Genomic DNA, 111,059 nt, shown 5'->3' on the forward strand with positions numbered 1-111,059 from the left:
TAATTATTGAGCATGATGGATTTAAGTATCTTAAATTCCACGATGAACCACTTGCTCAAATCATTCAAAATGAATTGAGCAGAAAATGGTAATTTTCGTGGGGATCATTCAGCTCGGGATGACGTGAAACCTGTGCTCGGGATGACGTAAAAGCTGTGTGCGGGATGACGTGAAAGCTATGCTCGGGATGACGTGGAAGCTGTGCTCGGTATGACGTCCTTCCGCCACATGGTTTTATTCCTTAGCTCCAATTCCTGGCATTTCCATCCATGCCTGGTGGATTGTTGCCAACAGCGAATTTGCCTCGGCTAACAGTTCTGAATCGCTATGAAGATTAGCTTTCAACAGAATCTGCTGAATATAGTCATATAGTTGATCAAGATTAACCGCAATATCTCCACCTTGTTCGTGATCAAGACTTGTTCTTAAACCATCGAGAATGCTGATAGCTCTGGAAATATGCTCACCTTTCTCACTGATTTGCTGCCGCTGGATATGGCCCTGAGCTGTCGCGATATGCGAGCGGGCACCTTGCAATAGGAGATTGATTAATTCATGAGGGTTTGCCGATTCTATTCGGGTCTGTAAGTCGATTGATTTGTATTGATTAATTGCTTGTTCATACCTGTTTTTCATAATCATCTCTTGTTCAAGGTCAATTGGGGCAGATTGGCCAGCTGCTGGCTTAAGAAATTGCTGGTGCTTTGCATCTGAGATAATAAACCATCAAGGGCTGTAAATTGTTTCAGATAGCGTTTACCAAGCTCCTGCGTACGGTAATCGAGTTGAACGCGATCCTCGGCAATTCGTTCAATTTGATTATTCAGACTGCTGGTGCGATCAACTAGACTGCCCTTGTCATCGAGCAATTGTTCAATCAGATCATTAAATTTCACCGCCAGGCCATTGGTTACGGTAATATTTCCTCTTGCGCCAATCCCACCGCCGGTGATATCAACCGAAAGATTTTTATAAGCGCCGCTGCCTTTTAGTGTTAACCCATTTGAGGATGTCGCAATCAAACCGCCGATGGTGCCGCTTAAACTAACCCCTGGATTGAAGGAGTCAATCGTTAACGCATAGGTTCCGGCCTTGACATCAGCACCAACCAGGCTGATTTTCACATTGCTATCGGAAGCCTTCGCCGACTTGGCGAAAAAGGCTCCAATGGATTCGTAGTGCGTGTCCAGTGCCTTGGTTAACTGGTCTTCATTAATCTCAAGCAAGCCGCTTTTTGTTGTTTTAATACCCAGATCAGCCAGGGTTTTAAGCGGGGAAGAGGTATCCTGATTGACATCGCTGACCAATGCTGACAATGAAAATTTTAGATTTCTTATTCCCGTATCACCCTGCAGGCTGCCTGCTTTTTTTGTATTCGGATCGTAGCTGGTTAAATTATTAAGACTGTTCATGCTGTCATTGAACTGTTTAACAAACTCCCTGATTAATGAGGTAGTTTGTGCCCGATTCGCCTCAACACCGAGCGAAATAAGTGTTCCAGGCTGAGCTTTTTTCAAATCCAGAGTGACGCCTGCAATCGCGTTTTCAATTCGGTTACTGCTTTCAGTGAGTAGTAAACCATTGATTTTGAATTGGCTGTCTTTTGCCTCGGCAGTTTGAAGCATTGAGTTAACACCGTTTGTCGGATCATAGGCCAGTGCTGACAAGCCCGCGCCGTTGGTGTTATTTCCATCAACATCATTTACAGTAATTCGCATTTCATAAGACTTGCCGGTCGAAGGGCTGCTTAAAGTCAGCCGAGCGCCCTGACTGTCCTGAACAATGGCTGCCTGCACGCCGCTGTCACTGTTATTAATCGCATCGCGAATCGCAACAAGACTGCTTTGACCTGCGCCAATAGTAATAACCAGCGGGTCTTTATCAGCATTCAGGGTAAAACTGCTGAGATCATTGCTGTAACTTCCAAACTCAATCGTCAATGATCCCTGACCGACAGGAGAGGATGCGTTGGCAAAGGCTCCGGAAGCGAGGTTTTGTTTGGCGGCTAACTGGGTAATCTCAATATCATAATGACCATCAATAGCATAATCGCCAATAGTGGCCTGTAAAGCATTCGGATCACTTAAGGTAGTTTTCAATGAATGAAATTGTTTTAAATCGCCAAGTTTTATCAGGCTGCTTTGCAATTTGCTGAGCGCGCTTTTCACTTGCCCAAGAGCCGAAAGCTCAGCGACAAGATCCGCTTCATGTCGATCAATTCTGTTTTTAGCGGGGGTAATTTCCGCTTTTACCAGCGCCTCAACAATTGATTTAATGTCCAAACCTGAGCCAACTCCTGGCGAACTTATTCCTGACACGTTATTGTCCTTAATATCTAATCAGATTCATATTGCAACCCAGTTACACTTTTTTATCAATAGAGCCGCTAATCATTTCATCAACCAGGCTTAGAAGTTTCAAATATTCATCAGGCGGCATTTTCCGTATGACTTTATCTGATAATTTCTCTGTTACGATGGTTTGAAGAACGCCGGTTGCTTTATCAATGGCCTGTTTACTTTGCGCCGTGCTCAATGGACTGGATGAAAAGGGTTGAGAGCCGACTTTAATATTCTCATGGATACCATTTGAGTCCTGTTCCAATGAATTGGACTTAATATTATTTGATTCAATCTTCATTTCGACCTCCCACTTAATCGAATACAGGAAGGATATAGCTTAAATAGCCTGCTCCCATCAGAGAGCAGGCTGGTAGTACTATTATCTGCCAAGTAAGGACAGTACAGATTGTGGCAGGCTGTTAGCCTGTGCCAGCATCGCAGTTCCAGCTTGTTGCAGAATCTGGGCTCGGGTTAAGTTAGCCGTTTCAGCGGCAAAATCCGCATCCTGGATTCGGCTTCTTGCACCAGAGAGGTTTTCAGCAACGTTTGCCAGATTGGAGATAGTTGATTCAAATCGGTTTTGCAAGGCACCCATTGCAGCGCGATTAGAGTTCACGGAGCTTAAGGCTGAATCCAGTCGTAATATAGCGGATTGCGCACCGGCAGCAGTACCCACATCGATGGTGTCTACTCCTAGGGCATCTTTGGCGATAGCAGCATTTAAGCCCAATGTAGCCACGGTTCCGCCAATAGAGATGCTATTAGTTGCACTTATAGTCAGACTGCCGCGCAACGTACCATCAAAATCGCCGCCGGTAACACTGATACCGTCAGTACCAGCTGTGAAACCGGTACCGCTTTCAGTGATATCAATATTACGACCATCTGCCGCGGTTAAGGTCAGATCACCACCATTTAAACTGGCAATAACACCTGTCTGATTGCTCACGCCATTGATCGCATCACGAAGCGCCGTGTTGGATAAGGCAGTTGCAACGTCCTGGTTTGTAAATACTGCTACGCCATTGACAGACAGGTTATAGGTATCACCTGCTGTACCACCAATTGCGCCCACTGTCTGAGTTCCTGAGGTATTGGCACTTATAGACAAACCGGCGATTCCAGCATCATTGATAGCTGCTGCTTTAGCATAGGCTGAAGTAGCATCCTGCTGGGCATTGCCTGTAAATCCGGCACTGGAGTTGATGGTTGTAGCCGCACCGCCGCCAATGGCTATGGTTATATCAGTTGACGCGGCGTTGGACACCTCAGTTCCACTCTGAGTAGCGATACCGCCAATAGATGAGGCTTTAATACTTCCGATGGCAAAGTTAATCGTCTGATTAGCGTTGGCACCTACCTGAAAACTGGCGCTGGAAAAAGAGCCATCCAGGATTCTCTGACCATTGAACTCAGTGTTTAAAGCAATTCGATCGAGCTCGCTTTGTAACTGAACGACTTCCTCCTGAATAGCCTGACGGTCGCCAGAGTTATTCGATGAGTTAGCTGATTGCAGTGATAGTTCGCGCATACGTTGTAAGATATTGGTCGTTTCCTGCATTGCACCTTCTGCAGTCTGAGCCAATGATATACCATCATTCGCATTTCGTATTGCCTGGTTCATACCCCTGATTTGTGATGTCATTCTTTCAGAAATGGCCAGTCCGGCAGCATCGTCTTTAGCGCTGTTAATGCGTAGACCGGATGAAAGACGTTGAATGGCTGTCTGCATGCCTTTTTGTGATACATTTAAACTCCTTTGGGAATTTAATGACATCACGTTAGTATTAATCACTTGAGTCATGACCAAAATCTCCTCGTGCCTGAATCCCTGGATTGGGGATTATATTATTACCGGGAATTCGACCCTTGAATTCACCGTACCCACTTTAGTTATCGGATAGAAACAAAAAAACTTTAGGGGGCGTAGCACTTTATTTTAAAAAATGCGAGAAAAAAGGGAAAATTTTATTTAAAATTCATGGTGTGTAGAAAAAACAAACAATTTGACGATAATCAGCCGAGCCAGAATATTGTTCATTAATTAAATGCGAACAATAGAGTGAATAAAACAAGCCTCAGATAAAAAATCAGGTTATACTGTTGCGCGTCAAATTCAATCCACGGATTCTTATCTATGAGTTGGCTAAAAAAATTATTACCTTCTAAAGTCAGAACAGAAGCATCACAGAAAAAAGGCGTGCCCGAAGGTTTATGGGTAAAATGCCTTGGATGTAACTCTGTTCTTTATAGTACCGAGCTAATCAAGAACCTCTCTGTATGCCCCAATTGCAATCATCATCATCGCCTGACTGCGCGTCAGCGTCTGCAACAGTTTTTAGATGAGGGCAGTATTGAGGAAGTAGCTGCTCATCTGGAGCCAATCGATCGACTGAAGTTTAAGGACTCAAAGAAATATAAAGATCGTATTGTCCAGGCGCAAAAAGCAACAGGCGAGAAAGAAGCTTTATTACTTGCCAAAGGCAGCGTTATGGGACAGCCTGTCATCGCAAGCGCCTTTGAATTTAACTTCATTGGCGGCTCTATGGGTGCTACGGTGGGGGAGAAGTTTGTACGTGGCGTCTTATTGGCAACTAAAGAAAGAAAGCCCTATCTCTGCTTTACCGCAAGCGGTGGCGCCAGAATGCAGGAAGGCTTGTTTTCCCTAATGCAAATGGCTAAAACCTCAGCAGCTCTGGCCAGATTTTCCGAAACCAATCTGCCATTTATAGTGGTACTGACAGATCCTACACTAGGCGGGGTTTCAGCAAGTTTTGCCAGTCTTGGTGATATCATAATTGCTGAACCCAATGCGCTTATCGGCTTTGCTGGTCCTCGAGTCATTGAGCAGACAGTTCGGCAAACCTTGCCTGAAGGCTTCCAGCGCAGTGAGTTTTTGCTTGAGCATGGTCATATTGATATGGTAGTTGACAGAAAGGCGCTTCGACCCACAATCGCTGAGTTAATTGCCAAGCTGTCGCACCGTAACTTGTAAGATCATGAAAAAGAGCGGGAAAACGTTAAAGCAATGGCTGAGTGAGCTGGAAAACCGGCATGTGCAGGAAATCCAGCTAGGCTTGAGCCGTATTAAACGTGTTGCTGAGGAATTGGCTTTATTAAGGCCTGCGCCAACCGTTATAACAGTCGCGGGGACCAATGGCAAGGGCAGCGTTGTAGCTACTCTTGAAGAAATATATTCCAACTCAGGATATCGCGTCGGTGTCTATACTTCACCGCATTTGATTGCTTTTAACGAAAGGATCCGGATTAATAGAAAGGCGATTGAAGACGAACAACTTGAAAATTATTTTGAACTTATTGATTTTGCAAGAAAAGATACCGCACTGACCTTCTTTGAAACGGCGACACTCGCTGCCTTATTGCATTTTGAACAGCATGATCTTGATCTGGTAGTTTTAGAGGTGGGATTAGGTGGAAGACTGGATGCTACCAATATTATCGATAATGATTTGGCTATTATTACCACAGTCGATTTTGATCATCAGGAATATCTTGGAACAAGCCTCGAGGCTATTGGAACAGAGAAAGCAGGGATTCTTCGTACCAACAGGGCATTTATAGGAGCTGCTTCCGATTTGCCTGCCTCAGTTTTAAAAAGAGCAATCGATGTCGCTAAACCAGTATTGATTAATGGCCAGGATTATTCGTATAAAATTGCAGATGATATTCTCGAGATTAATTTTCGAAAACAGTTACTTCAGTTACCCAAGCCCCATTTACATCCAGATTCTGTGGTAGCCGCAGTCATCGCGTCGAAAATTCTAAGCGAAAAATTACCGGTAGAAGATAAGAACATTGCAATTTCCATTAAAAGTGTTCATTTGCCCGCCCGTTTACAAATGATTGAACAAAACGAGAAGAGGCTCCTTTTAGACGTGGCGCACAATCCGCAATCTGCAAGATTTTTGGCAGAATTTGTGACGCAGCAAAAAATACATGGTAATATTCATGCGGTTTTTTCTGCTTTAAATGATAAAGACATAAAAGGAATAGTCGAGCCACTTTTACCTTTGGTTAATTATTGGTATCCTGCAAGGCTTGAGAGTAAGCGCGCCTGTGTTGCAGAACAATTATTAAAAGAGCTGCCTGAGAATATCGAGCAAACAAAAGGCTATTTTAGTAGCCCTGAAGAAGCTTATAAAGCGGCATTCCGGCAGGCAAAAGCAGGCGATTTAATTATTGCCTTCGGATCTTTTATTCTGGTAGGTGCTGTTTTAAATGCAGTATCTGATTCTTACCTGGAGGAGTTACTATGACATTAGTAATGGACGAGCGTATTAAGCACAGACTTATTGGACTTGCTGTAATTATCTCTTTAGGAGCCATTTTTGCTCCCGCGATTATGAAAAAATCTAGCCAGCGCCTGGAAGGGCCCTCAAGTATTTCAATCAAGCTGCCTCCAAAGCCGGTGCTTCCTCAGGTCACTGCATCTGATGAGGAAACCATGTTTAAATCAGTTAAAGTGGCTCATGTAGACATTCCAACGGCTAACGAAGATTATCAACCTGCTGCGACTATTGCCAAAGCGGAGCCCTTAAGTCCGGTTAATGGCACAAAAACAATAGACTATGCCAGTGCTCAGATTGATAATCCTGATGCTCTGAAAGAAGCCCGCGCGCAGGAAGATAAAGCAGACGTGATGAGCAATCCACCCGCAGAGCTGGCTCAACACAATAGCGTATCCTATTCTTCACATGCGGCATCAAATGAAGATGTAAAACGAGTCGCTCTTGGACAGAAAAAGCCTTTGGCCAGTATACCCGCTGCGATTCCTGCAAAAGAACTGCCAAAAACTATTGTAGCCAGCAAGTCGCTTCCAGCAGCTAAAGCCCAGGCTAAGCCGGTGGCAAAGACTCAGCAATTGGCCAAAGCGCCTGTGACCAAAGCTCTTCCTGGCAAAACAGCTTACTCAGTTCAGGTTGCACTATTTGTACAGCAAAAGAATGCAATCGCATTGGTCAATAAACTAAAAAGTAAAGGTTTTCAGGCTTCCTATAACAAAGTCCAAAGCAAAAACGGGATTGCGTATAAAGTACTGGTTGGACAAATGAATCAGAAAGATCAGGCTCTGAAGCTAAGAACACAGCTGGCTAGCGCGATGCAGATAAATGGATTTGTCGTACCTACAACAGGAATCAGCTAAAGATGCAATGGTACTGGGTTGATATCGCCATCATACTTATAATAGGTCTTTCAGTTATCACGGGTTTATTCCGTGGTTTTCTGAAAGAATTAATAGCCCTTTCCGTTTGGATAGTGGCTATTTGGCTTGCATACAATTACTCTTCTGTTTTATACCCCTGGTTAGGAAATTATATCCAGGATCAAACAGTTATTAAAATTGCCTCCTTCATTATTGTCTTAACTGCAACAGTAATTGTAGGTGGTATTATTAATGCGCTCCTTGGTTTTATCTTAAAACGCTCCGGGTTGAGTGGCACCGATCGATTATTAGGAATGGGATTTGGTTTTATACGCGGCGTTTTTATTGTCTCATTAATTATCGTGGTTATTCGTATGACCTCTCTCCCGCAGGAAGAATATGTCAGCCAATCACGCCTTTACTCCAAGTTCACTCCCGTAGTCGACTGGATTTCCAGCAAGGTACCCGATTTAATTAATCAGGCTAAATCGCTGGATCAAACAAACAGCCTCGCTGATTTTCCATCCGACTTCGAGTTGTCTCAAGCTTAAGATTTCAGATATAAGCTTTGGTAGTTTTTCAAAGCTTATATCTTTCCGGTTCACTCATCTAAAGCGCCGTCTATACTGTTATTAAAGAATGTCAGGAGCCTGGAATGACTGCGAACAATGAGAATGTCTTACATCATGTCAATAAGATGCAGCAAGCATTTAAAGATCAGGTGGACCATCTGCGAAAAGACATTAAACTAATTGATGAGCCACAGTGTAAAGCCATGTTTGAAACAAGTGCTGAAGTGTTATCAGGTTTGATTAAAGCGTTTGAGGATTATAAAGAGAAAAAAGAAGAAGCGTGGAAGCATTAAATAAACTTCCAAACAGCGCTTTTTTGAATCATAAAAAACCGCTTTTTAAGCTTCTACTAGTACTGTGGCTTACCCACCGTATACATGCTTGTAAAAAGGAACGTCCGCTTAACTAGCTGAGAAGGAGACTATTGTGTCAATTTTAACTGCAGCCCGGCTGTTTGGATTCTGATGGACTAAAATTTTTACCAGTAGTATAACGGGTTTTTTTGTTGGAACGATTCGCTTGGTAATCAGGTTCGTCCGGTACAGTAAAAAAAGAACTAAATCGTTTGAGCCGTTGAATCTTCTTTTCTTCTTCGCTTGGTTTAGGGGGCTGGTAATTATTTTTCAGCGCTGAGTCAGGTTTTAAGGAAAAAGCATAGCCATATCCAACTGCACGTATGTCTTCAAAATTCTGAGCAAATCCGCAAGCGCCCCAATGAAGATCCTGGCCTTTATATTGATTTAGCAGCTGAGAGAGCGAGGTTTTTTTTCTTACCTGTACTACCTGGGTAGGAACCTGGTTTAAAGGAGGATTCATAGCTGGAATATCAGCATAAGAGAGCACGTAATCGGGCACATTATCACCCGCTTTTAAAATTAAAGGATAGGTGTCAAAGCTATTATGGCCGGGTTTGTCTGTTGGCTTCAGTCCATTTTTTATAAAATACCAGGTTGCTTTCGATACGGAAATATCTTCTGCTGTAAGAAGTTCTCCGTTAGCTAAGGCGTTAGAAACGTCCTGATTCAATAAACTACCTGGTGAGCAGTAAATGGTAAGGCTGGTGTCTGTCGGGATTGTACAGTCAGTGGACGTTGTAGCAAATGAAGCATGACCGTAAAAAACAATTCGAGTCATAAGGTTAACAAATTCATAAGTTGTCACCAATTGTAACATAAAGATTAAACATTAATCAATTTTGGTGCGCTTTAGAGTTTATGTACAGTCAGAGATAAAGCTTATTCTGAGTAATAAACTCAAGCACTGATTCAGGCATATTTTCAGAGTTCAATAAAGAGTTTCTCCGAATTTCGGTAGAGGAAATGGGATAGGCGCCGGCATCAAAAAAATAAATAACCCCTTGTGCGGTATTTTTCAGATCCACCTCTCTTTTAGTCAGGTGTCTGGAAAGCGATTCCATCAGATTGCTACTCTCGCTTGGGCTGATATCAGGCCGTTTTATTACCAGAATATTTGCTAACTCCAAAATCCGGGTCCATTGATGCCATTGCGGTAACTGATGGAAACTGTCCATCCCCATCAGCAGAGTCAAAGCGACATTTTCTCCCACTTCCTCGCGGTAACTCTCGAGTGTTGTAACCGTATAGGATGGCGATGGGCGATTAATCTCACGCTCGTCAATTTCAAAATGACAGGAAAGAGGATAATCAGCCAGAGCAAGTTCCAACATCTTTAGCCGTTGGGTAGGGGAAGCTGTCGCGCTTTGCTTTAACAAGGGTAATTTACAGGGTAAAAAAATAAAGCGCTGAAAGTGGAAGTGCTGCTGAACATTTTCTGCTATGCCCAAATGCCCCTTGTGTACAGGATCAAAGGTCCCCCCAAATATTAATACATTATCCAAGATAGCCTGCCTTTCTCCCTGTGCATAAAGCTATTGCTATTATCTCAAGACTACGCCAGATTTGACCGGGTTGGTTAGCGTTTTTAATTTTTTTGTCTAAAAGCTCGCATTGGTTTAACAACTGAACCAGAAATGCAACTTCAAAACGCTTGATTGCCGTTTGATAGTTGCCTAGCTTTGTGGACCAAATCTTTAGCTGTGAAGCTGCATCGCGAAATGAGCAGTGTGCTGTTTTATGCTTCAATTGAATAAGCAGTCGAATTTCCTGGCTTAATATCCATAAGATTAAGCTGGGTTCGGTCTTATTTTGACTGGATTGCCTGAGAAGGAGGAGGGCCTTGGCCTGATTGGCTAATAGACAAGCGTCTGCCAGCTCAAAACTTAAAAACTCGCATTGATTGTGCAAGTGCTCCTCTACATCCTTCAATGTCAATCGCGTATTGGCTTCTGCAATTAATTTGATTTTTTCTAATACCTGAGCGCAGGCTGGAAGATTATTTTCATTATATTGATAAATAAGCGCAGGAATAGCTTCATCAAAGTCAATCGAGTATTGCTTAAGCTGCGAAGCTATCCATTCCTTACAGCTATTAGCACTCATTGGGCTTGCAGCAATAATCATAATAGCCGGATGACTACTTATAAATTGAAGGGTTTTTAGCGTCAGATCGGGTGCCCGAAGGACTAGAAGACATTTAGGGTTAGGAGAGGATAAATAGGTTTCAAGAAACTGTTTGCCAGCAGAATCCAGTGTTTTTTTATCATAGCGTACATCGAGAATCATCATACTGCTAAACAGTGAGAAATTGTTTGCCTCTTCCCGTAGCATAGTCCAGTCGGCTGCTGCATTGATTTGCAGTATTTTTATGTCGCAATCCTCTTTATGCCGTGTTTGCCAGGCGGATATTAACACTCTCGCATAGTGGTTTACTTGAAATGGCTCTTGTCCGGTTATTAAATATACGGGAAGAAATTTGTCTGGCGCTGGTAAATTCAGGTGGTTTAGTTTATTTAACATGAAATTAGTTTAGCTTGCGATTAATTCGGTTCATAATTTGCATGGCTGCATCACGGCGCATTTCACTGTATATAAGCGTCTCCTCCGCATTGGACCCTAAAATTCTGTTGTTATTTACTGTGAGTTGGCGGGTTACAGTAACCTGATTTGAAGAAAGCAAGGGTTCGCCATTTGTTTTGATCAGAGAATAGACTGCGGTATAAATGAGCTGATATTGACGAGGCGTGGTACTGGCTCCGACACTGGTTATTTGTTCCTGAATGGTATCTTTTTCGAGAATCAACATAAATGAAGAACCTTTGGCAGATGGAAGAACGTGTATGCCATAGGATTGGAGCTGATCCTTTAATTGCAAATGCAGGTCAGGTTGTGCCCCCTGGTTTATTAATGCCACATTATTAAACCAGGACGGTATTTCATAAGTTCCGCGCAGCTTGAAACCACATCCTGCTAACAAGATGATGAATACTGCGAGGAAGTAGCGTTTAAACATTAACTAAACCACCAGATTGATCAGTTGACGGTGAGCAACAACTATCGCTTTTTTAATGCTTTTGCCCTCAACAAAGGCATGAGCCTCCCTGGTTGCTGTTTCAATCAATTCCTGTTCGGAGGCATCGCTCGGAGCGGTAAATTGCGCTCTTAATTTGCCATTCACCTGAACAATAAAATCAACCTGATCGGTTTTTAATGCACTTTTGTCGACTTTGGGCCAGGAGGCGTCAATGATTGCTTTTTCATAACCCAGTTGCTGCCATAAATGATGGCAGATGTGAGGCGTAATAGGTGCGAGTAAACGCAATAAAATACTCATGCTGGCATGAATGAAATATTTGTCATGTTCGGTTTCTATTGAATAATCAGAAATCTCATTAAACAATTTCATGCAACCAGAAACAACGGTATTAAATTGTTGTTTCTCATAGTCATTAGAAGCCTGAGCCAGGACTTGATTTACAGTCAGGCGTGATTTTTTTAATCTGTTATCAGCCTGCTGCCAATCGACATGCCCATTACCATTGCCAATCGCGTTATTAACTTCAGTAAACAGCTGCTGATTTTTGTGAGCGAAAGCCCAGACCCGCTTCAAAAAGCGATGAGCTCCTTCCACTGCGGTATCAGACCATTCTAATGATTGCTCGGGAGGCGCTGCGAACATGACAAAAAGACGTGCGGTATCCGCGCCATAAGTATTAATCAAGTGATTGGGGTCGACCACGTTACCCAATGACTTTGACATTTTATGGCCATCTTTTAATACCATTCCCTGAGTCAGCAGAGCTTTAAAAGGCTCATCAGAATTAACCAGGCCTTCATCGCGCATCAGTTTATGGAAAAATCGGGCATACAAAAGATGCATAACGGCGTGTTCAATGCCCCCAATGTACTGATCTACGGGAGTCCAGTATTTAGCGCGATCATCCAGCATAGCATTGTCTTGTCCTTTGCAGGCAAAGCGCGCGTAATACCATGAAGACTCGATAAAGGTATCGAAAGTATCGGTCTCTCGTGTTGCATCCTGACCGCATTTAGGGCAGCGTGTTTGTAAGAATTTTGCTGACTGCGCCAGAGGTGAGCCACTTCCTGTAAATTCAATATCATCCGGCAGTGTTACCGGGAGATCTTGCTCGGCAACGGGAACAATGCCGCATTCTTCACAGAAAATCATGGGAATAGGAGTTCCCCAATAACGCTGACGAGAAACGCCCCAATCGCGCAAACGGTAATTAACCGTAACTTTACCCAAATCCCTGCTTTCCAGGTAATTAGCAATAGTGCTTACAGCCTGGGAAGAAGTCAGACCAGTGAATTCGCCGGAATTAATTAATTCACCTTCTTCTGTAAAGGCTGATTTATCATAATTATGAGTGACCTCGCCAAGCGGCTTTATCACTTCCTTAATCGGTAAGTTATATTTATTGGCAAACTCCCAGTCACGCTGATCATGTGCTGGAACAGCCATGACGGCACCTGAGCCGTATTGCATCAATACAAAATTGGCAATCCAGACGGGAATACTTTCTCCAGTAACAGGATGAGCTGCTGAGAAGCGGGTTGCAATCCCTTTCTTCTCCATAGTTGCCAGATCAGCCTCCGCCATGCGGATCCCCTGACAGCTGTCAATGAACTCGCGAACTGCGGGATCCTGATTGGCTGCCTCTTTAGCCAGGGGATGATCAGGGGCTACGGCGAGATAGGTGACGCCCATCAGGGTGTCAGGCCGAGTAGTGTAAATTTTGAGTCGTTTGGGATACTCATTAACCTGAAAGCCAATCTCGCAGCCCTCGGAACGGCCAATCCAGTTACGCTGCATTTGCTTGACCTGTGCTGGCCATTCTTCAAGCGTATCCAAATCTTTAAGAAGTTCATCGGCATAGGCAGTGATTTTAATGAACCATTGAGAAATTTCACGCCGTTCGACAAGCGCTCCGGAACGCCAGCCGCGCCCATCGACTACTTGCTCATTAGCCAGAACAGTCTGATCAACAGGATCCCAGTTGACCACAGCATTCTTTTTGTAAACTAAACCTTTTTCATAAAGCTTAATAAAAAACCATTGCTCCCAGCGATAGTAATCCGGATCACAGGTTGCTATTTCACGTTTCCAGTCATAGGCATTCCCAAGGCGCAGGAATTGCTCTTTCATTGCTGCAATATTTTTCTTAGTCCATTCAGCAGGGTGAATTCCGTGTTTAATTGCCGCGTTTTCTGCTGGAAGGCCAAAAGCATCCCAGCCAATGGGCTGAAGAACATTCTTGCCTAAAGCACGCTGGTATCTTGCAATTACATCGCCAAGAGTGTAATTCCTCACATGGCCCATATGGAGCGTTCCGCTTGGATAAGGGAACATGGACAAGCAATAAAACTTTTCTTTGTTCAAGTCTTCAGTGACATTAAAGCATTGCTTCTTATGCCAGTATTGCTGGGCCTGTTCTTCTACTTCTTGTGGTTTATAACTAGTATCCATAGTCACTACATTAGATTACTTAAGCTGCCTAGGATAACCCCTCTTGTGCTTAGCAGCAATAGTTTACTGATGCTGTTTCTTAGGAAATCCAGATATCATGGCCCATAGAAAAATACCAAAAGAGAGGATTAGTATCGGCCAATCACCCAAGAGCACCCAGGGTGTGCTACCAGTCGCCGGATAGATGGACGCGCGGAGCAGACCGGCATTAAAAGCAGGAAGTGACGTCACAATATCCCCTCGCGTATTAATGACGGACGATAATCCATCATTGTTCGAGACAACCTGATATCTCCCGGTTTGCAGGGAGCGTACCTGGGCAATCTGTTGTTGCTGATACATGGCGAGCGAGTGTCCAAACCAGCCATCATCACTGATAGAAACAATCCACTCCGCATGGGGAAACTGCTTGCGAAGCAATTCTCCATAGGCCAGTTCATAGCAAATAAGCGTCGCGACAGGATGCTTATGAACTCTGATTAGCGATTGCGCGTCCTTCCCTGGCTTTAAATTGGCATCAGGGATCTGTAACCAATTCATCAATGGCTGAAAAATACCAGGTATATATTCGCCAAATGGAACTAAATGCTGCTTTAGATAAAACCCCTGAGCTTCCCCCAGACTGATTAATGCATTGAAATAGTCGTCGGCGTCGATTTTAGTGGGTTCTGGTATCCCCAAAAGTATTCCACTTCCTGCATTTTTTGCTTTTTCCCTTAAGTCATCGAGAAAATCACTTATATAGGAAGAGGGCAGTGGAATAGCCGATTCCGGCATCACAATAAGCTGAGTACCAAGTAGACTGATAACGTCTTTCTGATAACGATCAAGAAGTTTCCAGAACAGCGTTTCATCCCACTTGTCGCGCATGGACAAATTGGCCTGAATGACGCCAATGGATACCGGCGTGCTCGATATATGGACCCACTCTATTGGTTTTAGGGCAAGCGGAGCGAGGATAGCTGAAACAAACAACACAAGATAAGTCAGTTGTTTTCTTCGCTCAACGCCGAATGCACAAACCAGCAGCGTGGCGGCAAACACAGTCAGAAAGCTCGCTCCATAAACACCTAAAACAGGTAAAAGGTATTTAACCGGTGCATCAAATTGACCGAATCCAAGCAGAAGCCAGGGAAAGCCGCTTAAAATGGAAGCACGCAGCAATTCGCTGATGACCCAGAGTGCACTGAAAAATAATCCTGAAGTCATTGTTGGGCGTTTAGTTGAAAAAGTATTAAAGACAAGGGCAAGCAAAGCAGGAAAGAATGATAAATACAGGATGAAAAGCAGGGTGATTAATCCTGAGAGCACTGGATTTAAATGGCCATATTCGTAAATGCTGACATAAATCCATGACACCCCAAACCCAAAGAAGCCCAGGCCAAAAAATAATCCACGCAGAAAACCAGAACCTTTAGAATGCGCACACAGCCCATAATAGAAAAGAGCCAGACCCAGAATCGCCATGCCGGGTATATGAAAGGGAGCAAATCCCAGCGGTAATAACAAGCCGTATATGAAAAATTTGAAGTAGTGCATCCAGGTTAATTTTTTTGTGGTTTCAATCTGCAGTGGCTCAAAGGAGACGGCGCTGGTCATGACAGAGTTTCATTAAATGAAAGAACGATAGGATACTACAGCTCAAAGGTCAACTAAGATCACCAGAAAGAAGGTGATATATTTTTTGTAACTCCCCAGGTACGTCATCCTGAGCGTCATGTACGTCATCCTGAGCGTAGCGAAGGATCTCAAACTGCTTGGAATTGAGCCAGATTCAGGAGATCCTTCACTGCGTTCAGGATGACGTTGAAACGAAAATAGGAAAAGTGCAATATTTTGTAACTCCCCAGGTACGTCATCCTGAGCGTAGCGAAGGATCTCAAACTGCTTGGAACTGAGCCAGCTTCAGGAGATCCTTCTCTGCGTTCAGGATAACGTTGAGACCATGAGAGTTACATTTAAATTTACGCATTGGCTGTCTATACTTGATTTGTTTTCGATCATTTTTTCCGAGTTGTAATCGCTACATAAAAATCGTTTTTTTTCAAGGTATGCAAACCGGTTTTATTTGTGTAGGATGACAACTGTTTTCTAACGGAAGGGAATAACTATGTATAATGTTATGATTACAGGTGCAGGTAAAATCGGAAGTCTTATCGCTTGTTTACTTGCAAGCAGCAAGGATTATCAGATCCATCTGGCAGATTTGGAATTTTCTGGTACCGATGTAACGCGCTTGCTGCAAACGATGCCGCAGGTCAAGACGGTGGCGTTGGACGTTACCGATGAAGAGTCAATCCAATCCTACATCGAAAAAAATAGAATCATTGCGGTCATTTCAAGCCTCCCTTATTTTCTCAATACCCATGTCGCCAGAGCAGCAAAACTGGCAAAAGCCCATTACTTTGATCTGACTGAAGATACCTCAGTTACCGATGCGGTCAAGCGCATTGCTGAGGGAGCAGAAACAGCATTTGTGCCTCAGTGTGGATTGGCTCCTGGTTTTATCAGTATTGCTGCAAACAGCCTGATGCAGGAGTTCGATGAATGTTTTCATGCCAAGCTTCGTGTAGGTGCATTACCACAACGCGCTAATAATGCCTTTCATTATTCCTTAACCTGGTCTACTGATGGTGTAATCAATGAGTATGGAAATCCATGCTTTGGTATCGAAGCGGGTAAACCGGTTGTTGTGCAACCTTTGGAAGGACTTGAGTCAATACAAATCGATGGCTGTGAATACGAGGCTTTTAACACATCCGGAGGGCTGGGAAGTCTGGCTGATTTATATAAAAATAAAATTCAGACTTTGAATTACAAAACGATGCGGTATCCAGGACATTGTGAAAAAATGCGCCTGCTGATGAATGATCTGAAACTCAACGAAGACCGAGGCACATTAAAACGAATTCTCGAAAAAGCCATTCCCAAGACCTATCAGGACATTGTGATTGTGTATGTAACTGTTGAGGGGATAAAGCATGGTGAGTTAACTGAAAAGAGCTATGTTAAAAAGGTATATCCGGAAACAATTTTAGATTTGGAATGGTCTGCTATTCAAGTCAGCACTGCCGCGGGAGTATGCGCCGTAGTTGACCTGGTTTTAGGACAGGCAAATGAATATCACGGACTGGTGCTCCAGGAAAAATTCCGCCTTGCGGATGTGCTGGCCAATCGTTTTGGTAAATATTACGCTTAGGAGTAAATAATCGATGGATTTTTTGAAGCATTTAGGTATTCAGGATACGAATGCCGGGGCTTATAGCGGCCAGGGTTGGCAGAGTGAATGCAGAGCAGATAAGCTGATTTCCTATTCTCCAGCCACTGGAGAAAAAATTGCCGAGGTTGCTACCTGTTCCAGTGATGACTATCAGAAGATTATGAGCCGAGCTGAGGCTGCTGCCCTGGCATGGCGTCAGTATCCTGCACCGAAGCGAGGAGAAATTATTCGTCAGATGGGGCAGGCTTTAAGAGAACATAAAGACTGGCTTGGAAGTCTCGTTTCTCTGGAGATGGGTAAATCCAAACAGGAAGGTGACGGTGAAGTTCAGGAAATGATTGATATCGCCGATTTTGCGGTCGGTCAATCCCGCATGCTCTATGGTAATACCATGCACTCAGAACGCCCCAATCATCGGATGTATGAGCAATGGCATCCTTACGGTATCATCGGTGTTATTTCAGCCTTCAATTTTCCTGTAGCGGTGTGGTCCTGGAATGCCTTTCTTGCAGCTATCTGCGGTAATGTGACTCTGTGGAAGCCTTCTGCAAAAACGCCTCTTTGCGCGATTGCGGTGCAGAATATTTGTAACAAGGTATTAAAGGAAAATAATTGCCCGGAAATTTTTTCGCTGATTATTCCGTCCAGTCATGATGTAGTGGACATGATGGTTGAGGATAAGCGAATCCCGCTGGTTTCATTTACTGGTTCTACCGCTGTAGGTAAAACAGTGGCTGCGAAAGTCGCTGCTCGCCTTGGGAAAACTATTCTTGAACTTGGCGGCAATAATGCAATTATTCTGGACGAGTCAGCGGATCTTAATCTTGCGATTCCCGGAATAGTATTTGGTGCTGTCGGAACGGCAGGCCAGCGATGTACAACAACCAGACGCTTATTTGTACATCAGTCTATGTACAAGGAAGTAGTTCGCAGATTGCAGCATGCGTATGAGCAAATAACAATTGGTGATCCACTAAATCCTGATAATCTGATGGGTCCTTTAATCGACGAGCAGGCGGTTTCTCAATTCAGCCAGGCCATTGCGCGTGTTAAAAAAGCCGGCGGGCAAATAGTCGCTGGTGGAGAAAGCCTGAATCGAAAAGGGTATTTTGTACAGCCTACACTGGTAACTGACGTGCAGAATAGTTGGGATGTGGTTCAGGAAGAAACCTTTGCGCCTATCTTATACGTCATGCCGTTTAGCAGCATAGAAGAAGCCATTGAACTGCAAAACAGCGTTCCTCAAGGGCTTTCCTCTTCTATGTTTACACAAAATCTCAAGCATGCCGAGCGTTTCCTGAGTGCAATGGGAAGCGACTGCGGGATAGCCAATATCAATATTGGCACTTCAGGTGCTGAAATTGGCGGAGCTTTTGGTGGTGAAAAAGAAACAGGTGGCGGCAGAGAATCTGGTTCTGATTCCTGGAAAGCTTATATGCGTCGTCAGACCAATACGATTAACTGGGGAAATGAGTTACCGCTTGCCCAGGGGATAAAATTTAATTTATCCTGAAATTCTTCAATAGCCGTATCATGCTTCAGAGCCTGCCGATTTTCTCCCGAAAGGCTCTGATATGGCTGGCAGTTTATAGCTTTCAATCGGCCGTTAGGTCATAACTAAACCCGGATAAAAGGATATGATTATGCAGGAACCATTTTATATAAAAAAAATTGCAGTTTTGGGTGCCGGAGTCATGGGGGCGCAAATTGCTGCTCATTGCGTTAATGCCGGCATATCCTGTCTATTATATGATTTGGCAGCTAAAGACACTAACAAGAACAGTATTGTCGATAAAGCGATTGCCAATCTGGTTAAGTTAAAACCTGCTCCTTTGGGAACTGCCAAAACTGCTGCGCTTTTACAGGCGAGAAATTATGATGAGCATCTTGAAGACCTCAAATCCTGCGATTTAATTATTGAAGCGATTGCTGAAAGAATGGATTGGAAAGAGTCGCTTTATCAAAAAATCGCCCCCTTTGTGGGTGACAAAACTGTATTGGTGAGTAATACCTCTGGTTTGAGCATTAATGCGTTGGCTGAGGTACTGCCCGCCTCATTACAAGAGCGATTTTGCGGTGTTCATTTTTTTAACCCGCCGCGCTATATGCATCTCGCAGAATTAATTCCGGCGACTACTACTTCCAATACCTTATTAACTCATCTGGAAACCTGGTTAACCAGTTACCTGGGCAAAGGGGTTGTTCACGCGAAAGATACTCCCAATTTTATCGCAAACCGCATTGGAGTTTTCTCGTTATTGGCTACACTGCACCATGCTGAAGCAATGCAGATTGGGTTAGACGAAGTAGATGCCATTACCGGCTCATTATTAGGTCGTCCCAAATCAGCGACATTTCGGACAATGGATGTGGTGGGTTTAGACACAATGAAACATGTGGTTCATACCATGTATGAGCAATTGGAAGATGATCCCTGGCATGACAGCTTTGTGTTGCCTGCCTGGTTAGAAAAAATGATCGAGCAAGGCCATCTGGGTCAGAAAAGCGGACAAGGCATTTATCGTAAACCCGGAAAAGTGATCGAAGTGTTTGACAGGCAAACAGAGGAATATCGTCCGGCCGGCGGCGAAATTAGTTCTGAATTAAAGTCAATTATGTCTGAACGCGATCCACAAAAACGAATGAGTAACTTACTTTCTTCAACAGACCGACAGGCCCAGTTTTTGGCTGCCTGCTTTCTCGATTTATTCCATTATTGCGCCTATCATCTTGAATCGATTGCCAATAATGTACGCGATGTGGACCTTGCCATTCGCTGGGGATTTGGTTGGGCTCAGGGGCCTTTTGAAACCTGGCAGCAGTCTGGCCTTGAATCTATGATTACAGCGATTAAGGAAGCGATATCCAAAGGATCGTCAATGAGCAAGGCTGAGTTGCCTGCATGGCTTTCCAGAGTCCATCAGTTTTATCATGAAGGGGGCGCCTTCTCACCTCAAAGCATGAGCTTTATCCCTCGCAGCTCGCTTTCTGTCTACCACAAGCAATATTTCCCGGAACTCGTATTAACCGAGCATCCCGCACAACTGGACAAATTATATGAAAATGAAGGCCTGACCTTATCCCGCTTCAAAAATGATATCGGTTTAATTTCCTTCAAAAGCAAGGCGAATACGATAGGCCAGGCAGTCCTGGATGGCATGGCTGCTGCTATGGATATTGCAGAAAGGCATTGCAGAGGCGTTATTGTATACCAGCAGGATGCATCCAATTTTAGTTCTGGAGCCGACTTAAAAGGGGTTGGGGGATTGATTCAGAAAAATGATTTTGCTGCTTTGGAAACGATGCTTAAGCAATTTCAACAGACAGTACTACGTTTAAAATACAGTCCAATTCCTGTAGTTGCCGCATTAAGAGGGCGTGCTTTGGGCGGTGGATGTGAATTGATTATGCATTGCGATGCAGTGGTCGCTGCATTTGAATCCTATCCTGGACTGGTGGAAGCAGGAGTTGGCTTGATTCCGGCAGGTGGTGGAACAAAAGAAATGGCAATGCGAGCTGCCGACAAAGCGCAGGATGCCGATCTGCTGCTATTCCTGAGCCCTTATTTTCAGCAAATCGCAACAGCCACTGTAGGCGCAAGCGCCGCTGATGCTCAACATCTGGGTTATCTGAAAAACACGGATACCTGGGTTATGAATAGCCATGAAGTATTATATGCGGCATTGTCGCGCGTTGAATCAATATTAGCAGCCAACTATCAACCGCCTATTCGGGGTGCTGTCTTCAAAGTGGCTGGAAGAGAAGGTTATGCCCGATTACAAGCCGGATTGATTAACTGGCTGGAAGGCGGCTTTATTTCCAAATATGATTATTATCTCGCAAGTCAGCTCGCATCTGCTATCTGCGGTGGGGATGTGAATAATGGTACGATGGTTAATGAAGACTGGATGCTCAAGCTGGAGCGCGAAGCGTTCATGAATCTGGCCCGCAATCCGTTGACGCATGCGAGAATCAGTTCTTTGCTGGAAACAGGGAAGCCATTGCGCAATTAATAGGAGACTTGATAATGACTAATGTTTATGTTGTGGATGTATTGCGTACACCGGTTGGCAAGGCTCCTCGAGGCGTATTCAGACATACTCTGCCTGACGATTTGCTGGCTCACACAATACGATCTTTAAGGGAACGAAATAGTACCGTGGATTGGGAAGCGGTTTGTGATGTGGTCATTGGCTGCGCCATGCCTGAAGCTGAACAGGGAATGAATGTGGCGCGTATTGCGTCTTTACTGGCTGGAATGCCTCAGTCTGTTCCGGCGATGACTATTAACCGGTTCTGTTCTTCAGGTGTACAAAGTATTGCTACGGCAGCTGCTTCTCTAATTCAGGGGAATCATTTGCTGGCTCTGGCTGGCGGTGTGGAAAGTATGTCAATGGTTCCTTTGGGAGGAAACAAATATACTGCAAATCCTGCCATTTTCGAAAATGAGCAGGTAGCTATTGCCTATGGAATGGGAATAACGGCGGAAAATGTCGCTAAACAATGGAATGTGTCCAGAGAAGATCAGGATCAATTTGCTGCACAAAGCCACGCCAAAGCAACTGCTGCTCAACAAAAAGGCTATTTCAATGCCGAGATTGTGCCTGTGGAGATTATCGATCGCAAAGCAGATCTTAATCACCTGGAAGTCAATGCACAGAAGAAATTGATTAATAAGGATGAAGGCCCCCGAGCGGATACTTCTTATGAAATGATCTCTCGGCTGAAACCTGTATTTGCTGCCAGAGGTTCGGTGACAGCCGGCAACAGCTCACAAACCAGTGACGGGGCTGGAATTGCGTTGCTGGCCAGCGAGCAGGCTCTAAAGCAATTTGATTTGCAGCCTATGGGAAGATTACTTGGCTATGCTGTAGCAGGTGTTCCTCCTGAGGTGATGGGGATTGGACCAATTAATGCAATCCCTTTGGCATTGAAGCAGGCTGGGATTTCTATTGAACAGTTGGACTGGATTGAGCTGAATGAAGCGTTTGCGGCACAAGCTTTGGCTGTGATAAAAACCTTAGGCTTACCGCCTGAAAAAGTCAACCCGCTTGGGGGAGCTATTGCCTTAGGCCATCCTTTGGGAGCAACAGGAGCAATCAGAACGGCAACCCTTCTTCATGGGCTTCGCCGTATTAAAGGAAAATATGGCATGGTCACCATGTGTATCGGTACTGGAATGGGGGCCGCAGCAATTTTTGAAGCGCTGTAAACATCATTTTGATTGTTTGCAAATTATAACCACGTTTCACCTGCCGCCGTAAGATCCTGGATAATACAATCAGGATCTGCGGCGAAATAAATACAGACGTAAATATTTCATAATTTTCCTTCATAAAGCCTTCTCTTGGTTGAATTATGAGCTGCATGGCCTACTCTTGTAATAAGAGGCTGTATTTTCCTGGAGTATTCATGCGTTCTTTAATTTTCGCAGCGTGCCTTGCAAGCAACCTGGCATTCGCTGATGAGATCATTGGTTTTTCAGCGTTTGAGAATGGTGATTACACTACCGCCTATCCCCATTTAGTTCAATCTGCGGAACAAGGAAATGATGATTCCATGTATTTGCTTGGCCGAATGTATCAATATGGCTATGGAGTAAACAAAGACGCTGTCAAAGCAGCCGATTGGTATCGTAAAGCTGCTGCTAAAAATAATTCACTGGCTCAATTAAGTCTTGGCTTTTTATATGATACGGGACAGGGAATGAAACAGGATTATAAAGAAGCCTTTAACTGGTATATGAAATCTGCAGAACAAGGCAATGCGATCGCCCAGCGAAATGTAGCATTAATGTATGCCACCGGTGACGGGGTAAGGAATCCCGATGACAGCAAGGCATTTGAATGGTTTAAAAAATCTGCAGAACAAGGCTATGCGAAAGCTCAGGTCAATCTCGGCTATCAGTATATGATGGGAATGGGAACAGACAAAGATGTAGAGAAGGCCTTTTACTGGTATGATAAAGCCGCATCTCAAGGCGATGCCAAAGGGGAATACAGTATTGCCCTTTTATATACTGGTAAATATGGTATCACCGAAGATCAGACAGCCGCCACTTATTGGTTTTCAAAAGCTGCGGTTCAGGGGCATCGAAATGCTCAAGCCTATCTGGCTTACCAATATTTGAATGGTTTGGGAATCGAAGCTAATCCCAGAAAAGCCGCTTACTGGTATCAGCTTGCAGCTGAAAAAGGCCATTCTCAGGCGCAATCGGAATTAGGACAGCTGTTAATGAGTGGTACTGGTATCGATAAAGATTACCAGCAAGCTGCTTATTGGTTCACAAAGGCCGCTGCCCAGGGTAATGTCACTGCACAAGGGAAATTAGGTTATTTGTATCTGGCAGGTTTGGGGGTAGGTCAGGACAACACCAAAGCCTATGCCTGGTTGAAGCTGGCATCGCTAAATAATAACGAACAGGCTAAGAAAGAATTAGCTCGATTAGAGCCTCGTTTAACCTCAGAAGAAAAGCAATCTGGCGATCAGTTATATTATGTTCTGAAGAACACAAAGCCAGTTCCGGAAGGGCAAGAGGACGAGTAAGTGGAGTGTCTACAGACTATTAATGCTTTCGCTAATCAGGTTAATCGTCAATTTTCCATCTTTAGTTTTTTGCCGTTTGAAAATGGTATAACTGACCATATTCAAATCCTCACTGCTTACATTGGCAATACTTAAGAAAAACTCGCTTTCAAGCGTAATTAGTTCAGCTCGGATGTTAAACTTTCGTAATAGTTTGGTGATTTTTTTCAAATCGCTAAATCCTTTTTGACCACGCGCTTCGATAATCTGATCAACCTGGCCGGGATCTAAGCTGTTTCCAAGCGCTGCAAGTACTGGCCGCGAAGCGGTATTCAGATTGATTGTCGTGATTTCAGGCAAACTTATTGTATAAGGCTCCAGAGCTTGATAAGTGTTTGCATCAACACCTTTTATCAGACGCAGCTCAGTGACGCTGGTCATGAACTGCTGGCTTGGATAGTAGGGCGGTTTTTGTTTTATATAATAGGAAACAAACTGATCCTGCCCACGCCCCGGCTGATAAGGGCTAATCCATTGAAAAATGGCATCGGCGATAGCCAGACGCTGCGGTCTCTTAAGCTTGGGTAAGACTTGTTTGAGAAGATGAAAAAAAAGCAGGTTGTAGCGCTTATCGGCCACATTGTTCAGATTGAACCGACCTTGCAGATCATAAAGGCCGCCCTGAATACGGATGTTCGGATAGAGACCCTGCATTTTCGCCGGAAAATCCATTAATTTACCATTCGGATCAGAGGACAAAAACAAACGGGATTTATTACTTAGCTCTCCCATTGCCCAAAATGATACGGCCTGAGATGCTAAATAGAGATCATCACTTTGAATGGCTATGCGGGTATGGTAGATATCCAGTTGCAGCCGGCTGCTCATGGCGGTAGCGGCAATTGCTACCAGCGTCATAATAAACAAGGCTGAAATAAGCGCGCTTCCCCGATTCAGGGGAGAGGACTTCCCATGCGTCACTTGCATTGAGGAATCAGACAATTTTTGCATAGAGTCCTTCCGGCAGAATAAATAAAAAGGTGGCAGTTCCCCAATCGCCAAGTTCAATTTTAAGCTGGACTGCTTTCGGTAAGGTCGGTGTATTTCCAGGGCTTGAGACACTGGACTCCCGCCACTCCGGTAAAACCTGCAGGTTTTGATCGAGATAGGCAAATTTGCAGTTTTTTATATTTTCCAGCAAGGTTTTATCATGATAATTATTGCGATTGACAGCATCCAGAGCATCCCAGCTTCGTCTGATTAACTTATCCCCTTTACAAAGCCAGGCAATCCGTCTCAAACTGCTTTTCTTCTCAACACTGTAAGGATTGGTTAATCCTCCACGAGTAAACTCAAGATATAGCGGTTGGCCAGTAAACGCGGGGAACAAACGCATTTCGTTTCCCCGAACAGGGCGACTGGTTATTTGCTCAGTATCCCGTTCAATCATAATAATAGCCATTTGCAAATCAACCAGACGTTCAGCCTGTTCAGTGACACGACTTCGAGTATTAAATGCGTAATACATTGCGGAAGAGGTCAGGGTGGCCATAATGGCAAACACAGCTAAAGCAATCAAAATTTCAATCAGCGTGAATCCCTTATTAACTCGCATGACGGTACCTGAATGCGATTACCGGATCTGTAAACGGTCCGGCCTGATTTTTACTGGTAGTAATAATTAATTGCTGCAAGGATTTAATGGGGGTCTGGACCAGTTTTACACGCCAATACCAGCGCTGACCAAACATTGTGGTAATCTGCGTAACTTCCTGGGTCGTTGTTACTGATAATAGCCCCAGCTGTACCATTGCTGCTCCCTGAGTACTAATCCATTGTGTAATCATTTTCTCCTTAAGGCGCTGAGTATGAGCAACATCCTGAGCGGTGGCTTTCACCAGTGCAGTTAGTGCTATGGCAATAACTGCAAGAGCAAGCAGAACTTCTATTAAGGTAAAAGCCTGGACTGTTTTTCTGACCTTTAATTTCATTTTTTTCCGGATTTTATGAAAATTTCCCCGTCATGCTGGCCAATAACATTCAGCTGTTCAGGATTAGTTTCTGTGCCAAAACTGAGTGTGAAGGCAGACATATTCCCCGTGGGATTAATAATAATATCGGGGAGTTTAGTATTATTTTTAATAGTGGTTTTGAGTGTGACCAGAATATTCTTAGGGAAGGTTTGCCAATGAAAAAGGCCTTTACCCGGCATAGGCTCCCAGGTTTTTGCCTCAACAAAACGATAGGTGCCATATCCTTCCTTGTTAACATTAATTCCCAGGGTATTCATTTCCAGAATGGCACGCTGCTGAACGAGTTTAATATAGTTTACAAATTGCTCTGCACTGAGTTGAACTCGTCGACTGGCTCCGAAATCACCGAAAGCAAGAAGTGTAACACTGGCGGCGATTCCGACAATTAAAATGACCACCAGTATTTCAATTAATGTAAATCCTCTCTCATTTGGCATCCCAGTTTCCAATCTCGGCATTGATTCCTGTGCCGCCTGGCTGACCTTCAGCACCTAAGGTAAAGACATCCACATCGCTGTGCTCGCCCGGATTCAGATAAAGATAGTCACGTCCCCAGGGATCTTTGGGCAGCGATTTGAGGTATTGCTTCCAGTCACGAGGTGTTGGACTGGTGGTCGGTTTTTCAACTAATGCTAAAAGTCCCTGATCCGTACTGGGATAGAACCCATTATCGAGCTTGTAGAGATCCAGTGCGTTTTGTATGGCGAGAACATCTTGTTTTGCTTTAACGACACGGGCTTCATCCGGTCTGCTGATAATTTTGGGAACCACAATAGAGGCGAGAATACCCAAAATGACCACTACAACCATAATTTCAATCAAAGAAAACCCTTTTTGAAATTTCATACCTGCTCCTGGTAATGTCTGAATTTGATTATAACGTAATGAAAACCGTTCTGGCTACAGCAAGACGTCTTAGCCTAACTCACTAGTTGCTCCATTGAAAATATAGGAAGTAAAGTAGCAAGAACGATGAATAAAACAACAGCTCCCATCATTAAAATCACCAGGGGTTCAAGCAAGGTGAGAGCTGTATCAATGAGTCGGCGAACCTCGGCATCCATATGGGAGGCGGCGCGCTCCATCATGGTAGCAATCTGCCCACTTTTTTCACCACTCGCAATCAGATGAATTGCCATTGGATTTAAAAAGCCTGTTTCTTTCAAGGCATGGCTGATAGATGTTCCTTCACGTACGCGAGTAGCTGCCACATCAAAGGCCTGGCGCATGACCAGATTAGTAATGAGGCTTGCTGAAACACGCATGGTTTCAAGTACGCTCACTCCTGCGGCGAAAAGGATTCCAAATGTGTGGATATAGCGTGCTGCGTTCACCGAGCGGCTCAGATAGGATATGACTGGTAATCGTAGCAGCAGTTTGTGCCATCCGGTTTTAATTTTGATATTTCTCAGGCTGCGCCTGAATCCAACAATTAAAAGGACGATGGAGCCCACCACATAAAGACCATAATGCTTGATGAAATCACTTAAGATGATTAGAAGTTTCGTCATTTCGGGCAGTGTTTGGCCGCTGCTGGTGAATACTTCAATAATTTTGGGAACAACGAAGGCTAAAAGGAAGCTGATAATTGCTGTTGAAACGATAATCATAAGCGAAGGATAGATTAAAGCCTGCTGGATCTTTTGCCGGGTTTCCTGCTGGTTTTCAGTATAGTCTGCCAGTTTCTCCAGCACCATATCCAGGCGGCCGGTTTGTTCTCCAGCGCCTACGGTTGCTCTGTATAATTCAGGGAAGGCGTTAGGGAATTCGCCCAAGGCCTGCGCCAGAGAATACCCTTCGAGGACTTTCGCCCGTACACCAATCACTAACTCTCTGGCCTTGTCCTTTTCGGTTTGCTCGCTGACTCCCTGTAAGGATTCTTCAACTGGTATTCCAGCGGCAAGCAGGGTGGCTAACTGTCGAGTTAACAAGGACAAATCCTGCGCTGAAAGTCGTCCCTTAACATGCGTTTGCTGTTTGTGTACCGCTTTGATTTGTGTGGGTATTAAACCTTTTTCGCGTAAAAGCTGTCGAGCTTGACGTTCAGAATCAGCCTCAATGACTCCTTTAGCGTTTGAGCCTGATTTATTTAATGCCAGATATTGATAGGCGGCCATAACTATTTTGCATTCAATTGCTTTTGACGAGTTTAATCTATTAGTTTTAATCTGTCACTTGGGTTACACTTTATAGCGGGTTATCTTGGAGAAAACAATGAGTAAGAAAGCAGTGTTTGATGCAATTAAGGAACATGAAGCAAAATTTGTTGATCTGCGCTTTACAGATACAATCGGGAAAGAGCAGCACATCAGTATCCCTGTTTCTTCAATTGATGATGATTTTCTGGAAAATGGGAAAATGATTGATGGCTCCTCCATTAAAGGATGGCAGAAAATACATCAGTCTGATTTGGCTTTGGTACCTGATTGCAGCAACATTCTACTTGATCCTTTTTATCAGGATAACACATTAATTATTCGCTGTAATGTGGTCGACCCCCTTACGATGATGGGATATGATCGTGATCCCCGTTCTTTGGCGCAAAGAGCCGAGGCTTATCTGAAATCCACAGGAATTGCCGATACTGCCTATTTTGGCCCCGAACCCGAATTCTTCCTTTTTGATGACGTGCGTTGGAAAACCAGTATTAATGGTGCGTTTTATTCCATTGACTCGGATGAGGCCCATTGGAACTCGGACAAAGTATTTGAAGGTGGCAATATTGGCCACAGACCTTCAGTTAAAGGCGGCTATTTCCCCGTTCCTCCTGTGGATTCTTCCCAGGATATCCGCTCGGCTATTTGTCTTACTCTTGAATCGCTGGGTATTCCTGTTGAGGCGCATCATCATGAGGTGGCCACTGGAAATCAGTGCGAGGTCGCAACGCGTTATGACACTCTGGTCCACAAAGCGGATCAGATGCAAACTCTGAAGTATGTAATCCAGAATGTAGCACATAACTATGGCAAGACCGCAACCTTTATGCCCAAGCCTCTGGTAGGTGATAATGGCAATGGCATGCACTGCCACCAGTCTCTGGCCAAAGACGGTGTAAATCTGTTTACCGGAGATAAGTATGCCGGTTTGTCTGAAACCGCTTTATATTATATCGGCGGTATAATCAAGCATGCCCGTGCGCTGAACGCATTTACCAATCCGGCTACCAACAGTTATAAACGACTGGTTCCCGGTTTCGAAGCCCCTGTGTTATTAGCTTATTCAGCCAGAAATCGCTCGGCAGCTATTCGTATACCTCATGTCAGCAATCCAAAAGGGCGTCGTATTGAAGTGCGCTTCCCTGATCCAACGGCTAACCCTTATCTTGCTTTCTCTGCAATGATGATGGCTGGTTTGGATGGTATTCAGAATAAAATACATCCAGGGCAACCAATGGATAAAGATTTATATGATTTGCCTCCAGAAGAGCTGGTTGATGTGCCAACCGTTTGCGCATCTCTTGAAGATGCAATTCGTCATCTGAGATCAGACCAGGAGTTCCTGTTGCAAGGTGATGTATTTAGCAAGGACTTTATTGAAAGCTACATCGCCCTTAGAGAAGCTGAGATAGCTCAGGTCAGAAGCCTGGTACATCCATTTGAGTTTGAGCTTTATTATAGTCTCTAAGCTTAGTTATCAGGCCTGCGGGTAAGCTCAGTTGTATATCAAAATGTCTTCCCCGCGAAGGCGGGGACCCATCTCTGAGCGAGCTTTAATGCCAATTGAGGAATGGATTCCCGCCTTCGCGGGGATGACCAAAATTACTTAGCTTAATGGCAGTGAGCCGAGGCCTGGTTCAAGCATATTAAAGGGAACCACTATGCGGAAATGCGGCTTGTTACTATGCTCTTCTTTAATATTCTTAACGACAAGTGCGGTGCATGCTGATATTTATAAATGGACAGATAGTAATGGTAATGTTCATTTCAGTGATAAACCGCATCCTGGCGCTGAAAAAATAGACCTTCCGGAAGCGCAGACCTTCGGTCCTGCCAACAACCAACCTGCCGATACAGAAAGTCAGCCCGTGACCGATGAAAAAGAAAACGAAGAGGAGAAAGAAAGCTACAGTTATCTGGCAGTAACTCAACCTCAGAATGAAGCAACAATCCGGAATAATCAGGGCTATATACCTATTATTGTGGATATCAAACCAGAGCTTAAAAAGGGAAATTTATTACAGATTATTTACGATGGCGAGCCATTAGGCGATCCGCAGGCCACAACTATTTTTGCATTAAATGATGTGAAACGAGGCAGTCATACTATTGCTGTTCAGGCTGTAGATGCTGAAGGCAATGTACTTTACACCAGCGAGCCGATCACCATCTTCATGCATCGTCCACGGGTTGGTATGGTTAAGCATCCAATTAAATAACTTATCTTTGAGTCTCGACTCTTGAAATTTGAATTTCAATCCCTATATTAACCGGCAGCATAGACTATTTACCAAATTGTGTGGGTTCTGATATCAGGGCTCAGTACGGAAATTAGTCAATCTATTAATCACATCATTACTTAGCTGGAGAGTGACTTAAATGGCGAGCAAGCAGCAGACAATGGGGTTTCAAACCGAAGTGAAGCAAATGCTGAATATAGTGATTCATTCATTATATTCCAACAAGGAAATCTTTCTACGGGAATTAATTTCCAATGCGTCGGATGCACTGGATAAATTACGCTTCCTGGCATTATCTGATGCTTCTCTGTATGAAGGGGATTCAGATCTCAAGATTACTATTGATTGTAATGAAAAATTAAAAACCATTACAATTAAAGATAATGGAATTGGCATGAGCTGGGATGAAGCGGTCAGTAATCTGGGTACGATCGCCAAGTCTGGAACCAAGGAGTTCTTAAGTCAATTAACAGGTGAAAAAGCGAAGGATTCTCATCTGATTGGTCAGTTCGGGGTTGGCTTTTATTCTGCATTTATTGTAGCGGACAAAGTTACTGTAAAAAGCCGTCGTGCGGGTTTATCTGCTGAAGATGGAATTGTCTGGGAATCCACCGGTGATGGGGAATTCACAATTGCCCAGGAAAACAAAGCGCATCATGGTACTGAAATTACGCTTCATCTTAAAGAGGAAGATTTGGAGTTCGCGAGTGATTGGCGTATTCGCAGTATTATAACCAAATATTCAGATCATATTTGCTGGCCTATCGCAATGAAAAAAGCAGATGACGAGAATAAAGAATCCTCTGACTTTGAAACGGTAAATAAAGCAACCGCTTTGTGGACCTTGCAAAAATCTGAAATCAGCGAAGACGAGTATAAAACACTCTACAAGCATATTTCTCATGATTTTCAGGAGCCATTGATTTGGTCTCACAATCATGTGGAAGGAAAGAATAATTATATCAGCCTGCTCTATATTCCTTCACACGCCCCTTATGATTTGTGGCAGCAGGAAACCAAACATGGTTTAAAGTTATATGTTAAGCGAGTGTTTATTTTAGATGACGCCGCACAATTTTTACCCCGATATCTGCGTTTTGTTAAAGGGATTATTGATGCCAGTGATTTACCTTTAAATATTTCCCGGGAAATTCTTCAGGATAACAAGCAGGTCGATTCGATTCGTGCCGCCTGCGCTAAACGAATATTAGGCATGCTTGAAAAACTGGCTGAACAGGAACCGGAAAAATATCAAAAATTCTGGAATGAGTTTGGTCAGGTGTTAAAAGAAGGGCCTATTGAAGATTTCATAAATCGGGAAGCAATTGCCAAACTTTTACGCTTCACCAGTACTCACACCAATTCTGAAAAACAAGATGTAACACTGACCGATTATGTTTCACGCATGAAAGAAGGCCAGGATAAAATTTATTATATCACTGCATCCAGCTATAACGCTGCAAAACACAGTCCTCATCTTGAAATATTCAGAAAGAAAGGTATTGAAGTATTACTGCTCAGTGATCGAATTGATGAATGGCTGGTTGGTTATCTTAGTGAGTTTGATGGTAAGAAACTGCAATCGATAAGCAAGGGTAAAATCGATCTCGATGTTGAAGATACTAATTCAGAAGAGGCCAAAAAAGAAGAAGAGTCTTTAAACCCCATGCTTAAGCAAATCCAGGATATTCTTGGCGATAAAGTTAAAGAGGTTGTTCTAACGCATCGTTTAACAGACTCACCGGCATGTATTGTTGCTGACGAGCAAGATATGGGATTGGAAATGCAAAGAATTCTGCAAGCTGCTGGACAGCAGGTTCCTGAATCCAAGCCAGTATTTGAAATTAATCCTCAACATGCACTGATTAAGCGTTTACATGGTATTGAGGATGACTCGCAATTTGGTGAATGGGTCACTGTTCTCTTTGAACAGGCAGTACTGGCAGAAGGTGGGCAATTGGATAATCCCGCAGATTTTGTGAGTCGTGTTAATAAATTGCTACTGTCCGCGTAAATCTGACAATATGTGATATATACCCCGTATGGTTAACGGGGTATATCGTGGTTATTGAATAACAATCAATGAAGGATATTATTCGTCAGTTAAACGAAAATATTTAGTACCGAAATAACGCTGTAATTTTTTTCTGATTGTACCACGACTTATACCCAGCATTTTTGCAGCTTGCAGCTGATTGCCTCGGCGTTTTTCCATTACTGCTTTTAAAAGAGGTGGTTCTACTTCAGAAAGAATCATGTCATAGAGATCAGTTATGGATTTGTTTTTGTTTTCAGCCAGGAAACGAGTTACAAGGCTGTAAACCAAATCCTGTAGACCTTGCTCTTGTCTTGTAGTTTGAGAAGAGTGTTGTGTATCAATGACATTCATCATAACTTCCTTATTTTAGTTAAATCTATCAATCCAATGCTTTTATACATTAAAGCAAAATTAATTGTACATGAAGGTTAATTGATAATCTACTACCCTTTTTCATAAAAATAAGCAGTAATTTAGATCAAAAATCGAAAGAAAATCAGTCAATTCACCTTGTTTTCAACCCTCAAAAGGCGGGCGGCCTGCTCTCGATTAAAATCATTTTCAAGATTGGCTATTGTAATAGTCGCAATTCCATTTCCTATTAAATTAGTAATTGAGCGAGCCTCAGACATGAAGCGATCAATACCAAGGATTAACACTAATCCTTCAACAGGCAGGGTGTGAAGAGAAGACAATGTTGCTGCTAAAACAATAAAGCCTCCGCCCGTGACTGCAGCGGCTCCTTTTGAAGTCAGCATGAGAATCAGCATCAGGAGCAGTTCGTCTTTAAGACTCAAATCAATGTTAAAGGCTTGCGCAATAAATACGGTAGCTATGCCCAGGTAGATGGTCGTGCCATCCAGATTAAACGAATAGCCAGTGGGTAAAACCAGACCAACCACTGATTTATCGCAGCCTAAGGTTTCCAATTTACTAATCATACGAGGTAGCACGGCCTCTGAAGATGAAGTGGCAAGCACAATGAGAATTTCTTCTTTAATAAAAATCAGAAAACGCCAGATACTAATGCCATTTAAACGGGCAATAATGCCCAATATAATGAAAATGAATAGAAAACAAGTCAGGTAAACAGTAAGCAGAAGCTTCCCGAGTGAAACCAGTGTTTCGATGCCATAACTGCCTACCGTAAACGCCATTGCCCCAAATGCGCCGACAGGAGCGAGTTTCATAATTAAATTCACCATGGCGAATAATACTGCCGACAATTCATCAAAAATATTGAGTAGGTGCTGCACATCACGGCAGCGTATTATGGCGAATGCGGTTAATAAAGAGATTAAAAGCACTGGCAATATATCCCCTCTGACAAATGCTGAAATGAGAGTGTCGGGTATTATATTGAGAAAAAAATGACTGGAATCGAACTGCTCAGCCTGCGAAACATAGGATGCAATGGCTTGCTTATCAACAGTGTCTGCACTGATGTTCATACCGGAACCGGGCTGCATCCACTTGGCGGTAAAAATCGCAATAATTAAAGCTAAGGTGGTTACCAGCTCGAAATAAATAATCGCCTTGATTCCGATTCGGCCTACCTGTTTTATATCATTGGCCTGGGTTATACCCATGACAATGGTTAAAAAAATGATGGGTGCGATCATCATTCTAATCAGTTTAATAAAACCATCACCCAAAATTTGCATTTTGATGGCAAGAGGGGGGTAGAAATGCCCCAACAGTGTTCCCAAAAAGATGCCGAGAAGCACCTTAAAATAAAGCTGGTGATAAACAGGTTTGCTCATTTATTTTTTCGTTGACTGGCGTCTTAAATAGTTTGAAAATCAGGTAATTTTAAAACAAGGATATTTCATACTAGCATGTTAAGACCATTCTTAATATGCTTCCCAATGCAAGGAATTCATATGAACGTTTTTGAGTGGCTAGATCGCTTAATCGCTTTCGATACAACCTCGAGAAATTCCAATCTTGAGTTGATTCATGATGTACAGACTTTTTTGGAGTCTCAGGGAGTTCACTCATCGCTTATTTATGACAGCAAGCAGCCCAAGGCCAATTTATTTGCGAGCCTGCCTGCTTTTGATGGGAATATTAATGGTGGCATAGTCCTCTCAGGTCATACCGATGTCGTACCAGTTGATGGTCAGCAATGGGAAACTGATCCTTTCAAAGCGACAGAAATCGCCGGGAAAATTTATGGGCGAGGCGCTTGCGATATGAAAGGTTTTATTGCCGTCGTTATGGCAATGATTCCCCAGTTTAAAGAAATGAGGCTTGCACATCCTGTCCATTTCGCGTTTTCATATGACGAAGAGGTCGGTTGTCTTGGAGCCCCTTTCATGATTGAGCATATTAAAAAGCAGGGAATTAATCCTGTAGCCTGTATTGTCGGGGAGCCAACCAGTATGCGGCCTGTGATAGCTCATAAAGGCAAGGAGTCATTTCGTTGCAGCGTGCATGGCGTAGCGGCGCATTCCTCTCTGACCCACCAGGGCTGTAATGCAATTGAATATGCAGCTGATTTGATTTGTTATATCAGAGGTATGGCCGATCGTTTCAAGCTGTCAGGTGTTCAGGACAAGCATTATGATATGCCTTGTACCACCTTAACCACCAACCTTATTAACGGGGGAAATTCATACAATACAATTCCGGCACTTTGTGAATTTATTTTTGAATTCCGAAATTTGCCAGAAGACAGTGCCAATGAAATTCGCGGCGAGATTAAGGATTATATCAATACTCGTTTATTGCCGAAAATGAAACAGGAACATTCTGCCGCTAATATTATCCTCGACAATATCGCAGCAACCGCTGGTTTGAACACACCAGTCGATGCCGAGATTAATCAATGGGCCAGGATGGTAACGGGCGAACAGGAAAAACTTAAAGTCGCTTATGCAACAGAAGCAGGTTTATTTCAAAAGGCTAGCATTCCCACAATAGTTTGCGGACCAGGGAGTATTGAGCAGGCGCATCGTGCCAATGAATATGTGGATATTTCACAATTACAGGAGTGTTCAAAGTTTGTTAATCAAATGGTTCAAATGAAGTTTTCAAAGGGAGTTTAATAAATGTTAAGGCGTTTAAGTTGTCTTTCGCTGATATTATGTGCAAACACAATCAGCTTTGCCTCAGCAAATGGATTTTATATTGGTGCTAGCGGAATAAAAGATAGTGCGCAATATGATTTCAAACGGGTTGAAACCGCTCCGTCAGGTCCATTTCTCGACCAGTTCCGCATTGATTGGAGCGGAGAGGGTTTTGCGGGGGAAGTGTTTGCTGGTTATCATTACCGCTTTATAGAGCGCTTAGATCTTGGCCTGGAGGCATTTTACGACAAGAGCTCAAACGATGGTGATATCGGTTTTTTGCAGTCGAATAGTCTTTATACCCGTGAATTAAGTGGTAAATATAAACAACGCTGGCAATATGGGCTTGCCCTTAAACCAGGATATTACATTACAGACGCTGTTCTTCTATATGGACGATTAGGGTGGATTAAAGACAATATTCAACTTAGTGGTCATATTATTCAGACAGGCTCTCTCGGTTTCTTTGCCGGGAGCTTTGCTTCAGACCAGGATAAGGAAGGATTACAATTAGGTATTGGAACGCAAATACAAATTATAAATCAGCTGCATCTGCGCCTGGAATGGGATTACAATTCCTTGAATAATTTTAGCAATAGTTCGCAGGTTAAATCTTCGACAGGTCTGCAGTTTGTGACTTATCGAACGGCATTTAAGCCCAAACTTGAGCAATTCAAACTGGGTTTAAGTTGGGAGTTTGCTTAAAACTCCTTGCATTTTTCCCACTATCAGCTAAATTAAAAAAGCAGTTAAGTATCAATTTACTCCAGGTTACTCCAATCGAGGGATTGTTCCCTCACTCTGTTTTCATTACAGTGTTTTACTCTGTTTGGCTATTTAAAATTAAGATAATAAGGGAGTATTTATTATGGATAATCATTCTGAAATGGTTGTAAGAACCGACGATGTCATTGGTGTCGATGTTAAATCACCAGCCCTTGAGGATCTCGGTGAGGTAAAAGAAATTGTGCTCGATAAATTTAGTGGTCAAGCAAGATATGTGGTCATTGGCTTTGGTGGATTTATGGGCCTTGGTGAAGAATATTATGCATTCCCCTGGAAGAGCATCAGCTACAATAAAGATGAAGAATGCTTCATTTTAAATGTGGATAAATCCAAATTGAAACGTGAATACGGTTTTGATAAAGATAACTGGCCTGATATGGCGACATGGCCTAACACAGTGGATCAGTATTATATTTAAACCTCTACCCTTTGCTGTCCCCACACCAGTGGGGACTGTATTAATTAAGCTAGTGCGCATTCCTGTGTTGATAGTAAAATCTGCTTTCCTAGTTCGGTATGAATTCCCTCCGCATTCGCGGTAGAGAATGCCTGTTGATATTTATCGGATAAATTGCTAATACACACTTCAAGAGACTGATTGTTAAACAAATCTAGTCTTTTTAGCTTTTTGAAAACTCTGATAACCCTGCTTAATACAAAGCTTGTATGATAAATACCCAGCATCGGCCTTAAATCACTGCGAATTGGAGAAACATAGTGTTCATCCTCCTCGTTTAAAATCAGTGGATCATGGGCAAGAACGCTATTAAGGAATAAATGAGATGTTTCATGAACAAGATGCTCAATTAACAAAAGATTAGAAAATTCAGAGGAATTTCCATCAGGTAGAGACAAATAAATCGCTCCAAAAAACTTTGGGGAAGTCGCGCCAACAATTTGCACATCGCTTTTTACCAGATAAATAGCAGATACAAACGTTTCAATTTCTTCCATAAAGCAATTATCTGCTGATTTAATGAGTTGCAGTGCATTTGAGACCTGGTTTTGGAATTCAAATAATTCGCTTTGTGGGGGGGTATAAGCATTTAATGGATCTGAACCAAAGGCGATGTTGACTTCCTCAGCAAAGATCTTTTTTTCCCAATCTTCCTGTAATCCTAAAGAAACCTGAGTTTTAGTGATAATCCACTGTGTGTTAAAAATAATATCGCGAATAATTCGATTCACTTCCAATACAGAATCGCTTCGCATTGCTTCCAAAAGCCAGAAATATTGGGCATAAAGCCAGGGAGAAATATAGTTTTTGCTCTCAGGCTCTAGTTGGTCGAGGCGAGCGATTAGCGCAGAATAATCTTTATCCAGAACCTGTTGGGCATAATTTATCAGTTTGATCAGACTGTGAATAAACCGATGTTTATAGGCTTCATGCAGAATGCTGGACATATTCCTTTGAGGAACAGCGCTAATCTGCTCAAAGGGAAGATGATAGGCATTCATCATCTATAGCCCTGGTCTGCCATATCCCTTTGAGGAACTGATTTTTTCCTCATCTTCCTTTATTTCTTCAGGGCGATTAAAAATAAGCACACTTCTCATAGTAGGAATTTTATCGTCAAGAATATTTTCAGGAATACGAGTAAAAAATTGGTTAGGATTGGAATTATTTTTTTTAATGATTGTCATAACTTACTCCTTGTTTTGAGCGAAATTCTAGCAACTGTTTTATATCAATTCAAATGGTTTTTTTAGCGTCATCAGTACGCTCCGCAGAAGACGGGATTTCTTACCATCAAAAAAGCAGGGATAAGAAGGCACCGCTTAGCAGCACTATTACCCCTGCCATCTGAATTAAATTAATTTGCTCTCCCAAAAGAAGCACTCCAAACAGCAAAACAAAAATGGGTTCAAGCACTGAGAGAATAGAGGCTTGAACAGTATTAAGATACTGTAATCCTTTCAACAAACACATTATAGGAAGGGCGGTACAAAGAATACTTAGTCCAAGCAAATTAATCCAGTTGTCAAAACCCTTGGGAATTGAAAAAGATTGATCAAGCCAGGCGGCTAAAAAACAAGTCGGTAAACAGCCTAAACACAGCATCAGACTGGCAGGTAAAGGAGAAACTGGGCTTTTTTTGCCGCAAAGAATGTAAAGAGCATACAAAAATGCCGCTATCAGGCTAAACAAAATGCCTGATAAATCCAGGTTTCTATTAATACTGCCATTAGTCAATAAAATAAGTCCGCAGACAATCATTAGCACTACGGGATAATATATTTTGCTGATTGGAATGCGAAAAACCATTTTATTCGTGATCATTACCATCACTGGATAAGTATAGAAAATAATCATCGCTAAACCTGAACCAATATGCTTGCTGGCCTGAAAATAAAAAATCGCGCAGCTACTGTAAAAAAAACTGCCGCACAAAAAAAGCTTGAATAATTCAATTTTTGCAATATATGTTGTATTTAAAGAAGGTAATAGCATGACCGAGAGACAGATTGCCGATAATAAAAACCGCCAGAATTGAGTGTTATAAACGGAAAGCTGGGCATTGATAAGGCTCATCCCAAAATAACCTAATAGCCCAAATAAAAGCCCTGAAAGAAGGGTGTAAAAAATTCCTGCTTGTCGACTGGTGAAATTAAAGCTGGCAAATCGCAATATCGAGCTTCGCATTGCTATCTCTAATCTCGCGCATAGTACTCATTTCACATAAGCTTAAACTCAAACCATGATGTCCGAGCTGCATTTTGGGAACCATTCCGGAGGCTTTTTCCATACGCAGCAAAATGAGATGACAGGAAGAGCGGGGCGGTAATTGTTGCTGATAAAATCCATTATTCAGGCTAATCTGAAAATAGTCGGCGCTGTTTCTCAATAAACTCAGGTAGATACTGACGGTATCATGTAAAAGACGCAGGGATCCAAGCCATTGGCTCAACTGACTCTGTCTGAACTCTGGGTAAGATTCCATCCATAATATTAATTGAGGAGGATGCGCCTCACAGTCAAGATGCTGGCTGGATTGGGCGGTACGGATTGCATTTAGAAAAGGATCCTGATGAATATCATCTCCAAAACGTCCGATGGTATTCGATAAAATCTGAATTTGTGTAAATAGGCGGGCATATAGCTCGGGAGAGAGCGCATTGCTTCTGTTAACGCTATGTTCTATGCGCATTAACTCTTTAAGAAATCGGCTTTTTAATTCAGGTTTTTGAATCAGTTGAACGGTTTCGATAAGCTTTTGCAAGGCATAGTGATGAATAACGGGATGATATTCGGCACAAGCCTCTTTTATAATCTGATGCAGGCATTCAAGACGCAAGGCAATTTTGGGCAAGGAATGAGTCGCCAGTTGAAATGTAATTGTTTCTTGCTGCATTTAGAATGCTATCCTTAGCCGGCTCAATGGGGCTAAAATCGGATTAAAGATTTATGATCGCTTTAGCATGGCCAATTGTAAATACTTCTCATGCAAATTTTTGATATTATTTATTAATTCATCCAGATTCCCATCGTTTATCAGTAAATCATCTGCAATTGCTTTTCGCTCTTCGATACTGGGTTGAGACGCAATAATTTTTTTTGCCTGGGCGACATCACAGTGATCCCGGGCAATGACCCGGGCAATTTGCACTTCTTCATTGGCTATAAGTGCTAATATTCGATCCAGATAGGGATAGTTATTTCGATCTTTTAATAAAGGGATCTCGATAACGCTGTAAGTGGTTGAATTATGCCAGGCTATGCGCTCTGCGATTGTTTTTTGAATCAGAGGATGGAGTAAGGCTTCCAGCCAAAGCCTCTCTTTTGCATCGTCAAATATTATCCTTCGTAATGCGGCCCGATTCAATTCATTGCCGGCCGTGATTACCGAAGGGCCGAAATGGGCCTTAATAGTTTCTAAAACGGGAGAGCCGCTTTGGGTTAATTCACGAGCGATATCATCGGCAATAATAATATTAGCGCCCAGTGATTTAAACAAATTTATAACGGTTGATTTGCCGCTGGCAATATTCCCGGTCAAGCCAATGGTAAACATAGAGGCCCTCAATCAATATTGCTGATTAATATTTCTGCAAGTTAACAAATTAACATAGCAGGTTTCCGGAACTTTACTATGATTTCGACAATACTCTTTTGCAGAAAATACCGCGTCATCACGATGTCGATAATAAATACTTAACCAGGCTTGCGCTTCATCATCGAGTGCTGTGCACTGCCACAAAGGGCTTAGCGAATGCCCATCGGCAAAACCATCGCAGTTAGCGCGTGTCGCTTTACAGGTCAGCGGGAACTGACTTTCCTTTTTACAGGAATCAAATGCCTTGTTTAATGCGGTCAATTCATAATTGCTAACGGCCAGCCATTCTTTTTTTGTTTGATCATAAACACGGCATTTCCAGTTTTCTTCTGTATTTCCTGGCTGGCTGAAAGCAAAAGGACTCAATATAAAAAGAAGCACAAGAATTGAAGCATTGTATATTTTTATCATCATCTAGCCTTATAACGGATCAAATCAAGAAGTTCATCCCGATTCATGGCTTTGGCGAAGTACCAGCCCTGCATCCAGTATACTCCTTTATCTAATAGATAATCGTATTGTTTTTTTGTTTCAACACCTTCGGCAATTATGGATAGTTTTAAGGTATTGGCCAGGTCAATAATCGCTTGGTTTAAACTTTCAGTTACGGCGCCTGTACCAATTGCCTGAATAAATAATTTGTCAATTTTAAGATAATTAAAAGGAAAATGTTGCAGATAATTGATACTCGCATGTCCCGTGCCAAAATCATCAATAGCAATAGAGAATCCCAGTTCCTTTAACTCCTGCATCTGTCTGATAATTTGTGGATTATCTTTATCTAAAAAGTCTCTTTCCGTTAATTCAAGAATAACTTGTTCCGGACGAATAGCTTTTGACTGACATAGTTCATAGAATTCTGAAAAGAAAGAAGGATGTCTGAAATGACGGGCAGAAAGATTAAATGCCAGATGAAAATCAGGATAAGTTACTAATAGTTCGCCTGTCTCATGAAGAGTATGTTCAATTAGCTGCCAGGTCAACGGGATAATTAAGCCCGATCGCTCGGCTTCTTCAATGAACAGGTCTGGCATGATAATTTCCTGCTCCGCAGTCTCCCAACGAATCAGTACTTCTGCTCCTAAAAATTTATTTTCATTAGAGTTCCAGATAGGCTGGTAAACCGGATGAAAATGCTGTGAACGAATTGCATTGTTGATAGCGTACTTCAATGAGAGACGATGGCTTATCAGATGAGAGAAGTATAAATAAAAAAGAAGAGATAAAAGGAGCAGACTAAGATTTAGAATAACTTCTTTCATTACAAAATAATTGCTTATTTGAGCCTGTTTTGCAAAAAAATCAAGATGAATATTACCAGCGTTTTTTATCTTTCTTTGTATATGAATTAATGAATGATTTTGCGTGCCAATTCTGGATAATACTCGCCCAGTCTCCTTATCGAATATATTAATTCCTGAAAAATTGTGATTTCGCTCCTCAATGAAATTGTTTACCACAGTTTCGAGCAGGAGTAGACCAATGGTATAATCATTAAGCCGCTTCTGTACCAAAAATGATTCGGCCATCCCTTTTCCAAACTTGTAAGGACCCGAGAATGAAGGGTTATATTGACTGAATTCAGGAAGGGTAATGGGTTCTTTAATGGTTGAACACAATAACTGATTTCTATTATTAGAGATTAGCAGTGCTGATATTAAGGGGTTGTTGAAAAGTTCCTGGTGAAGTTTTGGCAATAGTTTCTGGCAAAGATCCCGCGGACTTCCCATATAGCCAAATATTTCCAGATTAATAGAGATAAAATCATCAAATTCCTGGCTTATTTTATTGGCTTCGGCCATTAATTTGTTTTGATGCTGGATATGCAGTTGCTGCCAATGATAATAAAATGTGCCAATTAAAATAATGAGCGTAAATACAAGCCACAAAATAGTGAACCGGGTAAACAGGTTATTATAGCGATGTTGAGCAGCGTTCATTGGAATCTGTTAATTACAGTTCAGCGATAGGTAGCATAGATAGAGTTTAATGTGATTTCCGCCAATTTAACAATGGTTTCGTTGTCGCTGTTTAAAGGGGGAAGCCAATAAATGGTATCACCCATTGGTCTCAATAATGCTCCTTGTTTTAATGCCTGCTGATAAAAATAAAAACCTGTTCGACTGTGTTTGGGATTGGGAACCAGTTCGGCTGCTACCATCGCACCAATTGAGCGAACATTATGTAATTTATCAGTTTGTTTGGCGATCTCTTTAAAAAGGGAATGCATCATATGCCCCAGCCGGGTAGCTTGTTGCTCTGTATTTTCAAGCTGCATGGTTTTGATGGCAGCCAAGGCCGCGGCAACACCGATTGCATTTGCACTATGGGTATGCGAATGGAGAAAGGAGCGGCCTTTTTCATAGTCATGGTAAAATAATTGATAAATCTCATGATCAATCAGTACGCAGCTTAGGGGAATGGTTCCCCCGGTTAAGCCTTTGGAAAGGCAAATCATATCGGGTTGAATTCCGGAATGCTGAAAAGCGAACCATTCGCCTGTGCGGCACATTCCAGTCATAATTTCATCCACAATCAGGTAGATGTCATTCGCTTTTGCCCATTGCGCCAGTTTGAGCAAAAAATCAGCACTATAGCAGAGCATGCCGCCAGCCCCCTGAATAATTGGCTCTACGATTATCGCACAGGCAGTCGATTTTAATGATTCCAGAGAATCAAGAGTTTTATCCCAATAACCGCTGCAGTCAGTCCACAGGGGATCGTTGGAGCTGTTAACATAAGGAATCGACTGAATAAAGTGACAGCGCGGACCAATGCTTTCATAGGGCTGTTTGTAAATACCAAGATCGCTAACGCTTAAAGCACCTAATGTTTCGCCATGATAGGCATTTTTTAAAGCGATAAAGTCACGCTTTGCAGGGCTCCCTTTTAATTGAGAGGCATGTAAGGCAAGCTTAAGTGCGATTTCCACAGCGGAACTACCGTCACTGGCAAAAAATGAATGCTGCTTTCCACTTAGGAAAGCCAGACGTTCACCCAGCTCTGCAAGAGCTGTATGGGTGGTATTTGCAGCAATTACCTGCTCAAACTGTTCTAGTTGGTCTTTAATGGCAGATTGTATAGCAGGATGCCCATGCCCCAGGGATTTACACCACCAGCTGGAAATCGCATCAATCAATACGCCCTGATCAGTATAAAGATAACTTCCCCTGGCTTTATTCACCACTACAGGCCTGGACTGTTCAAAGTCTTTCATTTGCATGCATGGATGCCAAATGTGTCGTAAATCTTTATCGATGCAGTCTATGTTAACCATTTTAAAATCACAGGTTGACAATAAGGGCAAACACTTTATCATGCTGCGATTGATAATAAAATTTAATTTAATGGTGCTCACTGCCATTAAGTTAACTGTCTTCCCCGCGAAGGCGGGGATCCATCTCTGAGCCAGCTATAATGCCAACTGTGGAATGGATTCCCGCCTTCGCGGGAAGGACAAAGTTCCTTAACTTAAGGCAGTGACCGCAGGACTTGGTGCCTGACGGAGTTAATTCGCCGGTTTTAAATTTGAAGCCGGATAATACGTACTGAAAAAATAATAAAAGCGAGGTATTGAATGATGAGACCGGAAGCCGGCTGGAGCCTGGAAGAGGTGGCTGCTATCTACTCCCAGCCTTTTAATGATTTGATTTTTACGGCGCATCAGACTCATCGCCAGCATCATCCGGCAAATCAATTACAAGTGGCTACCTTACTGAGTATTAAAACAGGCGCCTGCCCTGAAGATTGTGGTTATTGCTCCCAAAGTGGTCACTATAAAACACATGTTGAGAAAGAAAAACTGATGAGTCTGGAGCAGGTGCTTCAGGCAGCCAGAGAAGCCAGGGAGGGCGGGGCCAAACGATTTTGTATGGGGGCTGCCTGGCGTTGCCCTCCAGAGAAAGCGCTTCCCCAATTGAAAACGATGATTGAGGAAGTAAAGGCATTGGGAATGGAAACCTGTATGACGCTGGGAATGTTAACTGAAGAGCAGGCGTCCTTTCTGAAAGACGCTGGACTGGATTATTACAATCATAACATTGATACGTCACCCTCCTATTATAACAAAGTGGCAACAACCCGCACCTTCGACGATCGTTTACAGACGCTCAGGCATGTGCGCGAGGCCGGGATTAATGTATGTTGCGGCGGTATTCTTGGTCTGGGAGAGACCAGGGAAGACCGTATTGAATTTTTAATGACTCTGGCAAACATGGAAATTCCACCCGAGAGTGTGCCCATCAATCGCTTAATCCCGGTCGAAGGAACTCCTCTTGCTAAAGCCAATCCTGCTGAAGGTATTGAATTGGTTCGTACTATTGCAACAGCTAGACTGCTGATGCCTGCAAGTATGATTCGATTGACGGCTGGAAGAACTGCAATGAGCGACGAGCTTCAGGCTTTATGCTATTTTGCCGGAGCTAACTCGGTTTTTGCTGGCGATAAATTACTTACTGAGGAAAACCCACAGAGGGCCAGAGATAAACAATTGTTTGAGAAGCTGGGCCTGGAAACCAGTCTTGCATGAAGCAAAAGATCAGTCTTTATCTGGATGAGATCAAAACGAAAGGATTATATCGCAGCCGGCATTTGTTTGAGCAAAGCGGATTTTGCAATTTCAGTTCAAATGATTATTTAAATTTAACCACCGATAAGCAAGTGAGAGCGGCGTTTCGGAGGGGGTTTGAACGATACCCTTCTGGAAGCGGCGCTTCTCAGGCGGTTTGCGGCTATCATCCAACGCATAAAATGCTTGAGAATGAATTTTGCCAGTTTATGCAAGTGGATTCTGCATTGCTATTCAGTTCAGGTTATGCCGCCAATCTGGCAGTGGTTTCAATGCTTGCAAAACTGGATACTCATTTGCTCATTGATAAGGGAGTTCATGCGTCATTTTATGATGGTATTAAGTATTCTGATGTTAGCTATAGTCGATTTTTGCACAATAGCAGAAGAGACTTACTCAACAAGCTAAACGGAATCAGTACCGGGGGAGTCATTATTTCCGAAGGCATTTTCAGCATGAGCGGGCAACAACCTGATTTAAAACAAGTTGCTCAAGATGCTCTGGCGCACAGTTATGAATGTATAATTGATGAGGCTCATTCATTTGGCGTTTTGGAAGATGCAGGACGGGGAGCCTCAGCATTTTATGGCTTAAGTCAAAAAGACATTGCCTTACGCATTATTCCCTTTGGAAAAGCGATGGGCGCTCAGGGCGCGATTGTTGTTGGACGCCATGAATGGATTGATGCTTTGTTTCATTCAGGCCGCTCCACAATTTATTCTACGGCGATCAGTCCGGCAATGGCATATGGTCTTTTACATTCACTGGAAGTAGTCAGCAAATCCAATGAAAAGCGTATTTATATTCGATTATTAGTAGATTATTTCCGAAGCCAAATCAGTAAGTCGCCTCTATGCTGGCGAGATTCAGAAACCCCAATTCAGCAATTGCAATTAGGCTGTCCCGAATTGGCAGCTTCCTTTGCTGCGCGCTTGCTTGAGCGTAAAATAATAGCCTTATCAATGCGACAGCCTACCGTATCACGCAAGGAAACTGGCTTGCGCATTGTGTTAAACGCCAGTCATCGTCAGGAAGACATTGATTATTTATTCGCCTGTTTACATGAATTCTATGAAAATCAATATTAATACAATCGGTAATCCAAAAAATCGACCTCTGGTTTTTTTTCATGGCTGGGGTTTTGATCATCGCGTTTGGTCTTCAACGGCTGCTTTATTACAGGATAAGTACAGGATTTTTCTGGTGGACTTACCCGGCTTTGGCCATACCAGTCTCATGTCATGGGATGAGTTTCAGCAAATGTTGCTTGAACATTTACCCCAGGAGTTTGCTATAGCAGGGTGGTCTCTGGGAGGATTATACGCGACCCGTCTGGCGCTTGAATCAGGACGGGTGAGCCATTTAGTAAATATCGCCGCATCGCCTTGTTTCCTAAAGAAAGAAGATTGGCCCGGCGTAAATCCACAGGTTTTAGAAAAGTTTCTTGCAAACCTCGAAACCCAGCCTAGAGAGACACTGGAGGATTTTGTAGTTCTACAGGCTCGGCGTAAGAGCAGCGTTTTACCAGAGACTTTGCCGGCAACGACTGCTTTGAGAGCAGGGCTTCAGATCCTGGAATCATGGGATTTACGAAAGCCGCTGGCATTGGCCAATTTTTCGATAGCGTATTGCTTTGGGCGACTTGACTCCATTACTCCCTTTGCTGTCCTCGAGGCTATGCAGGTACATTATCCGCAGTTTAATTATCATCTTTTTAAAAAATCAGCCCATATGCCATTTTTGTCGCAGCAGGAAGAATTTATTTATATATTGGAGGATTTCATTCAATGAAGTCTTATTTCATCACCGGAACGGATACTGATTGTGGTAAAACCTATGTGATCTGCCAGCTATTAGATTATCTGCATGGCCGCGATAAATCGGCCCTTGCTTTGAAACCGGTGGTTTCAGGCCGGGTACTTGAAAATGGCTGTGAGGTATACAGCGATTTAGTAAGGCTTAAGGAGCATAACCTCAAGTCTGAAATACCGATTAATGGCTGGCATTTTGCTTCGCCAGTTTCTCCTCATTTGGCGGCCGGCGCTGAAAATGTTATTCTGACCGCCGAAAAGATTGCAAACTTCTGTAAAAAAAAAGAATATACTCTTTTTGACTACCTTTTAATTGAAGGGGCTGGCGGGCTATTCGTTCCACTGAATGAACAGGAGTCCTGGATTGATCTAATCCGATTAATGAACATACCGGTTATTCTTGTGGTCGGCTTGAAATTAGGTTGTCTCAATCATGCGCTGTTAACGGATTCCGTCCTGCGTTCCAATCATTGTCCTGTCGCTGGTTGGATTGCGAATATCCTGGATCCAGAGATGCTTGAAATTGAAAAAAACATCACTACCTTAAAAGAGCGTCTGCAAATGCCGTACCTGGGCCGGACTGATTATCAGAAAGGTCTTCTATTGGATGGAAATAAAGATATGATCTGATTGTCTGTTCAGGCTCTAGTCCGTTATAATTGTAAAGATACGGGAGCCCATGATTACAGCTATGGGTTAATATATATGATTAAAGGGGAGTGGTCAGTTCCATTTCCCGAGGCACACCGATTTAATGGAGCGTATGATGCCAATTTATGAGTATGAATGTACAAGTTGCCATCATCATTTTGATTTGATGCAAAAAATAAGTGATACCCCAATCAGGCAATGTCCTCAATGTTTTGAGGATACCGCCGTAAGGCTTATATCCGCAGCAGGATTTCAGCTGAAAGGCAGCGGCTGGTATGTTACTGATTTCAAGAATAAAAATAAGCCGGCACAGAAAAAAGAGTCGTCCTCTGAAGGCTCGTCTGGAACCACAACAGAAAGCACTAAGGTAAAGGGTGAATCTGATTGAAATCCAAATCCCTGCGCAGCTTTATTCTTGCGGGCTTAGTTGTATGGTTACCCATTCTGGTAACCCTGGTAATACTACGATTCCTAATCGAGCTGCTCGATAGCACCATTGCTCTGCTGCCGCAGGCCTATCAACCTGAAACCCTGATTGGGATGAGGATTCCGGGCCTCGGTGTAATTTTATCTCTGGTGGTTCTGATTATTACCGGGATCATTGCCACGAACTTTTTTGGACAGCGTCTGGTGGGCTGGGGCGAAGCCGTTCTGGCTCGTATCCCTCTGGTTCGTTCGGTTTATACCGCCGCAAAACAAGTCATTCAGGCTATTTTTGCCAGCAACAGCCAGGCGTTCAGGAAAGTCATGTTAGTTGAGTATCCCAGGAAAGGCTTGTGGAGTCTTGCGTTTCTGACTGGCTCGACAACGGATGAGCTAACCGCTCATTGCGGACAGGACATGCTTTCTTTATTTATTCCAACCACACCAAATCCCACCTCTGGTTTTCTGGTTCTGGTTCCTAAAAAAGAAGTGATTGAGCTTCAAATGAGTGTCGATGAAGCATTAAAATACATCATTTCTCTTGGCGTTATGCAGTCTTCGACTGCTGACTTTGTTAAACAATAGTTATAGAAAGGCGGCTCCTATGCGTTCACATTATTGCACTGAAGTAAATGAAACAATGATTGGGGAAACTGTTGCAATTTGTGGCTGGATTCATAATCGACGCGATCATGGGGGAGTTATCTTTCTTGATGTGCGAGATCGCTCCGGTCTTGTTCAGGTGGTTTATGAGCCAGAACTTTCTGATGTGTTTCAGGTTGCGGAAAAATTACGGCATGAATTCGTCGTGCAGCTCAAGGGTAAGCTTCGTCATCGTCCATCCGGGATGGTAAATGATAAAATGCTGACTGGACGAATTGAGATTCTGGGAACTGAATTACAAATTCTGAATCAGTCCGAGACCCCTCCTTTTCTGCCTGATGAGTTTCAGGTGGTTAATGAAGATCTGCGCTATCGTTACCGTTATATTGATTTACGCCGTCAGGATATGCAGGACAATCTGATTATCCGACATAAAATGAATCGTGCGATTCGTGATTATTTAAACGAACAGAACTTTATTGATATTGAAACGCCTATGCTGACCAAGGCAACGCCGGAAGGTGCCCGGGATTATCTGGTGCCGTCAAGAGTTCACCCCGGCCAGTTCTATGCCTTGCCCCAGTCTCCGCAATTATTTAAGCAACTGCTGATGATGTCCGGCTTCGATCGTTATTACCAGATTGTACGCTGCTTCCGGGACGAAGATCTGCGAGCTGATCGTCAACCTGAGTTTACCCAGCTTGATATTGAAATGTCATTCATCGATGAGTCCACTATCCAGTCTCTCATTGAAGGAATGTTGAAAAAAGTATTCAAAGACTTGTTACAGGTTGAGTTACCCGAGATACTGCCCAGAATGAGTTTTGCTGAAGCCATGCGCCGTTTTGGCAGCGATAAACCTGACCTACGCATTCCTTTAGAGTTAATCGATATTGAAGATTTGGTTAAGGGATGCGAGTTCAAGGTTTTTGCTGAGGCCGCAGAGAATCCAAAATCGCGTGTAGTTGCTATGAAATTACCGCGGGGCTGTGAACTGACCCGAAAAGAGCTGGATGGTTATGCGGATTTCGTAGGCATTTATGGTGCCAAAGGGCTTGCTTACATTAAAGTTAACGATCGTAGTCTCGGCTATGAAGGGCTTCAGTCGCCAATCCTCAAGTTTTTAAATGAGTCTATTGTCAATGCCGTTCTCGACCGGGTTCAGGCACAAACTGGCGATGTGGTCTTTTTCGGTGCCGGCTCAAATAAAGTCGTTAATGAATCAATGGGCGCCTTGAGGGTTCGTCTGGGTCATGACAGACAATTGGTGCAGCCTGGCTGGCAATTGTTATGGGTTACTGACTGGCCCATGTTTGAAATGGATGAGAAAGAAAACCGCCTGCAATCGATGCATCATCCCTTCACCTCACCACAAAAGCTGGATATTGAGATGATGAAGAATAACCCTGAGCAAGTGCTTGCCAAGGCTTATGATATTGTGATCAATGGCTACGAGATAGGCGGCGGATCCATTCGTATTCATCAGTATGATTTCCAACAGGCTGTTTTCAGATTATTGGGCATTGATGAGCAGGAGGCCCAGGAGAAGTTTGGCTTTTTACTCGATGCACTTCAATACGGCTGTCCTCCGCATGGCGGAATTGCCCTGGGGATTGACCGCCTGGCCATGCTTTTGACTGATTCGACTTCTATTCGTGATGTGATTGCCTTTCCTAAAACGCAATCAGCATCCTGTTTGCTGACTAACGCACCAACGCCGGTGAATGAAATGCAATTGAATGAATTAGGAATTCGGCTTGCTCCAACGGCGAAAGCGAAGTGAAAAAGTGAGAGCTGATTTTAGCCCCTCTTCCTAATTCCCGTTGCGATTAAGTTAAGGGATTTTTTCTTATTCCTGCGCCGGCGTGGGCGTAAACCTAAGAGAAAATCCCCTCTCCCAAGTTTGGGAGAGGGCTAGGGTGAGGGTTGATTTTAACCCCTCTCTCTAACTCTCTCCCCCTGAGGGGGGGAGGAATTTAAGGGAAGAGAGATTAAAAGCTGTTATCCGAGCTTTAGCAGGTCGCGAAATCAAACTTAATTGGTACTATTAAGAACAATGTGGTACAATTTTGAATTAACTTGTCAATTTGCAGTGAGAAAATTGACTTTATTGATAAGAAGAAAGTGAAAAAAACTCTAATCTTGTTCATTACTGGTATTTTGCTAGCTTGTTCTGCCTTAAGTTTTGCGAATAGCAACGGCAGCAGTCAGCTCATTGAGTATTTAACTCAGGAAAAAAATAGCTTAACCCTTGCTATTGGCGAAGTAAAAACACTGCCGCCGCCAGGTAACCAGGATGAATATCAAAAAAGGTTGCAGGAAAATAACGCAACCATCGCATTAAATAAAGCCAAAATTACCAGTCTTGAAAGTTTTCTGATAAACCAGAAAAAGCTTCAGGCTGATTTTAGCCAACGCTTGAAACAATTACAGCAATTCCCATCAAGCCAGCTTCCGCAAATCAGTTCTCAGGAAAAGATTGAAAAAATCAATACATTAAATGATATCAATAAAAAAACGATTGATCTGATTAATGAAAATTTAAAACTCGCCAGACGTTATCAGGAGATTTTGCAAGTTCAGAAAGACCAGTTGGAGCTATGGAAATCAAAAGAACAGATGAATGACCAGCTTACCAATCTCCATGCTCAGGAAGATAAGCTGAATGATTCTTTGCAAAAGCTTTTTCAAAACAGTTTAAAATTACAGCAAGATATTAAAAGCAGCAGTAATTTTAAAGCGACCTATGGCCTTGAAGCGCGATTGCTTCTGAATAACCAGGTCATTAACCTGACTCAGCACAAAATTGCGGAATTAAATCTGCAGGGTAAATTGGCAAGAGCTGATTTCCTGCTGCTGAAAAGCCCTGATATTCGCACCCTGCAAACAGTGACTGAAATATATAAAAATATGATCAGTCAGTTATCTGAAATGGAGCAGTCGCTTAAGAAAATGGTTGTCATGTTAAAAAATGAACTTCCTCATCTTAATGATTCCAACTTAAAGCAGCAGTTTAATTCATTACTGCGAGTAGTTAATGCAAGAATTGCCGGTATCTCTATTCAGGAGGAAACGCTTCAGGAGGATCTCGAAAATCATCAGCAGGAACTTAAAAAGCAATTGGCGGTCAGGCAAAGTTTATCTGAGTACCGTATTGACAGCTGGCCTGAGATTCTTAAACAACTGGCGCATATTCCTACCCAATTTTACAATTATTGCAAGTCGCTTGCATTTAAGGCCAGGGATAACTATCTATGGCAGGATACTTTTCCTGCCGCGCTGTTGTGGATGGGGGTATGTGTTATTCTATCCAGCGCTCTGGCACTGGGCAGGGTATTGAAACGAAACAATGATAAAGAGCGCTCTCGTTTGTCAGGTCATCTCTATGACGGAGTTCTTAGCCTGTTTGAGAAAAACTTACCGCATCTGACGGTGTCTGCCATTCTGTTTGTGCTTCTTTATGGCAATTATGTTCCGTTTTCCAATTATCAGATGCTGTTCAATCTGTTACTGGTCTGGCTGACTTTCCGGACTCTTATTTTAATCGCCAGACGATCACTTCTGGAGCGGATCAGTGATTCTTCGGGCAAAGACGTGCGCTTGTATTATCGCTTCAAATGGCTGCTCATGGCTGGAGGATGGACTACTGCTCTGATGGTATTTAGTCATCAACTGCCGCTGGCAATCTTGATTCAGGATATATTCAACCGCCTGTTTATGCTATTTTTGTTAGCAGTATCCCTCGTTATCTGGAAGAGCAAGGATTTTATTTCGCATTTACTCCATCCTTTATTAAAGTCGAAGAAGAGATATCTGAGACATGCCATTGTATTGCTTGAGGTATTAATACCATTTACCGTCTTTACCACTGCTTCCCTGGGCCTTATTGGTTACATTAATCTGGCCTGGACAATGAGTATCTATCAGGTGCAGATCCTGATGATCATCACCGGGTATGTACTTCTCCGAGGGCTGATGTTTGATGCGCTGGAATTGTTGTCGGAATGGATGATCTCCAGTTTAAGAAATGGTTGGCTGTGGATTGAGGTGATTCTTAAGCCCATTGACAGAATATTAAGAATTATGTTGTTAATGACTTCTTTGTATGTGTTATTTCAACTGTTTGACTGGCATTCGGATTCACTAATTATCAGTAAGTTTTATCAATGGGGCGAGTATCCCATCGTTAATCTGTCCGGTATACGAATCACTGCTATCAGTGTGCTTGAATTTCTTCTTTTGTTTTCAATTTGTGCCTGGATTTCAAAATGGACCCGGGAATTTTGCTACCGCTGGCTCTATCGAGATGCCCGTGACGCGGGGATTAGAAACAGTCTTTCCGTTTTTACTCAATACGCGGTTATTCTGGTAGGCGGTTTTATCTCACTAAGAGTGTTGGGCCTGGATTTTAGCGGCATGTCAATGGTGATCGGGGGGCTGGCTGTCGGAATGGGTTTCGGCCTGAGGGATTTCGCCAGCAATATTGTAGGCGGCTTGATGCTGTTAATTGAGAGGCCAGTCAGGGAAGGAGACTTGATTACTCTTGGCGGCTATGAAGGCAAGGTGGCTCATATCGGTATTCGTTCGATGCGGGTGTCTTCCTGGGATAATATGGAAGTATTAATACCAAATGCTGAAACCTTTAATAAGCCGTTCACCAATTGGACCCATCAGGATAGTATTATCCGAACGGTAGTGCCTGTGAAAGTAAGTCGCGCCGATGATCCATGTCTGGTTCAAGCGCTTATTATGGAAGTACTGGCGACAATTCCGGAAATTGTTCCAGATCCACCTTGTCAGGTGTTTCTGAAGCAAATTGATGAAGCTCTGATTGAATTTGAAGTGCGTTATTTTATAAACGTTGAGTTCAACACGCGGGTTGAAATACGATCCAAAGTCCTTTTTGCCATTATGGCGAAATTCAAGGAAGCAGGAATTAAACCACCCATACCACCGATTACAGTCGAACTAAAAGAAAAAGAAACCGATTATGAGCCTTTCGTTATGCAAAAACGCGTTAAGCAGCGAGAGCGAGTTACTGACTCGCTGTAGTAGTATTGCTGGTTTGAGTTTTAGCCAGCTTGCCAGTTTAACAGGGTGCACAACCCCGCAAACAAAAAGCCAGAGAAAAGGCTGGACCGGCTTAGCTATTGAACTGGCTTTGGGGACAACGGCTGGCACTAAAGCGGTTCCTGATTTTGAGAGTCTTGGTATTGAATTAAAGACTATTCCTCTGAATGCACTGGGAAAGCCTGCTGAATCCACTTTTGTGACCAGTATATCCTTAACCAGCATTCACCGTGAAACATGGAAAGAATCCCAATGTTTTCAGAAGCTTCAAAGGGTTTTATGGGTGCCGGTTGAGGGTGATACTATGATTCCATTTGAGCAAAGACGAATAGGCAGCGGGTTCCTATGGTCACCTAATGAAGAGCAAGAGCGCATCCTCTCAGACGATTGGCATGAGCATTCTACAATGATTGGAATGGGGCGCCTTGAAGAAATTGATGCCTCCATGGGTGAATATCTTCAGGTTAGACCTAAGGCTGCTAATGCACGTTCCTTATGCGATGGATTTGATGCTGAGGGCAAAAAAATCCGAACCTTGCCCCGCGGCTTCTATTTAAGGGCCAGTTTTACTCAGCAATTGCTAAAATCTTTGTAGACAAACTCTTCATTTTGGTTGATAGTTCCGCTCGTGACAATTTTTTATCCATCTGTAGCGAGTTAATATGAAAAAAATACTAGTGGGGGTTCTCGGTTTATTTCTCTCTTATTCAGTAATCGCTTCGACATCAAAAACGGCTCAAAGTGATGCTGCAATTCAGCAAACTATTCTTGAATACATTAACAGTTATCGAGCGCAACACCATCGACCTCCTTTAAAGTTAGTGCCGCTCATTTCGCTTGAAGCCCAGCGTCATAGTTTGGAAATGGCAAGAAAGCAAATGTCATTCGGACATCAGGGATTTAATAAGCGGATTGATGTGGTGTACAAAAAAATCAAGCTGTGTCGGGGAGGCGCTGAGAATATTGCCTATATGAAAATTCCGGCGAGAGAAGTTGCCAGACGATGGACAGAAAGCCCGGGGCATCGGGCCAATATTCTTGGTAATTACAATCTGACCGGTATTGGTATAGCAAGAATTGAAGGGGGCTGGATATATTATACGCAAATGTTTATCCGCAGCGATGATCCGTCTTACCGTGGTTGAATTTTTTTGTGCCTCTCGTGCGTGCCCCATCTAATTTAAAAGAATAATATAAAGGTCTGAGTTAGTGGATTGTCAGAACCATTGCTCACAATGTTGATAAATTTATCTATAAGGAATGTAGACAATTAATGTATTTAATGGATACAAATGTTGTATCAGAAATAAGAAATGGTTCCAAAGCTAATATTAATGTTATATCGTGGGATAAAGCCGCATCTACGGCATCCTTATTTTTATCAGTAATCAGCATACTTGAGATAGAAATGGGGATTTTACAGAAGGAACGTGCTGATCCCTCTCAGGGAGCGATTTTGCGCACATGGCTTAATGCCCATGTGCTACCTGCCTTTGTAGATCGAATTTTAAACATAGATGTTGCAGTTGCACAACGATGCGCTAAGCTTCCTATACCTGATTGCCGGTCAGAAAGAGATGCATTAATTGCTGCGACGGCTTTAGTTCATGGATTGGTGGTTGTAACAAGAAATATAAAAGATTTCGAAGATTCAGGATTAGAGTTACTAAACCCATGGGAACCTCGATAAGAGGTTTTAATTGTCAGATTAAGTCAAAACTAATTCAATTAATACTAATTCAATTAATACCTATCTAAGTTAATCCAAATGTAATCCCTGAATAGTTTTTAGGGGTAAAAACAACTTAAAGTCGTTTTCAGGTAATGCTAAGAATCCATAATGCTTATAAAAATTTATGGCTTTATCATCTTTGGCATGAACCACTATGGCAACAATTCCTATTTGCTTTCCTACTGCTAAAGTTCGTTTCAAAGCATCAATTAATAGAAGCCCCCCTAATCCTCTTCCCTTATATTTTTCATCTACTGCCAATCTACCTATTAATACTCCAGGCAATACCGGATATTTTCCCAGCTTTTTAAGCAAAGAGATTGGCAAATCTCCAGGAAATATTCCTATCGTTGAAATTGAGTAATAACCTAAGACAACGTTACTTCCTTGTTCCGATAAGACATAAGTTACAGACATGTTTTTTTTAATGTCCTGACTTGCTTGAGTCTGCAAATAACGGTCAAGTTCATCTGTTCCGCAAGAAAAATATACCCGATTATGTTTATGCAATTGCTCAATTATATATTCTTGCTCTTCAATCATTTAGATTGAACACTTTTTTATAACGATTAGCTGCTTTAACCAAATTCTCATTTGGTTTGGGTGGATTTAATAATGCCTGTATAAAAATATCTCTATCCGCTTTCGTCAGATGAAGCTGTTCATATTCTTTAATTACGCGTTGTGCTGCTTCATACGCTGAATTCACAACAAAGTCTGTAAGACTAACACCTTTAAGTGAGGCAGCATCTTTTAAAACTGATTTTTTTGTCGAACTTATCCTAGCCTCTAAGCGTTCAACTTCATTTGAATGTTTGGAAACATGTGCCATACCGGATACTCCTTATTTATTAATTTAATTATACGGCAAACTGACGTATTTGTAAATTTTGCAATAATTGTAAGATTTGGAGACAATTCAATTCCAGATGATCGGTATTTCAAATGATTACAGTAGAGCTGGTCGATATTAAAATGTACACCATAGAGATGGGTGGTTTTTTCAAATATCATGGAAAATCGCTGTAGAAGGCCTTTTTTAGATTGATAGAGATCAAAAATGATATTTTCATTATCAAACAAATTAATTGTGCAGGATCCGAGTCAATTTTAGAAGAGATTAAAGAGCAAATATTAAGTACTCTTTCCACACATGAAAATTGCTTTTAAACCCTTTACACGGAAAGTTGTGAAACCTTATGTGCATTGATTAATAAGAAAAATACCCGCTTGAGCCAGATCAAACAAGCACTATATACGAAGATAAAGAACGTTTTGAAAGCATGATTATTCAGTATTGATGGGATACTTGGATGCAAGATAAAAACCCTATCATGCAAATACCATTCAGGTACAAGTGCGGTTTCGTAACGGATTAGGGGCAGATATTGATCAAATACTTGCCCGCCCTCCACTCTTACCAAATCACACAACGCTTTTGATTCACCATTGGGCTTTGTCCGTTAATGCCAAAAGCGGCTTGGAATTGAGGCATGTTAGCTAAAGTGCCGTTGACGCGGTAAATCATTGGCGGATGCGGATCAGTCATAATCAGGGTGCGCATCTGTGCCATACGGATATTGGAAGCCCAGACATGAGCGGTGCCCAGGAAAAACTGCTGATCGGGGGTAAACCCATCAATGGTTTTAGCTGATGCGTACTCTTTTGAATGTTTAAAGGCTTTATAGGCGAGAGTCAACCCTCCCAGATCCGCAGTGGCTTCACCCATTACCAGTTTACCCTGGACTGACAGATCATCGACTTTATATTGTGAAAACTGCTCCATTATGCATTGGGTCGCTGCATTAAATTTTTTCAAATCTTCAGCACTCCACCAGTTTTTCAGATTCCCATAGCCGTCAAATTGTGCACCCTGATCGTCAAAACCGTGTGTTATTTCATGTCCGATGACAAAACCAATCGCTCCATAATTGACTGCAGTTGGCGCATTGGGGTCGAAAAAGGGCGGCTGTAAAATGCCTGCGGGCAGATTAATGTTATTCATAGAAGGATCATAATAGGCATTGACCGTTTGCGGGGTCATGCTCCATTCGGTTTTATCAATGGGTTTTCCAATCTTGTTCAAATCCCTTTTGACCAGAAACTCGCTGGCTCTGACGACATTCAATACATAAGGGCCTCTGTCGATTTTGAGACTTGAATAATCCCACGACTTCTCAGGATATCCCACACGCTCTTTCATCAACTCAAGCTTCTTCAGCGCGGCTTCTCGCGTTGCAGGCGACATCCATTGCAGTGTTTTCAACTCATCCCGTAAAGCCTGCTTAATATTATTAAGGATCTCCATTACCTGAGCTTTCGACGCAGGCGGGAAATATTTTTCAACATACATTTTACCGATAGCAAAACCTAATGCCTGGCTTTCGGTATTCACTACCCGTTTCCAGCGAGGCAGGAGTTTTTCTGTACCGGTTAAAAGTGAGCTCATGCGAAAGTTTTGATCGACAAAAGGTTTTGACAGATAAGGTGCGTAGGCATCAAGAACATGCCATCGTAAATAGCTTTTCCAGGTGTTTAATGAAACAGTGGTGAGCAACTCATTCATTTTCTTAAAAAAGTTGGGCATCCCTAAATTGATATGCTCGATGTTCTCAAGACCGATCTGATTAAAATAAGCAGGCCATGAAAACTGAGGGGTTATTTTGTCCAGTTCATCTACAGTCATCATGTGATAAATGGCAGGGGGATTTCGCTGCTCAATTTGAGTCATTGAAGCATTAGCCAAGGCGGTTTCAAGCTGCATAATCTCATTTGCTTCCTTCAGAGAAGTCCTGGCGTCATCGCCAGCCAGTTCAAGCATTTTGGCGATATGCTGGACATAGGCAGAGCGGATGTCCTGAAACTTTTTATCTGCTTTGATATAGTAATCGCGATCAGGTAATCCCAGTCCTCCCTGCATCGCAGCCCCTATCATTTCATTACTATTCTTAAAATCCTGCATGCTGCCGAAATTGAATAAGGCACTTACCCCATTCAATTGAAGCTTACTAATAACCTGCTGCAAATCCTTACTATTTTTTATGGAATTGATTGAGTCAAACATATCCTTAAGGGGGGATATGCCCAGTTGATTGATCGTAGCCTCATCCATTCCACTAAAATAAAAATCACCAATCTTTTGCTCAATACTGCCTTCGGGAAGGTTTTTGTTATCCGATAATGCGGTCAGCATTTGATGAATTCTATCCTGAACAGTTTCCTGAAGAATATAAAAACTGCCCCAGACTGCATATTCTGGCGGAATGGGATTTTGTTTTTGCCAGGTGCCATTAGCGTAGGCAAAGAAATTATCCGCGGGGGATACCGACTTATCCAGCCATTTCAGGTTTAAAGGATCAGGCTGCTCTTGTGAAAGAGCTGTTGTGTAAGCAGGGGGGAGGAGGGCAACACTTAATAAGATGCTAAATATCAAGCGCATATAGGATTCTTCTAATAAAATGGTTTAAACAGAGTTACAAAATATTGATAGGGATGCAAGAGGATTGCTTGTCTAATTTTAGAATTTATTCTAAAATAATAAGAAATGGTCTTGTGTATGAATAAGATTATGGGCAAGACTGGAACAAGTGGAGAATTTCATGAAAGTCTCTGTTAATCCTGCTGTAATCATTTCTGATGGCGTAGCCTGGAAATCATTAAAGAATCTAATGGAGCGATTCCATTTTGATACTGATGAGGCCCGTACTTTAATGGGTGATATGGCCGCTTCAACTTATTATAAAGGGATAAACAAGTTGGAAGGACGTTTGTCCAAAGATGAAAAAGAGCGGATTTCATTACTCCTGGGAATTTATAAAGATTTGAGAATCTTGTTTATTGATAGCGAACAGGCGACGTCATGGATCGAACGGGCTAACAGTTTACCGCCATTTAATGGCAAGACACCAAGAGAATTTATGCTGGACGGCAGTTTGCTGCGTCTTGCAGACGTAAGGCGCTTTCTTGATTATTGGCGAGGATATTAATGGATTATGAGTATATTGATTATAAGGCTAAAACGCATCGACTAATCCCTTCAAGATATCCGCCCGTTAGTTTATTTGACTGGGCAGAAAGTGCAGAAGAGCTGGAGGAGATTGCGCTTCTTGAGGGACTCACCAATGATCGTCTGGCGGAGGAATACGGACGGCTCTCCTTGCTGCCTAAAGATGAGTGGGTATATGGTCCTGGGTCTACACCGTTAATGGCTGCTTTTACTCATTTTGGCGTTTCCCGGTTTAGCGATGGCTCTTCATACGGAGTATATTATGCAGCTGACTCGGTCGAAACAGCTATTGCTGAAACAAGATTTCACCGGGAAATCTTTCTCAAAGCATCCAACGAAAATGCCTGTATTATTCAAATGCGTGAATATCAGGCAAAAGTAACCAGGGCACTGGTCAGCATTTGCGACGATCGTTACGCACCGATTTGTAGCCCGGCGCTGGAGTCTTATGCTAAAAGCCAGGAGTTTGGGCGACGCATCAAACTCAAGAATGAGTGGGGCATTTTGTATCCAAGTGCCAGAAGAGCAGGGGGAAAATGTGTGGCGATTTTTCGACCACCGGCTCTTAGCATTCCGGTACAGGCTGGCCATTATGATTATATCTGGAATGGCCGCTGCATTTCGGAAATCAGGAAGTCTGTCCTGTGTATGGAATCTGCATAACATCAGTTCCCAGATTTAAAGCGCATTGATAATGCGCTCTAAATTGATAGATTATGCAAAAACAACCTCTTTATCTCCGCGCCCCTCTATTTTCTGGAGCAGTTCTTTAGAATATTCAATTCCTCTATTTTCGACCTTTCTATGAATCAGAGTCGCCAACCATAACACCAGGCTGAATGCAAAAATCGCTGAAAACAATATGCTTTGAGTAAACACCAGGCAGATTAAATACAAACTGTAACCAACAAATCCATGGGTCAGATAAAGTGGATAGGAGAAATTAGCGATACGATTTAAGGTTTTACTAAATGGCAAACGGGAATTACTGGCATATAAAATCAGGAAAAAAGGTAAAACATAGAGGTGGTTTATGAATATTCGGCTGCCACTAGCGTCAAATTGAGGACCTGTATGGAGAGAGATATAGTTTAAAATTAATAATACAGCCGCAGTCAAAAGGCCGGTGATATAAGTCCATTGTTTGCTTAAGGTGTAATATATTGTTGTACCAATAAACATAAAACTTAAATAAGCTGAATTAATTGACACGAAACGCTGCACACGTAAGACCCAGCCGTGGGGCGGTGGAGTGGTGCAAGTCAGTTTGTAGATAACAACCAACAACGCCGTCAGGATAATAAAACTTAAAGGGTTTTTTTCTTTTTTATAATAAAAAAATAAGAAGAAGATTATATAAAAATGCATTTCAATTTCCAGCGTCCAGGTGGAATACTCAATAAACTGGACATTGATCAAGTCTCTAATTAACAGCAAATTGCTGATTACCACTTTAAATTTTAAAAAATTAAAAGGTGCAGAGCCGAGGCAGCAGCCTGCTAATAACATTGCCACAGCAGCCAGAATCATACAGACAATAGCAGTAGGATAAATGCGAAATAATCTACGGATCAGATAGGAAAGGGGATTGGTTTTTTTCAGAGAAAGGGGAATGACGTAGCCGCTTAGTATAAAAAAAAGACCCAGGCCAAAATGAACGCTGGAAAAAAAATTTAGTCCTAAGGCAGTGGTGAATATTCCCAGATATTCAGTAATTGAAGCTGTGGGAAAATGCGGCTGGCTATTGGGAAACAGGAAACGAACCAATTCATTGGTATTTGTCAGAAGTCCGTACCAATGGGTATAAACCACTAATAAACAAGCGACCACCCGTGCTATCTGTAGAAACCAAATCTTGTTTTTATTAATTTCCATTCTGGTTTATACCAATAAAAACGTAACTCCCCCAGGTACTCCATCCTGAGCGTAGCGAAGGATCTCAAACTGCATAGAGCTGAGCCAAATTCAGGAGATCCTTCACTTCGTTCAGGATGACGTTGAGACGATTTGATTGAATTAAATCAAGGTTATCCACAACCTGAGGAGTTACATAAAAAACTGGGATGCTAACAGAAATTTTCTGATATTAATAGAATGGTTTAAATCCAGAAAGACTACTGGATTCTGCGGAATAAATCCCAGAACCTGGGGGTCTTATACACATAAGAACGCAGGGAGTGTTTCTTAGAGCAGGCCTGGCATTGTACAGACCTATTTCTTTTTCTTAAGTTTGGCTTAATATAACATGCGTATAATTAATCAATGACTATTATTAAATTTTGAACGACAGAGCCTGTATGCCCTATCCATTAAGTGCAAAGAAACTGCTTAAACAATATAAAGGTAAAAGAATTAAAGAGTTTTATTTAGACAGTCAGAGTAGCCAACTGTCTCTTCCTCAAGACTCTTCCATACCATCTGTCGCGGCAGCAAAGCGTAAGGACATTTTCCAAAAGCAAATTTTTACTCGACCTGAAAGCAATGGCCAGGTAATTTTTGTAAAACAAAACGGCCATGAGCATTCCGTTTTATGGAAAAGCTCGGCCGAAAAAATTAAACAGGCAACCCGTTGGGGTATTATTAAAACCCATTCCCTGACCAGTAAAATCATTGGTTCCTTGGGGCAGTATCGCATTGTGGCTCATGAGCAGGCGGCCAAGGGTATGGCAAGCAATTCACTGGGTATGAAGCTTGCTTTACTTGATTTATATCAGGATAGATTTGAAGCGATGCAGGATCTTGAGTCGCTGGTTAATCGAGATAATTCCGCTAAAAAAATCAATAAATATTTCGAGCGATATATTCAAAAACTGCAACAAATCAGCAATGAGTTGGACGCTTATTTTTCCGAGGTGGATTGTCCTGGATTTGATGACAGGACTTTGAGGCAGTTGAGAGAGGATCTGCAGGAGGATATACAAAGAGCTCAGGATTTTTCTCAAAAAATTCAAAAAAATGCTGAGAATCTTCGACGTTTTAATCGTGGACGAGGTCGTGAGTCGATTCTGGAATTTATCAAGCAGCAAATGCATCAGAATTTATATGAATTACAGGGGATCAATCAGGATCTTAGTTTTAGTAATAAACGTTTTTTTGCATTGACCCGCGGTAATTTAAACGATTTTATTGAAGATGCACGAAAAGAACTGGATGATCATTTACCCGATCTGCGTAACCCCGTCAATCCTTCTCATCATGGTGATTTCGCTCTCGATAAAGATCAAGCGGTAACCTATGACTTTAATCTTGAGGAGTTAACACCTGCTCGTGAACGACAGGTATTACTCGCAGTAAGCTTCATTGAAGGATGGGATAAATTGGAGCTTAAAAAAGGACAGTCTCCAAAAGTCAGCAATTCAAAAGATGTCGAAGAACTTGATACTATTACCGCAACCCGCTGGAAAGCCCATCGCGGTATCGTTCCGCAGTTAAAAAGTCTCGGTTATTTTCTTTTAAATTTCATTAAAAGTTTCGTGTTACCCACCAGAAACTGGGAAGAAGAAAGCTGGAAAAATAAAAATTTTCATTTGGCAGCAGCAGAGCTTCGTGCCCATGCAAAACCCAATCAACCTCTTTGGGTAAATCCCTGGAATTTTATAAAGCAAGTGGGTTATGCGATAGGGGATATTTTTAGCGGAATTAAGGATTTCGGAAGCAGCCTGGTATTTCGTTTACCCGCTGCCATGCTTGAAGATTGGAAAGCCACCTCGGAAATACCTGAATTGAGCGACACCCTGGCCGCTGCTCAGGCAGAATGTGAAACAATTAAAACAATAGAGGAAGAACGATTAAACCAGCTTTTGAAACGTTGCAAAGTAGACACTGAACTTAAGTTTAGCGCAGATAGTTTGTTTGCAGAGGCGGATTATCCGCTAACCTCCGGTGAGCAGAATGATATTCTTACAGCGGTTGCCAGAGGACTTAATGGATTCAGCAGCTTTTTCACTCACGGTTTTGCAAAAGATCCAGTTTCCGGTGTAATTTTCACATGCGCCTATGGAGTTGGGGCTGCAGTGATTTATTTGCCAGGTGTAAGTACTGCTATTTTTGGTGCGAATTATGTTAACTGGTTCAGTCATTTTTCCTATTCACTAGGCGCTTCAAAGCTCGCTGCCACAATCGGCGGTGGATGTACTCAGGCTCAGGTCCTCGCGGCAGGCTGGAATGCATTGACGGACGGCTATAATAGTCAGGCGGCAAATGCTGTCTATCAGTTTGGTGAAGATCCATTAACGATTGCAGCGTATTGTGCTGCTGCTTATGGTATTGGCTATGTATTGGCGAATGGTATTGCCGGACACCCCATACCCTGGATTAGTAAAAGGGTGCTGGAAGATCTGGGTAATAATCCGCATGCCGGATATCCCTTTGTCGGCGCCAAAATTGCTGTTTTATTTTATGAAGCATTAATCGCTGAGTATGGAGAACGAGTGAGATCAAAACAACTTGAACTCACTCCCGATGACATCAAAGGTTTTGTTGAACAATATTATGCAAGTAACAAACCAACTATTGATCGATTTTTGCTGGCTTACTGGCTATCGTCCAATGCGGATGATATTCCAAAAATGGACTCAAAACATCTTTTTGCCTTATCCAGGCAAATTGACAAGCACTTTTCCAGGGAAGATAGTCGTGCTCTGAAGAAAATCTTGTATCCTGAAACAGCCTATCCATCCATTGCGTTTCAACTGTTTTCAATTCCTCTAAGCTATATTCCGGCCGTTAGTCGTTTTGGCTGGTCTATCATTTTAAGCCTGGCGGCCTGGGCTGTTGAAAAACCTCACCCCTGGGAACCTATGAAGAGAGCCGGGGGAGATTTATTCGATAAAACCAAAAAAGACCTCACTCGATTGATAACGTTCTCGAGCTCAATAGTTTTCCTGTTCTATAGTGGATTTAGTTCTATTATTAAATCATTTGTATACACTGCCGAGATGGGTATTGCCCGTATTGCCGGACTCTTTGGTGCCAAACCAGGTCATGCAACCCATCGCTTTTTTGCTTCGACACATAAGTCTATGCGCTACACAGGAGAGGCCCTCTACCCAGTAAGGGCGGTTAAAGATGTGACCACTGCTGATCCGCGGGCTGTTATTGAGAAGACCGAGGCTTCTTATGGCAAGCTTTTAAAGCATATTAAAAGGAAGCAGCCCAGGTCATTGGATGAGCAATCTCAGGAATCCTTCAATCCTAAGCAAGACGAAGGAAGTTATAGCTTTGATCTAAGAAGAAGACATACTTCTTCACAAGAAGGATCACCATCTACAGTTCAAAAAAACGATCTTATGAGTTAAAGTAGCAGGGATGAACATTTTTTAGGGATAATTATGACGACTTTAAAAGCTGCTGTGCTACTTACTGCCTTGATTTCTGTTAACGCCTGGGCTGACAATACACCTGCCGATGTTCAATCCTTGAATACGCAAATTCAAGGACAGTTGAAACAAATGCAGGATCAGAACAATACGCAGATCACCACTTTAAACAATCAGATGCAGGCACAGCTAAAAGAAATGCAGAATAAACTGGAAGATGAAATTCAAAAAATGAATACCCAATCTCAGGATCAACTGCAGCAAGTGCAAACCGGATTACAGCAGCAAATAGCCCAGCTGCAAAAAGAAGTAGATCAGCTCAAAAAATCATAATTGGCTTCTCTAATTTCCGCCTGGCGTCACTGCCATTAAGTTAAGGAATTATGTCCTTCCTGCGAATGAGGGAATCCATTCCTCAATTGGTATTATAGCTAGCTCAGAGATGGTTCCCCGCCTTCGCGGGGAGGACAGTTTAATATACATTGAGCTTAACTTAGTAGGGTAACTGTCTAACTAAACCTTGCAGAGAAATCATTGAGGCTTTTCAAACCTGCTTAATATATGCTTACCCATGCCTTTGGCCAGTTCTTCTTCACTCAAATAATATTCAGCGTCAATTTCTTTGGCGAGCATGTTTTTGTCATCTTCATTTTCAACTCGAATAGCAAGCTCGATCTTTGAATTCAATTTCGTGGCGATATCAGCCATTTGCCGAATATTGAAAGGATCAGAAGTGGCAACAACCAGCATGGCAGCCCGTGCTACATGAGCCTGAATTAAAGTGGAGGGATTAGAGGCATTCCCAAATACCGCAGATATATTCTGGCTTCTGATATCTTCGATTAACTCGCGGTTTTGCTCTACAACGACGTAGGGAATATGTCGAGCAGTTAAAATTTCACCAATCCGTTTTCCCACGCGGCCATATCCTATCAATACCAGATGTTCTGAAGGATATTTTTCCTGGGTGCTGAGAGGCAGCTCAGTTAAGGGATCTGCTGAGCGCCGAAAAAAACGCATTAAAAAAGGTGAAGAATTGAGCCAGAACTGAAGAGTTTCGACCGATTTGAATAAAAGCGGGTTCAGCGCTATTGAGATTAGAGCGCCTGCGAGTATTAATGCCTGGCCATCTTCCGGGAGCAGTTTCAATTGAACACCCTGACCTGCGAGGATAAATGAAAACTCCCCAATTTGTGCCAGACTGGCTGAAACAGTGAGTGCAGTGTTGAGAGGATAACGAAGTGAAAGTACAAGAATAGCAGCGGCTATTGATTTTCCCAGTACGATAATCAATACAACAATAAGTACTCGAAAAGGTTGTTCAATAAAAATAGAGGGATTAAATAACATTCCCACAGAAACAAAAAATAAAACGGCAAAAGCATCTCTGAAGGGTAAGGATTCTTCCGCGGCACGGCGGCTGAATCGTGATTCTCTTAGAATCATTCCTGCAAAAAAAGCGCCGAGTGCAAATGAAATGTCAAACAGCTTCGCAGCCAAAAATGCAATGCTTACTGCCACAGCAATGATACAGAGGGTAAAGAGTTCACGAGAGCCTGTTTTGGTAATCTGCCACAATAATCTGGGTAATCCCCATCTGCCAATAAGCAGCATGATTGCCACGAAGGATGAAATTTTTAAAATGGTTCCTCCGAGAGTAAGCCAAAGATTTTTATCGGATGATCCCAGTTCGGATGTACCTGACCAAAGGGCGATAAAGGGCAGAAAAACAAGAGCGAGCACCATTGCGATATCTTCAACTATCAGCCAGCCAACGGCAATCTGGCCATTAATTGTGCCAAGTAGACTTTGAGCTTCCAGGGCTTTGATTAGGACTACAGTGCTTGCAACAGATAAGGCTAAGCCAAATACAATTGAATGACTAAGGTTCCATCCCCAAAAATAGGAAACAGTCGCACCAAGGCAGCTGGCGACCAGAATTTGCAGTAAAGCGCCAGGCAAGGCGATTTTTCGAGTTTCGAGTAATTCATCTACTGAAAAATGAAGTCCAACACCAAACATCAGCAGCATCACCCCAATTTCAGCAAACTCGGCTGCTATATGCGGATTGGCGACAACACCGGGCGTAAAAGGGCCAATGATAATTCCTGCAAACAAATAGCCAACCAGGGTTGGAAGGCGAAGCTTGATTGCAATAAAGCCCATAATCAGCGCCAGGCCCAGGGCTGTTGCCAGTGTCGTGATTAAAGGCAAATTATGAGCCATATTTTATATTCACTTTCAGATGCCCATAGCTGGTCATTCTGTTTTCTGTTTGCCTTTGCGGCTAATGTAATTCGCTGAGGCTTGAACGCTGGGCAAGATAGTGATTTCTGCAATATCAACATGGGGCGGCCTGGTCAGGCAAAACAACACGGCTTCAGCCACATCTTCAGCAAGAAGTGGGTCGAAATCACGATAAAACTCCCTGGCTTTTTGCTCATCATTCCAGCGAACAATACTAAACTCGGTTTCTACTGCGCCGGGGGCAATTTCTGAAACTCGAACTGATGTACCCAGTAAATCCAGACGCATTGATTTAGTAATAGCACGAACTGCATGCTTGCTGGCACAATAGACATTACCATTGGGATAGCACTCCTGTCCTGCAATTGAGCCAATATTTACAATATGTCCTGATTCTCTCTCGATCATTTGTGGAATCAAAAAGCGGCTGACATAGAGAAGACCTTTAACATTAGTATCAATCATACGTTCCCAGTTTTCAATTTCACCCGTCTGGATGGAATCGCTGCCCAGAGCTAATCCCGCATTATTGATTAAAATATCAATGTTATTCCATTCATTGGGTAGATTCGACAATTGATATTCTACGTCCAGTTTGCGGGTTATATCCAGAGTGATAATCAATGACTCTGTATTAAACTCATTTTTCAAAGACTCAGCCAGTTCAGCCAGACGTTCTTTTCTGCGAGAAACCAGGATCAATTGTGCGCCTTGTCTGGCTAGTGAGCGCGCACAGGCTTTACCAATACCACTTGAAGCGCCGGTGATTAGAGCAGTTTTATTTTTCATCCTACCTCTTGCCTTTGTTATTGTTATTTGGAAACGGCAATGCAATTTCTTCCATTCAGTTTGGCTTCATAAAGCGCTTTGTCAGCCCTCGTGAATAAAGATTCATAATCATCATCAATTGCCGGGATTGTATTGGCCACGCCAATCGAAACAGTTAAACGTTTTGAAATTGGTGAGTACTCATTTTTTATATTCAGATCATCAATTGCTTCTTTAAGACGCATGGCGAATTGCTCACTATCATTAAGCGAGGTATTGTACAAAATTACAACCATCTCATCCCCGCCATAGCGAGCGGCCAGATCCGTTTGACGTTTTACCACTTCAGTCAGGGCTTTCGCAATTTCTTTCAGGCATTCATCACCATAAAGATGGCCATAGTTATCATTACACTCTTTAAAATAGTCAATATCAATGATCATCAGAGTCAGGGGAAGTGAAGCGCGCTTTGCCCGAATCCAGTCCGCTATTAAACGCTCCTGAAAATACCGTCGATTGGCCAGTTGAGTCAGTTCATCAGTAATCGAAACGATACTAAGTTTCTGATTAAATTGTTCCAGCTGACTATTGAGCTCGCTCTCATGCGCTAAAAGAATAATGTTTTTGCGAAGCATTTTCTTATTTGCATTGAAAATAACACCCAGATAACTTAGAAAAATGATCAGAACGATGGCAACCAGACGCGAATCATCATGAAAATCCATCAAAAATCGAAAAATTATTGGCAGGAAGGTTGGTAGTACAAAGGCGGCATAGGATAGCGGTGAGGCGGCCATTGAAATAGTGCTTCCCGTTGCAAGCCCCGCAAAAAAAAGCAATAGAATCATACGCTGTGAAATAGACATGTCCCAGTAAAATGACCAGAAAAAATGCCCCAGCATGGCTCCTAAAAGAAAACCGGTAATGACTAAACTCCAGTAGTAGAACTGCCTGCGCCGCGGGCTTTTAATGGCGAGTATAGCGATTATAAGTCGAAGGATTAATACGGCGCAGAGAATTCCAAGCCATAAGCCGGTCTGAGCTAGCGGAATGCCTTGATAATTTAAATAGAAAATAATTAGTAGTGCCAGAATCAATGTAAATGCAATGGCTTTGGCTGTGTTATCAAACAGATGCTCCATTAATTTTTCTTTTACTTTTTTTGCCATCAGGTCCATGAAACAGGTATCTCCATTCTACATAGCGTAAAAAGTATTAATTAAGTATAATCCAAAAAATTGTTAAAAAATAACTAAAAATGTCCGAAGACATTGAAGCTGGTGAGCAGAGTAAAGGATTTACAGCAGGGGTTGCCACCGTAATAACGGCAACTGTAGCCAGTTACGCTGCCCTGAAAAGAGGAAACATAAGTGTTGCTTTTCTTTGTTACAAAAGCGTTGGCGGTTTTGGCCTGAATTTCTATCGCCTACAAGCGAATGGGAATCGACATCGTTTTTTTGCTATCGACTACCACCGCTTTAAAGATCCGAAAACTAACCAGGAGACCATGGCCTTGCATTATCATCGTGGTTCTTCATTAAAAGAATTAAAACTGCACCGTCCTTATGAAGGGGGTTGGTAGCTCCTCATGGAGCACCAGGTCCCTCAGCGGATTTATTTTCTTCAAGTCGCTCAAGCTTCCTGGAAGCCCAACCAGGAAAGACGAGAGGAGTGGGTTGTTGTGATTTGAACATGCCGCAGGCGCTCATCAATGAACTGACCATACGCAAAGGAAGGGAGAGAAGATACAGACAATACAAACCTGCAATAAAATATTGTCTGATATCTTTTTCTGAAGAAGCAGGTAAAGCGGTTACTTCCCTATTAGCTGGTTTATCAAAGTCTGTTGAAAAAAGGGCTATACCGCTGATGAGGGTAAAATAAAACATGTCTTTATATAATTGATTGGGTGATTTGTTCAGTTGTCGTTCAGCTATAATCAGGCCCCCTGTCAGCTGGTAAACAGGGGATTGGGGATATTCGTAGCAAGTTTTTAGCCAGCGCAGATCATCACGGGATAAAAAGTATTGTACATTTTTCTCCCAGACGTGGCTTAGTGAATCAAGGTCGTATCTTGACAAATTTTTCTTATTATACTCTCGCTTGGCGTGATCTATGTAAATTCTCATCAACTTGTCTTTATTGGGCAGCGTACTTTTTTTAATACCGCTCAACACGCCTGCCAATTCCAAGCTGCAATAGCTTTGAGGCAGAGAACGTTCAAAGAGTTTTTCGATAAGTTCATTGGTGGTTTTGCTGTTTGGAAGCGACTTATGATGTTCTATAAGGAGTTTCATAGTGAGAGCGCCGGCGGGGTCATCTAATTGCAAAACCCGCTTGAGATGCTTATTCAGCTTATCGGATAAAGTGGTTCTGTGCACACGGTCATTCCTATGTATCTCAAGTGACGATAAAATAAGACCAAGATTATACATGGCAATGACAAGGCTATCTTCTTCGTTGAATTGAATGGCCTTCAGGCTGTCGGGGAGCTGGTAGAATGTTTTAACTGGTAATTCCTTTTTTTGTGCCTGGCCTTGAGCAATATTCATTATTTGATTTAGTTGGCTACCATTCATTTGAATTTCTCCGCGGATAAAGAATTGTCACTTAATGAGCGGTGTATTTTATGAAAATACAGACTGGTTTTCTATCATTCTTTTTAAGGATCTTCTCTAAAGTACTCTCGCCTCTCAGGGCAGAGAGTTAGAGACAATGCCATTAAGTTAAGCTCAGTTGTATATAAACTGTCCTCCCCGCGAAGGCGGGGATCCATCTCTAAGCTCGCTATAATGCCAATTGAGGAATGCCCCGCCTTCGCGGGAAAGACTAAATTTCCTTGACTTAATGGCAGTAATAACCGGATGTTCTTTCAATTTTTTCAATATAGGATAAAAGGCGGTTTCTTCAATCGATGTTAAGAAAGTAATTTGCGAATTGGCATCTATGGATAATTGTAAGTATAAATGGCATTCCTGAAGGATTTTAATGATGCTGTTTGGTGAAAATGAGTTGTCTGCAAAGGAAAACATTTTATTGAAAATATTTTCAAACTGGGCGGACAATACAGCGCCTATTTCCGGATGATGGCCAAACTTTTGCTTGATTGCATATATCCCTTCCCATAATTCATTATGAATAAGCAGCTGGGAAGTAATTGCCTTTAATAGCACTTCAATAAGCCGCTTTCTGAAAAATGAATCAGAAATATCCATTAATTGAATTAGGTCTTGTACACGAGCTGAATCCATTGACGTGGTGGAGTTAAATGCGTCGAGCATATTTGATGCGACAAAAGACAAAATACGAAGCTCAAGCTTTGAAGAAGGGCGGTTTACACGCTCAACCAGCTCTTTAATAGTTTCCGGTAATTTAAAGCGGTTTTTCCATCTAACATTTTTTTATTCCTTTTGAGGTTATTGTTCATCCTGAACGTCATAAATGATAATGGAAATTCGTTTTTTGTACTATCGCGCTATTCCAGCTTGTTCTACTCATTTTTGTTGTTTATGGGTTATCAAAAAACCAGGCAACATAGGGAGCCAATAAGTAAAACCGCGAAATAGTAGTGTGGCCGCAAAGGAAACATCAAAAGGCAATCCTATTAAATGAAGCATACCCACAAGCCCGCCCTCGAAGACACCGAGACCACCGGGAATTAAGGATACACCGGCAAGTACGGTAGTAAGAACCTGCGCTGCGAAGACAGGAAGAAAATGGGTTTCGACATTGAAGCCATAAAGAATGACCCATAGGGTTAAAGAGTCAAATATTACGATACCAGTAAATAGCAACACTGCCGGGCTTACGATTTGTAATTTTAATAAAACACTCGGTTTAATTGTCCTGATTGAGGAAAATAAGGTTTCAATCGCGGAAAATCGTTTCAGCAGGCCTGGCAATTTCGCATCCGCAGCGAGTTTCCATAAATACACAAACAATCCGGTGACTACAAACATCAGTAAAGCGAAGAGAATTCCCAGAATCTGGTATGTCAGGCCAGGTGAGCGATATATCCATAAAATAATAACAGCGGCCATAAACGTTAAGGTAAAAGCAATCTGGCGTCCGAACACATTGAGCGCAATAGCGAGACCTATCGCTTTTTTAGAGATTTTTCGAGCCTTTAAAAAATTGGTTACTACAACTGCGCCGCTCAAACCACTTGATGGAACTGTCTGATTCACGAATAGCTGGGAAATACTCAGTAATACCAGCGACAAATAGCTGGCCCGTTCATTAACCCACCAAAGAGCCCACCACCATACCAGAGCCAGAAGCAAATAAGTCCCAAATTGCAGCGCTAATGCCGCTAATAACCAGCCCGGGTGCATCTCCTGCACCAGTTTAATCAAGTGTTTAATTTCGGTGAAGTAAAATAGTACGAGAGCCAGGAGCATGAAGAATAATATGAAAAAGATCCATCTACGCATAGTCATCCTGTTTTTATATTGCTCTTTTAATTATAGGAACATTTATCAGGATATTGATCTTACTTGAAAATCCTTCAGGCTTTAACCTTTACTCCTACGTCCATCGTAGAAGCCGAGGACGTAGGCAAGAAATAGATTATTTTACTTTATCTAAAGTGCACTCACTGGTGAACGTGGGATCGCTTGGTGTAGTACCATCAAAAATGGTTCCCTCAACTTTAATAATCAACTGTTTGTTATTAAGTGCAATGCTTCCTTTGGATAGCATAGTAACGAGCGATCGAGAACTATTGTAAGGGTAATCAGGATACTCATATACCGTCATAGTCCCTGATAAGTTCAATTGAGTTCTTTCCTGATTCCAATTAATAACAGCTTGTGAAGTAAAGCTTTGCATTTTATCAGATGTAGATTCGGTTTTTATGGCTCCCATGCTATATTGTTCACCATCTAATTCAATGGAAACCTCATCATTGCGGATGATAATCGTTGTCTCATCGGATTCTCCATTATAAGAGCAACTCCCTGACCAGGTGCCAGAAAAATCAGTATAATCAGTATCTTGATTCTTTAAGACTTTAGTATGAACGCTATGAGTTCTATGGGTTGATTTCAAATCAGGGAAAATATTAAAAGCGAAAGAACTGCTAGTTACACAAGTTCCTAATAATGCAATAACTAAAGCATTTTTGATCATTTTTAATCCTATAATTGCTAAAGGCCCGAAGTATACAATAAATCATCGGTAATTCAAGAAGGCTAATAGAAGCCAGCTCCATTAGTTATGGGCACCAATCTACATGCAATTGCAGAATTCTTAACTTAATGACAGTGAACTTGCCCTCTCTCAACTTGGGTGAGAGGATTTCTTTTAAGTTATGCCAGAACATTGCACGAGCACGACAGGGTATTTAATACAAAACTGGATAAATTTTAGAGCTATTCTATTATATAAATAGCTATATAAAGGTATATAAATAGCTACATAAAGGGAGTTAGCATTGAACAAAAGATACAGAGATGCACAAACGGGTCAATACGTTTCTGAGGCTTTTGCCAAAAAACATCCTAAAACCACGGTTAGTGAGAGTACCAGAAGCAATAAATCCAGTAAATCGTCGAAAAGAAAGTAAAATTGACAGTATGCCTGACCCAAGGCCAGGCATACTGATTGCTATAAATTGTCGGAATAATCTTTTCTGAATCGTTTGACTGCATCTTCGGCCTGTTCTTTAGTGTAGCCATAATGTTTTTGCAGTTTTCCGTAAATTTCTTGCTGATTACCTTCGATGACATCAAAATCATCATCAGTCAATTTACCCCAGGCTTGTTTCATTTTACCTTTGATTTCTTCCCATTTTCCTTCAAAAATATCGCTATTCATTTGAACCTCCCTGGTATGAATAAAGAATAAGCAGATGTAACAAATTAAGACTAGACGGAAAATGAGTTAATTGCAAATCGGCTGGCGCTGAAAACGCAGTTATGAAGATAGTTCGTTAAGTACCAGCTCATCGATAGATTCATCTGCAGCCTCGGTAGAGAGAGAGACTTTCATTTCATGCAATTGTCTGAGCATGCGTTGAGTAAAGGCCTGATCATCAAGCAAGTTCTCAATCATTTTGGCAAGCTCATGCACATTGAAATCATATTGTAATAATTCGGGAGCAACCATCTTGTTTGTGAGCAAATTACATAAACCAAAATACTTCACTCTGATTACCTTCATGGCAACAAGATACGATAAGAGATTTCCCTTATAAACAATGCACATGGGCTTTTTCAATAGTGCGGTTTCTAATGAAGCGGTTCCTGAGGCCACGACTACACAATCGCTGCAGGCCGCAGCCTCGAGGGATTGGCCATTTAAAAAGCTGATATTCGTAATTCCAGCCGGAACATACTGTCTGACCCGCTCTGAGTTTAAGGTTTTGGCAATGGGGATGACAAAATGTAAATCGCTTCTTATCCTGTTAAGCTGTTGAATGGTTTGCACAAAAACTGGCATGTGGTGATTAATTTCATTGAGCCGGCTTCCCGGCAGCAAGGCTACCAGCTTGCGATTGGCTGGTAAATTCAAGGTTTGGCGCAAGGATTCGGAATTCTCGAAATGGGGGATTTTCTTTACCAGCGGATGACCTACAAAAGAAACCGGTACACCGGCTTGCTGATAAAGTGTTTTCTCAAAAGGTAAAATAACTGCCATCTTATCAACGCAAGCTTTAATCGTATGAATGCGCTTGGGTTTCCATGCCCAAATCTGGGGGCTGATATAGTAAATGATTTTAAGGTTCAGTTGCTGTTTCGCAAAGCGGGCAAGGCGTAGATTAAAACCAGGATAGTCAACCAGAATTAACAAGTCAGGCGGATTTTTTTCCAGATGTGTTTTGATCTCTTTAAATGCCTTTTTGATTACACGGATGTGTTTTAATACTTCAGTGAGGCCAGTCACGGCATAACGGGCCAGATCATTTACCAGAAAAACACCAGCTTCCTGCATATGCCGTCCGCCAATACCACTGAACTGCAGGTCAGGATCCTTATTTAGCAAACGGCGAACTAATTCCGCTGCATGCACATCCCCTGATTCTTCGCCAGCAATGATCACCAGTTTTTTAGATGTGAGCATGACGGCTGGCGAGATTGTTCTGTATCAGGCTCGTAATAGTTGCCGCTGTTGATAGGACATCGCGCCCTTGCTGACCACATACCAGTGGTTTAGTGTCATTGAGGACACAGTAGACGAACGCCTTGATCTCTTCAAGTAAAGCATCGCTTTTTTCAAAAACAGATTCATGTCGGACAATATTCGGAATACCAGGAAACATCTCCCCATCCCCTTTTTTGAAAACAGCAAATTGCTTGTTGTGATAATCGATGGATAAATAGGAATCCTGCTGGAATATGCGGGTTTTGCGCTCAGTTTTAAAGCTAATTCGGCTTGCTGTTACATTTGCCACACATTGATTGGCAAAGGTAATACGCGCATTGGCAATATCAATAGAATTGGCTATATCCGTGGAGCGGGAAAGCACGGGAGCGCCCTGAGCATCGATATGAATAATAGGGCTGCTGACTATTGACTGAATAATATCAATATCATGGATCATTACATCAAGAATCACATTCACATCCGTGCCGCGCAGGTTAAATGGGGCCAAACGCTGTGATTCAATGAACAGTGGATTATCAAGATACTCATCAAGAGCCATACGGGCAGAATTAAAACGTTCCAGATGGCCTACCTGTATCTTGGCTCGATGATGAGCGGCAAGCTGAATTAACTCATCGGCTTGCTCAACAGTTTCAGTAATTGGTTTTTCGATTAAAACATGAATGCCTTGTTTTAGAAATTCTTTAGCAATTTCATAATGCTGATTGGTTGTCGCAGCAATACTGACAGCTTCAACTTTGCCAAATAACTCACGATAATTATGGCAGGCGCTCACTTCGAGCTCGCTGGCTACCGCTTCACAGGTCGCTGGATTGGCATCGCAGACAGCGACTAATTCAGCATCCGGTAACAGTTTATATTTCTGAGCATGAAAGCGACCCAGATACCCAACTCCTATAACAGCACATTTTAAGACTCGCATACAACATATAAAACCTGAAAAATTTGCAGCTATGATCGCATTTCCTGGATGATAAATCAATTTTAAAAGGGTATTATCTGCCTCCTGGTCAATAATAAGAATATGATGATTATGAATATCGCCGGTGTAGACGAGGTTGGGCGCGGCCCACTCGCGGGGCCCGTGGTGACGGCGGCTGTCATCCTCAGGCATCCCATTGACGGGATCACTGACTCAAAAAAGCTGACTCCCGCTAAACGAGAGGATTTGGCAAAAAAAATTCAGGATTATGCTATTTGCTTTGCCTACGGGCGCGCGGAGGTTGGTGAAATTGATCGATTTAATATTCATCAGGCAACGCTGTTAGCAATGAAGCGCGCGATTGAAGCATTAAATGTCATACCCGATAAGGTTTTGATTGATGGTAAACATCGGCCCTTGATTTCCATGCCCTGTGAAACAGTGGTTAAAGGTGATTTACTCATTTACGAAATTGGTGCAGCCTCAATTTTGGCAAAAGTGGCGCGCGATAAAGAAATGATTGAACTGGATAGCCTTTATCCTGGCTATGGATTTGCCATCCATAAAGGTTATGCAACCGAAATGCATCGAAACGCCTTGGAAAAATTGGGCCCATGCCCCATTCATCGACGCTCCTATTCACCGGTAGCCGCGGCCGAGGCCTGATAATTGAGTGAGTAACGCTGGAGCCGTAGCCAGGTTACTCATCGCAAGTTATTAAATAAAATTCGATGGGTGCTAATCGACATTAAAATTCCAAAGCTGGCAAGAAAAGTGACCATCGTGGTGCCGCCATAACTAACCAGAGGGAGCGGGATGCCAACGACAGGCAATATTCCCATTACCATACCAATGTTAACAAAGGCTGATAAAAAGAAAGTCATCGCAAGACTTGCTGCCAGTAACCGTGTGTAACTTGTTTGAGCCTGTATCGCGATTTGCAACCCGCGAAATGACACCAGTATGAATAAAATGATTAGCGCAAGGCTGCCAAGAAATCCGAATTCTTCACCGCAAACGGCAAAAATAAAATCAGTGGCATGTTCGGGAAGGAAGTTCAGATGTGACTGACTGCCTTCAAGCCAGCCTTTCCCGAATAATCCTCCTGAACCAATAGCAATTTTCGACTGGATAATGTGATAACCCGAACCTAATGGATCATGCTCCGGGTTTAATAAGGTCAGGATCCGCTGTTTCTGATAGTCATGCATAACATGCCAGAGCAGTGGGGCTGCAGAACCAATAAGAATGACAGCAATCATAATAATACGAAGCCGAATTCCTGCGAGAAAAATTGCGCTTAGTCCAGCAGAAACTACCATGATTGCTGTACCTAAGTCGGGCTGCTTGGCAATTAGCAACGCTGGAAAGAAAATCATGATGGAGGCAATAATAAGGGTTTTCATATTAATAGGAACTGGCTTTCTATCCAGATACCAGGCGGTCATCATGGGGATGGCTAATTTCATAATTTCCGAAGGTTGAAAGCGAAATACACCCAAATCAAGCCAGCGCTGGGCTCCTTTACCAATTTTTCCCATCACCATTACTGCAAGAAGCAATGCCAGACCCACACAATAAATCCAGGGCGTCCAGATTTTGTATTTATGAGGCGGAATTGCTGCAAAAATCAGCATAATTCCAAAAGCAAAGAAAAGACGCATTCCCTGGCGCATGATCATACTCATATCCTGATTGGATGCGCTGTACAGAATCAGCATTCCAAACATGACAATGGATAAAATGAGGACTAGCAAGGGCCAGTCAACATGCAATGATTTCGAGGTAAAACGGTAAACCGGACGCATTGGCTGTGTATTCATGAGGGGTCTTTTCCGTTTTGAAGTTGAAAATAGGCATCAAGCACCTTTCTGGCCACTCCAGATGCGGCTGTATCATTCTCAACAATTACTGCGATGGCAATCTCCGGGTTCTCCACCGGGGCAAAGGCTATAAATAGTGAATGATCGCGTAAATATTCCGGGATTTCTCCAAGCCTTTTTTTCTCATTCTGAGGGAGACTGAATACTTGAGCAGTACCTGTTTTAGCAGCTACAGAATAGGGCGCATTGCGTCCGAATCGATATCCGGTTCCCTCATTGTTAGTAATGACGGAATGCATGGCATCTGAAATGATGTTCCAGTAATTATCATCTTTTAATTTGATAGGGTATTCTTCGAGCGGCTTATAAGGATGGGTTTCTTCGCGATCACTTTGGATTGACTTGGCCATTAAATGGGGGCGATAGCGAATGCCTTTCTGGCTCATCGCCGCTGTCGCATTGGCTATCTGCAAAGGAGAGGCTAGCATAAAGCCCTGACCTATTGCTGTGATTAATGTGTCCCCGGGGTACCAGGGCAATCCCTTACTTCGTCTTTTCCAGCGATTGTTAGGAACAAGACCTGGCGCTTCTTCATGCAAGTCGACATGAGTTAGTTGCCCATAACCAAACTGAGTAAGCATATCTTCAATGGAGGCGATACCCATTCGATGCCCGAGCTGATAAAAGTAGGTATCGCAGGAAACGGTAATAGCGCGCTTGATATTAATGATACCATGCCCTGTTTTTTTCCAGTCGCGATAGGAATGGCTGACCCCGGGTAACTTAAACCAGCCCGGATCATAAACACTGTAATTTGTATCCACGACCCCTTTTTCCAAACCAGCCAGCGCGATAAAAGGTTTAATTGTGGAAGCTGGTGGATAAAGGCCTCTGACTGCACGGTTGTATAAGGGTCTATCCTTGGCAGTTGAAAGCCTTTGGTAGTCTTCAGAGCGAATGCCGTTTACAAATAGATTGGGATCATAGCTTGGGGAGCTGACCATGGCCAAAATATCCCCATTATGAGGATTAATAGCTACGACTGCGCCGCGCTTATCCTGCAATGCTTCATAAGCCACTCGCTGAAGCCTTGTATCAATAGTGAGGTATAGCTTTTCCCCCGAAATTGGATTTTGTTTACTGACCACTCGAAGTGTTCGCCCGCTCACATCCGTCTCAACCTGCTGATAGCCCACCTGACCATGCAAAAGCGTTTCGTAGTATTTTTCAATACCGGACTTACCAATAAAATTGGTTGCGCGGTAATTGGTTGGATCCACACGCTGCAACTCCTGAACATTGATTCTCCCAACATAACCTAACAGATGAGCGGTCATTTCTCCCAATGGGTAATAACGCATTAACCGTGCTTTAATGCTAACGCCATCAAATTGATGCTGATGTGTTGCAAACAGAGCAACTTCTTCCTGAGTCAGTTTTAATTTAATTGGGACAGGCACAAACGAGCGATTCTGAGCTCGCGCTTTTTTGAAGCTTTCAATATCATCATCTGAAATTGAAGGAAGCAGGGCTTGCAATTGCCTTAGCGTCACCTGCATATTTTTCACCCGCTCGGGAATAATTTCCAGTACATAAACAGGAACATTTTCAGCGAGAACCACGCCGTTTCTATCGAGGATTATGCCCCGCGGAGGGGCGATTGGTATGATACTCATCTGATTTTTCAGCGAGAGAGTTTCATAGCGTTTAAACTGGGATAACTGTAGATAAGCCAGTCGGGAAATCAGAATAATGGTGAAGCAAATAACCAGAGCGATCAAAAGGTTAAGACGAAAAAGATGCATTCGTGATTCGATACGGTCATTTTTTACAGAGTGATTAAATCGCATCTTTGAACATGTCTGAGCCATTAAGAGCGGCTATATTACCTCAATTACTCATTTGTGATAAGGGTGATTCTGAATTATCGACCATGCACGGTAGAGACTTTCGAGTAACATAATTCTTACAAGAGGATGCGGCAGCGTTAAATATGACAGTGACCACTGCTCATTAGCACGTTCGAGAACCTCGGTGCTCAATCCCTCTGGCCCACCAATAATAAAACAGACATGGCTGTTTCCAAGCTGTAACTTTTCGACTTTGGCAGCCAGCGCTTCGCTGCTAAATTGTTTACCATTAATCGCCAGTGCAATCACGTAGGAAGAGGAGGGAATTGCTGAGAGGATTAGTTCAGCTTCTTTTTCCATCAGTCTAGACAAGTCACTGGAGCTGCTTCGTTTACCCAAAGGAATTTCTACAAGATTCAGGCTCGTAGCTTCTTTCAGGCGCTTGGCGTACTCCTTTACACCTTCATTGACCCATGAGGGCATTTTATTACCGCAGGCAATAATTGTGATTTTAAACATAGAGTTCAATAGCCAGACTTATTTTTCCCATAAGGCTTCAAGATTATAGAAGGCACGGCTATCAGGCTGCATTACATGGAGAACATAATCGCCGAAGTCTACTAAAGCCCAGTCACCATGTTCGATACCATTCTCTGAAAGCGCGGGATAACCATCAGCCTTCATTTTTTCCATGACAAAATCTGCAATTGATTTAACATGGCGTGAAGAGCGCCCGCTTGCGATAATCATATAATCGGTAATTGTAGTCTGCTCCTTGACATCGAGTACTTTGATATCATTCGCATGAATGTCATCAAGATATGTAAGAAGCTGGTTAAGCTGGGTAGAGTATTCAGACATAGACTATTTCATCTCAATTTTAAAGGGCCTGATTTTAACAGAAGCCGGGAACTACCGCCATTGAGGCAGGAAAATTTTTACAACAGTCCAATTTTAATTTCGCATTAGTCTGATTTCCCAAGCAATAACTTCCTGATTATCAGATTCAAACCGATACAAAGTAATGTCGCAACCAGAAGGATAATTAACAGCTGCGTAAATGATTGGGCATAGTGCATTTTCAAAAGCGAAACAGACATAGTCGAACCGCCTTCTACAGAGGTTAAATTAGCCAGTTTACCTGAGAGGAAGCCGCCGATGCCAAGAGAAACAAAGAAAATTCCCATCATGGTGCTTACTTTACGCCTGCTGGCCAATACGGTAATCGCAGACAAACCCACAGGTGAAAGCAATAGCTCCGCTATTGAGATAAGCAGATACGCCGGGATAAATAACCAGGGCGATAACAGATGGCTATGGCTATCAGTCACACAGACAAAGGTAATAAGTCCATAAGCCAGGGTCATGAAAATCATTGCCAGAACAAACTTGTTGCCTGTACTTAAGCCATTTTGAATTGAATTCAGGCGCGGAGTGCGGCGTGAAAGAAAATAGCCAAAAAGCAGCATACCGAAACTTTGAATGCTGACATAATAGGGCGGTGGAAAGTTAATACCTAGCAATGTGGGTTCTACGACGCGTGAAATCAGTAACGTTAAAGACAGGAACATTTGAAAGTAAAATGCCCAGAACATTACTGAAATCATGCAGAGAAGGCCAATAACCATTGTTTGTCGGGCCTGAGTACCGCTTTCCCGCTGAATAGTGGTCACCAGATAGGCGAGAGAAATGACAACTACTGTTCCAAAAGCCGCATTGGCAATACTTGCGAAATTAAGAATAAGAAAAGACACTCCCCACAATGCCAGCATAATAGCGGCTGCTTTAAATAGCTTGGTCGCCTGATACTGGAAAGGATGATAGTCCTCAATTTTGTAAAGTTTAACACCGAACCCGAAGACAAAAAGTGAGATGATCATCCCAAGCGCGGCACTGAAAAAGGAAACGCCCCAACCGAAGTGCTCATTTAGCTGGCTCGGCAAAGTGGTTCCGAGAATAATTCCAGTAGTAATCCCCATATAAAATATCGTAAAACCGCTTTCACGCCTTGGAGAGTCTGCAGAATATTCATTGCCAAGAAGCGAGGAAATATTGGGTTTCAAAAGACCTGTACCAACTGCTATTCCCGACAAAGCCGCAGTCAGAATGGCGGGGGATGAAAAAAGAGAAAGAAAAAAATAACTGGTAAATAGGCAGAGGGCACCCACAATAACTGTTCTTTTCTGACCCAATAAATTATCGGCTATCCACCCACCGACTAATGGGGATAAATAGGTAACTGCGGTGAAAGAGCCTACTAATGAATAAACCTGATCATCAGGCCACTCAAAGTGAAGAGCAAGATAGAGGGCTAAAAGGGATTGAACCACATAAAAGCCATATCTTTCCCACATCTCTGTGGCAAAAAAAACTTTTAAAGAAGGCGGATGGGTATAAGGTATTGTATTCACGATAAGGATCTTCACATATATTGCTGCAAGTGTAGCATGTGGATTAAAAGTTTTCACCAGGACAGTGTCAGTCCTGATTAGAAAGCGCATTGCACTTCTCTAATTAAGCGAATATTTTCTGTCAAATTACCATATTCCAGCACACCATACTCTGGTGTATGCTATCCCCCTTGGAATGTCTAAGGGAGCAGTACAATGAGTGTGCAATCTACTAGGGAGCGACTGGTGAAGGCCAGAACAGGCAATGAGCTCGAGGCAGGAAGCTGGCTAACAGAAGCTGCCTTGCGAATGCTGTGCAATAACCTTGATCCGGAAGTCGCAGAAAGACCTGATTCATTAATTGTCTATGGCGGACTTGGTAAAGCGGCGCGAAACTGGGACTGCTTTGACGCAATAGTCAGAATTTTAAAAAAGCTTGAATCGAATCAGACGCTTTTAATCCAATCAGGCAAACCAGTAGGGGTTTTTACAACGCATGAGGATGCTCCCCGTGTGTTGATTGCCAACTCTAATCTGGTTCCCCATTGGGCAAACTGGGAACATTTCAATGAATTAGACAAAAAAGGTCTGATGATGTATGGCCAGATGACCGCAGGAAGCTGGATCTATATTGGCTCTCAAGGCATTGTTCAAGGTACTTATGAAACCTTTGTTGCTGCAGGGAAAAAACATTATCAGGGAAGTCTGGCGGGAAAATGGATATTAACTGCCGGGCTTGGAGGAATGGGTGGGGCCCAACCCTTAGCCGCTACAATGGCAGGTGCCAGTATGCTGGCAGTGGAATGCGATCAGAGCCGTATCAATAAACGGCTGCACACTCATTATCTGGACAAAAGCACTGATAATCTGGATGAGGCTTTGGATTGGATTAATGAAGCCCTCAGCAGTAATGCGCCGGTTTCAGTTGGTCTGCTCGGTAATGCGGCCGATATTTATCCGGAGCTGGCAAAACGCGGGATTCGTCCCGATCTGATAACCGATCAAACCAGCGCCCATGATCCGCTCAATGGTTATTTACCAAAAGGATGGACTTTGGAAAAAGCGGCTTCACAGCGGCGAACCCATCCCGAAGAAGTTATAGCGGCAGCAAAGTCATCAATGGCGGAGCAGGTCAAAGCCATGCTTTACTTCCAGACACAGGGTATTCCAGTATTTGATTATGGCAATAATATTCGCCAAATGGCATTTGAAACTGGAGTCAAAGACGCCTTTGCCATTCCAGGTTTTGTTCCAAGCTATATCAGACCGTTGTTTTGTGAAGGCGTGGGGCCTTTCCGTTGGGTTGCATTATCAGGAGATCCCGAAGACATCTATGCAACAGATGAAAAGGTAAAAGAATTATTGCCGGAAAATCAGCCGCTTCATCGCTGGCTGGATATGGCGAAGGAAAGAATCAGTTTCCAGGGCTTACCAGCCAGAATTTGCTGGGTTGGACTCAAAGACCGGGCACGCCTGGGATTAGCCTTCAATCAAATGGTTAAAAATGGGGAATTAAAAGCTCCTGTTGTGATTGGCCGCGATCATCTTGATTCCGGTTCAGTAGCAAGCCCAAACCGTGAGACGGAAGGCATGATGGACGGCAGCGATGCCGTCTCCGATTGGCCTTTACTGAACGCCTTGCTCAATTGTGCCAGTGGGGCAACCTGGGTCAGTATTCATCATGGCGGCGGTGTTGGTATGGGATTTTCTCAGCATGCAGGAATGGTCATCGTTGCTGATGGAACTGATGAGGCTGCCAGACGATTGGCAAGAGTATTATATAACGATCCGGCTTCAGGTGTTATGCGTCATGCCGATGCAGGTTACTCCCTGGCCAGACAATGTGCTCATGAAAATCATTTGTGGATACCTATGGAAGAGGAAAAAGCCCATGTTTGAACCTGTAAGCATAGTTCCGGGCGAATTAACACTGGCCAAAATCAGAGCGCTTTTGGTTTCAAAGCAGGTTATTGCGCTTGATGAAAGTTCTCATGCCGATATTGAGGCCTCTTTCAAAGAAGTGGAGTCAGTAATTCGTGATAAAAAAATTGTCTATGGAATTAATACCGGCTTTGGTTCGCTTGCGTCTCAGACAATAAGTCCTGAGAATCTGAGACAATTGCAGAGAAATATTGTTTTGTCGCATGCCTGTGGAACTGGCGAGCTTCTTGATGATGAGACGGTTGCCTCAATTCTTCTTCTGAAAATAAATAGTCTTGCTCAGGGATACTCTGGGGTAAGTCCGGCGCTGATTCAGGCTTTTCTGTCGATGTATAACCATCAGCTCTGGCCTTGCGTTCCCGCCAAAGGATCAGTGGGGGCTTCAGGGGATCTGGTTCCTCTTGCTCATCTTAGTTTACCATTAATTGGAGCCGGGAATGTACGTTATCAAGGTAAAGTAATGCCTGCTGAAGAAGGATTGGCACTTACCGGCTTAAAATCCCTGGAACTTGGCCCCAAAGAGGGGCTGGCCTTATTGAATGGCTTACAGGTTTCTGCCGCCATCTGTTTACAGGCTTATTATCAATGTGTGACTTTGTTTGAAACCGCTATAATTGCCGGCTGCCTTTCACTGGATGCGGCGCTGGGAAGCGATACGCCTTTTGATGATCGCATTCATCGAATTCGTGGACATCAGTCGCAGCGTGTCGTCGCACAGTTTTATCGCGAGTTATTGGCTAAAAGTGAAATCAGAGAGTCTCATCGTTCCTGCAATAGAGTGCAGGATCCTTATTCACTACGATGTCAGCCACAGATCATGGGTGCAGTTTTGCATCAAATGAATTTTGTCAGAGATACTCTGGCGGTTGAGGTCAATGCAATTACTGATAATCCTCTGGTTTTCACAAGAGAACATGAAATATTATCGGGTGGTAACTTTCATGGTGAAGCACTGGCTATGGCGGCCGATAATTTGGCGCTTGCTATTGCAGAAATAGGGGCTAACTCTGAAAGACGAATAGCCTTGCTTATAGACAAGAATTTCAGCGGATTACCGGCTTATCTGGTGAAGGAAGGGGGGCTTAATTCTGGATTTATGATTGCTCATGTGACAGCGGCAGCCTGTGCCAGCGACAACAAAGCTTTGGCGCATCCGCATTCAGTCGACAGTTTGCCGACTTCTGCCAATCAGGAAGATCATGTTTCCATGGCCACAAATGCAGCCAGACGATTACATCTGATGCTTGATAATACAAAAACCATTCTGGCTATTGAGTTGCTGGCTGCCTGTCAGGGGCTCGATTTTCATCAGCCATTATTTACATCAACCCCTCTGAAGCTTTTCTATGAAAAGCTGAGATCATCCGTCAGGCATTATGAATCAGATCGTTATTTTTCACCTGATATTGAAGTTGCTAAACAGAAAATATCAGAAGGAGAATTCAGAATTCCAAAAATGATGTTACACTCCCCGCTTTATTGAAGATTGAATTCACTATGATTGTTGAAATTTTTACTGATGGAGCATGCAAAGGCAACCCCGGTCCTGGTGGATGGGGGGCTTTATTACGCTATAAAGGCCAGGAAAAAAAAATATATGGTGGGGAAGCGCATACTACAAACAATCGAATGGAACTGATGGCTGCCATCCAGGCACTTACTCTTTTGAATCGTCCTTGCCAGGTAGAGCTATACACTGACTCCCAATATGTTCGTCAAGGTATGACGGGATGGCTTTTTCAGTGGAAAAAAAATGGATGGAAAAATTCTAAAAAAGAAGCTGTAAAAAATGCCGATCTCTGGCAGCAGCTTGATGCTTTGGCTCAGAAACATCAGATTAACTGGCATTGGGTGAAAGGGCATTCCGGTCATGTCGAAAATGAGCTGGCAGACGAGCTGGCAAATCTTGCTATTTCAGAGTTATTACAAAACTAAATTAAAGAGATAATTTTATGCGCCAAATCGTTCTTGATACAGAAACCACGGGTATTAGTCATGATGCCGGGCACCGCATTATTGAAATTGGCTGTGTCGAGCTTCTTGATAGAAAATTAACCGGTAAGCATTACCATGTTTATATCAATCCTGAACGGGAAGTAGATGAAGGGGCATTTCGGGTACATGGGATCAGTACCGAATTTTTAAAAGATAAGCCCCGTTTTTCAGAAATTGCGGATGAGTTTCTCAATTTCATCTGCGATAGCGAATTAATCATTCACAATGCCCCCTTCGATGTGGGCTTCATCAATGCTGAACTCGGGCATCTGAAGCATCCTCATCGACTTGATAAATATTGCATGGTCCTTGATACCCTGGTGATGGCAAAAGAAAAACATCCTGGCCAGCGAAATAGTCTCGACGCGCTTTGTAAACGCTATGAAATTGACAATTCGCATCGCCAGTTTCATGGAGCGCTCCTTGATGCTGAAATCTTGGCATTTGTTTATCTGGCAATGACTGGCGGGCAAACCAGCTTATTTGGCAGCGATCTGGAAGAAGAGCAGCAAATTATTGTTGAAACCGAAGCGGTAGTCAGTAATATTCAGTATAATATTCCGGTGTATAGCGCCAGTGAGGAAGAACTAGCGAGCCACAAAAATTTTATAGAATTTTTAGTAAAAAAATCGGGAGTAAATCGCTTTGAGGAGGAGGTGTAAATACACTCTTCTTTTAGCGATTAAATTTATATGATAGAATGGTGCAAAATCGTCCATTCAGTGTGTTTTAATGTCAGGATTTGCTTTAAGATCATTCGCTTTATTTTGCATTCTTGCTATTTTAATTCCGGTAAACGGGCATGCGGTTGAAGTTCCAATCTATGATTTTCCACTCGAGCTGTATTCACAAAAGGTCAATGATTATCTTCCCGATGACAGCAGTGATTACGATGTGCCAATACTAAGCAATAATTATCAGGAGTCGCAGTTGGAGCGATTCTACCAGCATTATTACTCCAGTGATACGAATGGCTTGTCTCCCTGGAGCGAAGGCCTGGTCCGTTCACTTTTTCCCAAAATAAAACAAACTGAACTGGAAATACTCGATGAATTCAACAATCAAAACAAGGAACCTGCGGCGCGTCATTATGGTGAAAACTTCAAAGAACATGATGCTAAATGGCTAAACCGGATACAACGCAATATGAATCTTCCTGCTTTGGAAAACCTTGAGTTTTCTGAAGTAAACCGAGCTATCGCAATCAATAACAGTTATGCTCGCGCACTACCTGAATCAGCTCCTGATTTTTACCATTTCAGCCTTCCAGGGCAAGGATTTCCTTTTGATAATTTACAAGAGTCGGCAATTTGGAGTGGTACACCGCTTTATGTATTTGCCTATTCAAATGACAAAGCCTGGGCGCTGGTTTTAACTCCAGATGCATATTTTGCCTGGGTAAAAAGCAATGATATTGCGCTTGCTTCCGGTCCATTTGTCAATCAGTGGCAGAAGGCTGCTAAAAAAAAGCTGATTGCAATAACGAAAACACAAACTGAAATTCTTGATAAAACAGGGAACTCACAATTTACAGGGTATATCGGTGGAGTTTTTCCTCTGGTGGAACGTAATAAGCAGTCCACATCGGTACTGATTCCTGCAAAAAACAATCATAATCAGGCGGTTATCAGAATTGGTATGATCAGTACTAATTCCTCCGAGCTAATGCCTGTTCCCGCATCCAAAAAAACAATTTCACAGTTGTTAATACAACTGCAAAACAGACCTTATGGCTGGGGCGGCGCCTATTTTTATAATGATTGTTCACAGGAATTAAAAAGCCTGTTCACTCCTTTGGGAATCTGGCTGCCTCGTAATTCAGCTCAGCAAGGACAATTGGGCTCAGTAGTTGATTTATCGAAAAAAAATGTCGATGAGCGCCTGGCATTACTCAAAGAGAAAGGTCATCCTTTAATGACTTTGATTTATATTGGCGGGCACGTCATGCTTTATTTGGGCAATAAGAACACTTCCAATAATGAATCTGAGGCAATCACTTATCAAAACATATGGGGATTATCGCCCCCAACCAAAGATAAGCGCTATGTGATTGGTCAATCCCTATTTTTTCCACTATTAAAATATTATCCGGAAAATACTGACTTGAGCTCTTTAGCGGATAAAGGGTATTTCAAGCTGGTCTTCCTGGATCAATTAAATAATTCCGGATCGCCACAAGCCTTCGCTATTGGCTTTTCAACACCAGGTAGACCAGCGGATCTATGAATGAAAAATTTCCTAATTATTACTGGACTACTGGCCAGTGTATATGCCCTCCCGACGTGCTGGGCTAAAGAAGCTAATCCATGCGATGTACAATACCCCATCGCTTCCACAGTTTCTCAATTGATCGTGGTTGAGCCTGTTGGCGGGGTTAAGGCAAAATTATTTCTATGTGAAAAAAGCGCATTTGGCAGCCTAAAAATTCGAGTGCTATACCGGCGGTGCTTGGCCAGTCCGGTGTTGCTGAACCTGGTATGAAAATAGAAGGGGATAAAAAAACACCTGCCGGATTATTTCGTATTCACAATGTATTCGCTAGTAATCCCATGAGTTTACGTATGGATACGCGATTCGTCACTAAAGAGGATAAATTTATCGATGATGTAAATAGCTCTGAATATAATACCTGGATTACTGGCCCAACAACGGCTAACAGCTATGAGCCCATGTTAATCGATATTTATCGAATGGGAGCGGTCATCGATTACAATACTTCGCCTATTATTCCCGGAAAGGGAAGTGCCATTTTTCTCCACATATGGCGTTCTGAGAATCAGGGAACACATGGTTGCATTGCAATGGAGGAAAAAAATCTGCAATTGCTGCTTCAATGGCTTGATAAAAATAAAAATCCTTCCATTTTGATTATCAGCAAAACAACTCTTAATTCCCGAAGACTGGAACTGCCTAATAAATGAACTATATTTAGGTTAGGATCATCTAAAGGACAGATCATGGAAGCAAGAAACCTCCGCAAATTCATCCTCGCTGCATTTGCTTTTTGTGTATTCGATAATGCCTATGCCGACAATGCAATAATTCCAGACAATGTACCTCACATTAATGTAGCATCCAATACATTTATTTTTAATCCGAGAAAATTAACCTGGGTTGCGATATCCAGTAATGGGAAGGTGGTACGAAGCGGAAAAGCATCTGGTGGAAGTCATTACTGCCGTGATATCAAACGCTCTTGTAAAACCCCTTCGGGAACTTATCGAGTAATGAGTAAAAGCGGGGCAGGATGCCGTTCCAGCCGTTATCCTTTGGGAAAGGGCGGAGCTCCTATGCCTTATTGCATGTTTTTCAGTAAATATTATGCAATACACGGATCTCCTGATGTTCCCAATTACAATGCCAGTCACGGATGTATTCGCGTAAGACCTGGCGATGCTAAATGGTTAAATCAGAATTTCGTCAAGATTGGAACAAAAGTGATTGTTAGACCTTACTAGAGTTAAGTCTACACCTGGATCCCGCGAACAAGTCGCGGAGCGTAGCAGGAAAGGATAGAACCCACTGCAAAAAATTAAGCTCAATTGTATATAAAACTGTCATCCCCGCGAAGGCGGGGACCCACCTCTGAGCTAACTATAATTCCAACCGCTGAATGGATTCCTTCGCGGGAACGACAAAACCCTAACTTTAACTTAATGGCAGATATGGGGAAATAGAAATAAAATACTACTCATCCTCATCCATACTGAAAGAAGAACCACAACCACAAGTTGTTTTTGCATTAGGGTTACGAATTACAAACTGTTCGCCCTGTATGCCTTTGACATAATCGATTTCTGCATCAGAAAGATATTGATAGCTCATAGAATCAATCAATAAATTCACTCGTGAACTGCCATCTGAGCATTGCTGGGAGACGATGGTATCGTCCTCATTAATGACATCGTCAAAGGTAAAGCCATACTGATAACCCGAACACCCTCCACCGCTAATGAAAACCCGGAGGTTGAGTTTAGGATTATCTTCTTCAGCCAATAAAGAGGCAACCTTGTCGGCTGCACTGACGGTAAAATGAACGGAAGAGGTTTCTGTCATTGTGGCGTCCATTTGTAACTCCAAAAAAATGTATCAGTTTATCGAATATTTTGCTCAATTATAGCACCACCGAGGCATTGGTTTTTATCATAGAACACAATATATTGCCCGGGAGTAACTGCCCGCTGAGGATCTGCAAACATCACACAATGCTGCTTATTATTCAGTGGTGAAATGATGCAGGCTTGCTCTGTTTGCCTGTATCGGGTTTTAGCATAGCAGGTGATTGGCAATTGATCTTTATAATCCGCAAGCCAGTGTATTTCACTGCACATCAACCCTTGCGAATAAAGCATTGGATGGCTCTGTCCCTGGGCAATAACTAAAGTATTATTCGCCAGATCCTTATCAACCACATACCAGGGCTCGTCACCTGAGTTAGCAAGCCCTCCAATGCCCAGGCCTTGCCTTTGTCCTAGTGTATAGAACATTAAACCATCATGTTGTCCTATTATATCACCTTTTGTAGTTTTTATTGGACCAGGTTTGGCCAGAATAAACTCATTCAGAAAGTTTTTAAATTTCTTTTCGCCAATAAAACAAATTCCTGTGGAATCCTTTTTATCATGGGTAATCAATCCCAGTTCTTTGGCCATTTCTCTGATTTCCGTCTTGTGGTAGTCACCTATTGGAAATAAAGTTTTAGCTAGAGCAGAAGGTTCTACTGCATGTAAAAAGTAAGTTTGGTCTTTCTCACGATCCTTGGCTTTCAGCAATGCAGGGAATGGGCTTTCATGTCTGATTTTAGCATAATGACCGGTTGCAATAAAATCAGCCCCCATACCTAAGGCATAATCCAGAAAAGCTTTAAATTTGATTTCTTTATTACAAAGCACATCTGGATTCGGTGTTCTTCCGGATTCATATTCATTTAAAAAATGAGTAAAAACTCTATTCCAGTATTCACCTGAAAAATTAACACAGTGCAGAGGGATATTCAGCTTGCTTGCGACTGCTTCTGCGTCTGCCAAATCTACTGCTGCAGGACAATAATTGTCTTGGTCGTCCTGCTCCCAATTCTTCATGAACAAGCCTTCGACCTGATAGCCTTGCTCCTTGAGTAACCAGGCCGCCACTGAGGAGTCGACACCTCCGGACATGCCCACAATAACCTTTGCTTTCATAATCCTACAAATGTTTAAAATATATCTATTTTAAGTCAAGTGGCTTCTCACTGAAACCCTATTATGAAAATTAAATTCTCTTTAAACTTCAGATTCAGCAAGTGATTCACCTCTGACAGCTAATGAGTCAGCGCTTGACTGTTAGATGCAGTCAAATTGAATTCACTCACATTGTCAATAATAAATGAACATTTGTTAATTCTATTTAGAAGTTCATCAGCAATTACTCCCTGACTGATAAGCTCTGGGTCTTCCTTAATCCTCTGGATAGCCAATTGAATATCTTCCGGGCTGTTCGCATCGTCGAGCTCTTGAAGCAGCTCTTTTGCGACGTCTACTTTTTTGGCTGTTAACGTTTGATTTCTAAAAAATTTAGTCCTGAAAGATGGGCTAAACTCGCCGTCGAGATTTAAAGTGCCCCGGGAATTAATATATCGTTCAAGCTCAGCTTTACAGCTCTCTTTTAACTGATTCATTGAAATAGGTTTTTCATGCGTAAGAATCTGTTTAGCAGCCGAAATTACCTCATGATTAGGTTGCGGTGATGATGGGTTTACTGATTCATCATAAGCCGCGGCCAACTTTTTAATCATAGATTTATCTGATTTTAAGAAATCAACATTATAGATGTCTGGACGATTCATTTTGATAAATAATAACGCTTTTGTCGTATTCACTGTATTAGAGGCAATGATTGTTGGGATAAATGGAAAAGTGCTATAGATCTTGTCATAGCCACGTCTCCATTCAGAGTTACTTATCATGCTGGCAGGTCTGGTGCCTCTTTGTCTTTGATATTGAGCAAAGAAGGCCTCTTCCTGCTGCTGCAACTGGAACGCCATTCCAATATCAACACAGGCAATATTACCCTTTTCGTCCTTCTTGAAATTTCCAGGTACATAGGCATCAAGGACAATACGGCCCGTACGATTAAAAATGTCTAACAGTGCGTTACCTATCTCCCGATCCGATGCATTTTTACCTTTGATAAAAGGACAAACCCATCCTGTTTTGGGAGGAACACTGTCATTATCAGTATGTAAATAGGCTGGTGGTGGATAATTATGGTTAATCTCGTTCCATAATCTGGCTGAGCGTTCAGGCCCGTCGGTAGGCGGTACATATCCTTGCGGTCCTAAAGATTTCTGAACTTTAAAGACTTTAGTTTTATCTTCATTAACGTAAGCAACATTAAAGGTTCCTTCTCCCAGTTTTTCCCACATGATGAACTCATTTATTAAATATGTATATGTATAACTTAGCATCAATTGTGTGGAAAAGGAGTTTCTACACGATATAAAGCAAATCTTCAAATCATTCCAATCGAGAATGGCGTTATTTCACAAGTAAAATATACTTAAAGTATACTTCCCAAAATCTCCGAATAATTATGCCTGAAATAGCTCGACTAACTAAATTTTTCAGTAAAATTGAAAATACATATTGTGAAAGTTTATCTATCAGGCATTTAATCGAAAGCGGAGAAATAGTTCCTGCCACTCATTCGGAGATTAGTTTTATTGTACTTGTGGTTAACAGATTGCGCCTTGATTTGAACCACAATAAGCGCCTGACGGCAGAAGTTCTTGAAGAAATGTTAAAAGGCGCACATCTTAGATTTGAAGATGATGGTTTTTTTTATTCTGAAATATCCATGCAGTTTAAAGAGCGACTGCAGAAGCGCCGCTCATCTCATCAGTCTATTGTGCAGCAATATTCATTTTCAGGAGTCGTTCTCAAAGAGGTTTTATTTGGTGTTACCGAGAATAATGAAGGGAAGAGGGCCAGCTGGATTCAATTTGAACGGCATAATACCAGAACCATCGCTGCTTTGACCCTGCATCTTATTGATTACCTGAGATATCGATGTACAGGAAAAAATATTGGCCCCTTCGGCGTATCCGTTTATACTGATCGCGAGCCTTTGACCATAAATCCGGTGAAGATTTAACTGATTTACACTGTACGTCGGTTGTGCATATATGTGCTCCAGACGCAGTTACCTGGAATTGAGTTTTTATGATAATTAATCTGAAAAAATACCTCGAATATAATGATTATCAGCAGGCTTTAATCGAACTGACTGAGCGTCTGCCGCAGCATATACAGCCGCCTTGTGAGCTGGTCTGTCAGTTTAAGATTGAGTTTTGTCGAAATTATTATTTATTAAGCATGACCGTGAGCGGAAAGCTGACAATCATCTGCCAGCGATGTTTAAATGAATTTACCTGCGATTATTCCAACTCAACGGAACTCGCCCTATGTGCCTCTGAAACCATTGCTGAAAAACTGATGGCTGAATTTGAGACAGTTGTTTATGAGAAGGATGAGGTTGACTTGAAACAACTGGTTACTGATGAGCTATTTCTCTACAGTCCAATGCTTCATGAGCATGTCGAGGATTGCGATGCTGAAATGCAGCAACACATGAACATTTAAAATTAATCGCGGAAATTTCCGAATAATGGGAAATTGAAGTATAATACGCAGCAATTTTTGCTAAATTCCAATATTAGTTGCACTAAGACTTGGATTATAGGGAAAAAATGGGTAATATTTCGCCCAACATTAGACTATTCGCCTAGGAGTAATACAATGGCTGTTCAACAGAATAAAAAATCACGCTCACGACGTGATCAACGACGTTCACACGATGCTTTGACCGGACCTACTTTATCCGTAGATAGCACAACAGGTGAAACGCATCGCCGACATCACATCACCCCGGATGGTTATTATCGTGGCCGCAAAGTGCTTGACAACGATAATGTCTACGAAGACGAGAAAGAAGAGTAATTCGCTTGAAAAGCATAACAATTGCCGTTGATGCGATGGGAGGGGATCATGGCCTTAAGGTGGTGATTCCTGCTTGTGTTCGAGCTGTTCAGCAAAACGCGGAACTTAAGCTGATTCTGGTTGGCGATCAAACACAAGTTAACTCATTGCTAAAAAAACATACTGCGAATCCAGAGCAAATCACAGTAGTGCATGCTTCTGAAATTGTGGGTATGGATGAACTGCCTTCTCAGGCAATGCGAAACAAAAAAGATTCATCCATGCGAGTTGCGATTAATCTGGTGAAAGAAGGAAAGGCAGAGGCCTGTGTCAGTGCTGGAAATACCGGTGCATTGATGGCTACCGCGCGTTTTGTCCTGAAAACCTTACCCGGTATTGATCGTCCGGCAATAATAGCTACCTTGCCGACACAGCAGGGAAAAACCCGGGTCATTGATCTGGGTGCTAATGTTGATTCCTGTGCTGAGCATCTTTTTCAGTTTGCTGTAATGGGCTCGGCTCTAATCCAGGCTGTTGATAAAAAACGTCAACCCAAAATCGCATTGCTAAATATTGGTGTTGAAGAGATCAAGGGAAATGATCAGGTAAAACGTACCGCCCATATGCTGGCCGAATGTACACTCATGAATTATGTTGGCTATGTGGAAGGGGACCAGTTTTACTCTGGTGAAGTAGATTTGGTAGTCTGCGATGGTTTTGTTGGTAATGTTGCCTTAAAAGCAAGCGAAGGATTGGCCAAGTTAATGCTTTCTGTTCTCAGGGAGTCCTTTTCACGCTCATTTTTAACCAAACTTGCGGGCTTGATTGCCAAACCTGCGCTAAATCATCTTAAAACCCGTATGGATCCTGCCCGATATAATGGAGCCAGTATGCTTGGGTTGAATGGTATTGTCATTAAAAGTCACGGCGGTGCAAACGAACTGGCTTTTCAAAATGCCATTGAAGAAGCAATTTTACAAGTTAAGAACAATGTAGTGGACCTTGTGCGTGAGCAAATAACCGATTTTATCAATCAAGGCTTATTGTTATGAAAAATGCTGTAATTAATGGTACAGGCAGTTACTTACCAAAGCATCAATTGAGCAATGTCGAACTTGAGTCCAGACTGGATACCACTCATGAGTGGATTCATTCAAGAACAGGTATCAGCAGCAGACATATTGCCAATGATGAGGAAACTGTTTTTTTTATGGCGTCAGAAGCTGCCAGGAAAGCACTGGAGTCTTCTACTATTGAAGCAGACGATATCGACGTCATTATTGTCGCAACCTGTACCCCTGATCATTTTTTTCCGAGCATGGCCTGTCATGTTCAAAAAGCACTGAACATAAAAAAACCAATTCCGGCATTTGATATCAGTGCTGCCTGCAGTGGTTTTGTCTATGCTATGGACAACGCATGGAATTTTATCCGTTCCGGAGCTGCAAAGCATATTCTTGTAATAGGTAGTGAGCGTATGTCTCACGCAGTAAATTGGGAAGACCGTTCTACCAGTATTCTTTTCGGCGATGGCGCAGGAGCTGTTGTCTTGTCTGCAGACTCCGAAAGAGATGGAATTATTGCCAGTAAACTGCATTCCTCTTTTGATGCGGATGCTTTACTCACCTATGAAAATTTTACCACTCAAGGCCAGCGCTCCTATATTGGCATGCGCGGAAACGAGGTGTTTAAAATTGCAGTTAATATCATGGGTGACATTGTTGATGAAATTCTTGAAGCCAGCCAGCTGAAGAAATCAGACATAAACTGGTTAGTTCCACATCAGGCCAATATTCGGATTATTAAGGGAATCGCCAGGAAACTGGACTTACCCATGTCACAGGTCATTGTTACTATTGAGAATCAAGGCAACACTTCTGCTGCCTCTATTCCCCTGGCTCTTGATTTTGCAATCAAAAATGGCTCCATTAAACGTGATGAGTTATTACTTCTTGAATCCTTTGGTGCCGGTATGACCTGGGGTGCCCTGGTCATTCGTTACTAATCCATTCTGGAGATTTATTTTATGGCAAATCTGGCATTTGTATTCCCCGGACAGGGATCTCAATCAGTAGGTATGCTGGCTGAACTTGCTGAGGCCTTTCCTGTTATTAATAAAACATTTAACCAGGTATCTGACGCCTTGGGCTATGATCTATGGCATTTGGTTCAAAATGGTCCGGAAGCCCGTCTTAATCAAACTGAATACACGCAGGTTGCAATGTTAACCGCTGATGTTGCTGTTTTCAGAGCCTTGAAGCAGCAGGAACTACCGCGCCCACGCTTCATGGCAGGGCATAGTCTAGGTGAATATGCCGCTTTGGTTTGCGCTAATGCGCTAAGTCTTCAAACAGCAGCAAAACTGGTTGAAAAGCGCGGTCAGTTAATGCAACAAACAGTACCAATGGGTTTGGGCGCTATGGCTGCTATTGTTGGATTGACTGATGAACAGGTTGTTGAGCTATGCAAGCAATCTAGCGACTCACAGCTTAAAGTCAGTCCTGCCAATTACAATGCGATAGGTCAGGTGGTTATTGCGGGTCATAGCGCTGCCGTTGAAAATGCTATCAGAAATGCGGAAGAAGCCGGTGCCAAGCTTGCAAAGCTTATCCCGGTCAGTGTTCCCTGTCATTGTGATTTATTAAAAGACGCCGCAACCGCGTTTGAAAGCGATTTGAATGCTGCAGATTTCAGGGTGCCGGATTTTGCTGTGATCAGTAATGTGAATCTGGCAGTTTATCAATCTATCCAGCAAATGAGAACGCTTTTAAAAGAACAGCTATACCGCCCTGTTCGCTGGGTTGAGACTATACAGTTATTTAAAACCAATGGAGTGGAGCATATCATCGAGTGCGGGCCAGGGAGAGTATTGTCTGGCTTGGTCAAGCGAATTGATCGTTCATTATCTGCCGCTTGTGTTCATGACAATGATTCGATGGAAGCGGTTTTGTCGCAATGGGAAATGAGCGAAAGTTATTAATTCGGAGCTTGGAATGATAAATCTTCAGGGTAAAATTGCATTGGTTACCGGTGCAACACGTGGTATAGGCATGGCCATTTCCAAAACATTAGCCAGGCAAGGGGCTTATGTTATAGGTACCGCAACGACGGAAAGCGGCAGCCAGACTATTTCCGACTACTTCAAACAGGAAGGCCTTTCTGGCGAGGGTGTCGCTTTGGACGTTACCAATAAGGACGCCATTGAGCATTTAATGTCGCAGCTTTCCGATCATGAAAAACTGCCTGGAATTCTGGTGAATAACGCCGGGATCACTTGCGATAATCTGTTGCTTCGCATGGACGATGAGGAGTGGCTTAAAGTTATCGAAACGAATTTAACTGCTGTATTTCGCATGAGTAAGGCTTGTATCAAGCCGATGTTTCGGGCGCGTTGGGGACGTATTATCACGATAGGCTCAGTGGTAGGGGCCAGCGGCAACTCTGGACAGACTAATTACACTGCTGCCAAGGCAGGAATTGTTGGATTCAGTAAATCACTTGCTCAGGAGATGGCAAGCAGGGGTATCACAGTAAATGTGGTGGCCCCTGGTTTTATTGATACCGATATGACCAGCATCCTGCCAGATATGGTTAAAGATGAAATGCTGAAAAGAATACCCATGAAACGTCTGGGTTCTGTTGATGATATTGCGCAGACAGTCGCTTTTCTGGCCTCTGATTGCGCCAAATATATCACTGGAGAGACTATTCACGTGAATGGTGGAATGTACATGGATTAATTTCTTGCGTTCTTGCAAGAATTGAATAAACTACCTTCATAAATTTTTTTAACAAAGAGGAAACACTAGTTATGAGTACAGTTGAAGAGCGGGTTCGTAAAATTGTTGTCGAACAATTAGGCGTTAAAGAAGAAGAGTTGAAAAACAATGCTTCTTTCGTTGATGATCTGGGTGCTGATTCATTAGACACTGTTGAACTCGTTATGGCTTTGGAAGAGGAATTTGAGACTGAGATTCCTGATGAGAAAGCAGAGAAAATTACTACTATTCAGGAAGCCATTGATTATATTGAATCAAACCTGAATAAAGAAGAAGCCTGATAATTGAGGAGTATTCATTGAGTAAGCGGCGTGTTGTAGTCACTGGGATGGGGATGGTTACCCCTGTTGGACTTAATGTCGAGGAAACCTGGCAAAATATATTGGCTGGTAAAAGCGGTGTTGGACTGGTTGAAGGTTTTGATACTGCTGAATACACCACCAAAATCTGGGCCAAGGTTAAAAATTTTAACATTGAGGATTACGTGCCGCTGAAAGATGCCCGCAAAATGGATGTATTCACCCAATACGGAATTGCGGCTGCTGATGAGGCTCTGGCTGATTCTGGATTAGTGATTGATGAGACGCTAAGCCTTCGTACCGGTGTGGCTGTAGGTGCAGGAATTGGTGGTATTGAGACAATCACTAATAATCAGGATAAGCTGGTAACCGGTGGGCCAAGAAAAGTATCTCCTTTCTTTATTCCCGCAGGCATCATTAACATGGTTGCCGGACAGATTTCAATTCGCCATAGCCTTAAAGGCCCTAATATTTCAGTCGTAACAGCCTGTACTACTGGAACGCATAATATTGGTCTGGCAGGGCGAATGATTGCTTATGGCGATGCAGATGTAATGATCTGCGGTGGTGCTGAAATGACTACGACACCGCTTTGCCTCGCTGGTTTTTCTGCTGTTCGCTCCTTATCAAAAAGAAATGATGAGCCAGAAAAAGCCTCACGCCCCTGGGATAAGGACCGTGACGGTTTTGTTATGGGTGAAGGCGCAGGCATTCTCATTCTCGAAGAATATGAACACGCGAAAGCTCGCGGTGCAAAAATTTATGCCGAACTTGCTGGCTTTGGCATGTCTGGCGATGCCTATCATATTACAGCACCTGATGAAGATGCGGATGGGGCCTCTCGAGCAATGGAAGCGGCTATTCATGATGCAGGGATTGAGCCTGAGCTTGTTGATTACATCAATGCTCATGGAACTTCGACCTATCTCAATGATATGAATGAAACCAAGGCTGTTAAACGAGTATTTGGTACTCATGCCTATGATCTGGCTATTAGCTCTACAAAATCGATGACTGGTCATCTGTTGGGAGCAGCTGGAGCAGTTGAAGCAATATTTAGCGTGCTCGCAATTAAGGATCAAATCGTACCGCCCACTATTAACCTGGATAACCCGGATGAAGGTTGCGATTTGAATTATGTTCCACATGTGCCGCAAAAGAGAAAAGTTGATTACGTGTTAAGCAATTCTCTTGGGTTCGGCGGGACTAATGGTTCCTTACTATTCAAGCGTGTATAAATGTTTGGCCGAGTAATTAAACTATTCGCCGTGCTGTTTTTGGTATGTAGTTTGATTTTTCTCGGCTATATAGCCTATTTTATTCACAACGATTTACATTCAGCCATGATTGATAATGGCAAACCCTTCATTATTGAAATCAAACCTAACTCCACTGCCAGTGCCATTGTGCATCAATTAAAGACACAAGGTTTTATTGACTCCGAGCAAACCCTGCTGAATTATATTAAATGGAAAAAGATTGCCGCTCAGTTTAAGGCTGGAGTCTATGAAATCGAACCCGGCGATTCAGCGCTTGATTTCCTTGAGAAGATAATTCAAGGTAAGGTATTGATTGAATCCCTGGCAATTATTGAAGGAACAACACTTGCTCAGGTTGAAAAGCAGTTTACACAAACTCCTTATCTGAACTTTAGCCCGGATGATTTTAAGCTAATTATTGGTAATCATGAAACAGCGGAAGGCTTACTGCTGGCAGATACCTATCGTTACAATGCCGGCAGTGATGCAAAAAAAATAATTCAACTGGCAAACAGAAATCTCCTTAAAGTACTCAATGAAGCCTGGCAGCAGCGGGCTGCAGATCTTCCCTATAAAAACCCTTATGACCTCCTTATTGTAGCCTCGATTTTGGAGAAGGAAGCCTCTATTGCAGAAGAGCGCGGGATCATATCAGGAGTTATTGTTAACCGTTTAAAGAAGCATATGCCACTGCAAATGGATCCTACAGTTATTTATGCAATGGGGCCTGATTTTAAAGGAAAATTAACCCATGCGGACCTCGCCATAAACTCTGCCTATAACACCTATCGTAACAAGGGATTGCCGCCGACACCGATTGCAATGGTTGGAAAAAATGCTATTTTTGCTGCGGCTCAGCCCGAGAAAACCAATTATTTATATTATGTGGCTAAAGGTGATGGCTCGCATTACTTTTCCACTAATTATGATGAACAACGCCGCGCTATCTTTCGCTATCTGATTAAGGGGCATGAATGACGTCAAAAGGCAAATTTATTGTCGTTGAAGGGATGGAGGGCGCAGGTAAATCAACTGTCATTCATACCATTAAAGAGTTTCTGACAAAAAGAATTGATTCAGTCATTCTTACCCGCGAGCCAGGCGGAACGCGTATTGGAGAAAAAATCCGCGAAATCATAAAGGAAAATTATCCTGGTGAGACTCTTGCAGCGCGAAGCGAATTATTACTAATGTATGCAGCCAGAGTCCAATTGCTGGAAGAACTGATATCTCCAACCCTGAAAAAGGGTGGCTGGGTGGTTGCCGATCGATTTGAGTTATCCAGTTTTGCTTATCAGGGCGGGGGGCGTGGACTCAATATGGAGTTTCTTCATCAGCTGTCCTCTTTTTGCCTTGATAATATTCAGGCTGATTTGACTTTTTTTCTTGATATTTCACCCGAGAATGGGCTGGCCCGAACCAGGGGAAGGGGAGAGGCTGATCGTATAGAGCGTGAATCTATGGACTTCTTTAATCGGGTTTATCAAGCTTATCATCGGAAAATCAGCACAATGAATAATGTGGTTATTATTAATGCTGAACTGTCGCTGAACGAAGTTCAGGACCAGGTTGTATCCAGTCTGGAAGTGTTTTTCAATTGATAGTTTGGGAGCTGTGGTGAATTTGTCTGAACCGGCGCACTTAATCCGCGCTCATGACCAACACTGGCAACATTTCGTCGAGATTGCGCGAAAAGGCAAGCTCAGTCATTCTCTGATGCTGGTTGGAGCCGCTCATTTGTCACTAGAGCAGTTCTCACTGCAAATAGCCCGAAGTATTTTATGCTCCTCTCTGCATTCAGATACAGAGCCCTGCCAATCCTGTACTCTGGCAACCAGTAAAGAGCATCCCGATCTTCAGCTCATTATGCCTGAAAAAGCGGGGGCAGGAATTAAGATCGAACAGATTCGGGACTTACAGTCCAGTGTTTATACCAGCCCTCAATTAGGGTATACGCGTGTAGTTATAGTCTATGCTGCAGAGAAAATGAATCAATTCGCAGCCAATGCTTTATTAAAAATCCTCGAAGAGCCGCCTGCCAATGTCTATTTCATCTTATTGGCTGAGCAGATTGGTACGCTGCTTCCAACTATCATCAGCCGATGCCAATTATGGCGATTTAAAGACAGGCTCGAATCTGAAGGCCATTTAAGCCTGGCTTCTTGTTATAATCCGGAGAGCGAACGCGGAAAACTTGCCGCCGATTTGCCGAAAATTATTGAGGACTTGCTGAAGTTAAGTAATAACCAATACTCAGCCTGTGAGCTTGCCGCAAAATGGGCGGTTTATCCTTTAGTAGAATTAACCTGGATCCTGTATTTAATATGCTCAGAATTGGTCGAAGCTAAGCTGCTGAAACAGTTTCCAGACCATGCTAATTCTCAAGCTCTTGGCCAACTCGCCTCAGGCTTTCACTTGTTTTCATTATTCATGGTTTTGGATAAAATAAATGCTATTACCAGGAATTTGAACCATAATATGAATGTGAACCCGCTGCTGGCGTTGGAAAATCTATTAATTATGACAAAACAGGGATGCAAAAATGAGCGAGGAAGTTCCAGTAATTAACTGTGCTTATCCTTCCGAAAGTGCATTATATATGGCTTATATGCCATTTCTAAAAAATGGCGGCCTGTTTGTAAGAACCTTACAGTCTTATGCAATAGACACCAAAGTCGTGTTATTGGTTAACTTGCCTAATGAGACACAAACCTATCGTGTAACGGCACGGGTAGTCTGGATCACTCCCCGAGGTTCACAAGGCAGCAAACCGCCCGGCCTGGGGCTTCAATTTATTGATCCTGACGCCCGTAATTTTGCGAATAAAATAGAAACTCACCTTGCTGGCATGCTAAAATCATCTCAAATGACTGATACGATGTAATGTGATGCTGATTGACTCCCACTGCCATTTAAACTTTATCGATTTAACCGAGTTTGACAATGATCTGGATAACGTCATCCGACAAGCAGAGGACAATGATGTTCAGCACTTTCTCTGTGTCTGCGTCGATTTGTCTGATTATGATACTTTGTGCGCTATCGCCAGGCGATATGATCAGGTGAGTATTTCCGTTGGCCTGCATCCGAATAGCCTGATTGAGAAGGAGCCTGATGCCCCATTGCTAATACAAATGGCAAGCCATCCCGCCTGTATTGCCATCGGGGAAACCGGACTTGACTATTATCGAACCGAGACTGCAGATGGGCTTGAATTACAGCGTTCCCGGTTTCGCGAGCATATTCGGGCAGCGATTCAGTCAAATAAACCACTGATTATTCATACACGTCAGGCAGCCGAAGATACACTTCGAGTGATGAAAGAAGAAAATGCGGACGCCATTGGCGGGGTAATGCATTGTTTTTCGGAAACTTGGGATATTGCCAAACAGGCTCTCGATATGAACTTTTATATTTCAATGTCTGGAATTGTCAGCTTTAAGAATGCTGCCGTTTTGCACGATGTCGCTAGAAAAGTCCCATTGGATCGTTTATTGATTGAAACTGATTCCCCGTATCTTGCGCCGGTTCCTTTCAGAGGCAAACAAAACCACCCCGCGCTGGTTAAGTATGTAGCTCAGGCGGTTGCCGACTTAAGGCAGATGGATTATGCAGAGGTCGCGAGCGTTACCAGTGAAAACTTTAAACGCTGTTTCAAATTAATCTAAAACAAATATCCCTGGCCACACTGCCATTAAGTTAAGGAAATTTTGTCTTTCCCGCGAAGGCGGGAATCCATTCCTCAATTGGCATTATAGCGAGCTTAGCGATGGATCCCCGCCTTCGCGGGGAGGACAGTTTATATACAACTGAGCTTAACTTAATGGCAGTGACCTCTGGCCCAAGGCACTTTTTAAGATATTTAACTCTGTCCCTCGGCCGAGGGACGTAAGGGTTAAAGCATTAAACATTATTCAAGTCATGCTGTGGCTGTTTTGAGTAGATAATTCTTCATCATTCGTACTGTCTGCCTCAGGACAACTATTTTCTTCTCGTATCTCCCGGGCCCTGCTTTTATAATGCTGGGAGGTAGCAATTAAAGGCTTCATCGCTTCGTCTTGCTCAGCAATTTTACTTTGCTCTGATTTTGCGGAAGTAAATCCGCTTTTTATCCAATTCCATAGCCTGCTCAAAAGCTCTGTAAAGCTGGGTAGCCGACTAACATATTCTTTCGTTTCATCTTCGTTTTGAGGATAATCGGCCTCATAATCTGAGTCATGAGCCATTTGTGATTTTTCAGCTAAATTTAACAGAATATTGAGGCATCGCTTGTCACCTGCGTTTCTTGCGATCTGTAGTACATCTTCTGACTTGATTAGAGCAGCCAGATTCAGGTTTGGTACTGATTGGTTTAAGTAATTAACAACCGCTTTGACGCACTCCGGATTTCGAGACGCAGCAGCACCTTTTAGCAGAAAAAGTTGATACACTTTTCCATGCTTCTCATTCTGTACATGTTTATCAAGCGTGTCGCGTACGAAATCATCGGCAAGAAGTTTTTCAAAAGCCTCTAGTCGGCCTGCCTGAAGGGCTATTTTACTGGCAGTCAGATAAGCGACACTCGGATCTCCATCCGCATCATTTAAAAAACTTCGATATTGCTCGTCCAGTAATACGGTGATTGCTTCCAGCTTATTGTCACGAGCAGCCATTTTCAAAGCCATACGTGAGTCGTTTGCTCCATTTCTGAACCAGGCCTCTATTAAGTCCTTATCGTCCTGAATGGCAGCCATCGTCAATTGGTTAAAATGAACATTATCGCCGACGTCGACAGAAGCATTAGCACGATCAGGATTTTTTCTAATAATATTCTTGATAATAAACTGTTCTTTATCGGGAAAGCTATCAGCTGGAATGGTTGATGCAGGATGTGCCATCACATTAATAGTCAGAGGAATGGTTTCCAGAGGACCTTGTTCTGTTGCAAAGGCTTCCTTGGATAAAAAATTAGCTAACCGGAATGCAGCGCTTGCTTTGTCGTCATCTTGAAACACACGAATCTTGTTATTATTCGGATCATAGACTTCGAAATTTCCCTCTTTATTGACAGATACAGCGATTGCATGTGTTGGGGTTCTAACTGTCCAGGCAGTATCAGGAACTCTCATTCTGTTAAAGATATTTTTCCAATCACCGCGCTCAGCGACCAGCCCGATATTATAAACGCGCTGTAGCTTCATTGGCACGTTGACAGTCGTGACATCTCCGTCAGGACCGGGTGCTGGCTGGGCAACTGGCACTTTCAGATTGAGTACCGCATCCTCCTGGCTTAGTTTTTTATTGAACTCTTGGGGCAGATAGGCATTTAATACTTCCCGTATAAACTTGTTTATCTCGCTGTCGCTAACAGTCTGATTTTGGATAGATTCAGGATCTTTCTTTTGAGCTAATAACTCCCCCTTACGATTTATAGCATCTAAGATTTTTGCAAACTGGCTGGATTTTCCTTCGAGAGCATATTGGACATAGACTGCCGCCAAGCCATTACATATCCCATTATCATTGGCACTAAGCTTAATATCTCCCTCCTGAAGAATTAAATTAATCATGGGGATAACATAAGCTTGCTCCATTCCTTTGACGCTGGTGAATCCAAAATCAGGTAAAGGGGATTTGTTAGACATGTTAAAACTCGTATAACTGATTACTGCTTACAATAATTTTAGAACATTTAACTTAAGGTTATCTTAGGGATATGGACTATCAATATCTGTACCTAATATCGCATGATGGTTTTCATTTAATCCATACTTTAAATGTAATCCGGAAAAAAGGAGTTTTCATGGGGATTGATGCCGCTGCAGTGATTAGCTTAAAGCCTGAGGGACTTTATTGTATTCCTGGCGATTTTTACGTCGATCCGCTTGTCTCAGTAAAAAAAGCTGTAATCACTCATGCGCATTCCGATCATGCCCGTATGGACCATGAGGAGGTCTTGGCCACTTTTGAAACAATTGAGCTCATGCAAATCCGTTATGGTGAAAATTGCAATACCCGTTTTCAAGGGCTTACTTACCATTCCAGCATTGATATTAACGGCGTGACTGTTTATTTTCTGCCGGCAGGACATATTTTGGGAAGTGCTCAGGTTGTTGTCGTATTTAAAGGATATCGTCTGATTATTTCTGGTGATTATAAGCGTTCCAGTGACCCAACTTGTGCAGCTTTTGAAGCAGAACCTGCAAATCTCCTGATTACAGAGGCGACCTTTGGATTACCTGTTTTTAAGCATCCTCCTGTTGAGTCAGAGTTAAACCGCTTATTGGAATCGATAAAAAACCATTCCGGCACATGTCATATCGTTGCCGCCTATGCCTTGGGGAAAGCCCAGCGAGTTATTAGAAGTTTGAGGATTTCAGGTTTTGAGGAACCTATTTATATTCATGGCGCCTTATCAGCATTCTGTGAATTTTATCAGCAAAAAGGGATAGATCTGGGTGATTTAAGATCTGCCAGTCAACTCAGTCCGCAAACTGCAGCCGGGAAACTGGTTATTTGCCCGCCGAGCGCATTACAGGATCGCTGGAACAGACGATTCGGAGATATTCGCTTAGGCTATGCCTCAGGCTGGATGCGGATTCGAGCACGTGCCAAACAGAAAGGTATTGATCTGCCTTTGGTCATTTCTGATCATGCGGACTGGGATGAACTGACCCAAACCATTGAAGAAATTAATCCCGAATTGCTATGGGTGACACATGGAAGCGAAGAAGCCCTTGTTTATTATGCTCGGCAAAAGGGATACCAGGCGCAAGCGCTGCATTTGTTAGGATACGAAGAAAATATGGAGTGAATATGCATCAATTTTCGAACTTACTCAATGATTTGTATTTCACATATAGTAATCTGGCTAAAACTGAACTGCTAAAAAATTATTTTTCGACAGCTCCCGATCCGGAAAGGGGTTATGGTCTGGCCATACTTGCTGGCACGCTAGAGTTTCCAACGTTCAAATGGAGTATGATAAAGGAGTTAATGAAGGAATATGTCGATCCGGTATTATTTTCCTTATCTTATGATTACGTCGGCGATCTATCCGACACTATCGCATTACTCTGGCCAAACCAGCAAATTTCAAAGCCGCTTCCTGCATTGAGTGAAATTATTGATACCTTTAATCATTTATCTGAAGAAAGAATTGCCTCCTATCTTCGTGAGCTTTTAAACAGTTCGACGACGGATGAGCGATGGGCTTTATTGAAAACCGGCACTGGAAGTTTGCGCGTAGGTGTTTCTGCACGGTTTATAAAAAAAGCGCTTGCCGAGTACGGGCAGGTTGATGTGAAAGATATTGAGCATCTATGGCATGCTGTTAAGCCGCCATATAAGGAGTTGTTTGCCTGGCTAGAGGGGCACACTGGCTATCCTCAAATTCCAGAGAGTATCCATTATCATCCGGTGATGCTTTCGCATCCTTTGAATGCAAAAGATTTGAATAGCCTGGATCTCGAACAATACGCTATAGAAAGAAAGTTTGACGGAATTCGAGTTCAATTGATTTCAACCGACTCTGGCAAGCGATTGTTTACTCGAACAGGAGAGGATATTAGTCATTCATTCCCGGATATTCTTGCTGAAATACAGGGAAAAGTAGTACTCGATGGAGAGCTGGTTGTCCAAAGTCAGGAAACGGTTGGTAGCTTTAATGAACTGCAGCAGCGTTTGAATCGGAAAAATCCTGGTAAAGACCTGATTAACAAATACCCTGCCGCCATTATTTTTTACGATATGCTTTCTATTAATGGAAAGGATATTCGTCCGCTGACTTTTATGGAGAGAAGAGTCAGTCTTGAATCCTGGTATAAAGAAAATCCGAATTCCAGCTGGCTATTATCCGAACTTCTCGATTTGGATAAGCAGGATATTTTTGTAATCAGAGATCAGATACTTGCCGAAAAACACGTGGCTGTTGAAGGGCTTATGTTAAAACGTAAAAGCAGCCCCTATATTGCAGGCCGTCCAAAAGGCCATTGGTTTAAATGGAAACGAGATCCAATGCTGGTGGATGCTGTATTGATGTATGCTCAGCGCGGACAAGGGAAACGTTCATCGTTTTATTCCGACTATACGTTTGGTTTATGGGAAGATAGCGAGATAGTTCCTATCGGTAAGGCTTATTTTGGATTTACTGACAAGGAGCTTTATGAGCTCGATAAATGGATTAGACATCATACCATTAACCGGTTTGGTCCTGTGCGCGAAGTAGAGAAGCAACTGGTGTTTGAAGTGGCTTTTGATGAGGTACGTGAATCGAAGCGCCATAAATCAGGTCTGGCGCTTCGTTTTCCAAGAATACATCGTATACGCTGGGATAAACCGGCAAAGGAAGCTGACACCCTGGCGGTTTTGCGCGGATTTTTAAAATATACGGGCCAAAAGCCAAATCAGAACTAATACGCTAAGCGGTACTCCTAACAGCCAGGCAATAATATATTTCCACATAATGCTCTCCTGTAGTTTATTCCGTTAAACAGCAAGCTAACTATAAGTATAGTTCGTTTATTCCTTGCAAAAGAGGCTGGCAATAAGACCAATAAATGCGCAAGATAACAGACTGACTGAAAAAAGTGAGGGATATTGCATAAGAAAAATGCCAACCAGACCTCCCAATGCTGAAGACATACACATACGGAAGGTGTTGACAAAGCCAAGGACGGTAGCGGCTTGCTCAGTATAATCAGCGAGAATCAAAGAGACAGTCGGCGGGTTGGAAATACTTAATCCAAAACTGAGCAAGAGGACAGGAGCCAGGGAGGTCAGTGTAATCCCATAGCACATATATAAGACTATGAGTGATGTCGCGCCAACAACCATTAACAGGTTACCAAAACGAATATTCCATACGAGAGATTTATACTCTCTTAGCCAGATTCCGAAATAATTCCCCACAATAATTGTTAACCCGTTGCAGGCGAATATAAGGGCAAAGGCTTGTGGCGAGTAACTTAAACTATCGATAACCAGATAAGCGGCATTTACCACAATTATCATCAGGCAAGTGTAGGAAAATGTAACCATGATGGTTCCTATCCATAATTTTCTATGCCATAAAATTTCCCTGTAATATTTAAAGTAGTGCCAGATTGTCTTCCCTGATCTCTGCCAATAGCGAGACTCTTTTAAAAAAGGAATTGAAGCCCAAAATAAAACAATAGCCAGCAAGGCCATAAATACAAAATTAGCCCTCCAGCCAAAATTGACAAAAATGAGTGAGCCTATCAATGGGGCAAAAATAGGGGAGGCCGTTACGATCATCGAAAGATGGGAGAGTAAACGGGCTCTGTCATTATTATCTCCCACATCACGAGCAGTCGAAAAGGCGATAATATTGGAGCTGCAGGCTGCAAATCCCTGAATGATTCTTGCGATAATCAACATTTCAATACTGGTAGCAAAGGTGCAAACCAGGGTGGCAAAAAGAAAAACATAAAGGCTTGAAAAAAGGGCTTTGCGGCGCCCAAAATAATCAATGACTGGCCCCCAAAAGAGTTGAGCTACCCCAAAAGAAAAGAAAAAAAGACTGAGGGTTAATTGCCCGAGAGCATGGGTAGTCTCAAAATAACTGGTTATTGCGGGCAAAGCTGGCTGAAAAGAATCAAAGGTGACGAGACAAAAGGAAGACAGAAAACCAAGATAAACCAGCTTATTCTCGTTCACAGGCGACTGATTCCTTTTCAAATATTTGATAGAACACGGACAATATATTAGCATAGCATGCGTTTGAAATTCATATTAAAATAGTTGATCTATTTATAATGCCTGCTGAGAATCTGATGAAATTTTACCTGGGTCTTATGTCTGGTACCAGTATGGATGGTATTGACGCCGCCCTGATTGATGAAAATAATAATTTTATCGATGGTTTAACCCGACCCTATGATCATCAGGTCAGAGACAGTATTCTTTCGGTTTCTCAAGGTGAGAGAAAAACGATCGCCGAATTTAACCAGTTGCATACGCTTATTGGTCGAGAATTCGCTGCGGCTGCCCAGGAGCTTATTCTAAGGCATGAGGATAAGAAACCGTGGATTCAGGCCATTGGCAGTCACGGCCAGACACTATGTCATGATGCAGGTGCTCAAATCCCATATACTGTTCAGTTAGGTTGCGGCCATACTATTGCCGAGGCTACCGGAATTACGGTGGTTGCCGATTTTCGCACAAGAGATTTAATTGTTGGTGGAGAGGGAGCCCCTTTTGCTCCTGCCTATCATCAGGAAATTTTCAGACATCTTGAACCCCCTTTAGCTATTGTGAATATCGGAGGGATCAGCAACATCACCTGTTTACATAACGATACAACAATTTCAGGCTTTGATTTGGGGCCCGGCAATTGCCTTATGGACCAGTGGATAAGCCAGCATCTTGGCAAAAGTTATGACAAAAATGGAGAATGGGCCGGCCAGGGAACAATAATCCAGGAGCTCATTGAACAATTACTAAATGATCCCTATTTCAAACGCCCGGCACCTAAAAGCATCGGCAAGGAATATTTCTCCCTGGACTGGCTAAGCCGCTATCTGAAAGGGGATTATCATCCTGAGGATGTGCAGGCGAGTCTATTATTTCTGACTGCCAAAACAATAGCCATGGGCATCCAGCAAATATTTCCGGAACCGGTTACTGTATTGATTTGCGGCGGAGGGGCCCACAACAACGAGTTGCTGCAGGCGCTGCAGGCGCTTTTGAGTGCCTGTACCGTAAAATCGAGCAATGACCTCAATATTCATGCTGATTATATAGAAGCCATGATGTTTGCCTGGTTTGCAGCTAAAACAATAAACCAGATTCCTTTCAATTTAAAATCGATTACGGGCGCGAAATATCCTGCAATTCTTGGAGCAATTTATCCTGCGGGGATTGACAAAAGAAATCTGAATGGGTGTAATGTGCCTTTTGATTTGACACTCGGGACATTGGTGTGACAGCGCATTATCCGCATTATCAACAGGCCAATAAAGCCAGTGCCTATATCATTTTTTTATTATCAGCCAGCTTTTATCTGTATGAGTTTGTGTTACAGGTCGCGCCTAGCGTTATGGCTGATCCTATGATGAATACTTTTCAGGTTGGTGCTGCTGGCTTTGGCATTGTTTCCGCCTTTTATTTTTATGCCTATGCGCCAATGCAATTGCCTGCGGGATTGCTTTTTGATCGTTATGGACCTCGAAAACTAATGACCTATGCTCTTATTCTGTGCGCACTGGGTTCTTTTTTCTTTGCTTCCACAGATAGTTTATTCACTGCAGCGCTAGGCCGTTTTCTGATTGGTATTGGTTCAGCTTTTTCATTTATCGGTGTTCTGGTATTGCTTTCCAGATGGTTTCCACCTCAGCAGTTTGCTATTTTGGCAGGTGTTGCCCAGTTAATGAGCTCTGTTGGAGCGATGTTTGGCGAAGTGCCGCTAGCTGCTTTAATTGAAGCAGTGGGTTGGCGTGCATCCAGTTTTATTCTTTCTTTTCTCGGGCTCATTTTGGCGGCTCTGATCTGGTTTGTGATCAGAGATTATCCACATCAGCAAACGCAATCCCCATCCAAACGTCGGTTTAAAGAGGAATGGCGGCGTTTACTTCAGGTTTGCGGGCGTGGCTATACCTGGGTAACGGGTTTGTATGCCTGTGCTATCTGGACCCCAATCGCAGTTTTTGCCGCGCTTTGGGGAGTGCCTTATTTACAACAGAAATTTCAAATCTCAGTGCTTACTGCGTCTGGCCTGTGCAGCATGATTTGGTTAGGTATTGGTATCGGGAGTCCTTTGCTCGGTTGGATTAGTGACCGGATTCGCAGTCGCAAAATTGCCTTGGGCATCAGTTCACTTTGCGGTTTGGCAGCTACGATTTTTCTGCTCTATGTTCCGCAGGTTGACATCCAGATGATGTATTTTGTCTTATTTCTTTTAGGCATTGGAGCCGGCGGTCAGACGGTCAGTTTTGCAGTGGTTAAAGATAATAATCCTCCTGAGTTAGTGGGCACCGCTTCGGGCTTTAATAACTTATCCGTTCTTATTGGCGGAGCAGTTTTCCAGCCTTTAGTCGGTGTATTTCTTCATCAGAGCACAGAATGGGTGAATACTCGCGGCGTACATGTGTATACTGTGGCGAGTTATAATAAAGCCTTGTTAGTCATGCCGGTTTGCTTCTTAATTAGTTTGCTGGCCGTCTTAATAATGCGTGAATCGCATCCGCAAAAATGGCATCGATAAAATCTCGCGACACTGTCGTCTTTGCGAACGAAGTGAAGCAATCCAGATCGAATCTTGAATAAAGTCAGGAGTGGATTGCTTCGCTGACGCTCGCAAAGACTGTGTTTTGGACCCTGTCTCTGAATAAATCTCAAATCCTTCTTTGGTCGGCGTATTTCTTCATCAGAGCACGGAATGGGTGAATACTCGCGGCATTCATGTGTATACTGTGGCGAGTTATAATAAAGCCTTGTTAGTCATGCCGGTTTGCTTCTTAATTAGTTTGCTGGCCGTCTTAATAATGCGTGAATCGCAT

The 111,059-nt window shown here is 42.7% G+C and carries 109 protein-coding genes; 59 read left to right on the forward strand and 50 right to left on the reverse strand.

The features are described 5' to 3' along the window. Positions 1–234: 234 nt before the first annotated feature. From fliS to E1O89_RS10665, 4 genes are all read right to left on the reverse strand, one after another. Positions 235–642 carry a flagellar export chaperone FliS gene (gene fliS, locus E1O89_RS10650; protein ID WP_187347035.1) on the reverse strand — a complete coding sequence of 136 codons (408 nt, stop codon included), beginning with the start codon at positions 640–642 and terminating at the stop codon, positions 235–237. Further along, a complete protein-coding gene (gene fliD, locus E1O89_RS10655; RefSeq protein WP_133140142.1) occupies positions 639–2,318 on the reverse strand; it encodes a flagellar filament capping protein FliD in 1,680 nt (559 codons plus the stop codon). The genes fliS and fliD overlap by 4 nt, the downstream gene beginning before the upstream one ends. A 43-nt stretch (positions 2,319–2,361) precedes the next feature. Next, positions 2,362–2,640 (reverse strand): hypothetical protein, encoded by a 279-nt coding sequence (locus E1O89_RS10660; RefSeq protein WP_112219659.1) that lies wholly within the window; start codon positions 2,638–2,640, stop codon positions 2,362–2,364. 81 nt (positions 2,641–2,721) lie between these two features. Continuing rightward, positions 2,722–4,146, reverse strand: a complete 1,425-nt coding sequence (locus E1O89_RS10665; RefSeq protein WP_133140143.1) for a flagellin — start codon at positions 4,144–4,146, stop codon at positions 2,722–2,724. Positions 4,147–4,479: 333 nt separating this feature from the next. Between E1O89_RS10665 and accD the strand changes: the two genes are divergently transcribed. The 5 genes from accD (at position 4,480) to E1O89_RS10690 (ending at position 8,371) form a co-directional block, all read left to right on the forward strand. Beyond that, positions 4,480–5,337 carry an acetyl-CoA carboxylase, carboxyltransferase subunit beta gene (accD, locus tag E1O89_RS10670; protein ID WP_133140144.1) on the forward strand — a complete coding sequence of 286 codons (858 nt, stop codon included), beginning with the start codon at positions 4,480–4,482 and terminating at the stop codon, positions 5,335–5,337. 4 nt (positions 5,338–5,341) lie between these two features. Continuing rightward, entirely contained in the window at positions 5,342–6,619 is a 1,278-nt protein-coding gene (folC, locus tag E1O89_RS10675) for a bifunctional tetrahydrofolate synthase/dihydrofolate synthase (protein ID WP_133140145.1), read from the forward strand. Then, complete coding sequence (locus E1O89_RS10680; protein ID WP_133140146.1) at positions 6,616–7,506, forward strand: SPOR domain-containing protein; 891 nt, start codon at positions 6,616–6,618, stop codon at positions 7,504–7,506. Before folC ends, E1O89_RS10680 begins: the two co-directional genes overlap by 4 nt. A gap of 2 nt (positions 7,507–7,508) precedes the next feature. After that, a complete protein-coding gene (locus E1O89_RS10685) occupies positions 7,509–8,057 on the forward strand; it encodes a CvpA family protein (protein WP_133140147.1) in 549 nt (182 codons plus the stop codon). A 104-nt stretch (positions 8,058–8,161) separates the two neighbouring features. Next, entirely contained in the window at positions 8,162–8,371 is a 210-nt protein-coding gene (locus E1O89_RS10690) for a hypothetical protein (protein WP_133140148.1), read from the forward strand. Positions 8,372–8,513: 142 nt separating this feature from the next. On the opposite strand, the gene E1O89_RS10695 is transcribed toward E1O89_RS10690, so the two are convergent. From E1O89_RS10695 to lnt, 6 genes are all read right to left on the reverse strand, one after another. Further along, entirely contained in the window at positions 8,514–9,251 is a 738-nt protein-coding gene (locus E1O89_RS10695) for a putative adhesin (RefSeq protein WP_165483133.1), read from the reverse strand. A gap of 49 nt (positions 9,252–9,300) precedes the next feature. Further along, complete coding sequence (nadD, locus tag E1O89_RS10700; protein ID WP_165483134.1) at positions 9,301–9,936, reverse strand: nicotinate-nucleotide adenylyltransferase; 636 nt, start codon at positions 9,934–9,936, stop codon at positions 9,301–9,303. Further along, the gene (gene holA / locus E1O89_RS10705; RefSeq protein ID WP_133140151.1) at positions 9,929–10,954 is read right to left on the reverse strand and encodes a DNA polymerase III subunit delta; all 1,026 of its coding nucleotides are present in this window, start codon (positions 10,952–10,954) and stop codon (positions 9,929–9,931) included. The genes nadD and holA overlap by 8 nt, the downstream gene beginning before the upstream one ends. 4 nt (positions 10,955–10,958) lie before the next feature. Further along, positions 10,959–11,447, reverse strand: a complete 489-nt coding sequence (lptE, locus tag E1O89_RS10710; RefSeq protein WP_133140152.1) for an LPS assembly lipoprotein LptE — start codon at positions 11,445–11,447, stop codon at positions 10,959–10,961. Positions 11,448–11,450: 3 nt separating this feature from the next. Further along, positions 11,451–13,922: a leucine--tRNA ligase gene (leuS, locus tag E1O89_RS10715; protein ID WP_133140153.1), complete on the reverse strand. Its 2,472-nt coding sequence runs from the start codon at positions 13,920–13,922 to the stop codon at positions 11,451–11,453. A gap of 63 nt (positions 13,923–13,985) precedes the next feature. Further along, positions 13,986–15,521: an apolipoprotein N-acyltransferase gene (lnt, locus tag E1O89_RS10720; RefSeq protein ID WP_133140154.1), complete on the reverse strand. Its 1,536-nt coding sequence runs from the start codon at positions 15,519–15,521 to the stop codon at positions 13,986–13,988. A gap of 511 nt (positions 15,522–16,032) precedes the next feature. Between lnt and E1O89_RS10725 the strand changes: the two genes are divergently transcribed. The 5 genes from E1O89_RS10725 (at position 16,033) to E1O89_RS10745 (ending at position 23,688) form a co-directional block, all read left to right on the forward strand. Then, complete coding sequence (locus tag E1O89_RS10725) at positions 16,033–17,121, forward strand: saccharopine dehydrogenase family protein (RefSeq protein ID WP_133140155.1); 1,089 nt, start codon at positions 16,033–16,035, stop codon at positions 17,119–17,121. Positions 17,122–17,134: 13 nt separating this feature from the next. Continuing rightward, positions 17,135–18,655: an aldehyde dehydrogenase family protein gene (locus tag E1O89_RS10730; RefSeq protein WP_133140156.1), complete on the forward strand. Its 1,521-nt coding sequence runs from the start codon at positions 17,135–17,137 to the stop codon at positions 18,653–18,655. A 130-nt stretch (positions 18,656–18,785) separates the two neighbouring features. Beyond that, a complete protein-coding gene (locus E1O89_RS10735) occupies positions 18,786–21,155 on the forward strand; it encodes a 3-hydroxyacyl-CoA dehydrogenase/enoyl-CoA hydratase family protein (protein WP_133140157.1) in 2,370 nt (789 codons plus the stop codon). A gap of 14 nt (positions 21,156–21,169) precedes the next feature. Further along, the gene (locus tag E1O89_RS10740) at positions 21,170–22,354 is read left to right on the forward strand and encodes an acetyl-CoA C-acyltransferase (RefSeq protein ID WP_133140158.1); all 1,185 of its coding nucleotides are present in this window, start codon (positions 21,170–21,172) and stop codon (positions 22,352–22,354) included. 200 nt (positions 22,355–22,554) lie between these two features. Next, complete coding sequence (locus tag E1O89_RS10745; RefSeq protein ID WP_133140159.1) at positions 22,555–23,688, forward strand: tetratricopeptide repeat protein; 1,134 nt, start codon at positions 22,555–22,557, stop codon at positions 23,686–23,688. Between the two features lie 9 nt (positions 23,689–23,697). On the opposite strand, the gene gspK is transcribed toward E1O89_RS10745, so the two are convergent. From gspK to lspF, 6 genes are all read right to left on the reverse strand, one after another. Beyond that, positions 23,698–24,678 carry a type II secretion system minor pseudopilin GspK gene (gene gspK / locus E1O89_RS10750; RefSeq protein WP_133140160.1) on the reverse strand — a complete coding sequence of 327 codons (981 nt, stop codon included), beginning with the start codon at positions 24,676–24,678 and terminating at the stop codon, positions 23,698–23,700. Then, positions 24,662–25,282: a GspJ family T2SS minor pseudopilin variant LspJ gene (lspJ, locus tag E1O89_RS10755; RefSeq protein ID WP_112219641.1), complete on the reverse strand. Its 621-nt coding sequence runs from the start codon at positions 25,280–25,282 to the stop codon at positions 24,662–24,664. Before lspJ ends, gspK begins: the two co-directional genes overlap by 17 nt. After that, positions 25,272–25,658, reverse strand: coding sequence for a GspI family T2SS minor pseudopilin variant LspI (gene lspI, locus E1O89_RS10760; RefSeq protein ID WP_112219640.1), 387 nt, complete (start codon positions 25,656–25,658; stop codon positions 25,272–25,274). The genes lspJ and lspI overlap by 11 nt, the downstream gene beginning before the upstream one ends. Continuing rightward, positions 25,655–26,137 carry a type II secretion system minor pseudopilin GspH gene (gene gspH / locus E1O89_RS10765; protein ID WP_165483135.1) on the reverse strand — a complete coding sequence of 161 codons (483 nt, stop codon included), beginning with the start codon at positions 26,135–26,137 and terminating at the stop codon, positions 25,655–25,657. The genes lspI and gspH overlap by 4 nt, the downstream gene beginning before the upstream one ends. Further along, positions 26,127–26,546 (reverse strand): GspG family T2SS major pseudopilin variant LspG, encoded by a 420-nt coding sequence (gene lspG, locus E1O89_RS10770; protein ID WP_058506534.1) that lies wholly within the window; start codon positions 26,544–26,546, stop codon positions 26,127–26,129. Before lspG ends, gspH begins: the two co-directional genes overlap by 11 nt. 74 nt (positions 26,547–26,620) lie before the next feature. Beyond that, entirely contained in the window at positions 26,621–27,817 is a 1,197-nt protein-coding gene (lspF, locus tag E1O89_RS10775; protein WP_133140162.1) for a GspF family T2SS innner membrane protein variant LspF, read from the reverse strand. A 97-nt stretch (positions 27,818–27,914) separates the two neighbouring features. Between lspF and glnA the strand changes: the two genes are divergently transcribed. From glnA to htpG, 3 genes are all read left to right on the forward strand, one after another. Further along, positions 27,915–29,324 carry a type I glutamate--ammonia ligase gene (glnA, locus tag E1O89_RS10780; RefSeq protein ID WP_133140163.1) on the forward strand — a complete coding sequence of 470 codons (1,410 nt, stop codon included), beginning with the start codon at positions 27,915–27,917 and terminating at the stop codon, positions 29,322–29,324. A gap of 193 nt (positions 29,325–29,517) precedes the next feature. Beyond that, complete coding sequence (locus E1O89_RS10785) at positions 29,518–30,075, forward strand: DUF4124 domain-containing protein (RefSeq protein WP_133140164.1); 558 nt, start codon at positions 29,518–29,520, stop codon at positions 30,073–30,075. Between the two features lie 160 nt (positions 30,076–30,235). Next, positions 30,236–32,110: a molecular chaperone HtpG gene (htpG, locus tag E1O89_RS10790; RefSeq protein WP_133140165.1), complete on the forward strand. Its 1,875-nt coding sequence runs from the start codon at positions 30,236–30,238 to the stop codon at positions 32,108–32,110. A gap of 78 nt (positions 32,111–32,188) precedes the next feature. On the opposite strand, the gene E1O89_RS10795 is transcribed toward htpG, so the two are convergent. Then, positions 32,189–32,485 (reverse strand): helix-turn-helix domain-containing protein, encoded by a 297-nt coding sequence (locus E1O89_RS10795; RefSeq protein ID WP_058506529.1) that lies wholly within the window; start codon positions 32,483–32,485, stop codon positions 32,189–32,191. A 149-nt stretch (positions 32,486–32,634) separates the two neighbouring features. After that, positions 32,635–33,897, reverse strand: coding sequence for a C4-dicarboxylate transporter DctA (gene dctA, locus E1O89_RS10800; RefSeq protein ID WP_133140166.1), 1,263 nt, complete (start codon positions 33,895–33,897; stop codon positions 32,635–32,637). Between the two features lie 120 nt (positions 33,898–34,017). Here dctA and argE point away from each other — a divergent pair, with 120 nt between their 5' ends. The 3 genes from argE to E1O89_RS10815 all read left to right on the forward strand — a co-directional run bounded on the left by argE (position 34,018) and on the right by E1O89_RS10815 (position 36,409). Further along, the gene (gene argE, locus E1O89_RS10805; protein WP_133140167.1) at positions 34,018–35,184 is read left to right on the forward strand and encodes an acetylornithine deacetylase; all 1,167 of its coding nucleotides are present in this window, start codon (positions 34,018–34,020) and stop codon (positions 35,182–35,184) included. Between the two features lie 3 nt (positions 35,185–35,187). Then, positions 35,188–35,910: an outer membrane protein gene (locus E1O89_RS10810; protein WP_133140168.1), complete on the forward strand. Its 723-nt coding sequence runs from the start codon at positions 35,188–35,190 to the stop codon at positions 35,908–35,910. Between the two features lie 163 nt (positions 35,911–36,073). Then, positions 36,074–36,409: a PRC-barrel domain-containing protein gene (locus E1O89_RS10815; protein WP_133140169.1), complete on the forward strand. Its 336-nt coding sequence runs from the start codon at positions 36,074–36,076 to the stop codon at positions 36,407–36,409. Between the two features lie 44 nt (positions 36,410–36,453). Here E1O89_RS10815 and E1O89_RS10820 read toward each other — a convergent pair whose 3' ends face one another. From E1O89_RS10820 to bioA, 8 genes are all read right to left on the reverse strand, one after another. Next, entirely contained in the window at positions 36,454–37,452 is a 999-nt protein-coding gene (locus E1O89_RS10820) for an aKG-HExxH-type peptide beta-hydroxylase (protein ID WP_133140170.1), read from the reverse strand. Next, complete coding sequence (locus E1O89_RS10825; protein WP_133140171.1) at positions 37,453–37,635, reverse strand: hypothetical protein; 183 nt, start codon at positions 37,633–37,635, stop codon at positions 37,453–37,455. Positions 37,636–37,741: 106 nt separating this feature from the next. After that, complete coding sequence (locus E1O89_RS10830) at positions 37,742–38,635, reverse strand: DMT family transporter (protein WP_133140172.1); 894 nt, start codon at positions 38,633–38,635, stop codon at positions 37,742–37,744. Further along, entirely contained in the window at positions 38,601–39,344 is a 744-nt protein-coding gene (gene zapD / locus E1O89_RS10835; protein ID WP_058506520.1) for a cell division protein ZapD, read from the reverse strand. The genes E1O89_RS10830 and zapD overlap by 35 nt, the downstream gene beginning before the upstream one ends. A 51-nt stretch (positions 39,345–39,395) precedes the next feature. Next, entirely contained in the window at positions 39,396–40,004 is a 609-nt protein-coding gene (gene coaE / locus E1O89_RS10840; RefSeq protein ID WP_133140173.1) for a dephospho-CoA kinase, read from the reverse strand. A 12-nt stretch (positions 40,005–40,016) separates the two neighbouring features. Then, positions 40,017–40,460 carry a hypothetical protein gene (locus tag E1O89_RS10845; protein ID WP_262337495.1) on the reverse strand — a complete coding sequence of 148 codons (444 nt, stop codon included), beginning with the start codon at positions 40,458–40,460 and terminating at the stop codon, positions 40,017–40,019. Further along, positions 40,457–41,986 carry an EAL domain-containing protein gene (locus E1O89_RS10850; protein ID WP_133140174.1) on the reverse strand — a complete coding sequence of 510 codons (1,530 nt, stop codon included), beginning with the start codon at positions 41,984–41,986 and terminating at the stop codon, positions 40,457–40,459. The genes E1O89_RS10845 and E1O89_RS10850 overlap by 4 nt, the downstream gene beginning before the upstream one ends. A gap of 20 nt (positions 41,987–42,006) precedes the next feature. Continuing rightward, positions 42,007–43,323 (reverse strand): adenosylmethionine--8-amino-7-oxononanoate transaminase, encoded by a 1,317-nt coding sequence (gene bioA, locus E1O89_RS10855; protein WP_133140175.1) that lies wholly within the window; start codon positions 43,321–43,323, stop codon positions 42,007–42,009. A 300-nt stretch (positions 43,324–43,623) separates the two neighbouring features. On the opposite strand from bioA, the gene bioB reads away from it, so the two are divergent. The 11 genes from bioB to E1O89_RS10910 all read left to right on the forward strand — a co-directional run bounded on the left by bioB (position 43,624) and on the right by E1O89_RS10910 (position 54,861). Continuing rightward, positions 43,624–44,574: a biotin synthase BioB gene (gene bioB / locus E1O89_RS10860; protein WP_133140176.1), complete on the forward strand. Its 951-nt coding sequence runs from the start codon at positions 43,624–43,626 to the stop codon at positions 44,572–44,574. Then, the gene (locus tag E1O89_RS10865) at positions 44,571–45,701 is read left to right on the forward strand and encodes an aminotransferase class I/II-fold pyridoxal phosphate-dependent enzyme (RefSeq protein WP_133140177.1); all 1,131 of its coding nucleotides are present in this window, start codon (positions 44,571–44,573) and stop codon (positions 45,699–45,701) included. Before bioB ends, E1O89_RS10865 begins: the two co-directional genes overlap by 4 nt. After that, on the forward strand, positions 45,685–46,404 hold the full coding sequence (locus E1O89_RS10870) for an alpha/beta fold hydrolase (RefSeq protein WP_133140178.1): 720 nt from the start codon (positions 45,685–45,687) through the stop codon (positions 46,402–46,404). The genes E1O89_RS10865 and E1O89_RS10870 overlap by 17 nt, the downstream gene beginning before the upstream one ends. Beyond that, positions 46,401–47,054: a dethiobiotin synthase gene (gene bioD, locus E1O89_RS10875; RefSeq protein WP_133140179.1), complete on the forward strand. Its 654-nt coding sequence runs from the start codon at positions 46,401–46,403 to the stop codon at positions 47,052–47,054. The genes E1O89_RS10870 and bioD overlap by 4 nt, the downstream gene beginning before the upstream one ends. Positions 47,055–47,190: 136 nt before the next feature. Then, positions 47,191–47,463 carry an FmdB family zinc ribbon protein gene (locus E1O89_RS10880; protein WP_112219619.1) on the forward strand — a complete coding sequence of 91 codons (273 nt, stop codon included), beginning with the start codon at positions 47,191–47,193 and terminating at the stop codon, positions 47,461–47,463. Further along, a complete protein-coding gene (locus E1O89_RS10885) occupies positions 47,460–48,083 on the forward strand; it encodes a DUF502 domain-containing protein (protein WP_112219618.1) in 624 nt (207 codons plus the stop codon). Before E1O89_RS10880 ends, E1O89_RS10885 begins: the two co-directional genes overlap by 4 nt. A gap of 19 nt (positions 48,084–48,102) precedes the next feature. Then, on the forward strand, positions 48,103–49,884 hold the full coding sequence (gene aspS / locus E1O89_RS10890; protein WP_133140180.1) for an aspartate--tRNA ligase: 1,782 nt from the start codon (positions 48,103–48,105) through the stop codon (positions 49,882–49,884). A gap of 341 nt (positions 49,885–50,225) precedes the next feature. Next, entirely contained in the window at positions 50,226–53,153 is a 2,928-nt protein-coding gene (locus E1O89_RS10895) for a mechanosensitive ion channel domain-containing protein (protein WP_262337496.1), read from the forward strand. Next, entirely contained in the window at positions 53,092–53,766 is a 675-nt protein-coding gene (gene mutH, locus E1O89_RS10900; protein WP_133140181.1) for a DNA mismatch repair endonuclease MutH, read from the forward strand. The genes E1O89_RS10895 and mutH overlap by 62 nt, the downstream gene beginning before the upstream one ends. A gap of 67 nt (positions 53,767–53,833) precedes the next feature. Then, positions 53,834–54,316 (forward strand): CAP domain-containing protein, encoded by a 483-nt coding sequence (locus E1O89_RS10905; protein WP_262337497.1) that lies wholly within the window; start codon positions 53,834–53,836, stop codon positions 54,314–54,316. A gap of 128 nt (positions 54,317–54,444) precedes the next feature. Then, a complete protein-coding gene (locus E1O89_RS10910; protein ID WP_133140182.1) occupies positions 54,445–54,861 on the forward strand; it encodes a type II toxin-antitoxin system VapC family toxin in 417 nt (138 codons plus the stop codon). Between the two features lie 69 nt (positions 54,862–54,930). On the opposite strand, the gene E1O89_RS10915 is transcribed toward E1O89_RS10910, so the two are convergent. The 3 genes from E1O89_RS10915 to E1O89_RS10925 all read right to left on the reverse strand — a co-directional run bounded on the left by E1O89_RS10915 (position 54,931) and on the right by E1O89_RS10925 (position 58,342). Then, positions 54,931–55,446 (reverse strand): GNAT family N-acetyltransferase, encoded by a 516-nt coding sequence (locus E1O89_RS10915; RefSeq protein WP_133140183.1) that lies wholly within the window; start codon positions 55,444–55,446, stop codon positions 54,931–54,933. Then, a complete protein-coding gene (locus tag E1O89_RS10920) occupies positions 55,439–55,735 on the reverse strand; it encodes a DUF1778 domain-containing protein (protein ID WP_133140184.1) in 297 nt (98 codons plus the stop codon). Before E1O89_RS10920 ends, E1O89_RS10915 begins: the two co-directional genes overlap by 8 nt. Positions 55,736–56,320: 585 nt before the next feature. Continuing rightward, positions 56,321–58,342 carry a M13 family metallopeptidase gene (locus tag E1O89_RS10925; RefSeq protein ID WP_133140185.1) on the reverse strand — a complete coding sequence of 674 codons (2,022 nt, stop codon included), beginning with the start codon at positions 58,340–58,342 and terminating at the stop codon, positions 56,321–56,323. A 160-nt stretch (positions 58,343–58,502) separates the two neighbouring features. Between E1O89_RS10925 and E1O89_RS10930 the strand changes: the two genes are divergently transcribed. Then, the gene (locus E1O89_RS10930; protein WP_133140186.1) at positions 58,503–58,889 is read left to right on the forward strand and encodes an antitoxin Xre-like helix-turn-helix domain-containing protein; all 387 of its coding nucleotides are present in this window, start codon (positions 58,503–58,505) and stop codon (positions 58,887–58,889) included. Next, positions 58,889–59,572, forward strand: a complete 684-nt coding sequence (locus E1O89_RS10935; protein WP_133140187.1) for an RES family NAD+ phosphorylase — start codon at positions 58,889–58,891, stop codon at positions 59,570–59,572. Before E1O89_RS10930 ends, E1O89_RS10935 begins: the two co-directional genes overlap by 1 nt. Before the next feature lie 51 nt (positions 59,573–59,623). Here E1O89_RS10935 and E1O89_RS10940 read toward each other — a convergent pair whose 3' ends face one another. Then, positions 59,624–60,784 carry an acyltransferase family protein gene (locus E1O89_RS10940; protein ID WP_133140188.1) on the reverse strand — a complete coding sequence of 387 codons (1,161 nt, stop codon included), beginning with the start codon at positions 60,782–60,784 and terminating at the stop codon, positions 59,624–59,626. A gap of 422 nt (positions 60,785–61,206) precedes the next feature. Between E1O89_RS10940 and E1O89_RS10945 the strand changes: the two genes are divergently transcribed. Then, the gene (locus E1O89_RS10945) at positions 61,207–64,206 is read left to right on the forward strand and encodes a hypothetical protein (RefSeq protein WP_133140189.1); all 3,000 of its coding nucleotides are present in this window, start codon (positions 61,207–61,209) and stop codon (positions 64,204–64,206) included. Positions 64,207–64,239: 33 nt separating this feature from the next. Then, positions 64,240–64,560, forward strand: coding sequence for a hypothetical protein (locus E1O89_RS10950; protein WP_112219609.1), 321 nt, complete (start codon positions 64,240–64,242; stop codon positions 64,558–64,560). Between the two features lie 198 nt (positions 64,561–64,758). Here the strand turns inward: E1O89_RS10950 and E1O89_RS10955 are convergent, their stop codons facing one another. Genes E1O89_RS10955 through E1O89_RS10965 form a run of 3 tightly spaced genes read right to left on the reverse strand, consistent with a single transcriptional unit; the run spans position 64,759 to position 68,411 of the window. After that, positions 64,759–66,453, reverse strand: coding sequence for a cation:proton antiporter (locus tag E1O89_RS10955; protein ID WP_133140190.1), 1,695 nt, complete (start codon positions 66,451–66,453; stop codon positions 64,759–64,761). Positions 66,454–66,486: 33 nt separating this feature from the next. Next, positions 66,487–67,263 (reverse strand): SDR family NAD(P)-dependent oxidoreductase, encoded by a 777-nt coding sequence (locus tag E1O89_RS10960; RefSeq protein WP_133140191.1) that lies wholly within the window; start codon positions 67,261–67,263, stop codon positions 66,487–66,489. 23 nt (positions 67,264–67,286) lie between these two features. After that, entirely contained in the window at positions 67,287–68,411 is a 1,125-nt protein-coding gene (locus E1O89_RS10965; protein ID WP_165483137.1) for a GGDEF domain-containing protein, read from the reverse strand. Positions 68,412–68,500: 89 nt separating this feature from the next. Between E1O89_RS10965 and E1O89_RS10970 the strand changes: the two genes are divergently transcribed. Then, positions 68,501–68,824 carry a hypothetical protein gene (locus tag E1O89_RS10970; protein ID WP_133140193.1) on the forward strand — a complete coding sequence of 108 codons (324 nt, stop codon included), beginning with the start codon at positions 68,501–68,503 and terminating at the stop codon, positions 68,822–68,824. 4 nt (positions 68,825–68,828) lie between these two features. Here the strand turns inward: E1O89_RS10970 and E1O89_RS10975 are convergent, their stop codons facing one another. From E1O89_RS10975 to E1O89_RS11010, 7 genes are all read right to left on the reverse strand, one after another. Further along, a complete protein-coding gene (locus tag E1O89_RS10975; protein WP_133140194.1) occupies positions 68,829–69,821 on the reverse strand; it encodes a hypothetical protein in 993 nt (330 codons plus the stop codon). Positions 69,822–69,974: 153 nt separating this feature from the next. Then, entirely contained in the window at positions 69,975–70,523 is a 549-nt protein-coding gene (locus E1O89_RS10980) for a hypothetical protein (RefSeq protein WP_133140195.1), read from the reverse strand. 213 nt (positions 70,524–70,736) lie between these two features. Further along, entirely contained in the window at positions 70,737–71,675 is a 939-nt protein-coding gene (locus tag E1O89_RS10985; RefSeq protein WP_165483138.1) for a YbhN family protein, read from the reverse strand. Positions 71,676–71,811: 136 nt separating this feature from the next. Further along, complete coding sequence (locus E1O89_RS10990) at positions 71,812–72,372, reverse strand: hypothetical protein (protein ID WP_133140197.1); 561 nt, start codon at positions 72,370–72,372, stop codon at positions 71,812–71,814. Positions 72,373–72,849: 477 nt separating this feature from the next. Continuing rightward, positions 72,850–73,059, reverse strand: a complete 210-nt coding sequence (locus E1O89_RS11000; RefSeq protein WP_133140199.1) for a CsbD family protein — start codon at positions 73,057–73,059, stop codon at positions 72,850–72,852. A 99-nt stretch (positions 73,060–73,158) separates the two neighbouring features. After that, positions 73,159–74,304: a lipid-A-disaccharide synthase gene (gene lpxB, locus E1O89_RS11005; RefSeq protein WP_133140200.1), complete on the reverse strand. Its 1,146-nt coding sequence runs from the start codon at positions 74,302–74,304 to the stop codon at positions 73,159–73,161. Then, positions 74,291–75,271, reverse strand: coding sequence for a Gfo/Idh/MocA family protein (locus E1O89_RS11010; RefSeq protein ID WP_133140201.1), 981 nt, complete (start codon positions 75,269–75,271; stop codon positions 74,291–74,293). The genes lpxB and E1O89_RS11010 overlap by 14 nt, the downstream gene beginning before the upstream one ends. A 111-nt stretch (positions 75,272–75,382) precedes the next feature. Between E1O89_RS11010 and rnhB the strand changes: the two genes are divergently transcribed. Further along, positions 75,383–75,937 carry a ribonuclease HII gene (rnhB, locus tag E1O89_RS11015; protein ID WP_133140234.1) on the forward strand — a complete coding sequence of 185 codons (555 nt, stop codon included), beginning with the start codon at positions 75,383–75,385 and terminating at the stop codon, positions 75,935–75,937. Between the two features lie 38 nt (positions 75,938–75,975). Here rnhB and rodA read toward each other — a convergent pair whose 3' ends face one another. The 5 genes from rodA to E1O89_RS11040 all read right to left on the reverse strand — a co-directional run bounded on the left by rodA (position 75,976) and on the right by E1O89_RS11040 (position 81,355). Further along, the gene (gene rodA, locus E1O89_RS11020) at positions 75,976–77,094 is read right to left on the reverse strand and encodes a rod shape-determining protein RodA (protein WP_133140202.1); all 1,119 of its coding nucleotides are present in this window, start codon (positions 77,092–77,094) and stop codon (positions 75,976–75,978) included. Beyond that, the gene (gene mrdA / locus E1O89_RS11025) at positions 77,091–78,944 is read right to left on the reverse strand and encodes a penicillin-binding protein 2 (RefSeq protein ID WP_133140203.1); all 1,854 of its coding nucleotides are present in this window, start codon (positions 78,942–78,944) and stop codon (positions 77,091–77,093) included. Before mrdA ends, rodA begins: the two co-directional genes overlap by 4 nt. A 48-nt stretch (positions 78,945–78,992) precedes the next feature. Further along, positions 78,993–79,463 (reverse strand): 23S rRNA (pseudouridine(1915)-N(3))-methyltransferase RlmH, encoded by a 471-nt coding sequence (gene rlmH / locus E1O89_RS11030; RefSeq protein WP_112219595.1) that lies wholly within the window; start codon positions 79,461–79,463, stop codon positions 78,993–78,995. An 18-nt stretch (positions 79,464–79,481) separates the two neighbouring features. Then, the gene (rsfS, locus tag E1O89_RS11035) at positions 79,482–79,805 is read right to left on the reverse strand and encodes a ribosome silencing factor (RefSeq protein WP_112219594.1); all 324 of its coding nucleotides are present in this window, start codon (positions 79,803–79,805) and stop codon (positions 79,482–79,484) included. A gap of 104 nt (positions 79,806–79,909) precedes the next feature. Beyond that, complete coding sequence (locus E1O89_RS11040; RefSeq protein ID WP_262337499.1) at positions 79,910–81,355, reverse strand: peptide MFS transporter; 1,446 nt, start codon at positions 81,353–81,355, stop codon at positions 79,910–79,912. Positions 81,356–81,550: 195 nt separating this feature from the next. On the opposite strand from E1O89_RS11040, the gene hutU reads away from it, so the two are divergent. The 8 genes from hutU (at position 81,551) to E1O89_RS11080 (ending at position 88,728) form a co-directional block, all read left to right on the forward strand. Beyond that, a complete protein-coding gene (hutU, locus tag E1O89_RS11045; protein WP_133140205.1) occupies positions 81,551–83,233 on the forward strand; it encodes a urocanate hydratase in 1,683 nt (560 codons plus the stop codon). Next, positions 83,226–84,758 (forward strand): histidine ammonia-lyase, encoded by a 1,533-nt coding sequence (hutH, locus tag E1O89_RS11050; RefSeq protein WP_133140206.1) that lies wholly within the window; start codon positions 83,226–83,228, stop codon positions 84,756–84,758. Before hutU ends, hutH begins: the two co-directional genes overlap by 8 nt. Positions 84,759–84,772: 14 nt before the next feature. Continuing rightward, positions 84,773–85,210, forward strand: a complete 438-nt coding sequence (gene rnhA, locus E1O89_RS11055) for a ribonuclease HI (RefSeq protein ID WP_133140207.1) — start codon at positions 84,773–84,775, stop codon at positions 85,208–85,210. A gap of 17 nt (positions 85,211–85,227) precedes the next feature. Further along, on the forward strand, positions 85,228–85,932 hold the full coding sequence (dnaQ, locus tag E1O89_RS11060; RefSeq protein WP_133140208.1) for a DNA polymerase III subunit epsilon: 705 nt from the start codon (positions 85,228–85,230) through the stop codon (positions 85,930–85,932). Positions 85,933–86,002: 70 nt separating this feature from the next. Further along, positions 86,003–87,496, forward strand: coding sequence for an SH3 domain-containing protein (locus tag E1O89_RS11065; RefSeq protein ID WP_133140209.1), 1,494 nt, complete (start codon positions 86,003–86,005; stop codon positions 87,494–87,496). Further along, positions 87,497–87,751 carry a hypothetical protein gene (locus E1O89_RS11070; protein ID WP_133140210.1) on the forward strand — a complete coding sequence of 85 codons (255 nt, stop codon included), beginning with the start codon at positions 87,497–87,499 and terminating at the stop codon, positions 87,749–87,751. Further along, entirely contained in the window at positions 87,748–88,191 is a 444-nt protein-coding gene (locus tag E1O89_RS11075) for a L,D-transpeptidase (RefSeq protein WP_133140211.1), read from the forward strand. The genes E1O89_RS11070 and E1O89_RS11075 overlap by 4 nt, the downstream gene beginning before the upstream one ends. Before the next feature lie 36 nt (positions 88,192–88,227). Beyond that, positions 88,228–88,728 carry a L,D-transpeptidase gene (locus tag E1O89_RS11080; protein ID WP_133140212.1) on the forward strand — a complete coding sequence of 167 codons (501 nt, stop codon included), beginning with the start codon at positions 88,228–88,230 and terminating at the stop codon, positions 88,726–88,728. Between the two features lie 229 nt (positions 88,729–88,957). On the opposite strand, the gene erpA is transcribed toward E1O89_RS11080, so the two are convergent. The 3 genes from erpA to E1O89_RS11095 form a co-directional block, all read right to left on the reverse strand. Continuing rightward, on the reverse strand, positions 88,958–89,338 hold the full coding sequence (erpA, locus tag E1O89_RS11085; RefSeq protein WP_058506481.1) for an iron-sulfur cluster insertion protein ErpA: 381 nt from the start codon (positions 89,336–89,338) through the stop codon (positions 88,958–88,960). A gap of 26 nt (positions 89,339–89,364) precedes the next feature. After that, positions 89,365–90,450 carry a tRNA 2-thiouridine(34) synthase MnmA gene (gene mnmA, locus E1O89_RS11090; RefSeq protein ID WP_133140213.1) on the reverse strand — a complete coding sequence of 362 codons (1,086 nt, stop codon included), beginning with the start codon at positions 90,448–90,450 and terminating at the stop codon, positions 89,365–89,367. A gap of 119 nt (positions 90,451–90,569) precedes the next feature. Continuing rightward, complete coding sequence (locus tag E1O89_RS11095; protein WP_133140214.1) at positions 90,570–91,718, reverse strand: hypothetical protein; 1,149 nt, start codon at positions 91,716–91,718, stop codon at positions 90,570–90,572. Between the two features lie 122 nt (positions 91,719–91,840). Between E1O89_RS11095 and E1O89_RS11100 the strand changes: the two genes are divergently transcribed. From E1O89_RS11100 to E1O89_RS11165, 14 genes are all read left to right on the forward strand, one after another. Then, on the forward strand, positions 91,841–92,401 hold the full coding sequence (locus E1O89_RS11100) for a hypothetical protein (protein WP_133140215.1): 561 nt from the start codon (positions 91,841–91,843) through the stop codon (positions 92,399–92,401). A 68-nt stretch (positions 92,402–92,469) separates the two neighbouring features. Continuing rightward, positions 92,470–92,889, forward strand: a complete 420-nt coding sequence (locus E1O89_RS11105) for a YceD family protein (protein WP_133140216.1) — start codon at positions 92,470–92,472, stop codon at positions 92,887–92,889. A 156-nt stretch (positions 92,890–93,045) separates the two neighbouring features. After that, positions 93,046–93,246: a 50S ribosomal protein L32 gene (gene rpmF, locus E1O89_RS11110; RefSeq protein ID WP_133140217.1), complete on the forward strand. Its 201-nt coding sequence runs from the start codon at positions 93,046–93,048 to the stop codon at positions 93,244–93,246. Positions 93,247–93,251: 5 nt separating this feature from the next. Next, positions 93,252–94,277 (forward strand): phosphate acyltransferase PlsX, encoded by a 1,026-nt coding sequence (plsX, locus tag E1O89_RS11115; RefSeq protein WP_133140218.1) that lies wholly within the window; start codon positions 93,252–93,254, stop codon positions 94,275–94,277. Continuing rightward, complete coding sequence (locus E1O89_RS11120; protein ID WP_112219582.1) at positions 94,274–95,230, forward strand: beta-ketoacyl-ACP synthase III; 957 nt, start codon at positions 94,274–94,276, stop codon at positions 95,228–95,230. The genes plsX and E1O89_RS11120 overlap by 4 nt, the downstream gene beginning before the upstream one ends. 21 nt (positions 95,231–95,251) lie before the next feature. Continuing rightward, complete coding sequence (gene fabD / locus E1O89_RS11125) at positions 95,252–96,205, forward strand: ACP S-malonyltransferase (protein ID WP_133140219.1); 954 nt, start codon at positions 95,252–95,254, stop codon at positions 96,203–96,205. Between the two features lie 16 nt (positions 96,206–96,221). Next, the gene (gene fabG / locus E1O89_RS11130) at positions 96,222–96,965 is read left to right on the forward strand and encodes a 3-oxoacyl-ACP reductase FabG (protein WP_410054770.1); all 744 of its coding nucleotides are present in this window, start codon (positions 96,222–96,224) and stop codon (positions 96,963–96,965) included. Between the two features lie 71 nt (positions 96,966–97,036). After that, the gene (gene acpP, locus E1O89_RS11135) at positions 97,037–97,285 is read left to right on the forward strand and encodes an acyl carrier protein (RefSeq protein ID WP_058506471.1); all 249 of its coding nucleotides are present in this window, start codon (positions 97,037–97,039) and stop codon (positions 97,283–97,285) included. A gap of 17 nt (positions 97,286–97,302) precedes the next feature. Next, entirely contained in the window at positions 97,303–98,541 is a 1,239-nt protein-coding gene (gene fabF, locus E1O89_RS11140; protein WP_133140221.1) for a beta-ketoacyl-ACP synthase II, read from the forward strand. Beyond that, on the forward strand, positions 98,542–99,540 hold the full coding sequence (mltG, locus tag E1O89_RS11145; protein ID WP_133140222.1) for an endolytic transglycosylase MltG: 999 nt from the start codon (positions 98,542–98,544) through the stop codon (positions 99,538–99,540). Next, entirely contained in the window at positions 99,537–100,163 is a 627-nt protein-coding gene (tmk, locus tag E1O89_RS11150) for a dTMP kinase (RefSeq protein WP_133140223.1), read from the forward strand. The genes mltG and tmk overlap by 4 nt, the downstream gene beginning before the upstream one ends. Before the next feature lie 16 nt (positions 100,164–100,179). Continuing rightward, positions 100,180–101,130, forward strand: coding sequence for a hypothetical protein (locus E1O89_RS11155; RefSeq protein WP_165483139.1), 951 nt, complete (start codon positions 100,180–100,182; stop codon positions 101,128–101,130). After that, positions 101,105–101,446, forward strand: a complete 342-nt coding sequence (locus tag E1O89_RS11160; RefSeq protein WP_112219575.1) for a PilZ domain-containing protein — start codon at positions 101,105–101,107, stop codon at positions 101,444–101,446. The genes E1O89_RS11155 and E1O89_RS11160 overlap by 26 nt, the downstream gene beginning before the upstream one ends. A 4-nt stretch (positions 101,447–101,450) precedes the next feature. Beyond that, positions 101,451–102,230 carry a TatD family hydrolase gene (locus tag E1O89_RS11165; RefSeq protein WP_133140225.1) on the forward strand — a complete coding sequence of 260 codons (780 nt, stop codon included), beginning with the start codon at positions 101,451–101,453 and terminating at the stop codon, positions 102,228–102,230. Between the two features lie 246 nt (positions 102,231–102,476). On the opposite strand, the gene E1O89_RS11170 is transcribed toward E1O89_RS11165, so the two are convergent. After that, positions 102,477–104,186, reverse strand: a complete 1,710-nt coding sequence (locus E1O89_RS11170) for a hypothetical protein (RefSeq protein ID WP_133140226.1) — start codon at positions 104,184–104,186, stop codon at positions 102,477–102,479. Positions 104,187–104,344: 158 nt separating this feature from the next. Between E1O89_RS11170 and E1O89_RS11175 the strand changes: the two genes are divergently transcribed. Next, entirely contained in the window at positions 104,345–105,355 is a 1,011-nt protein-coding gene (locus tag E1O89_RS11175; RefSeq protein WP_133140227.1) for a ligase-associated DNA damage response exonuclease, read from the forward strand. 2 nt (positions 105,356–105,357) lie between these two features. Continuing rightward, the gene (locus E1O89_RS11180; protein ID WP_133140228.1) at positions 105,358–106,956 is read left to right on the forward strand and encodes a cisplatin damage response ATP-dependent DNA ligase; all 1,599 of its coding nucleotides are present in this window, start codon (positions 105,358–105,360) and stop codon (positions 106,954–106,956) included. Between the two features lie 105 nt (positions 106,957–107,061). Here E1O89_RS11180 and E1O89_RS11185 read toward each other — a convergent pair whose 3' ends face one another. Continuing rightward, positions 107,062–108,219: a multidrug effflux MFS transporter gene (locus E1O89_RS11185; protein ID WP_262337500.1), complete on the reverse strand. Its 1,158-nt coding sequence runs from the start codon at positions 108,217–108,219 to the stop codon at positions 107,062–107,064. Between the two features lie 116 nt (positions 108,220–108,335). Here E1O89_RS11185 and E1O89_RS11190 point away from each other — a divergent pair, with 116 nt between their 5' ends. Then, positions 108,336–109,487, forward strand: a complete 1,152-nt coding sequence (locus E1O89_RS11190) for an anhydro-N-acetylmuramic acid kinase (protein WP_133140230.1) — start codon at positions 108,336–108,338, stop codon at positions 109,485–109,487. After that, on the forward strand, positions 109,484–110,764 hold the full coding sequence (locus E1O89_RS11195) for an MFS transporter (RefSeq protein WP_262337501.1): 1,281 nt from the start codon (positions 109,484–109,486) through the stop codon (positions 110,762–110,764). The genes E1O89_RS11190 and E1O89_RS11195 overlap by 4 nt, the downstream gene beginning before the upstream one ends. The last annotated feature ends 295 nt before the right edge of the window (positions 110,765–111,059 follow it).

This window comes from Legionella genomosp. 1, assembly GCF_900640215.1.
Taxonomy (GTDB): Bacteria; Pseudomonadota; Gammaproteobacteria; order Legionellales; family Legionellaceae; genus Legionella_C; species Legionella_C quinlivanii_A.

Bases quoted from the DNA above. Each gene is read 5' to 3' on its own strand.
- aspS (WP_133140180.1), top strand. From the start codon at position 48,103: ATGCGTTCACATTATTGCACTGAAGTAAATGAAACAATGATTGGGGAA.
- E1O89_RS10730 (WP_133140156.1), top strand. From the start codon at position 17,135: ATGGATTTTTTGAAGCATTTAGGTATTCAGGATACGAATGCCGGGGCT.
- E1O89_RS10955 (WP_133140190.1), bottom strand. From the start codon at position 66,453: ATGGCTCATAATTTGCCTTTAATCACGACACTGGCAACAGCCCTGGGC.
- glnA (WP_133140163.1), top strand. From the start codon at position 27,915: ATGAGTAAGAAAGCAGTGTTTGATGCAATTAAGGAACATGAAGCAAAA.
- bioA (WP_133140175.1), bottom strand. From the start codon at position 43,323: ATGGTTAACATAGACTGCATCGATAAAGATTTACGACACATTTGGCAT.
- tmk (WP_133140223.1), top strand. From the start codon at position 99,537: ATGACGTCAAAAGGCAAATTTATTGTCGTTGAAGGGATGGAGGGCGCA.
- E1O89_RS10830 (WP_133140172.1), bottom strand. From the start codon at position 38,635: ATGCGAAGCTCGATATTGCGATTTGCCAGCTTTAATTTCACCAGTCGA.
- E1O89_RS10695 (WP_165483133.1), bottom strand. From the start codon at position 9,251: ATGTTACAATTGGTGACAACTTATGAATTTGTTAACCTTATGACTCGA.
- E1O89_RS10810 (WP_133140168.1), top strand. From the start codon at position 35,188: ATGTTAAGGCGTTTAAGTTGTCTTTCGCTGATATTATGTGCAAACACA.
- E1O89_RS10950 (WP_112219609.1), top strand. From the start codon at position 64,240: ATGACGACTTTAAAAGCTGCTGTGCTACTTACTGCCTTGATTTCTGTT.
- E1O89_RS11105 (WP_133140216.1), top strand. From the start codon at position 92,470: ATGATAATTAATCTGAAAAAATACCTCGAATATAATGATTATCAGCAG.
- E1O89_RS10905 (WP_262337497.1), top strand. From the start codon at position 53,834: ATGAAAAAAATACTAGTGGGGGTTCTCGGTTTATTTCTCTCTTATTCA.
- E1O89_RS10920 (WP_133140184.1), bottom strand. From the start codon at position 55,735: ATGGCACATGTTTCCAAACATTCAAATGAAGTTGAACGCTTAGAGGCT.
- leuS (WP_133140153.1), bottom strand. From the start codon at position 13,922: ATGGATACTAGTTATAAACCACAAGAAGTAGAAGAACAGGCCCAGCAA.
- E1O89_RS10665 (WP_133140143.1), bottom strand. From the start codon at position 4,146: ATGACTCAAGTGATTAATACTAACGTGATGTCATTAAATTCCCAAAGG.
- mrdA (WP_133140203.1), bottom strand. From the start codon at position 78,944: ATGCGATTTAATCACTCTGTAAAAAATGACCGTATCGAATCACGAATG.
- E1O89_RS10865 (WP_133140177.1), top strand. From the start codon at position 44,571: ATGAAGCAAAAGATCAGTCTTTATCTGGATGAGATCAAAACGAAAGGA.
- E1O89_RS10945 (WP_133140189.1), top strand. From the start codon at position 61,207: ATGCCCTATCCATTAAGTGCAAAGAAACTGCTTAAACAATATAAAGGT.
- dctA (WP_133140166.1), bottom strand. From the start codon at position 33,897: ATGAGCAAACCTGTTTATCACCAGCTTTATTTTAAGGTGCTTCTCGGC.
- mnmA (WP_133140213.1), bottom strand. From the start codon at position 90,450: ATGAAAGCAAAGGTTATTGTGGGCATGTCCGGAGGTGTCGACTCCTCA.
- E1O89_RS10660 (WP_112219659.1), bottom strand. From the start codon at position 2,640: ATGAAGATTGAATCAAATAATATTAAGTCCAATTCATTGGAACAGGAC.
- E1O89_RS11120 (WP_112219582.1), top strand. From the start codon at position 94,274: ATGAAAAATGCTGTAATTAATGGTACAGGCAGTTACTTACCAAAGCAT.
- lptE (WP_133140152.1), bottom strand. From the start codon at position 11,447: ATGTTTAAACGCTACTTCCTCGCAGTATTCATCATCTTGTTAGCAGGA.
- E1O89_RS10915 (WP_133140183.1), bottom strand. From the start codon at position 55,446: ATGATTGAAGAGCAAGAATATATAATTGAGCAATTGCATAAACATAAT.
- coaE (WP_133140173.1), bottom strand. From the start codon at position 40,004: ATGTTTACCATTGGCTTGACCGGGAATATTGCCAGCGGCAAATCAACC.
- E1O89_RS10990 (WP_133140197.1), bottom strand. From the start codon at position 72,372: ATGATCAAAAATGCTTTAGTTATTGCATTATTAGGAACTTGTGTAACT.
- E1O89_RS10910 (WP_133140182.1), top strand. From the start codon at position 54,445: ATGTATTTAATGGATACAAATGTTGTATCAGAAATAAGAAATGGTTCC.
- E1O89_RS10685 (WP_133140147.1), top strand. From the start codon at position 7,509: ATGCAATGGTACTGGGTTGATATCGCCATCATACTTATAATAGGTCTT.
- gspK (WP_133140160.1), bottom strand. From the start codon at position 24,678: ATGCAAAAATTGTCTGATTCCTCAATGCAAGTGACGCATGGGAAGTCC.
- E1O89_RS10870 (WP_133140178.1), top strand. From the start codon at position 45,685: ATGAAAATCAATATTAATACAATCGGTAATCCAAAAAATCGACCTCTG.
- gspH (WP_165483135.1), bottom strand. From the start codon at position 26,137: ATGCCAAATGAGAGAGGATTTACATTAATTGAAATACTGGTGGTCATT.
- E1O89_RS11075 (WP_133140211.1), top strand. From the start codon at position 87,748: ATGAAAATAGAAGGGGATAAAAAAACACCTGCCGGATTATTTCGTATT.
- E1O89_RS11065 (WP_133140209.1), top strand. From the start codon at position 86,003: ATGTCAGGATTTGCTTTAAGATCATTCGCTTTATTTTGCATTCTTGCT.
- E1O89_RS10740 (WP_133140158.1), top strand. From the start codon at position 21,170: ATGACTAATGTTTATGTTGTGGATGTATTGCGTACACCGGTTGGCAAG.
- E1O89_RS11190 (WP_133140230.1), top strand. From the start codon at position 108,336: ATGAAATTTTACCTGGGTCTTATGTCTGGTACCAGTATGGATGGTATT.
- zapD (WP_058506520.1), bottom strand. From the start codon at position 39,344: ATGCAGCAAGAAACAATTACATTTCAACTGGCGACTCATTCCTTGCCC.
- E1O89_RS10735 (WP_133140157.1), top strand. From the start codon at position 18,786: ATGCAGGAACCATTTTATATAAAAAAAATTGCAGTTTTGGGTGCCGGA.
- E1O89_RS10690 (WP_133140148.1), top strand. From the start codon at position 8,162: ATGACTGCGAACAATGAGAATGTCTTACATCATGTCAATAAGATGCAG.
- mutH (WP_133140181.1), top strand. From the start codon at position 53,092: ATGAGCCTTTCGTTATGCAAAAACGCGTTAAGCAGCGAGAGCGAGTTA.
- dnaQ (WP_133140208.1), top strand. From the start codon at position 85,228: ATGCGCCAAATCGTTCTTGATACAGAAACCACGGGTATTAGTCATGAT.
- E1O89_RS10745 (WP_133140159.1), top strand. From the start codon at position 22,555: ATGCGTTCTTTAATTTTCGCAGCGTGCCTTGCAAGCAACCTGGCATTC.
- E1O89_RS10960 (WP_133140191.1), bottom strand. From the start codon at position 67,263: ATGAAAAATAAAACTGCTCTAATCACCGGCGCTTCAAGTGGTATTGGT.
- holA (WP_133140151.1), bottom strand. From the start codon at position 10,954: ATGTTAAATAAACTAAACCACCTGAATTTACCAGCGCCAGACAAATTT.
- fabD (WP_133140219.1), top strand. From the start codon at position 95,252: ATGGCAAATCTGGCATTTGTATTCCCCGGACAGGGATCTCAATCAGTA.
- rpmF (WP_133140217.1), top strand. From the start codon at position 93,046: ATGGCTGTTCAACAGAATAAAAAATCACGCTCACGACGTGATCAACGA.
- E1O89_RS10815 (WP_133140169.1), top strand. From the start codon at position 36,074: ATGGATAATCATTCTGAAATGGTTGTAAGAACCGACGATGTCATTGGT.
- bioD (WP_133140179.1), top strand. From the start codon at position 46,401: ATGAAGTCTTATTTCATCACCGGAACGGATACTGATTGTGGTAAAACC.
- E1O89_RS11000 (WP_133140199.1), bottom strand. From the start codon at position 73,059: ATGAATAGCGATATTTTTGAAGGAAAATGGGAAGAAATCAAAGGTAAA.
- E1O89_RS11165 (WP_133140225.1), top strand. From the start codon at position 101,451: ATGCTGATTGACTCCCACTGCCATTTAAACTTTATCGATTTAACCGAG.
- lspI (WP_112219640.1), bottom strand. From the start codon at position 25,658: ATGAAATTAAAGGTCAGAAAAACAGTCCAGGCTTTTACCTTAATAGAA.
- rnhB (WP_133140234.1), top strand. From the start codon at position 75,383: ATGAATATCGCCGGTGTAGACGAGGTTGGGCGCGGCCCACTCGCGGGG.
- E1O89_RS10965 (WP_165483137.1), bottom strand. From the start codon at position 68,411: ATGGCAAAAAAAGTAAAAGAAAAATTAATGGAGCATCTGTTTGATAAC.
- lnt (WP_133140154.1), bottom strand. From the start codon at position 15,521: ATGACCAGCGCCGTCTCCTTTGAGCCACTGCAGATTGAAACCACAAAA.
- E1O89_RS10825 (WP_133140171.1), bottom strand. From the start codon at position 37,635: ATGACAATCATTAAAAAAAATAATTCCAATCCTAACCAATTTTTTACT.
- E1O89_RS11080 (WP_133140212.1), top strand. From the start codon at position 88,228: ATGGAAGCAAGAAACCTCCGCAAATTCATCCTCGCTGCATTTGCTTTT.
- E1O89_RS10980 (WP_133140195.1), bottom strand. From the start codon at position 70,523: ATGCTCGACGCATTTAACTCCACCACGTCAATGGATTCAGCTCGTGTA.
- E1O89_RS11170 (WP_133140226.1), bottom strand. From the start codon at position 104,186: ATGTCTAACAAATCCCCTTTACCTGATTTTGGATTCACCAGCGTCAAA.
- E1O89_RS11070 (WP_133140210.1), top strand. From the start codon at position 87,497: ATGAAAAATTTCCTAATTATTACTGGACTACTGGCCAGTGTATATGCC.
- E1O89_RS10850 (WP_133140174.1), bottom strand. From the start codon at position 41,986: ATGAACGCTGCTCAACATCGCTATAATAACCTGTTTACCCGGTTCACT.
- accD (WP_133140144.1), top strand. From the start codon at position 4,480: ATGAGTTGGCTAAAAAAATTATTACCTTCTAAAGTCAGAACAGAAGCA.
- htpG (WP_133140165.1), top strand. From the start codon at position 30,236: ATGGCGAGCAAGCAGCAGACAATGGGGTTTCAAACCGAAGTGAAGCAA.
- lspJ (WP_112219641.1), bottom strand. From the start codon at position 25,282: ATGCGAGTTAATAAGGGATTCACGCTGATTGAAATTTTGATTGCTTTA.
- E1O89_RS11100 (WP_133140215.1), top strand. From the start codon at position 91,841: ATGCCTGAAATAGCTCGACTAACTAAATTTTTCAGTAAAATTGAAAAT.
- E1O89_RS10930 (WP_133140186.1), top strand. From the start codon at position 58,503: ATGAAAGTCTCTGTTAATCCTGCTGTAATCATTTCTGATGGCGTAGCC.
- rsfS (WP_112219594.1), bottom strand. From the start codon at position 79,805: ATGTCTGAATACTCTACCCAGCTTAACCAGCTTCTTACATATCTTGAT.
- acpP (WP_058506471.1), top strand. From the start codon at position 97,037: ATGAGTACAGTTGAAGAGCGGGTTCGTAAAATTGTTGTCGAACAATTA.
- E1O89_RS10880 (WP_112219619.1), top strand. From the start codon at position 47,191: ATGCCAATTTATGAGTATGAATGTACAAGTTGCCATCATCATTTTGAT.
- hutH (WP_133140206.1), top strand. From the start codon at position 83,226: ATGTTTGAACCTGTAAGCATAGTTCCGGGCGAATTAACACTGGCCAAA.
- lspG (WP_058506534.1), bottom strand. From the start codon at position 26,546: ATGAAATTTCAAAAAGGGTTTTCTTTGATTGAAATTATGGTTGTAGTG.
- mltG (WP_133140222.1), top strand. From the start codon at position 98,542: ATGTTTGGCCGAGTAATTAAACTATTCGCCGTGCTGTTTTTGGTATGT.
- folC (WP_133140145.1), top strand. From the start codon at position 5,342: ATGAAAAAGAGCGGGAAAACGTTAAAGCAATGGCTGAGTGAGCTGGAA.
- E1O89_RS10925 (WP_133140185.1), bottom strand. From the start codon at position 58,342: ATGCGCTTGATATTTAGCATCTTATTAAGTGTTGCCCTCCTCCCCCCT.
- E1O89_RS10680 (WP_133140146.1), top strand. From the start codon at position 6,616: ATGACATTAGTAATGGACGAGCGTATTAAGCACAGACTTATTGGACTT.
- E1O89_RS11180 (WP_133140228.1), top strand. From the start codon at position 105,358: ATGCATCAATTTTCGAACTTACTCAATGATTTGTATTTCACATATAGT.
- hutU (WP_133140205.1), top strand. From the start codon at position 81,551: ATGAGTGTGCAATCTACTAGGGAGCGACTGGTGAAGGCCAGAACAGGC.
- E1O89_RS10785 (WP_133140164.1), top strand. From the start codon at position 29,518: ATGCGGAAATGCGGCTTGTTACTATGCTCTTCTTTAATATTCTTAACG.
- E1O89_RS10820 (WP_133140170.1), bottom strand. From the start codon at position 37,452: ATGATGAATGCCTATCATCTTCCCTTTGAGCAGATTAGCGCTGTTCCT.
- erpA (WP_058506481.1), bottom strand. From the start codon at position 89,338: ATGGACGCCACAATGACAGAAACCTCTTCCGTTCATTTTACCGTCAGT.
- fliS (WP_187347035.1), bottom strand. From the start codon at position 642: ATGATTATGAAAAACAGGTATGAACAAGCAATTAATCAATACAAATCA.
- E1O89_RS11175 (WP_133140227.1), top strand. From the start codon at position 104,345: ATGGGGATTGATGCCGCTGCAGTGATTAGCTTAAAGCCTGAGGGACTT.
- E1O89_RS10940 (WP_133140188.1), bottom strand. From the start codon at position 60,784: ATGGAAATTAATAAAAACAAGATTTGGTTTCTACAGATAGCACGGGTG.
- E1O89_RS11160 (WP_112219575.1), top strand. From the start codon at position 101,105: ATGAGCGAGGAAGTTCCAGTAATTAACTGTGCTTATCCTTCCGAAAGT.
- rlmH (WP_112219595.1), bottom strand. From the start codon at position 79,463: ATGTTTAAAATCACAATTATTGCCTGCGGTAATAAAATGCCCTCATGG.
- E1O89_RS10795 (WP_058506529.1), bottom strand. From the start codon at position 32,485: ATGAATGTCATTGATACACAACACTCTTCTCAAACTACAAGACAAGAG.
- argE (WP_133140167.1), top strand. From the start codon at position 34,018: ATGAACGTTTTTGAGTGGCTAGATCGCTTAATCGCTTTCGATACAACC.
- E1O89_RS10845 (WP_262337495.1), bottom strand. From the start codon at position 40,460: ATGATGATAAAAATATACAATGCTTCAATTCTTGTGCTTCTTTTTATA.
- E1O89_RS10725 (WP_133140155.1), top strand. From the start codon at position 16,033: ATGTATAATGTTATGATTACAGGTGCAGGTAAAATCGGAAGTCTTATC.
- E1O89_RS10975 (WP_133140194.1), bottom strand. From the start codon at position 69,821: ATGAATGGTAGCCAACTAAATCAAATAATGAATATTGCTCAAGGCCAG.
- rnhA (WP_133140207.1), top strand. From the start codon at position 84,773: ATGATTGTTGAAATTTTTACTGATGGAGCATGCAAAGGCAACCCCGGT.
- bioB (WP_133140176.1), top strand. From the start codon at position 43,624: ATGATGAGACCGGAAGCCGGCTGGAGCCTGGAAGAGGTGGCTGCTATC.
- E1O89_RS10935 (WP_133140187.1), top strand. From the start codon at position 58,889: ATGGATTATGAGTATATTGATTATAAGGCTAAAACGCATCGACTAATC.
- lspF (WP_133140162.1), bottom strand. From the start codon at position 27,817: ATGGCCGCCTATCAATATCTGGCATTAAATAAATCAGGCTCAAACGCT.
- E1O89_RS10970 (WP_133140193.1), top strand. From the start codon at position 68,501: ATGTCCGAAGACATTGAAGCTGGTGAGCAGAGTAAAGGATTTACAGCA.
- lpxB (WP_133140200.1), bottom strand. From the start codon at position 74,304: ATGCTCACATCTAAAAAACTGGTGATCATTGCTGGCGAAGAATCAGGG.
- rodA (WP_133140202.1), bottom strand. From the start codon at position 77,094: ATGAATACACAGCCAATGCGTCCGGTTTACCGTTTTACCTCGAAATCA.
- E1O89_RS11010 (WP_133140201.1), bottom strand. From the start codon at position 75,271: ATGCGAGTCTTAAAATGTGCTGTTATAGGAGTTGGGTATCTGGGTCGC.
- E1O89_RS10985 (WP_165483138.1), bottom strand. From the start codon at position 71,675: ATGCGTAGATGGATCTTTTTCATATTATTCTTCATGCTCCTGGCTCTC.